This window comes from Roseovarius pelagicus, assembly GCF_025639885.1.
Lineage (GTDB): Bacteria > Pseudomonadota > Alphaproteobacteria > Rhodobacterales > Rhodobacteraceae > Roseovarius > Roseovarius pelagicus.
The window spans coordinates 1,596,774-1,711,512 of sequence record NZ_CP106738.1; the positions used below are offsets into that span (position 1 = coordinate 1,596,774).

Sequence of the window (114,739 nt, forward strand, 5' to 3'; positions counted from 1 at the left end):
GCGGCAACGGCCCTGTCGGCCTACACGACGGGCGCCTACGCCCGCATCCGCCAGCAGTTCGGCATTCCGATCGCAAAATTCGGCGGGGTGCAGGAGGGGCTGGGACGGTTGGCCTCGGGTGCCTACGCGCTGGACGCTGCGCGGCAACTGACCTGCGTAGGCCTAGATGAGGGGCGCGCGTTGGCGGTGATCTCGGGGATAATGAAATCGAATGCCACTTACCGGATGCGCGACGCACTCAACGACGCGATGGACATTCATTCCGGCAAAGCGGTGATCGACGGCCCGACGAATTATCTCTCGCCACTCTACAAGGCCGTTCCCATCGGCATCACCGTCGAGGGCGCCAATATCCTGACCCGCAGCCTGATTATTTTCGGCCAAGGGTCAATCCGGGCGCATCCCCATCTTCTTGATGAGATGCAGGCACTTGAGGAAGATGATGAGGACAAATCACTCAAGGCGTTCGACCGGCATTTCTGGGCCCATGTTGGCCATGCCACCAGAACCCTGTTTCGTGCCTTTGGTCGCGCTTGGACCCACGCCCTGTTTGCCCCGGCACCGAAAGATGCGGGCAAAGTCGCGCGTATCTATCGCAAGATGTCACGCTGGGCGGCAGCCTTTGCGCTGACCGCCGATTTTGCCTTTCTTACAATGGGGGGTGGGCTCAAGCGGCGCGAGATGATCTCGGCCCGGCTCGGAGATGTCCTGTCCGAGCTTTACATCCTCTCGGCGACGGTCAAGCGCTGGGAAAACGAGGGGCGCCATGACGAAGACCTGCCGCTGGTGCAATTCGCGGCCGACAGCGCATTCGACAAGATCGGGCGCAGTCTAGATGCGGTGCTGGCCAACATGCCTGCGCGATGGGCCGGGTGGTTTCTGCGCGCCGTGACACTACCCAAATGGGCCTCGCGGGGGCCCAGCGACGAACTGACCGCGACCTGCGCCAACCTGATTACGGAGCCGACAGGTACCCGTGACCGGATTCACGGAAACATGTTTGACGGTTGCACCCGCGACGGGATCGATACCCTGCGCAGTGCCTATCAGGCGGTCATCGACGCGGCCCCGATCGAAAAGCGTCTGCGCGACGCCAGTCTGAGTCAGGCAGACGGGTTGAAGATCGGCAAGATCACTCAGGCCGAGAGTGACCAGCTCGATGCGATGCGCACCCTCGTTCAGGCGGTCATTGCCGTTGACGATTTCACACCCGAGGAACTGTCGGCGCTCTTTCCCGAGGCGGGCGGCACACAGCATTCACCCGAGCTGAAATCCAGCACCCGCAAACCCGCAACCCGAAAACCTGCCGACAGCGACAGACGCCGACAAGAGGCCGCAGAATGACCGACGACCGATCCGTTTATATCGTCGATGGCGCCCGCACGCCGTTTCTCAAGGCGCGGTCCGGCCCCGGCCCCTTTACCCCCGTCGATCTGGCGGTTCAGTGCGGCCGTCCCCTATTGCTGCGCCAGCCGTTTGCGCGAGATGCGATCGACCTTGTCATTCTGGGATGCGTGAACGTGATCGCCGACGAGATGAACCCGGCCCGCGTGGCGGCGCTGCGCCTGAATCTGGGAGAGGAAACGGTTGCCTTTACGGTTCAGATCAACTGCGGATCGGGGATGCAGTCGATCGACACGGCCTATCGTTACATCCGCGACGGCTCGCACGATCTGATTCTGGCCGGTGGTGCCGAGGCGCTGTCGCATGCGCCGCTTGTGCTGCGGCAGGAAGCGGTCGAATGGTATGCTGGTCTGGCCCGCTCCAAGGGGCCTCTGGACACCGCATCGCACCTGACCGGCATCAGGCCCGATTTCTTTAAGCCCGTGATCGGGCTGGAGCGCGGTCTGACCGATCCGATCACCGATCTCAACATGGGGCAGACTGCCGAAGTGCTCGCCCATCGGTTCAGCATCTCCCGCGAAGAGGCCGACGCATATGCGATTGAAAGTCACAAGCGTCTGGCGCGCGCGCAGAAGGAAGGCTGGTTGACGGACGAGATTTCACCGGCCTTCGACCGTGACGGCAACCATTACGCCCACGACGACGGCGTGCGCCCGGACAGCGACATGGAAAAGCTGGCCAAGCTGACGCCGGTATTCGAAAAGCCCTATGGCAAAGTCACCGCGGGCAATGCCAGTCAGATTACCGATGGCGCAAGCTGGGTCATTCTGGCGTCGCAGCAGGCGGTCGAGGAACACGGACTGACACCAATTGCCCGTATCGTCGACAGCGAATGGTCGGCGCTTGATCCGTCGATCATGGGGCTGGGGCCGGTGCTGTGCTCGACTGCCATCGCGCGCCGCCACAACCTTGGTTGCGATGACATCGGCCTGTGGGAACTGAACGAGGCATTCGCCGCGCAGGTGCTGTCCTGTCTTGCCGCGTGGCAGGATGATGCCTTTTGCCGCGATGTGCTGGGTCTGGACGGCGCATTCGGGCAGATTGATCATATGCGGCTGAATGTCGATGGCGGCGCGATTTCCTTGGGCCACCCGGTCGGCACCAGCGGCAACCGGATTGTTCTGCACCTTGCCAATGCGATGAAGCGCAAGGCCGTCGGGCGCGGCATGGCGACGGAATGTATCGGTGGCGGTCTGGGTGGCGCGATGCTTTTGGAGGGCGTAACATGACCGGCCCCGTACTGAAACATCTGGGCGAGGTCCGGTTGGAGCTTGGGCCCGCGCAGAACGCCAATCGGCAGGGCGCGTGGCGATCCGCCACCGATGTGCATGGCATCCAGTGGCTCGCGCTGGACGCGGAAGGCAGCGGAACGAACACGATTTCGCGCGGTGTGCTCGAAGATCTGAATGTGCTGCTCGACCGGATCGAGGCAAAGCCGCCAAAAGGTCTGGTTCTTCGCTCGGTCAAGACAGGGGGGTTCGCGGCGGGTGCTGATATCTCGATGTTTCGTGACATGTCCGATCAGGACGAGGCGAAAGCCATGCTGGAACAGGGTCACGCGGTGCTGGACCGGCTCGAAAGCCTTGAATGCCCCACCGTCTGCATTGTGCACGGGCACGCACTGGGCGCGGGGTTTGAACTGGCCCTTGCCTGCGACCGGATCATCGCCGTCGAAGGTGCGAGCTTTGGCTTTCCCGAGGTGCGTCTGGGTCTGCATCCCGGCCTTGGCGGCACCTTCCGCCTGACCGAACGCATCGACCCGATCAAGGCGATGACCCTGATGCTGACCGGCAAAACTGCCTACACGGCAAAGGCCGAAGGGCTGGGCATCGTTGATCTGGTGACCGAGGAGCGCCATGTCGAGGCCGCCGTGCACGCCGCAATCGACGGCGAGTTGTCCCGCGCCGGACCGGGTCTGACCGGGCGGACCATGTCGCTGTCGACCGCGCGTAGCCTTGCCGCCCGAAAAATGCGCCAGAAAGCCCAAGAGGACGCGCCCGCAGAACATTATCCGGCGCCTCATGCGCTGATCGACCTCTGGGAGGAACATGGCGACAGCCGGACCGACATGCAGAGCGGCGAAATCGCCTCTTTTGTCCGGCTTCTATCCACTGAGACGTCGCAAAATCTGGTCCGTGTCTTCTTTCTGCAGCAACAGCTCAAGGATGCCGGGCGGGGCAGCGACGACATCAAGCATGTCCATGTGATCGGTGCCGGAACGATGGGCGCCGAAATCGCCGCGTGGTGCGCGGTAAAGGGCAAGTCGGTCACGCTGTCTGATCCCGATATCGAGGCGCTGTCACAGTCGGTCGTGACCGCCTGCCGCATCTGCGAAGAAGAGCATCTGAATTCGCTTGAAACGCGCGATGTCCTGGATCGGCTGATGCCGGACCCCGACCGGATTGGTGTCGCACGCGCCGATCTGGTAATCGAGGTCGGCCCAGAGGACGCGGAAATCAAGGCTCAGATCTATGCCGAGATCGAGCCGCAGATGAACCCGGTCGCGACGCTTGCCACAAACACGTCCTCGCTGTCCCTGACCGACCTGGCGAAGACGCTGAAGCGTCCCAGCCGGTTTGCGGGGCTCCATTTCTTCAATCCCGTCGCCAAGATGCAGCTTGTTGAGGTCGTCTCGCACCCCGATACATTTCAGACCGTCACCGACCAGCTTGCGGCGTTTTGCGGTGCAATCGGCCGCCTGCCCGCTAGGATCGGTGATTATCCGGGCTTTCTGGTTAACCGCGCGCTGACCCCCTACTTGCTTGAGGCGATCCGCATGATCGACGAAGGCCATGACAAGGAAACCATCGACCATGCCGCAGAGGTGTTCGGGATGCCGGTCGGTCCGGTCGAGCTTGCCGATCGGGTGGGTCTCGATATCTGCCTGCATGTCGCTGACAGCCTGCGCAGTGGTCTGGAGAAACCAATACCCGAGGTGCCCGGCTGGCTGCGTGACCAAGTGAACGACAAGGGTGACACTGGCAAGAAATCCGGCAAGGGCCTGTATGTCTGGCGCGACGGCGAGGCGCAAAAGACCACCACTCGCCCCCCAAAGCCCGACGATGACATGACCGACCGCCTGATCCTTCCGATGCTGGACGCCTGCGTGGAATGTTTGCGCAAAGGCGTTGTCAAAGACGAAGTCGTGATCGACGCCGCAATGACCTTCGCGACCGGCTTCGCGCCGTTCCGGGGTGGCCCGATGCACTATGCGCGGACGCGCGGGGCGCAGGATATCCACCAGCGGCTTCACGATCTGGCCGCCGCCCACGGCGATCGCTTCCAGCCTGACCCGGGCTGGGCGGATCTGCGCTGATATGGCGACGACCGATGGGCGATTGTCGGATGCGGGAACGCTTGCGCGCCAGATCATCGATCACACCGGCGGGGACATCCGCCTCGCCCTGCCGCTGGGTTTGGGCAAGGCAAATACGATCGTGAACGCGCTGACCGACGAGGCGCTACGCGATTCCGGTATTAGGCTGACGATCTTTACCGCCCTTACGCTGCAGCGCCCGATCAGCAATAGCGACATGCAGGCCCGGTTTCTCGGCCCGGCCGCAGACCGGCTCTTTGGCGCATACACGCCGCTCCATTATGCCACGTGTCTGCGCGACGGCACGCTGCCGGACAACATCACAGTTCTCGAATTTTTCTTTCAGGCCGGCGTCTGGCTGGGTCATGGCGATGCCCAACAGAATTATGTCACGGCGAACTATACCCACGCGCTGCACTACTTGATGGCGCGCCGGCCGAATGTCATCGCTCAACTGATCGCGCAGGATCACGACAGGTTCAGCCTTGGGGGCAATACCGACATCACCGTGGACCTGCTGAAAGCACGCCGCGACGGCACACAGGATTTCCTATTTGCCGGCGAGATTAATCCCGAGCTTCCCTTCATGGGGGAAACCGGTGAAATCCCAAGAGCCGAGATCGACCTGCTGCTGGATGACCCCGAAACCCATTTCGAGCTTTTCTCGGTGCCCAAACGCCCGGTCGCGCTGCACGATCATGCCATCGGTCTGCACGTTTCGCGCCTGATCCGCGACGGCGGAACGCTTCAGATCGGGATCGGGGCCATCGGTGATGCGGTGGCATCGGCGCTGATGCTGCGCCATCAGAAACCTGCGGTTCTGAGCAGCATCTGGGACAGGGCAACCTTTCCGGTGTCCGAACGGTTCAGGGAAACCGCATCATTCGAGACCGGCCTCTACGCCGTGACCGAGATGCTCGTGCAGGGCATTCTGGAGTTGATGAACGCGGGCGTTGTGAAACGAAATGTCGACGGCGTGATGATCCATGCGGGCTTTTTTCTGGATTGCCGCGACTTCTATCGATCGTTGCGCGACATGCCGGAGGCGCAGCGGGCGCGGATCCGCATGATGCCGGTATCCTTTACCAACCAGCTTTACGGCGACGAGCAGTCCAAACGCGCCGCTCGTGTCGACGCCCGTTTCGTCAACGCCGCGATGAAAGTGACAGCGCTCGGCGGTGTGGTGTCGGATATCACGGAAAACGGCCAGATCGTCAGCGGGGTGGGCGGCCAGTTTAATTTCGTGGACCAAGCCTTTGCTCTGAAGGACGCGCGCTCGGTCATCACGCTTCAGTCCACACGCACCACCGGCGGGCGGGCGACGTCTAACATCGTCTGGGACCATCCGCACGAAACCATCCCGCGCCATATGCGCGACATTGTCGTTACAGAATACGGCATCGCCGATCTGCGGGGACGGACCGACGCCGAGGCGATTCTCGCGATGATCGCGATCGCCGATAGCCGATTTCAGCCCGTGCTCCTGCAACAGGCCAAGGCAGCGGGAAAATTGCCTGACGACGCCGTTGTGCCCGCCGGGCACGACAACAACACGCCAGCCGCACTGCACGGCTGGTTGCACCGGTTTGCCGAAGATGGCGCGCTGCAAACCTTTCCGTTCGGCACTGATTTCACCGAGATCGAACAGCGGCTGCTCCCTGCCCTCGCGCTGCTGAAACAATCTCAGGGTTCGGTACGCCGGATGGCCGGGTTGATGTGGCACGGCATGTCGACGCATCACCACGATCCGGAAGAGGACGCGTGCCTAGATCGAATGCGGTTGTCCAAGGTGACGACACCAGCGCAATGGCTGGCATCGATTCTGCTACGCGGTGCGATCAGGGAAAGCGGACCCGGAAGCACAGGCCAGAAATGATTGTTCTGATCGCAACCGTCTGGTCTCAGCAACCCGGTATGTGACCGTCGGCGCGGTCCCACGGTGTCGATTCCTGCAGTGCTTCGCACAGATCGCGCAATGCCGGTTTCAGCCCTTCTTCCAGTGTTGGGTGATAGAATGGCGAGTCAAGCAGCTGTGATACAGTCATCCCACTCTCGATCGCCCAGCACAGCAGATGCGCCAGATGCTCGGCATCGGGCAGGCACATTTCCGCCCCGGAAAGCCGCGAACCTCCTTTCTCAGCATAAAGACGAATGCCGCCGTGGGCGCGACATTCAATCGTGGCACGACCTTGGTTTTCAAAATCCGTGCTGCCCACCAGCATGTCCGCCTCTGCGTCGAACGGAACCTTGCCGACGCTGGCTGCAGTCGGGCGCGTAAAAACGATCGACAGTGGCGTCTTGCGGCGGCTGCGGGCTACATCGGGCCACTTGGCAGCATTGTGGCCTGCAACCGCGCCCTCGTCGGCAGCCTCGTGCAGCAACGGCCTATCGTGATTGGCATCCCCCGCGATGAAGATCGGGGCGTCCCCGCACTGCATGGTTTTCCTGTCAAAAACCGGTGTGCCGTGATCGTCCAGTTTCAGGTTTGCTTTGGCGAGATTTAGATCTTCTAGATTGGCCGGTCGCCCGACCGCCAGAAAAACATGCGAAACCAGTGCCTCGCCGCTGGAGTCGCCTTGCCACGAAAGTTTCACCTTGTCTTCCGCAGGAACCGTCTTTGCGTCAACACCTAGGCAAATCGGGAATTCGTCGGACAGAATATCATGAAGTCTGTTGGCGACTGCCGGATCTGAAAGCGCCGCGATAGAGTTGCCATGATCTACCACGGTCACATCTACCCCCAGTCGCGACATCGCCTGTGCAATCTCGAGCCCAACCGGTCCCGCCCCGACTACGCCGAGAGAGGTTGGCAGTTCTTCCAGATCGAACACATTTTCATTGGTCAGCAGCCTGTCGCCCAAACCGCTGAAAGCGTCGGGAACAGTGGGCGCAGCGCCGGTAGCGATGATCACTGCCCGGGCATGCACACGCTGCCCGTTGTCAAGGTCCAGTGTGTTGGGGCCGGAAAATTTTGCCCGCGCTTTCACGCAAACACCGTCGGGCAGTTTTCTGATCTGCGCCTTGGTCGATTCTACGAGCCGATCGCGATGGCGTTGCACTCGTTTCATAACGGCCGGACCGTCTACCTGCGCCGTGGCGTCAATACCCAGTTGCGATGCCTGAGTAATCCCATGTGCCGCATCCGCCGCTGCGATCAAGAGCTTGGAAGGCATGCAACCTACTGCGGCACAAGTAGTACCGCGAAACTCCGGGTCGATTAGCAACGTCTTAGCGCCTGCCTTGCGGGCGTGCCGCTCTGCCACGAGCCCGGCAGTCCCCGCGCCAATAACCGCGACATCGCATTTCAGGAGAGTGTCGTCTGATGATCTACCCAAGGTACGGCCTCCTGTTTCTGTTGATCTAGGGCGAATTTCTATTGATCTAAGGTGAAACTCCAGCTTGTCAAAATGCAGCGTTCAACACTTGCGACAATTCCGTAGGAACCAGTCCCGGTCTTCAGCGAATACACCCTAAGTTAAGCAGTCGGATCACCCAAAGATCACTCGAATCCGCTCCCGTTTGGCTACAAAATGAAAATTGAGCGGAAAATCCCATCACATCGCGATCTATCGGGGTTGGCAACGGTATGGACGATTTCGTTTCTTACAGCAGTAATCACATTCTTCATACGATACGCTTTCTACCGATGTTGATCATTTTGCCGTCACGCTAAGGCACGTGTATTATTGCTTCACTAAGAAACTCCAACCCAAGCCATCTGCCCCAGAAATTCCGGTCGCAGGAATGCCCTGATGAAAAGGGCGATAGCAACCATAAGTACCCGCTAAAACAGGCCCGACCTTTCCCCCAAACGTGCGAATGAATGTCGGTCGACGTCGGCATCGAACTTGGCTTGTCGACATCCCTCGGCGTGAAGAGCGGCTGAAACACAAGTAATTCGGTGAGTTCAGCCCTTCGCCTCCTCTAGCAACCGCGGAGCATCACGGTATGCTTGATTTCAGAAATTGCTCTCGAAATCACGCACAACTTGACGACAGTAGGACCGGAAACGACGTCCATAGCGTCGCAGCCAGCGACGTCCAGGCCAGAATGGCGCTGACACGGTTGACGAAGCCCGACCCCGATGCGAACGCCCGATGCCGCAATGCGAAGAGCAGGCAAACTTGCACCGTCACGGCAACACCGCCCGCAAGGATCATCAGCAGTTGCCAGATCGCGGCACCGGCCGGCAGGTCAGGCTCAAACGTCGCACTGCAGCTCAGCCCGTGTAGGCCGTAGATCGCACCGAAACACGCCAGCCATACCAACGGCGCGATGAGGATGCGGATCACGTCGCTCATGTCAGCAACACCGGAACATGGGCAATCAGCAGACAGATCACCCCAGTTGCCGCGGCATAATCCACCCATAGCCGCACGATATGCAACTCTGCCTTGCGGGTGACCGATACGTATCCGGCGGCGATGCGGACGGACAGAAAACCAAGCATCAGGGCCGCAAGCGCGATGTGGAGCATCCCGTAACCGCCCACGACCAGCAGCGCCGCACCGTAGGCGTGCCCGGTCGGGGCCGGAACGCGCCCGGTCATAGTGGCAACCGCGACGCCCAGCATACCCATCGCGGCCAGCGTCAGCAGGCAGGTGATCCTTGCCGGCCGTCCATCGGCATTGCGCCGGATCGTCAGCCGCATCAGAACCGCTGCGGCCACCGCGCCACCAACGCCCGCGGCCAGTTCCGGTGCCAGCGGTTGCAGCCACTCCGGCGGAGGCCAGCCCGGCGCGATCGTCCAGAGGAACGCGTAGCCAAAGATCAGCGACCCGAAGAACGTCGCATCCGCGATCAGCAGGAACACGCTTCCCCACCAGCCCGGCGATTTCGCGGTCTCGGCGGCGGGAGGCAGCGAAACGCCTCTGCCGACCGGCACCGGTCCTTCGTCCACGCGCTGCCCCAGCCCCCACACCCACCGACACGCCAGCAGGACGACCCCGATCAGCGCGATGGGCACGATCCAGTAGACCTTGACCAGCAGCGACAAAAAGAACAGCCCGGTCACGGCGGCCAGCGTGATCGGCAAACGGGTATTGGCCGGGTAGCGAACGACATAGTCCGGCCGGCCGCTGGCAATGTCGACCGTCAGCGTTTCGCGCAAGGTGCCACGCGGTTGCCCAAGATATCCTTCACCGCCCGCGATGCGGTTCGGCAGGCCCGGATCGGCATGGGCGGGATCGCGGCTGCTGATTTCTGGCAGACTGGCAAAGTTGTAGGACGGTGGCGGCGCCATCGTGGCCCATTCCAGCGTTCCGGCGTTCCACGGGTTCCGCTTCCCGCGCACCGCGACGAACAGGTTCAGGATGACATCGACCAGCACCATCGCCAGCCCGATCGCGAGGATGAAGCTGCTGACCGACGAAAACAGGTTGATCGCCGTCCAGCCAGCATCGGCGTCGTAGGTGTGGATGCGCCGCCGCTGGCCCAGAAGGCCGACCCAATGCATCGCGAGGAACGTGCCGTGAAACCCCGCGAAGACCAGCGCAAATGCGATTTCGCCAAGCCTGAAGAACCGCTGCCGTCCGCTGAACAGCGGCAGCCAGTAGTAAATCCCTGCCAGCAACGGAAAGACGAACCCGCCGAACAGCACGTAGTGCAGATGCGCGGTGATAAAGGCGGTGTCGTGAACCTGCCAGTCGAACGGAACAATGGCGACCATCACGCCCGTCAGCCCGCCGATAACGAAGGTGAGGAAAAATCCGAGAATGTAGAGCATCGGCAGGCGCAGATCGGGCCGCCCCTTCCACAATGTGCCGATCCAGGCAAAGATCTGCACCGCGGTCGGCACGGCAACCAGCGTCGACGCCGCCGAAAAGAACGCAACACCCAGCGACGGGATGCCCGTCGTGAACATGTGATGCACCCACAGCCCGAAGCTGAGAAACGCAAGCGCGACGATGGCCGCAACGACCCAGCCGTAGCCAAGCAGCGTGGTGCGCGCCATAACCGGCAAGACCGTCGATACGATCCCGGCCGCCGGCAGGAAGATGATATAGACCTCCGGATGGCCGAACAGCCAGAACAAGTGTTGCCACAGCAGGCTGTCACCGCCCAGATCGGTCTGAAAAAAGGGCAGACCAAAGGCGCGTTCCAGTTCCAGCAGGACAGAACCGAGGATCAGCGGCGGGAACCCCGTCAGGATCATCAGCGCCGTGACGAGGATGTACCACGCGAAGATCGGCATCTTGTCCAGCGACATGCCCGGCGCGCGGTATTTCAGGATCGACACCGTAAGTTCGACCGCCGCGCAAATCGCGGAAATCTCTACGAAGGTGATACCAATCAGCCAGAAATCCGTGTTGATGCCGGGCGAATGCAGCGGCCCGGTCAGCGGCGGATACATGAACCACCCGCCATCCGGCGCGATCCCCGCAAAAAGCGAGAACAGCAGCATCGCGCCCCCGAACGCATAGCACCAGAAACCGTAGGCGGTCAGGCGTGGATAGGCCAGATCGCGGGTGCCCAGCAGCTTGGGGATCAGGTAGACCGCCAGCCCCTCGATCGCGGGGATCGCGAACAGGAACATCATGATCGTTCCGTGCATCGTGAAGATCTGGTTATAGACCTCGGGCCCAGCAAAGGCCGAATGCGGGGTAGCAAGCTGCGCCCGGATCAGCATCGACAGAATTCCGCCGACCGCGAAATAGAAGAACGCCAGCACAAGGAACATCCGGCCCAGATCAGAATGGTTGACCGTACTGAACCAGCCGGTCCACCCCTTTTCAGAAGCCCAGATAGCATCCAGTTCGCGATGGCGTTTAAGTGCGTTCATGGCGCTCCCTCCCGCAGGAAGGCGTGCCACGCGGCATCGTCATGCGCCCGTATCTCAAAACGGTGGCGACTGTAGCCGGGGCCGCTGAACTCCGCGCTGCGACCCGCGTAAAGGCCGGGTTCGTCGGCCTCTAGCTTCAGCGTGTTGACATGCCCCGGTATCGCGTCAAGCTTCCCGGCCAGACGCGGCACCCAGAAACTGTGGATGACATCGTCGGTCGTGATCGCCACATGCACAGCCCGACCCGCCGGTATGTGCAGGACGTTCCGGGTCGTTTCGCCCGGGCGGTCCCCATAGCCGAAACGCCAGCCGGTCCGGTCGGCAACCGCGCTGACCTCGACCGCACCGTCCTGCGCCCGCGCAGTCAGCCGCTGACCGGCGACGATACCGTAAGCCAGCAGCGCGACAAGAACACCCATCGTGAAGACAAGACCCAGCCCGACGATCCACGTCCGTTCCAGCCCGCGTTCATCCTGCACCGGCGGTCGCTTGCGAAAGGACAGTACCAGCAACACCGACACGAGGCACAGGATCGCCGCCGATCCGGCGAACATGACCCACCACAGGCGCGATATGCTCGCCGCCGCCGGTCCGGCAGGATCAAGGATCGACATTTGCCCCTCGCAGCCCGAAACTGTCATTGCAGAGAGGACCGCAAATAGGAATCGCCCATGTCCGAAGACCCCGGTCAACGCACCGAAGATTTGATCGACCCGCTGGAAGACCTGCCGGGGCGCGAGATGACCGCGTCCAAGATCGCGATCTTCGGCCACCCGATCCACGCGATGAGCGTCGCGTTTCCCGTTGCGCTGACCTTCTGCACATTCGGCGCGGACCTGATCTACTGGTGGACGGGCGATGCGTTCTGGGCGCGCGCAGCACTTTGGGCGGCCGGCACGGGATTCCTGTTCGGTATGCTGGCCGGCTTTTCGGGCACGGCCGAACTGTTGTTCGTGCGTGGCATCCGGGCGCGCGCGCCGGCATGGACGCACTTCATCATCGCGGTCACGCTGCTCGCGTTTCTTGGCGCGAACTGGGGTCACAGGCTTTACGGATTCGAAGACGCCGTGCTGCCCTACGGCATATTGCTGTCGGCGCTGTGTGTCGTGATGGTGATCCTGACTGGCTGGCATGGTGGAAAACTCGTTTTCGACTACAATCTTGGCACGTCGAAGGGCAGCGACCGGCCCATCGGCTCAAGCAGAACGGACGGGAACTGAATCCAGCTAAGGTCCGGTTTTCCAAGGACGAATACGAGGATACCTATCACCGGAACCAGAACCGCCAGCAGCGGCAGGTAGGGTGCGCGCGGTTGAAACCGACCCTTCGTTTCGCCCACCCTGACAAGCATGTGTCCCGTCCACGCATGGGCCCCGACAAGCAGCATCACGAAGAACAGCTTGGCGTAGAACCACGGCTGGAAGGTTTCGCGCATGAAGATAAGCCACGCCCCCGCGATCACGGCAACCACCGCCGCCGGCGTCACGCATAACGTGTAGGTGAAATGCGTCGCCTTGCGGATGCGGTGGAAGTCGTCCTGCGATACAACCGGATCGTGCCGGGCCAGCATGAACGGCAGAGCAACCAACCCCCCGCACCACAGGCAAAGCCCCACGATATGCACGGCTTTGACCAGCGGGACGAGCGGAAGCAGCCAGTCGATCACGACGCCCCGCCCCGGATCTGCGCCGATCCGCGCCGTGCGGCGGCAAACCCGGCGACGGCAAACGGCAGCGCCGCCGGAATCCACATCAGAAGCCCGCCAAGCTGTTGGTCTTCCAGAGGCGACAGACCCCATTGGTAGGGCGCGAGCATGTGTGCCGCGTAAAGCGGTTCGGGCGTGAAGGTCAGCAGCGCGCCGAGCAAACCCATCTGCGCGAATCCGAGGATCACGAACGTCAGCGCATCGACCGGTGACTGCGCCGGGCCAAGGACCGCGCGCCAGAACCATGCGGCGCTCGCCAGCAGCGACAGTTGCATCAGCCAGTAAACACCGACATGCGACAGCGCGGAATCATAGGCTGCCGGCGCGTGCCAAAACCAGAATACCACCGTCGACACGACGAAAGGCGCCATGATCGGGCCAGCGCGCGACGACGGCCAGCACATCGCCAGAAGCGGCGCGGCAACGGCGGTCAGCAGCACATGATGCACGACCCGCGCCGAAAACAGCGACGAGGACAAGGCGCAAAGCGGCGACACGAATGCCACGGCCAGAACAAGGAGCGCCGCAAGACCAAACCTGTCACGCCCCGTGAACACCGTCAGAACCAACAGCCCCCCCAGAACCGCAGGGTCGAAGTTCCAGCTTGACCAGAGATCAGGAGGGTCAGGCGGAGGGCCGCAATAGATCCGGTTCCAGAAATCGTTCGACACTCATCTTCTCCGCGGCGGGTGCGCCCAGTTACCCCAGACGCCGACAGTCTTGTACCTAGCTTGGACAAGATGGATTCCAACCGCAACCCACGGGACTGACCTCAGCTTGCGCATTTTATTTCGCACTATTGCCGGGCGACAGCCTCTTGCGGCGTCGGAAATCAGAAACTCTACGCAGTATCTTGCAGCATCGCTCCTTGTATCCGTGTCCGATGACATTCCGCAAAAGTCGATACGTCAGGCGCGCTTGGCCGCTTGATAGGTTATGGGATTAGGAGTATAATTTGTTGAATAATTCGATGTCCGACGAAGACAGAAGTTGCCCGCGCCGCCCGAATAATTGACCCGTATAATTGAAGTGCTTTTCGTAATTGACCCGAGCTTAAGGGGGATTGATCGCGTTGTCGCATTCAAAGAGCAAAGTGCTGGTGTCGACTGACATAGCATCCGAGACGGTCGAGAACGACTGGCCGATAACGCGTAGTGGGTCGCGGGTGGTACTGACATCGGAGCGACCAAGCGGCATCGCGCTGGGAGCCTGCTATGCCGCCTACATGCTGGCCGCGGTGTTCGGCCAGTGGATGAGCGTGATCCCGGGCATTCCGATCACCGTCTGGCCGCCGAATGGCGTAATTCTGGCAGTGCTTATCATCACTCCACGGCGGAGTTGGCACTGGTGGATCGCGATCGGGGCGGCCGGTGAGTTAACGGGGAACGTGTTGTGGTTCCACAATAACTTAATCCCTGCGCTGGGCTATGTCTTGGGGAACGCGGCGGCAGTGGTCACCGCGGCTCTGTTGCTTGCGCCCCATCTCGGACATCCGCTCATCCGCCTGACGTCATTGCGTCAGGTGTTCGCGTTTCTCTTCATCGGCGTGCTGACGACGCCGGTGATCAGCGCAACCATCGGAAGCGCCATTGACGCAGCGGTGGGAAAGAACCCCTTCGTGGTCACCTGGCCGCTCTGGTGGCTTGGCGATGCAACCGGCATTCTGATCGCCTCACCGCTGGTCATCTCGACCGTTAATGCTTGGCGCGAGGCGGTGCGGCCCAACTTCTCGCAACTTCTGGAAGCCGCCGGCATCGCAGCAACCATCGTCGCAATCAGCGTGTGGGAACTCTCCACCGGGGCCGCGCACGCCTTTCTCCTCCTGATTCCTGTGATATGGGCCGCGCTTCGCTTCGAATTCCGCGGCACTGCGTTGACCATTCTGACGCTCGCACTTGTGGTTGGCACCCATACACAAACTTTGGCCACGACGGCGCTCGCGGCTAACGACGCCGTCTTCGCGCAGTCCCGTTTGCAGATCCTCATCGCCGCCGCTGCCGCGACCGGGCTGATCGTCGCCGGGCTCATCCGGCAACAGCGGGAGGTGCTTATCGACCTCGCTCGCATCAATGCCGAGCTTGAGGATCGGGTCGCACGGCGGGCCCGCACGATCGAAGCGGCCGAGGCGCGGTTCAAAGCAACCTTCGAGAATGCCGCCGTCGCAATCGGCATCGTCGATGCCCAAGGAAAGCTGGTTAGGGTGAACGAGAGCTTTGCGCGTATGCTCGGTTACGATGTGAACGCACTGGAGGGATTTGAGCTCGACCGTTTCACCCATCCCGACGACCGGACCAAGGGTACAGCGGCATGGAGGCAACTGGCCAGCGGGGATTCGGATCAATACGAACTGGAAAAGCGGTATCTGCGCAAAGACGGCGAGACCGTCTGGGGCCACACGTCGGTCAGTTGCGTTCGCACTCTTAGCGGTGGAATCGACTACGGAATAAAGATCATCCAGGACATCACCGCCCGCAAACAGTCGGATGAGGCGCGACAGATTCTCGCACGCGAGGTCAATCACCGCAGCAAGAACCTGATAGCGATCATTCAGGCGATTGCCCGCCGGACCTCGGCGCGCTCGCCGGAGGATTTCGCCACAACATTCGCTCAGCGACTTCAGTCGCTCGCTGCAAACCAAGATCTTCTGATCAGGAGCGACTGGGAAAGCGTCGGTCTGAAAGAACTGGTTTGCAGCCAGATCGAACCCCTCGGGACTGTCGGAGAGCGTTTCGTCCTGTCGGGTCCGCCGATCACGGTTTCGTCTGCGGCCGCGCAGGCTATTGGTATGGCGCTGCATGAATTGGCTACGAACGCTGCGAAATACGGGAGTTTGAGCAGTGACCAAGGCAAGGTGGAAATTGACTGGACCGTCGACGGCGACGATTTTCGCATGTCTTGGACCGAAACTGGTGGGCCGGAGGCTAAAGAGCCGGACCAGCACGGTTTCGGCACCACGGTGATCGATACGATGATCAGCTCGACGCTTTCCGCGAAGGTCACAATCGACTACACGCCGAAAGGACTCGTCTGGCGGCTGTGCTGTCCACATTCAGCGCTAAGCGAGGCCGGTTAGGGTGACTACACCACGCGTGGGTAGCAGGCTTGTCACAAACCTTCGACAACCTAATCTTTTCGCAAAAAACAAGACACTGACCATCAGTTAAGAGCGCAGCTTACTCTGGCCTTCCTCATCGTATCGGAGCAAGCATCCCGGCGGGAACTGATGGTGCCTTCAGCGCGTTCTATCCTTGTCAAAAAGAGGTGTTATCTAATGCCAGCCAGATCCAAAGCCCAGCAGAAAGCAGCCGGTGCCGCACTTTCCGCAAAGCGCGGCGAAACCAAGAAATCCGACTTGGTCGGCGCGTCAAAAGAGATGTATGAGAGCATGACCGAGGAGGAGTTAGAAGAACTCGCTTCGACGGATCGCAAAAACCTTCCCGACAAGAAAAGCTGAGAGCCAGCGTTTCGGAGGAATGCCTAAACATTCCTCCCCGAGGATTTGAACCGACCGAAATCCGGATTATCCTCGTAAAAAACTCGGGAAGAGCCTTCGGCCTGTCTAGGGTTTGGTTCGTGAACAGATATGCCCCCTGCGGTACGGATGATCTCGAGCTTCTCGCAAGCGGCTTTTCTCATACATTACATGTCCCATACATCATCGCAGCGAGGTGGATGATCGATTTCGTTCGCGATTTTGAATTAACAGAGCGATCTGCTTTTTTGTAGCGACCGGATACAAAGTGACCTATCGGCCTGCCCAGCACAGCTTCTTTTAGCAGATCTTTTCACTCTCCAGTCAAAGCCTTTCTATAAGCGGACAGCGTCAGGCGATTCACGAACATTGTTGCCTCTTCCTGATTGGTAACGTAGCGCGCGCGCGGCATACGCCCGCTGCGCAGGCCCGCTTGCTGGATTTGGGTAGCGCCCTGATCTTCGGAAAAAGTTTGATCCCAAAGGTCGATCCAGCGCTTACCCATTTCAGTATCGCTACCCTTGCGCAGTAGGCAGTACATAAATTTCTTGGACGTTTCCGGCCCTGTCGGGATCGCCTGATGCAACAGCAAGAGGTCGTCCTGCCGCATGATCGTGGACCCTGGGTAGAACTGGAACGCCCGCTGTGACCGGGCTTTGAGTTTGCCATGCTCAGCAGGGCGTGCGTCCGGAGAAAACGAGAAGGTCATGCAGTTATCGAATTCTTCGTAGGTGAAAGCCCCGATGTTGGTCTCAAAGGCATCTCCGAAGCTGGTCGAGTGAATCGTGGGGCAGTGATAGCATTCGGTGTTGTTATCGTACCAAAGCTTCCAATTGGATTGGAAGTCGTAGTCGATTGTACGAACGAGATTGTAATTATCGAGATAGAATTGCGGATCAGTTTCATACCCGATGTTTCTGGTATAGTCCGCAATCTTTGGGTGATGAGCGAGGAAAGGCGTAGCTTCCGGGTCGGCGTTTACAAAAACCGCAGGGCCCCAGGTATCCACCGCAATCGGCAACAAGGACATTTCGGACTTGTCAAAACCTGGCTCCTGCTTCGTATTCGGTGCACCGCGCAGGCTGCCGTCAAGGTTATAGCTCCAGGCGTGGTAACGACACGTTAGCGTATTGCATTTGCCGGTTTCGGTCGCGACCGTGTAGCCACGGTGACGGCAGAGGTTCACGAAACCGCGCAGCACGTTATCCCGCCCGCGGACCACCACCACCGGCACATCTCCGGCACGGCCCACGACCGTATCGCCCGGTTCGCTCAGTTGATGAACTGGCGCAAACAGCAGCCAACTCTTATTGTAGATATGCTTCATATCAAAGTCATAGATATCCGGATCAGAATAGAAGTTTGCCGGAAATCCCCAACCCTGATCAAGATTGGTCTGCAGGTCGTCAAGGTCTATGCTTGGTGCGGGCTTGAAGGGCTTGTTCATGGTTTTCCTCCTAATTGACCGGATATGGCGGCCACAATTTGCTGTGCAGTTACGGTGCCGCAGAGTTCATGGGTTGCGTCGTCCAGCACAGACACCGGTCCCTTGGCACCGACGACCTTGCTCAACGCGAGCTCCAGCGTGTCGCTGCGGCGCAAATCGCTGGCATGCGGCACCGCACCATTGGGCGTTTTCATGATTGCCGCTACTCGCAGGGCGCGGCCGCGATTTACGTTAGCTACAAACCGCTGGATGTAGTCATTGGCAGGCTGCAGGATGATCTCTTGTGGCGAACCAACCTGCACCAATTCGCCATCCTGAAGGATCGCAATCCTGTCACCGATCGCCAGCGCTTCGTCGAGATCATGTGTGATGAAGATGATCGTCTTGTTCAACTCGCGTTGTAGGTCGAGCAAAACGGTTTGCATGTCACTGCGTATAAGAGGGTCCAGAGCTGAAAATGCCTCGTCCATCAACAGGATATCGGGATTGGTGGCGAGGCCACGGGCCAGGCCAACGCGTTGCTGCATGCCACCCGAAAGTTCATGGGGATAGCTGCCCTCATAGCCCTGCAGGCCAACCTTAGAGATCCATTTTCGAACAGAATCCTCCCGTGCGTTGCGGGCGTCACCGCGCACCTCTAACCCATAGGCGACATTATCCAGCACGGTGCGGTGCGGCATTAAGCCGAAGTTCTGAAAGACCATGCTGATCTTGGTTTGCCGCAGATGCTGCAATTCGCGGGGTGACAGCGACAGGATATCCTGCCCGTCAATGATGATCGCACCGGATGTCGGGTCGATCAGCCGGTTGAAATGACGGATCAGCGTCGATTTCCCAGACCCCGACAAACCCATAATCACATGAACCTTGCCCTCCGCCATGTCGAGTGACACATTGCGAAGCCCAACAACATGATTGTGCTGCGCTTGGATATCCGACTTGGACAGATCGCCATTAAGTAATGGCACAATGGATTTCGGATATGCACCGAAGACCTTTGAGACTTTCTTGACCTCGATCTTGCTCATCACGTTTCCGATCGCTGGCTGATATGGCGCATCTGGCGTTTTCCGTAGGCCTGCGTGATCCGATCAAAGATGATCGCCAGCGCAACAATCCCAATGCCGCCCACAACGCCTTTGCCAACATCCAGCCGCTGGATGCCCACAAGAACCTGTTCCCCCAAACCGCGCGCGCCGATCATCGAGGCAATCACGACCATGCCGAGCGCCATCATCGTACACTGGTTGATCCCTGCCATGACATTAGGCATCGCGAGCGGAAACTGCACTTGCATGAGCTGTCGCAGCTTGCCAGTGCCAAACGCGGCCGAGGCTTCCATCACTTCCCGATCGATCAGACGGATGCCCAGATTAGTCAACCGCGCCAGTGGCGGCACGGCATAAATCACCGTTGCGATGATCGCAGGCACCTTGCCCAGACCGAACAACATCACCGCCGGCACCAGATAAACAAAAGGCGGCACTGTCTGCATTGCGTCAAGAACAGGGGTCAACACGCCCTGCAGCCGATTGCTCTGTGACATGAGGACGCCGAGCGGCAGGCCGATCATCACCGATAGCAGAACGGCGACGATCATCAGGGCCATTGTTTGCATCGTCAAATTCCACAGACCGAGCGAACCAACGAGGATCAGGCAAGAGCCGACGATGACCGGCAGTTTCCAGCTGCGGCTGGCATGCCAGCTAAGAGCGCAGAGCAAGATTATGACACCCCACCAGGGTATCGTGAGCAGTGCCCATTCGATCCAGATCAGAACCGACAAAATGAAATCGGACACAACTTCGAACTGATCGCCATAACCAGTGATCAGCCAGTCGAGCGCTTCGTTGACCCACCTTTCCAGCGGCCATTCCAGTGATTTCGGGAACATGAGGCGATCTCCAGTGGGGTGGAAGCTCTACGGCACCGTTTAGGACGGCACCGTCGAGCAGTTGGTTCAGAGTGCAGCCTTGACCTTGGCCGCAACATCTGCGGGCACCCATTGGCTCCAGGTGGCCTCTTGCGTCTTGAGAAAGTTCAGCGCGGCATCGTCACGGTCCGCGCCTGAGTTTTCCTGCATATACGCAAGCATTTGACTGATCTCTTTGGAGTTAGTCTTGAGACTGCTAAAGAACGTCTCGAGAGCGTCGGCCTGAGCGACAAAGTCCGCGCTGCCACCGACATGCGCTTCTGCGAGAGCAAAGGCGCAGGCATTCGCATTCGAGCCTTCACAAGCCGGTTCCTCTAGCTTGATCATGTCATAGAGGCCCATGACCCAGGTGGGTTCCCAATAGTAGCCCACAATCGGCTTGCCCCGTTTATAGGCCGAGGCGAAAGCCGCATCGAGCGCCGCGCCCGAACCCGGCTTGAAATTCGTGAAAGAATCCAACAGGTTGTATGCCTCCAGCTTGTTGTTGTTCGTCTGCTCACAGCCCCAGCCGATCGGGCAGTTGAGAAACCGGCCCTTGCCAGGAGCTTCAGGGTCGGCGAACAGGTCCTTGTATTTTGACAAATCTTCCACGGATTTCAGATCTGTCGCCATCGCCTCGATTCCGCGCGAACTGTCCCCGTCGATAACATATCGCGGCACGTACCATCCTTCGGTTGCATCCGAGTAGATGACACCCAGATCGACCGCACCGGCCTCAAGGGTTTTGCCCCAAATCTCGACGTTGTTGGAGGGCCAGATATCCATGAAGATGTCCACGTCGTTCTTTTGTAACGCAGTGAACAGCGGCACCATCGCGCCTGTGACCATCTCGACTTGGCAGTCATAACCAGTTTCTATGATCTTCCCGGCGATCGAGTTGAGCACCTGCACCGCATCCCAGTTGCCGTCCGCCAGTTTGACTGGTCGATCCAGTTCGCAGGCCGATGCAGCCATCGGCATGGCCAATCCTGCCGCCAAGGCAACCATGGCCAGTTTGGTGTACGACGAATTTTCCATGATGTATCTCCCCATAGGTTGTTTGTTGCGTAGTTGTTTGCTGCGCTGGTTTGGCTAACCAGAGGTCTCGACAAGTAGAAGGGCCTCAGGATGCTGTGCCCCAAGCGTTGAAATTGGGCCTGATTTCCGAGTATCGGGGTCGTGCCAGATGGCGTTGGTGGGTTGGGTATGCGCCTTGCCGCAAAGCTCCGTGGCCACCCCAAGCATCAGTGTCGTCCCATCCTCCGCGTGCAAGCTGTGGGCAGATCCCGTTTTCCAATTGCCGCCCGCAAGACGCGGCGCCAAAGCCGTCAGCATGCGCCCGGCAAGACGTGGATTGAACCTCCGGTCGACAAGACCTGTCCGGACGAAATATCCCCGGTCGGCATCTGCGAAAGTGTCCAGCACTACATGCGTATGGGTTGCGCCGGTAGCGGCCATCACCGCCTCGCCGATGCGCAGGGCATTGGCGCGGTCGTCGCAGAAATCGGCCCAAGGGCTTCCTGTCGTAGATTTGACGTAAAGCACCGGCAGTTTGCCCGTTCTTTCCCCGAATTCGTCAAGGCGGGTAATCGCGGGGTGCGGGTCGACCTCGCGAGATATCGAAAAAACAAAGCCGTCGATGGCAGCGCCTTGCGCAACGGCAAAATCTGCCAGTTCGTCCATCTCATCAAGGCTGAATCCGTGGCTGATCAGGTGGTTGTAGCGCCCGCCCGACGTTTTGGCGGCATCCTTGCGGTTAACACGCGACAGCAGCAGCGGAACACCTGTCGCCTCTTTCAGCGCAAGGATTGCGGGCAGCAGGCTTTTGCGCTGGTCCCAGCTGATGACGACTTCCAGACGGTCGATCAGATCGGCGTGATCCGTGAGCGCCTGCGCGGTTGCGGAGTCCGGCAGGTCGTACATATACACGTGAAAACGATGGCCCAACGGGCGCAGTAGCGTCATCCGGCGGCGAACTTTGTCGTCCAGCAGATCCTGTACCGGCACGCGCATTCCTGACAGGCCCATTTCCCACAACGCCATCACCGGATAATCGTTACGAGCTGTCTTGCGGCGAAACTCGTCCACTGCGCCTGACGGCGCCACCGTCATCTCTTCGGCCCAGCTGTGCCGCATATCCACGCTGACACGCGGCAAGGTCGTGCGTTTGACATGCGTGCGCGGGTAACTGGCAGGCTCGTCCAGCGCATCTTCGGCGAGGCAGCGCCCGTAGGTGCGGTGATAATGCGTTACATGTCCCGTTTCGTAGATTTCCAGAGTCACGAAACCCAGTTTGGCGGCGTCATTTCGACCGAACTGATCTCCGCCATCGATACGATACATCTCGGAGTAGTCGTGACGCACGAAACAGGTGGACGGCATCACATACATCGCCGTTTCACCATACATATCGTACCAGAAGTTATGGACATGCGCGCTGAACAAGGCTTCGGGCTTGTGGCGCTCGATCAGGCCCAACAGCCAGCTGCGCCCGGGCTCGTCGATATTGTCGTAGCTGGTCGGCTCGGCGGGGTCGGACACATAAAGTGGATAATGAATGAAGAAGAAGGTGCGCTGTCCCTGCGAACTCTGCAGATCCTTTTCGAGCCAGGATTTTTGCGTCGCCTCGGCGGGATCACCTGAGTTGATCAGTGACGCATTGAGCACGACGAAATGCACGTCCGCATGATCGAAGCTGTAGAAATGCTTGCCGAAATGCTGCTCATAAATCGCGATGTTTTGGGCATTCACCATGCCTGCAGGCATCCAGTCCACAGGCTTGTCGCCGATGTCATGGTTGCCGGGAACCAAATGCAGCGGAATGGACAACGCCCCGGCGATTGAATGGAAATTTTCGGCCGCCTGCGCATAGCTTGGCAACTCCGGCACCGGGTTGATCATGTCCCCCATATGCACAGCGAAGGCCGCGTCACTTTGGGCGATCTGCGCAAAAACATGCCGCGCACGCGGATTCGCTTCGGCATTCGCTGGGTAGGGCGAGGCCGAGAAATCCTCACGCTCGTTCACATGAGTGTCGGACACAAGCGCCACTTCAAACAATTTTCGCCCCGCGGTCTGTCGGCTCATTTCTGGAATTCCTCATCTATAGTGATGTCGATCTCGAGATTCACGAAATCGCCCCGGTACTTGGTGTTGCCAACGTAGAGCACCGCGCCTTGGGCATCGGTGATCACCCGCTTCACGTCGCCGATAGCAGCGTTCACAGGCAGATCGAGATGCTCCGCCGTTTCCGGGTCGGCGGTCGTGAAGGAAATCGTTTGATGCATCCGCCCGCCAGCGATTTCAGGCGATTTTGCGAGAAGCGGGATGACCATCTCGCGGTCATAGCCTTCACGGTTTTGCAGATAGATATCTTTGCGCAGGTGAATATTGATCACCGCATAAGGTGTCGTATCCGTCATGTGGATACGCCGCATGAAGTGATAGGGCCCGCATAGCTTGCCGATTTTCGGATGGATCAGCGGCGTGAGCGGCTCATCTGACGCGACCAAGACCTTTGCCCGCCTGCCCTTCAGGTGATCCAACAGTGAGCGGAAGCTCGTGTCGAAATGCAATGAACGTGTGCTTGCCTCGTTTGATTTGACGTAGGTGCCGCTGCCCTGTCGCCGCTCTACCAAGCCCTCCGCCTCAAGGACGGCCACGGCATTGCGGACCGTCACGATGGATACGTCAAACTCCTTTGCCAGCTTGGAAATGGCGGGTAATTTTTCGTTGGGCGCGTAGATACCTTGCAGGATATTCCGCCGTAACCCACCCGCAATTTGCAGGTATAGTGCGCTGCGATCTCGCGCCTTACGCGTGAATATTCTGTTCTGCATTACGCCATCCTATCTTATAGTCATCCTAATAATAGAATCAATTTTTTGTCAATCACCGTTTCTGAATTTGGCACGTCTGAATGTTAGATGAGTCTCGAACCCCTCCGAAAAAGGAGAACCAATTCCGATCTAGCCACACATCAGCTTTCGGAAAGTTGACTGTCTGGAGAGGACGTCGCAGACCGCCCGTTAAACGCAGCCCTCGTGATCAGAAAAGCGGAATGCAAGTTTGGCTGGGTGTACCTTGGGGAAGGTGATGCGGGCCTAGACGTCGTGCTCTACGCCACCCATGATGTTGGCCACCTTCGGCACCTCTGATCTGATCGAGCCTCCGACAGCGCTCCCCCGGGGTGCTCGCCGCCTCTGCGGTGTGGACCGAAATCTACGTGGGTAGTCCACATCCAACCGGGAAAAGCCGCAGCAAAACACTTAAGTCGAGCGATACAATCGCACGGTCCGACATAAGTAACTGGATTTTACATCTTCAACTGCATCGGCGCGGCGCAGCAGATTTCCATCGAGAGGCTCTGATCCAACAACAACGCGCGCCTCGACATGGGCAACACGGATTGACGTCCGCCCCGAGACCTAAAATGGCCGCGTAAATCCTACAACCAAGTCCCAGTAACAATAGCGGATACCCTAACAGCCCAGTAGCTCATGCTGGATTCTTAAACTGATCTCACCAACTCATCTATGCAAGTTGATTAATCCCAAGCGTCAGTAGGTCGGCGGGCTGATCGCCCAGATCACGACCGTGTCCCTGTCGGTAAGGTTGGCGTAGCGGTGCGGACGTTCGCTGGAAAAGGCAAAGCTGTCGCCCTCTTTCAGTCGCAGGTGCTTCTCATCCACCCAAAGATCCAATTGCCCCGAGATGACGATGCCCGCCTCTTCGCCGCGATGGTTGTAGGGCTCCGTCCCGCTCTCTGATCCGGCGGGAAAGGTGCAGCGCAACAGCTCGATCGTCTTGTCCAGATTAGGCGACAACAACTCGTCGGTGATGCCGCTTTCGAAAGACAGAGTGCGGCGTGCGTGCGCACGCACCACGATGTCGCGCAATTCTTCGTGGTCGTCCGTTTCGGGTGGAAAGAACCAACTGATGGTCACGCCCAGCGCGCGGCTGATCGAATGCAACGCCTTGACCGAGGGGCTGGAAATGCCGCGTTCAATCTGGCTGAGGTAGCCCTTGGAGAGGCCGGTCGCCTTACCCAGTTCGGCAATGGTGGTGTCGCGCGCCTTGCGTAACCCGCGAATTTCCTGACCCACGCGCGGATCAAGATCCAGTACATCCCGAAGATTGACGCGCTCTTCGGCGTCGTCGAGGCACCCGGTTACATTTGACGGGCGGAGAACCTTGGGAAGGTCGTGGGACATGTGCACTCTTTGCAGTTTTTACGGGCCGACGCAGGCTATCGCTTGATGAAAGTATAGGTCGCGCTTTGCAACCCTCAATAGCAAGTGAATATAGGTCATTTCAAGTTCATAAAAGTGAACTTTTAACTTGCAAAGTTCACTAGCGTCTTTCATCCTGATCCCGAAATGCATGGTTGGGGAGGACCGCGTGGCGAAATCCGTGGATATCATCATCGTCGGCGGCGGCGTGGCCGGATGTTCGATTGCTTATCACTTGGCTCAGCTAGGGATCACCGATGTTGTTCTGCTGGAACGCAAGCAACTGACCTGCGGCACCACTTGGCACGCTGCGGGCCTCGTCACACAGTTGCGCGCCACGCGGAACATGACCGAACTGGCCAAATACACTGGCGAACTGTTCCACGGGCTGGAGGCCGAGACCGGGCAGGCCACCGGATTTCGCCAGAATGGCTCGCTGCGGCTGGCCACCCACGCTGCGCGGCTGGAGGAGCTGAAACGCGGCGCATCGATGGCGCGCAATTTCGGGCTGGAGGCGCAGGAAGTCACCCCCGGGGAGATTAAAGAACGCTATCCGCTGGTCGAAGTGGATGATCTGGCAGGCGGCATCTGGATGCCGAATGATGGTCAGGTAAATCCCTCGGACGTTACGCTCGCCATGGCCAAGGGCGCGCGACAGAAAGGCGTCACGATACGTGAGAACGCGCCGGTAGAGCGCATTCTGGTCGAAAACGGCCATGCTGTCGGCGTCGTGCTGCGCGGCGGCGAGGAACTCCGCGCCGCCAAGGTGGTGATCGCAGGCGGCATGTGGTCGCGCGATCTGGCGGGCGATATCGGCGTGTCGCTGACGCTGCATGCCGCCGAGCATTTCTACATCGTGACCGAGCCGATCCCGAATCTCCCGCGCGATCTGCCGGTAATGTTTCTTGGCGACGAATGTTCGTACTACAAGGAAGACGCGGGCAAGCTGCTGTTGGGCTGTTTCGAACCCGAAGCCAAGCCGTGGGGCCATAAGGGCATCTCGGATGATTTCTGCTTTGACTCCCTGCCCGAGGATTTCGACCATTTCGAGCCGATCCTCGACATGGCGGTCCGGCGCGTTCCGGCGCTGGCAGATGCGGGCATACAGCTTTTCTTCAACGGGCCCGAGAGTTTCACACCTGATGACCGCTACCTCTTGGGCGAAACGCCCGAAGTGCGCGATCTCTTTTGCGCCTGCGGGTTCAATTCAGTTGGGATCCTGTCATCTGGCGGCGTCGGCAAGGCGCTGGCTGCATGGATCCGCGACGGCCATCCACCGATGGAACTGGCGGATGTGGATGTGCGCAGGATGCAGCCCTTTCAATCCAATTCGCGATACCTGTTCGACCGCACCAAGGAGACGCTGGGCCTGCTCTTTGCGATGCACTGGCCCTATCGACAGTTCGAAACCGCGCGCAATGTACGCCAAAGCCCGGTGCATGACCGGCTTCTGAGTCAAGGCGCGGTGATGACCGAGGCCGCAGGTTTCGAGCGGCCCGGTTTTTTCGCGGCCGATGGGCGGTCAAAGGAATTTGGCTATTCTTACGGCCCGCAAGGCTGGTTCCCGGATGTACGCGCCGAATGCCTGAACACCGCAGAAAACGTCACGCTGTTCGACCAGAGCTGCTTTGCCAAGTATCTGCTGCAAGGCCGCGATGCCTGCCGCGTGCTGAACCACATCTCGGCCGCAGAGGTCGATGTACCTCCGGGCAAGGTCGTCTATACCCAATGGCTGAATGACCGTGGCGGGATCGAAGCGGATGTCACCATCACCCGAACCGCGCCCGACACCTACATGATCGTGACCCTCGGCGCGTCGCAGACCCGCGATTTTTCCTGGCTGACACGCAGCATCCCGGAAGACGCCCATGCCTTTGCGACCGACATCACCGCCGGGTTGCCAATGCTGGGGTTGATGGGGCCGAAATCGCGCGCGCTTCTGGAGGTCGTGTCGGGCGCTGATCTTTCCGACGCCGCCTTCCCCTTTGGCACCAGCCGCGAGATTGAACTGGGCTATGCTCGCGTCCGCGTCAGCCGCCTGACCTATGTCGGTGAACTGGGGTGGGAAATCTATGTCGGGGCCGATTTTGCCTGCCATGTCTTTGACGTGCTGACCAAGGCAGGCGCAGCGTTCGGGCTGGGACATGGTGGGTATTTCGCCATCAATTCACTGCGGATGGAAAAGGGCTATCGCCACTGGGGGCATGACATCGGCGAAGAGGACACACCGCTTCAGGCTGGGCTCGGCTTTGCCGTGGGCTGGGACAAGCCGGCATTCCGGGGCCGCGACGCGCTGCTGAGGGCGCGCGAATCCAAACCGCAGGCCCGCCGTTTGATCCAGCTGAGGCTCGACGTGCCCGAAGATCCGCCCCTGCTCTATCACGAGGAACCAATCTGGCGGGACGATACAATCGTCGGGTCGATCACCTCGGGCGGTTACGGGCACCGGATCGGGGCCTCTCTGGGCATGGGCTATGTCAGCCATCCCGATGGGGTCGACGCCGTTTTTCTAAAATCAGGCACATTCGAGGTCGAAGTGGCGTGCAAGCGCTATCCAGCCTCGGTTCAGTTCAAGGGGTTCTACGACCCCACCAATGACCGCATTCGCGGATAGTCGTGAAAGGAACACACTATGACCGACGTAACGCAACAGATGAAAAACATCAGCCATCACATCTACATCGACGGCCAACTGCGCAAGAGCAAGGCGAGTGATGCTACGGACGTGATCGAGCCCGCCACGGAGGCCGTGCTGGGCAGCATCGCGCAGACCACCGATGCCGAAATCGACGACGCTCTGGCAAGCTGCGCCGTGGCGCAGCGCAAATGGTGGCGCGACTTCTCGGCGCTGGACCGCGCCGCGGCGATGCATGAGATGGCCGACAAGTTGCGCGAGATGCGCGCCATGCTGGCCGAGGCCCTCACCCGCGAAATGGGCAAACCCTACAAGGAAGCTTGCGACGAGGTGGATTGGTCCATCCATTCGCTGCGCCATTCCGCCGAGATGGGCCGCAACGAGCAGGGCCGCGTCATGGGGCCGGCGGTCGCCGGACAGTTCCACTATACGCTGAAGCAGCCGCGCGGCACGGCAGCGCTGATCATGCCGTTCAACTATCCGCTGGTTCTGCTGGCGTGGGAGGCTGGCGCGGCACTGGCCACTGGCAACGCGGTGATCGTCAAGCCGTCTGAATATACTTCGCTGACCACCTTGTTGTTCGCCGAAGCGACCAAGAGCCTGCCCGACGGGTTGTTTCAGGTTGTCACCGGTGGCGGGCGCGTGGGCCAGCATCTGGTCGAACATGACAACACCCATGTCGTCGCCTTCACCGGCAGCGTCCCGGTTGGCCGCGCCGTGGCAGCGGCCTGCGGCGAGCGAATCAAGCCTAGCCTCATCGAGACCTCGGGCAACGACCCGTTCCTGATCATGCCCTCTGCCCCGCTGGATATCGCGGCGCGCGCTGCGGCATTCTCGGCCTTCATGAATTGCGGGCAGATCTGCGTTTCGGCCGAGCGGTTTTATGTCCATCAGGACATCCATGACGAATTCGTGGAAAAGCTCGTCGCCGAGACCGCGAAACTGCGGATCGGTAATGGCCTCGACAAGGTCGATATGGGGCCGATGGTCGCCGCAAAGGAACGCGACCGCTACGAGACGCTGCTGAAGGGCGCCATGGGCGAAGGCGCACGTGCCGCCATCGGCGGCAGCCGTCCGGCCGGGTTCAACCAGGGCTGGTTCGTGGAGCCGACCGTTCTGGTCGATTGCACACCCGACATGAGCGTCTTTCACAACGAGAGCTTTGGCCCGGTCGCGCCGATCTGCAAGGTCCGTGATTTCGACGAGGCGATGGAATTGGCGAACGCGTCCAAATACGGGCTGGGCGCCAATATCTACACGATGGACCTCGAAGAGACCATTCGCGCCACCGAAGATCTGGAAGCCGGGATGGTCTGGGTTAACGCGCCCTTGCTGGACAACGACGCCGGCCCCTTTGGTGGCTCGAAACTCAGCGGGATGGGGCGGCAGCTTGGCCCCGAAGGGCTGGAGACGTTCCGCGAAACCAAGATGATCATGATCGACCCGCGCTGTGACACCCAGGATTTCTGGTGGTTCCCATACGCGGACGACACGATGCACCCGAAGGCAAAATAATCGGGAAGTAAATAACGATGTGACTCACATATTCAGGGAGAAAGACAATGAGTAACTCAAGACTGGCGCCCGAACTGGAGCGCCGCCTAGAGCAGGTCGAGCGCGAAGCCGAGACCAGCCCGCGACTGGCCGCAAAGGACTGGTTGTTCCTGTTTCTGTCGGGCGTGGCCTTTCCCGCGCTTCTGCTCATCTGGGGGGGCATGTGATGACCGATCAGACTACCGCCACTCGCGCGGGCGAAAGCGCGGACGAGACCAACTGGCCATTGTTGAAGTCAGAGCGCACCTGGAGCCAGCTGGAAATCGGCGTTGTGCTGCTGGTCGCGGCAGCGGCGACATGGTGCTACATCATCGGCGAATATGTCGGCTACTATCTGAACCTCAAAATGGGGTTCGCGGCAATGACCGCGGGCTCGATGATCGGCATGCTGCTGGTAACGCTGGCTGTGGTGCCTGCGGCCGGTCGCTACGGCATCGATTCCATCGTCAGCACGCGACCCCAGTTCGGCAGCCGGGGCTGGATCATCCCGGTCTTTCTGCAATACACTTCGATCATTGGCTGGAACTGTCTGCTGCTGATCTTTTTCGGCAAGACAGCGGTGCAACTGTTGCTGACACTCGGGCTCATCACCGAGGCATCCAGCGGGACCGTCCAGATCATCTCGGCGTTGCTCGCCTGCACGCTGGTGTTCGGCGTGTTGCTGACCGGCAAGACGGGTGTCGAGCGTATCTCGAACGTACTGTTCTTCTTTATCGTCGGTGTGGGCGCGTGGATGACTTGGCTGTTGTTGAGCACCAAGTCCGCCGAGATCACCGCCGCGGCTCCGGCCTACGCGTCGGGCAGCCTTCGGTGGGATTACATCACCGGCCTGGAGATCGCCATCGTCAGCCTGCTGTCGTGGTGGCCCTATATCGGTGCCATGGTGCGGGTTGCCCCCGATGCACCGACATCGGTGAAACCGGCGATGCTCGGAATGGGCCTGCCGGTACCCCTGCTCAGCGTGATCGGGCTGGCAGCGATCCTCGCCCTCGGGATTTCCGACCCGTCGCAATGGATGGTGGAACTGGGCGGCAGCTTCTACGGGTCAATCGCACTGGTTTTCGTGCTGGCGGCGAATTTGGGCACTGCTATCGCAGGTGTCTATGCCACCTCGGTCGGCCTGCGTTCCGTGCCGGCATTCGATCGCCTGCCCTGGACTGCGACATTGCTGATCGGCCTGGTCCCGGTGGCGATCATCACGATCTTCCTGCCCGATCTCTTCTTCAATAACTTCGGCACATTTGTGGCCTTCATCGGGGTGTTCTTTGCGCCGCTGTGCGGGATCCAGATCGTGGACTATCTGCTCTTGCGGCGACAGCGGCTGAACTTGCGCGCACTCTATGATCCATCGGAGGGTGCGGAATACTACTATTGGTTCGGTATCAATCCGGCGGGGCTGCTCGGAATGGCGGCAGGGTTCGTGACATATGTCTACCTGCTCAACCCGATCAGCTACGTGTCGCGCGCGCCATATGAATATGTCACGGCCTCGTTGCCTGCGGCGTTCCTTGGTGGATTGGTGTTCTGGATTGCGACCGTGGTTCTGGTCCGGCCAACCGGGCGCGGTGGCTACAAGTAGACGTAGAATCGATCAGGACCGGCGCAGCGCGTCGGTCCTGACATTGACGGATGTACGCAGGTCATCAACCAAGGGCCACGCGCATGTTCTTCAGCCAGCATCACCATCCGTGGACTGCCGCTTTGCCAAATACGCGCGGAGCCCGCCCTCAGCCACTAGGCTGTCATGGGTCTCGGTCACGGCGATGTTGTCTTCGAACCCACACCTTGGGAGCTTCCTATCCCAGACGTGGCCATAAACTCTGCTGAATAGGCTGCATTTGTACAACAACCCAATTGGTTTACTGTCTGAACGCGAGAAATGTGCCAGATGCCAAGATGATCGCGATTCCGAAAATCGCGAGTGCGTCGGTCATCACGCCCCACAGCATGAAACCCCATATGCTGGCGAAGATCAGGAAGGAGTACTCGAAAACTGCGACGTTGGACGGAGTTCCGATACGGTAAGCTTCGGCGATACAGATGACTGCGATCACGGCGCCAAGGGCCTGAAAGGCTGTGAGAAAGAAAAATCTCGACGTGGGTGCCACCCAACCTCCGGTCAAAAAGGTCGGGTTCGCGGTGGGGACCAGGCTAAAATAGATGAGCATGATCAGACTCATCGCCCCCATGGCGACAAAGATGCCAATCGCCAAGGCAACTGGTGTTTCGTCGTGGCAAAGAAATGGCGTCAACAACATGCCCAATCCGTAGAACACACCAGCGGCCAGTGGCAAAAGTGAGAGCATGCTCAGAGCTGCGATATCTGGTTGAAGCAGCATCAATACCCCAGCGAACCCCGTCAGTATTGCAAGCAGCTTGACCAGTGTAATTCGCACATTGAAGAGAAGGGCAGAAAGCAGCAGCACCCATATGGGCGCACTGAATAATCCGGCGCCAGCCTGCGCTACTGACAAGGCCCCCAATGCTGCAAAGTAGATCAACAGGCCGACGGAGACGCACACGCTCCGCAAGGCGACATTTCGGAGATTGGCCGGGCGCAATGTCTGTCCGGCCAAACGTCCAATAACGAGCAAAAGTGGGATCGCGATCATGGCGCGAACGACTTGAAACTGCCAGACCGCAGCTTCTTCGGCGACTAGCCCCACAAAATTATCGATCAAGCTGAGAACCGCAGAGGCGAACAGAGCCAAGAAGGCGGCGCGTACTTGATGACTGGCCAAAGTTGGACCCTTTCGATGTAACTGGCTGGAAAATGTTTGCCGATGCGCTTTGGTGTAAGAAACAACCAGAGAGGCTTATCTTTCGATCAAACGTTGGACCAATCTCTTTGCGTCGGTCTGCCTCTTGCGCGGTACGAGCAACACGAGCTTTCCAATACAAGAAGCGTCGGTGATTTCAACTGGGCGAGGAAGCTGAACCAAATGCTGCACGACGTCCAATCGTACCGGTTGCTCTAAGGTGTCGAGGCGAACGATCCCCTTCAGCCGCAGCAGATCGGAACCCAGATTTGACGTCAACGCATCCAGCCATTGCCGAAGTTCTGCGTCGGACAAGGCGCGGCGAAGGTTGGCTTGGATAGCGATGTAGTCAGATTGCTGGTGTTCTATGTGAACGTGTTCTCGTTTTTGCGAACCTGTGTCAGCCGCGAACATCGATACGGCAAGAGTGTTGAGGTTGGAAATAGGGGAGCCATTTATAGCGGCGCAAAAATCCGTCGCTTTCATGCGTTGGTCATCGCTGGCAACGTCGGCCTTGGAAAGATATATCAAATCGGCCATAGCCAATTGGCGTGGCACTTCGGGCATGATTTCAGCGGCCTCGATTCCCAGAACACTGTCGAAGACAGTTACTAGGTTACGGAACTTGAACCGGCTGAGCCTTAGAGGGTCGATCATAAAGGATTGCAGGATCGGCCCGGGGTCTGCGAGCCCGCTGGTCTCGATGAGAACATTTTCAAATAGCGGAAGTTCAGCGCGTTCACGACGTTCTGCAAGCGATCGTATTGCGCGAGCAAGATCACCTTGGGCCGCACAACACAAACACCCACCTTCAAGCAGGATCGTATCTTCGGAGGCAGACTGGACCAAGTGGTGGTCCAGTCCAACATCGCCGAACTCGTTCACTATGATGGCAGTATTGCGGAAGTGCGGATTGCATAGAAGCTCGTTGAGCAACGTCGTTTTTCCACTACCCAAACTACCTGTAATTACAGAGACATGAATCGTCGTATCGAGAGTGAGATCGAGCGAGGATACATCTGGTAGTGCGCTTCTATTCGACCCAGGTTGCATCCCAGAAGGCCTCCGGGTTTTGTGTTAGTGTTTCCCATGCTCCGACACGCGGCGGATCAAGTGTCAGGCCCTTTGTCCGCTCGGTTAACTCCTCCTTGGCTTGCTCTATAACCTTGGGATTGAGCATTAGGTCGATGGCAGACAATGCCAGCGTCTCTGAAGCCATAAGTGGACCGGGATAACTGCCGGGATATCCTGCCAGAGCTGTCAGAGCCCAATTATGCAGTGGTACTTGTTGGGGGTATGCCCAGTTAACGCGTCCGAGCGGGATTTGCCAGCTCACCTCGCCATCGTCCTGACCATAGGGATCTACACCTTCGGTATAGAGTCCGACCTCTTCGTCAAGATCGAACGCGCCGTTCGGCGCGCATTCGAACGCAAGGCTTTGCATCCACTTTTTGGCCTCGTCACTCCAGGCCGGCGGGCCAACCTCTTGCAGGTTTGCCATCATCATTTCGGCAAGCCTGTCATTGGGCAAGTAGCCGTGGGTCGCAGAAACGAACAGGTGCTGGAATGATACGCCGACCAATTGCGCAGAGTGTTTACAAACATCGACAAGAAAATCGTAAACTTCACTCGTGCGGTCGTAATCCGCCTGACGCGCGTTAATCCAAACGCGCGCTTCGTCCGGTGTGACATTGGGAATACCGCCGCCCACCCGGAGGACGTGTTCGACCTGAGTATCGGCGAAATGATGTGCCCGTAGACGCTCGATCGATTGCACTGCAAGTTCGGCTGCATCCAGCGCATTGGTCTTGCGGATCGATCCACCGTGCCCCGACTCTCCTCGGAAGACGATTTCACCGCCGACTACAGATTGGCAGGGACGCGAAATCACCCCATTCTGATAATCCCCGTGGGAGGTGAGAATCGCATCGACCCCCTCGAACGCGCCTTTCTTGAGAAGTCCGACCTTGCCCCAAACAATCTCTTCGGCAGGGCATCCGATGACGATCAATTCACCGGGTATCTTGTGATCCTGCATGGTTTTGAGAGCAGCGATCGCTGCTCCGCAATTCGCAGCCCCGATCTGATTGTGGCCGCAGGAGTGCCCCGCGCGCTGCCCGCGGGACTGCCGGTACGGCACCGCATCATTTGCGGTGCCAGGTAACGCATCGTATTCTGCCAGTATCGCAATACATGGACCAGGACCCAACCGCTTGCGCGCGATGAATGCGGTCGGCATTCCACAACACGGAGCCTCAATGTCAAACCCGCTCCCTCTGAGCCATTCGGTCAACAGGCGCGCTGCTGCAACCTCCATAGCCGGGAGTTCTGGCTTCTCCCAAAGAGCGTGAATATGGCGCTCGACTTCGGGTTTGATGATCGACCAGCTACGCCGCGTGGCTTCTTTCCAAAATGCAGGTTTCATGAACTGGTGCTCCTAAAGCAAGATGTAGGAAAGCAGCACGGCAATTGGCAAAGCAATAAGCGTGCGCAGCAGGAAAATAACGAAGAGGTCAAAGACGTTGACCGGAATCGGCGATTTGAGGAGCAGTGCGCCGGGTTCGGTCATGTAGATGATCTGAACAAGCGCTACGACGCCCACCACGAACTTGGTTTGGATCGCCCCTATGTCTCCGCCCAGAATGAACGGCAGGAATACATCCGCAAAGCCGATCATCAGCGTTGGTGCGGCCGTTGCTCCATCTGCAAGTCCAAACCAGCCTAGGATGTAAACGAACGGTAGCGATATCCATTGAAAGAAGGGGGTGAACTCGGCAATTACGGTTACGAGAACGCCAAGAACCATGACAATCGGCTCCAGCGCGAACCAGATGTCTGCAACGACCTTGGCGCCGCTGGCGAGAAAGGAATCCTCGCGCGGATGCTTGCCGCGTGCCGCAGCAACACGAATAGCTGCTTTACCAGAACTCACGCCCGCAGGCATGGTTTCCGCAATGCCCTGATGTTCGGCATGCTCCCAATATGTGTCGGCCTTCAGGCTGATCGGCGGTATCCGCGGCATGATCACTGCCAGGATGATACCTGTCACAACCATAGACAGGAGGATTTCGGGCAACAACTCGGTTATTCCGAGGAAGGAAACGAACAGGGCGACAATCGGGATGGACACAACCGAAAACCCGGTCGCGATCGTGATCGCTTCTCGCGCGGTGTAAAAGCCGTTCCTATACTGCTGATCGGTTATCACAACGCCCACAGTCCCGCTGCCGATCCAAGATGCCGTGCAGTCAACTGCCGCGCGCCCGGGGACCTTGAACAGCGGTCGCATAACCTTTCGAAAGAGAGTGCCGATCAATTCCATGAAGCCGTAGTCGGTTAGCAGAGGTAGGGCGAGGCCCGCCCAGAAAAAGAAAGGCACGAGGGCGGTCATCAACTCCTTTAGCATCAGGCCGCCGGTATTCTTTGACCAGATCATCTCGGGGCCGATCTGCCAGTAGATCATGACCGACAGCACCAATGCGACAACCCTCACGGCAGTCATCCACCACGACACCACGAAGAGTTGCTTTAGAAAGCCGGAGTAGAACGATGGCGCCAATCGACCGACAACGCTTGCGACAGCCGAGATCGCGAGTAGACCGATGACTAGAGGCACCAAGGAGTCCGCCAGCACAGCCTTCGTGTGATTCACGATGAGAGAGAGTAGCAGCGTGAACTCACCATCGTAAGGCAGAGGAATGAGGAAGAACACCACGCCGATGATCGAAGGTATCAGAAAGCGGAGTAACCCGCTGTTGTCCACCGGAGTATTCGCGGCCTGGTTTGGATCAAATGGTTGCATGGCGTCCCCCTCCAAAATTGTTGCCCCCCGGTTCCGTCGGGGAGAACATTTCAATCTGGTTCATAGTTGGAGAAAGGCTTGCATCAAGATAGTCAGATACTATCAATTTTTATCATTAATTTATTTAATGGTTATTGTCCCGAACACTTCATAATTTCCTGAAGGAACATATCACGCGCGCGGTAAGGGGCGGCGTTCGCGTTTGTGATGGTATAAATGGGCAATGAGGGTCCATTGAGTCCCGGAGTCACGCACCAGAGTCGCTTGCTGCGCACGTCGCTCTCGGCAGCCCCCACCGGAAGCAATGCGAGACCGGTTCCAGCCCGCGTCAACCTCAGCATCTCGTCCACATGGTCACTCGTCCCGGCGACCTGGTAGCCAAGTCCGTGCTGCATGCGAAACCGCATCACTTCCTCTGGCTCGCCGGGGGTTTTCAGTATGAACGGATATTCGCGCAATTCAGAAAGGGTGCTGACCTTTGTTCCAAACAGAGAGTGCGATGCGCCGCAGTAGATGCGCTGAACCTCCTTGCACAACAGGCTGTACTTTAACTGCCCGTGCATGAAATGGGCGGGTCCAATGCCGATGTCCAACTCATTTCGCAGCAGTAGATTGGTCAAATCTTCCCAGCCGCTGACCGTGAGTTTCAACTCGATGCCCGGATGAGAGAGATTCAGAAGTCTGATTGCTTCGTCCAAAGGGCCAACGTTGACGCTGCTGATGAGGCGGACGCGAACGGGGCCGCGCACCTGCTTGCCTGCGTCCATCACGCGGGCGGGAATATCTTCGACTATGCCAAAAATGCGCCGACAGATATCCGCGACGACCTCTCCTTCGGTTGTCAACTGAAAGCCACCGGGCCCGCGTTCGCACAGCCGTGCCCCTATCTGTTCTTCGAGACGTTTCAGGGCAAGTGAGATGGCTGGCTGCCGCCTGCCAGTTGCTTGTGAAGCCCGCGAAATGCCCCCGGCCGTCACAATCTTGTGGAACGTCTTGAGAAGATTCCAATCCAAGCTGTCATTTATGCGTATCATGTACGGATACCTGTCTGTAGTCAGGGATTTGGCGGCAAGAGCCGCTTAGGCCAAGAGAGAGTAACCCATCTCGGTGGGTTGATAATGCGCCGCGTCGCTTGTGATGCAAGCGCCTTGCATTGAGTGTCTATTGGTACCTAGGAACTATGGACGGAAATTTTCAAATAATGGGCTGAACTGACTCCCCACCAAGCCGCAGCTACTGTTGCGGGCATACGTAGAAAGAGGTTCGTTGCATCAACTTGGTCGCCGCGCGCTGAGAGCGGGACCAAGTCTCATTTCAAGCGGCTTCAGGGTGGAGGTTGGCCACAAATTCGATCTCATTCGCAAGCCCGTTCTCGCAGTTCTCAAACTGTCCGTTGCGGATGGCGCGGAAAGTTCAGATGCCCGCGCGCGCTGCGTTTGCAGCAGTTAAGGGTTCTGGAACCCGCGCACCGGTCGTAACAGCCCCTTGAAAATCTGAGCGCTATGATGTTGCCTTGCAACAGGCGGCAGGCCGTTGCAGCGGACCGCGAACTAGCACGAGATTATGGTGGTATGGCACAATGAAACTTAAGGTTTTCTCTGAGTTTCATAATCTTGGAGGGGGATGGTGGCGGACCGAGGAGGATTCGAACCCCCGACCCCTTGATTCGTAGTCAAGTACTCTATCCAGCTGAGCTATCGGTCCACTGTGGGTGCATCTAGCCGCTGTCGCGACGCTTGGCAAGGGGGGGTGGCGAGAAACTGTCTCGGTTCAACGAATGTCACCCTTGGGCAGCGTAATCAGAAAAGATGTGCCATCAGGCCCGGTGTAATCCAGACCCAGTTCGCCGCCATGACCACGCACCAACTCGGCCGAAATCGTCAGACCCAAACCGGTGCCGCCTTTGCTGGCCCCCCCTGAAACGGGGTGAACAGATGCTCTTGCGCCTTTGGTGGCAGGCCGGGGCCAGTATCGCTGACCCGGATCACCCAGTTCTGCGCGGTTTCTTCGGCGGCAACACTGATTTCTCCGGGTTTGCCGCTCACCACTATGGCCTGCCGTGCGTTGCGCACCAGATTAGCCAGCACACGGTATAGCTGTTCGGGATCGGCCCGCACTGTCAAACTGGCCGGGACGTCCTCGGCAAAGCTGATATCGCTGCCATCCGCCGACAGGCGTTCGCTGTCGATTACATCGCTCAGGATATCCTGCAACATAAAGCGGCTGAGCCGTGGTGTCGGTTCTTCAGCCTTGCCATACGCCAGCGTCGATTCACACAGATGCACAGCGCGGGTGATCGAATTCACCAACTTCGGTGCCATGCGCTTTACCGCCGGGTCTTCGGACATTTCGATCCGGTCAGTGAACAGCTGCGCCGAGGTCAGAATGTTGCGCAGATCATGGCTGACCTTGGCGACCGCACCGCCCAGTTGGGCCAACCGTTCCTTTTGCTTCAGCGCCCCGGTGAGCTGGGTCTGAAGCAATTGCAACGTCTCTTCGGCTTCACGCAGTTCACGGATGCTGGCGGTGGGTTCAATGAACCCTCGGGCGTCCTCTGGTGCCAATGCGTAGGACTTCATATAGTCCACGACCCGTTTGATCGGTTTGACCAGCAGCCCCCGAACGGCCAGAAACAGCAGGCACGCGGTAATTACCGAGATCACGGCAGACAGCAACAGGATGCGCAGCCCGTAATCAATCATCGCTGCGCGCAATGTGTCCGTTTCCATTGTCACTTCGATCAGCAGCCCCGCCATGCGCGAGGGTGCACCGATGACGCGGATCACCCGCGGTTCGGTGTCCAAAAGCCGAAACATCGCGTCGCGGATCAGAGTCAGCGCTGATGGATCACGCAAATCATACGTGGCAGAGATCGGAGAAGGCATCGGCGACGTCAGCACCAGCTGACGTGCCTCATCCCGGCGCAGAACGATGTTGAAAACACCTGCGTTGGTCAGCAGTTCTTCTTCCAGATCTTCGCTGATTTCATCGCTGGCCAATAGGGATAGGGACGCGATTTGCGACCGATCCAACCGCGACAGCAGAAAATCTTCGCGGTAGCGGGCGACCGACGGCACAAAGATCATGATTTCGGCCAGCATCACGAAGACTGCCGTCAGGATCAGGAATCGGCCCGAAAGTGTGTTCATCCCCCGCCTCCCGCGCCTTCTGCTTAGGGTAACCAGCGCTGGATCAATCCCACCACCCGTTTGATCATAGGACTATCAAAGAGCCGGGGCGAGAAATAGGCCCCTGCCACCCGTTTATTGATCTCACCGAGTGTCGGATAGGGGGCAACCATGGCCGCGACCTGTTTCATCTTCATTTTGTTGGCCAGCACCAGCGCCCAGAGGTTGATCAACTCGCCCGCCTGCGCGCCCGCAATCGACGCACCAATCGGACGACCGCGCATGACCATTACCTTGATCAGCCCGGTCGTCTTACGCTCGGCAATGGCCCGATCATTATGTGCATATTCGAACCGCACGACTTCTAATCTGTCTCCATGCGCTTCGCGTGCTTGCGCCTCGGTCAGACCGACCTGCGCCAGTTCTGGTTCGGTATACGTGGCCCAAGGGATATGCTCGGTGCGTTGTTTCGACGGCAGCGCAAAGAGGGCCGAGCGGATAATGACCCCGGCGTGATACCCGGCGACATGGGTAAACTGCATGCCGCCAGCCACGTCACCGATGGCATAAACGCGATTATTGGTGGTCTTCAGACTGCCATCGACCTTGATCCCCGCCTTGGTCGTCTCGATCCCTGCCGCCTGAAGATTCAGCTTGTCGGTGTTGGTCTTGCGCCCCACCGCCATCAGCAAGTGCGATCCCTTGAACACACGGCCATCCTTGGCCTCGATCTCGATCGCGCCAGCCTTGCCGCGTATCTCTGACGCCATGGCTCCCTCAGCGATCTCGATCCCTTCCTCGCGCATCTGGTCCAGTACGATGGCGGCGGTTTCGGGGTCATCCTTGCCTAACGCCCTGTCACCCTCGATGACGGTCACCTTGCTGCCCAGCCGAATGTGGGCCTGCGCCATTTCCATACCGATGGGTCCGCCGCCGATGATCAGCAGGTGTTCGGGTTTCTCGCGCAATTCAAACAGTGTCTCATTCGTCTCGTATGGGACCTTGTCCAATCCGGGGATTGGCGGCACCAGCGGGGATGATCCGGTTGCGATCACGATACGCCGCGCCGTAATGACCGTATCCCCGGCCTGCACTTCTGTAGGGGATATGAACGCACCAAACTCTCGGATCACATGCACGCCCAGACCTTCGAACCGCTCTTGGCTGTCGACCGGCGCAATGGTGTCGATGACCCCTGCGACGTGGTCCTTGGCTGCGGCATAATCCACCTTGGGCCGGACATTCGCCACGCCGTATTTCTCGGCATGTCCCTGTGCATAAGCGGCCTTGCCCGACGCAATCAGCGCCTTGGACGGAACACAGCCATAGTTCAGGCAATCGCCGCCCATCTTGTGCCCTTCCAGCAGAACGACTTTTGCGCCCATCTGGACCGCTCCCGCCGCGACGGACAGCCCGCCGGACCCGGCCCCGATCACAAGAATATCTGTTTTCAGCTTAGTCATTACTCAGTCGCCCTTCTTGCCGCGCACGGCCTTGATCACGATGGGCAACGCGGCCAGTACGCTGAGGCCCAACAGGGGGCCAATGATCTGCGGCTCCCATAGCAGGCTCAGGTCGGGGCTATCGCCACGATCAAACACCTCGCCGAGGCCAACACCGATCCAAGTAAAGACCAGCGCACCGGGGATGATGCCCAGCACGGTGGTAATCGCAAAGTTGCGAAATTTTACGCCGACGAGCGCAGGCAGCAGGTTGGCGACGAAAAACGGCACGGCAGGCACGAGACGCAGCAGGAACAGAACGCTGATCTCATTCTCATGCAGCCCCTTGTTGATCTTTTGCAGCGTGCCTTCGGACGCGTCCATCCGCGCCGCCAGTGTTTTGCCTAAGCCAGCACAGGCCGCCCAGAAGATCGCAAACGCGCCCAACGACGCCGCCAGCACGTTGAACATGGTGCCCAACCCAAGACCAAACAGAAACCCGCCTGTCACCGATGCGACAGCCGCGCCGGGCAGTGAGAAGGCGACAATGACAAAATAGATCGCGACAAAGATGCCGACCAAGGCGGCGAAATGCGCATCGCGAAACGCCAACAGCGTCTCACGGTTGTCACGCAACGTCTCGAAACTAAGGTAATCTCGCAATGTAAAGGCGCCGATCACGGCCACGGCCAAGATCGCGGCCAGTGGCGTGTGCCGCAACAGCGGGTGTCGGGTGTCGGTCTTGGCCTGATCCATATCGGTGCGGTCTTTCTCGGTGATAACGTTGACCTTTAGATGACGAGCCGGAACCGAAATAGATAGGCGGATCACGCGCGCTTGATCGGGGGTGATGGTTTGACCGCACATTGACCTGTTTTGTAACATCGCGAACCTGTTGCCGCACGATTTTTGTTGCAAAACGCCCCGCACGGGTTTGACTTGGTCAGAACGGCCCTCTATAGACCGGGCTTCAGTTACACCTTGGGCCCTGCGCGATTCCATATTTCGCGCCTGCCGCCCGAAACAAAGCCGGAGATGGAGCGATGAAACGCACCTATCAACCCTCGAACCTGGTACGTAAGCGTCGCCACGGTTTTCGCGCACGTATGGCCACCAAAGCGGGCCGCAAGATTCTGAATGCGCGCCGCGCACGTGGTCGCAAGTCGCTGAGCGCGTAAGCGCCCGACAGGATTGCACGAATTGACACCGCCGGAGGCCCCCGTCAGCGATGCCGGGACGATGCCCCCGGCGGTTTCTGCGTGTCTGGACGTCAGTCAACCGTTGGTCATGCGCAAGCGCAGCGATTTTTTGGCTGCCGCCCGTGCCCACCGCTGCGGCACGTCCGGCATGATGGTACAGGCACGGCGTCGCGATGACGGCAGTGATCTGGTCCGCGTGGGTTTCACCTGTTCCAAGAAGGTCGGCAACGCAGTTGCCCGCAACCGGGCCAAGCGGCGCCTGCGCGAGGTCGCACGCGCGGTTCTGCCCACATCGGCCCTGCCCGGTTGGGATTATGTGCTGATTGGTCGGGCCGATGCCACTGCGGCGCGGCCTTTTGAACGGCTCAAGGGCGATCTTGACTATGCCCTGCGCAAACTGCACGGGCAGGTACAGAAATGACGCCGCTTGCCTTGGTGCTCTCGCTACCGGTGCGCGCCTATCGCCTCCTGCTCAGCCCGTGGGTGGGGAATGGTTGCCGTTTCCATCCCACATGCAGCGCCTACGCGCTGGAGGCATTGGAACGCCACGGCGGGATCAAGGGCGGCTGGCTTGCCGCGTATCGCATTCTGCGATGCAACCCGTGGGGCGGATCGGGCGTGGATAACGTACCCGATTGATTTTCGCGCTCACCGGCGGCCCTCTATGCGCGGGTGACCCCGATCACTCTTCGAACGGTTTTACCCGTTTCACTCGCCAAACCCGCGCGTCGCCCTCTATCTCTGGTATATCTGTGTGCGCCAGTGCCTGAAACGCCGAATCGACCTGCATTAGCGCGTCGATACTGCTGGGTTCCAGTTCGTAGCGGTCAGCGCGGAATGTGCCCTGGGCCGCAGCAAGGTTCAGCGCATCCAGAAAATCTTCGCGCAACACGAATGCACCATCAAATTCAACCGATTGTAGCCCTGCGCCGGCAAAGTCCACGTCCAGCAGCACCGCCTCCCTAAAGGTCGCACCACCCAGAACGGTGCCCGCCAGTGACACCCCATGCAGGGTTGCCCCATCGAAATCCGCCGTGATCGCACTGGCACCGGCAAAGTCCACATCCCGCAGGAATGCCCCCACAAACGATGCCCCCGCAAGGAACGTCGGACCATAGGCATCCGGCCCGGCATAGGGGCCCAGCGCCGTCTCGGAGGTAAAGCTGCGGAACTGACTGCGTTGAATCCGCGCCCCATCAAACCGCGTGTTTTCCAGCGATGCACCGCCAAAATCCGTCTCTAGTATCTGCGCGCGGGCGAACGTCGCATAGCTTAGCTGCGCGCCCTGAAGGCTGAGGCCAAACAGCGACATATCCTCTGCATAAGCAAAGGACAGGTCGAGCCCGAAGAAATTGAACCCCTCCAGCGCGCGCAGCCCTGACCGCGTCATAATCTCCAGCAATTGTGCGCGCTCGGGGCTGGCAGGGCGATCGATCAGGTCGGTGCCACTGGTCGCCGCCTGCCAGCGAAAGCCAATAGCAGCACCTTCGTAGAACAATGGCAAGTCATCCCGACGGCGCTCAGATGCGACGCGCATTTTGTCCGCCGTATCATAGGCGCGCAAGGCCGGTGCCAGAAAGCGGTAAGGCTTGGACGCGCGCGAAGCGGAAATGATGCGCATCCGCAGGCTTTGGCTGATGTCGCGGTCCGGGTCGAGCACCGCAACGTAACGTGCCACGCCTTCGCCTGCGTCCGCCTGCTCGGTGCGGTCCAGTGCGGCCCCCAGCAACGCTGCGATTTCGGTCATCTCGACTGCCAGTGCCGCGTTTCGATCCGCCTCTGCCAGTTCTACCTGCGTTTCCAGCAGTGCCGTTTGTTCCGCGATCCGCACGTTCTGCTCGGTCAACAGGCCGGACTGCACCTCGATCAGCTGGTTTTGCTTGAACAGCAATGCCGTGCCCGACAGCGCCGCCATTGCCGCAATCAGCCCGGTCAACGCGGCGATCAGCCAGCGCCGTGTCGATATCCACGCGTAGCGTGCGAATGTCAGTTGCAGCAGATCACGCGCCGCATCCGTCGCCGCCTTGGGGTCGCGCGCCGCAGCCCCGCTTGCCACGCGCGACAGGGGTTCTGCGAATAACTCCAGTTGCGCCTCGGCACGGCCAAAGAGGCCAGACCACAAGCGCCTGCGGTAAAACAGCAGGATCAGGGCCACAATCAGCAGAACCGCGATCAACGCCAAAAAGATGCTGACGATCAGTCCCGCACTGTCCTCCAGCCCATACCCCGAGAATGCCAGCAGGAATCCCGCCGCGACGCCAAAACCGAAGACGAGCATCCCGAACGTCACCGGCAAACGGCGGCCATTCCAACGGCTCAGGTCGACCGGTTCGGCGGGATCGGACGATGAATCTGGCTCATTCATATGCACGGTGCTCCTTTCACCGCCAGCATAGCTGCGGCAAACGCACGAGTGCGACATTTTTCTGATGCGCCTTTCCTGCAAGTACGACCCATGCGAAACTATCCGCGTGGCAGCGGCGTTGGTCGCCAAGGGAAAAGGGATCAGACGTGCTGCTAACAAAAATCCACCAGATTATGACTGGCACGCATGTCTCGGCGGACGCGGGCGAGCCGCAAAGATTCCTGCGTCATTTTGCGTCCCTTGCCGCGACCAAGCTGGCAGATGGGTTAATCGATCCTAAACTTGTGCTGGCTTGGTTGATGGGCGCGCTTGGTGCACCCGGTTATATGGTCGGCGCACTGGTCCCGATCCGCGAGGCAGGGGCGCTCTTGCCGCAAATCCTGCTCGCGCGCTGGATTCAACGTCGCCGCATACGCAAATATTTCTGGGCGGGCGGGTCACTACTTCAGGGGCTCGCAGCATTGGGAATCGCATTCGCGGCCCTCACTCTGGACGGCACCCCCGCCGCTTGGGTGATCCTGCTTTGTCTGGCGATTCTCGCGCTGGCGCGTGCGGCGTGTTCCGCCAGTTACAAAGACGTCGCGGCGCGCACATTGGCCAAGGGATCACGCGGCACGGTTTCGGGGGCCGCCGGCACTGTTGCTGCCGCAGCCGTCTTTGCCTTCGCCCTCGGCCTGAGTTTTGGCATCTTACCGCTCAGCATGACGAGCATCTCGATCGCCATCACGGTCGCAGGGGTGCTCTGGCTGGCGGCTGCCATACTCTTTGTGCAGCTGGACGAGCCGGAGGCAGAACCGCAGACAAACAGTTTCGAAGGTTTCCGCGCATTGCTCGGCCCTCTGCGCGACGATACCGAGTTTCGCACCTACATCCTTGTGCGGGGCTTGCTGATCTCGACCGCGTTGGCACCGCCGTTTCTGGTCATGCTCAGTCATGCCGGAGGCGAGCGTGAGCTGGGCAACCTCGGCTTGCTCATGGTCGCGTCGTCATTGGCCGCGATCACGTCCTCCTATGTCTGGGGCCGTCTGTCGGACCGTTCGAGCCGATGGACACTGGCTTTTTCGGGGACCGCGGCGGCGGTCGCATTGGGCGGTGCCGCGATGATCGGACTGCTGACCGGCGGGATCGGAGGACAATGGATGGCGGCGCTCTTCATCTTTGTGGCGCAGATCGCCTATGAAGGCGTGCGCGCTGGCCGCAAGACGCACCTGACCGACATGGACACCCACGGTCGCAAGGCGATTTACACCGCTCTTTCGAACACGGTAATCGGCACATTGCTGTTGGCAGGCGGCGGCTTTGGCCTATTGGCCGAAGTGGCCGGGCCATCCGTTGTACTGGCGGTTTTTGCTGTATCCAGCGCATTCGGCGCAATGGTGGCGCTCAAGCTTGGCGAGGTACAGCAGCGATAACCACGCGCACCGCCCCCTTGCCCGACACAGTGGAAAGCCCTAAAGCCTGCTCATGCTTGATGATGCTGACGATATTCACCCCCTTTTTCACGGCGCGCCCCGCACGACCGAGTTCAAGAAGCTGCGCAAACGTATCCTGCGCCAGACGCGCGAGGCGGTCGAACAATATGGCATGGTCTCGGCCACAGCCCGCGACGCCGATGGTGCCCGCGACAAATGGCTGGTGTGCCTGTCGGGTGGCAAGGACAGCTATACCTTGCTGGCTGTGCTCTACGAACTTAAATGGCGCGGCCTGCTGCCCGTGGACCTGTTGGCATGCAACCTTGATCAGGGCCAGCCGGGCTTTCCCGCGACGGTCCTGCCAGAGTTTCTCGAACGCATGCAGGTGCCACATCGGATCGAGTATCAGGATACCTATTCGATCGTGGTCGATAAGGTGCCGCAGGGGCGGACCTTCTGCGCACTTTGCTCGCGGTTGCGACGCGGCAATCTCTACCGCATCGCCCGCGAAGAGGGCTGCACCGCCGTGGTGCTGGGCCACCACCGCGACGACATTCTGGAAACATTCTTTATGAATCTGTTTCACGGTGGACGGCTGGCGACAATGCCGCCGAAGCTGGTGAATGAAGAGGGCGATCTCTTTGTTTTTCGCCCCCTCGCCCATGTCGCCGAGACCGATTGCGAGAAATTCAGCAAAGCCATGCAATATCCTATCATCCCCTGTGATCTGTGTGGCAGTCAGGACGGGCTGCAACGCCAGCAGGTCAAACAGATTCTGGATGGATGGGAGGCGCGCAGCCCGGGTCGCAGGCAGGTCATGTTCCGCGCCCTGACCAATGCCCGCCCGTCGCACCTACTTGACCCCGGCCTGTTCGATTTTGCCGGGCTGGCCCTGCAACCCGTAAAATTCGATGCAAATTCCGAGGACGTGCCGGACTTGCGTTAAGCGTGTGTTGAGACCCCGCAACTAGCCTCACAAGGCGATCTGAGGGGAATTGCTACATGAACACGCGCCTTGCCGCATTTCTGACCGGGCTACGACGGTATCTGCGATACGGGCTGGTTGGTCCGTCCGCGCTCGCATTTCTGCCTGCGCTGGTGCTGGGTGGTTTCTGGCTGGGCGGCGAAGAGATGTTGATCATGCTCGCGCTTGGCTACCCGGTCTGTCTGGCTTTTACAGGTATCTGGTCACATCCGCAGGGCGATGATTGGCACACCGACGATGACATGACAGATCGTGAGGCTCTCGAAACAGCATTGCAACGCAACGCCGAACGCGCAACCACAGCATCGCGGCGCACGGCCTGCATCCTGTTGCAAATCGACGACCACACCGATCTGCCCCAACGCTACGGCAAGGATGCGACAGAGGCGATGTTCGCGACACTACTTGCGCGGTTGAAGTCAGTCTTGAGAGGGCGTGACGATGTGTGCCGACTGGACGGAGCACGCTTTGCCGTCTGCGTCGCCCCGGTGCGCCAACTCGACCTCGGCAATGCGTTGCATCTGGCCAACCGCCTTCAGCAAGCGGTGGAAGAAGCCGTCATCATCAATGGCGCAACGGTCTACAACAGCGCCTCTGTCGGGCTCTCTCTCGACATCAACCTGCTGCGAAAGACGGGCGTCGCGCTATTGGAGGCGGCAGAAACCGCACTGGCAGAGGCGGTGCGCCACGGCCCCTCAGCGACACGCGCCTACAGTCAGGAAATGCACGCCCCCATGATCCTCGGCAACGAAAACCATATCACAGAGGCATCCGAGGCGCTGGACAACGGCCACATCGGCCCGTGGTACCAGCCACAGGTCTCGACCGATACCGGACGCGTCACAGGCTTTGAAGCGCTCGCACGCTGGACACATCCCGAACGCGGCATGATCTCTCCTGCCGAATTTCTGCCTGCGCTGGAACAGACCAGCAAGATGGAGCGATTGGGCGAAGTGATGCTATACGGTGCGCTCAACGCGCTAAAATCTTGGGATGCTGCCGGGCTGGATGTGCCGCGCATCGGGGTGAATTTCGCCTCCGAAGAGTTGCGTAACCCGCATCTGGTGAAAAAGATCGAGTGGGAGCTTGATCGTTTCGAGCTCGATCCGAAACGTCTGTGTATCGAAGTTCTCGAAACCGTCGTAGCTTCTTCGCCTGATGACACTGTTGTGCGTAACATTAGCGGGTTGTCCAAACTGGGCTGCCTGATCGATCTGGATGACTTTGGCACGGGACATGCCTCGATTTCTTCGATACGGCGGTTCGACGTGCAACGTCTAAAAATCGACCGGTCCTTTGTGACGAAGGTAGATCGCGACCCCGAACAACAACGCATGGTTTCTGCCATCTTGTTGATGGCAGAACGGCTCGGCCTCGACACACTGGCCGAAGGGGTCGAGACCGTCGGCGAACATGCCATGCTGGCACAACTGGGCTGCGGACATGTGCAGGGCTTTGGTATCGGACGCCCCATGCCGCTGGAACACACCCAAGAATGGACCCACGCACATCTGGCAAAGCTCGCGTCGCCCCCCAAGATCGGCAAACAGCTCGGCTGAGCGCCATTGCCTTATTTCCTTATGAATTTCGCGTATCTCCGGGCATTTCCGGGGAATCCGCTTGACCTTTGGCTGCGCACGTCGTTGAACCCTCCGGACCCAGAAACAGATAAAGTGGCCGCCCGGAATGGACGATCAGAACAAGAACCTCATCCTTGCAACCGCGCTCAGCTTCTTTGTGATCCTGATCTGGTTTGTCCTGTTCCCGCCGCCCGAGGCAGATCCGGTCGATCCCAGCACCCAGATCACCGAAGGCAGCGACCTGACGGCCCCTTCTGCCGACGCGCCTGACGTTGCTGCTGCGCCCGCTGTTGCCGGCGGCACCGCCACCACGGCAGCCCCCGAGGCCGAGTCCGCGGCCAAGGCCAGCGATGCACCGCGTATCGCAATCGAAAGCCCCAGCCTGAAAGGCAGTATTTCGCTTCTGGGCGGGCGGATTGACGACCTGTCGCTGAAAAACTACCGCGAGACAGTTGAACCCGGCTCGGACATCGTGAGCCTGCTGGCACCGATCGGTGATTTCAATCCTTATTACGCTCTGTTCGGCTGGGCGCCGGGCCAGAACCTTACGCAGGATACAGTGCCGGGGGCCAATACGATCTGGGCTCAGGATGGCACCGGAACACTGACACCGCAAACACCCGTCACATTATCATGGGACAATGGTGCGGGCCTTACATTCCGGCGCGAGATCGCAGTCGATGACAATTACATGTTCTCCGTCACCCAATCGGTCGAAAACACCGGAGACACCACCGCGACGCTGGCGCCCTACGGCATTCTCGCGCGGCATGGCATCCCGCCCGATATCAAGAATTTCTTCATCCTGCATGAAGGTGCCATCCAGATGGTGGATGGCGAGCTGACTGAAACCGACTATGACGATTTCGAGAATGCTGGCGCTCACAAGAACATCGCCGTCGAGGCGAACGGCTGGACCGGGTTCACCGATCACTTCTGGATGACCACGCTCATCCCGCAACCCGGCGCATCCTTTTCGCTCAGCACGTTTCAGGACGCGCGGCGCGGTATCTATCAAACGACCGTCAAGCAACCGACCGTCACCCTCGCGCCGGGTGCCACGGCCGTTGCCGATACACGCCTCTTTGCCGGGGCCAAGGAATGGGCCACGATTCTGTAACTATGAGAACGAAGAAAACGTCGAAGGTTTCCTCGACTCGATCGACTGGGGTTGGTTCTTTTTCCTGACCAAGCCGATATTCGCGGTGCTGCATTACCTCAACCAGCTGATCGGCAACATGGGCTGGTCAATCATCGCGCTAACGCTGCTGATCAAGGCGGTGCTGCTGCCGCTGGCCTATAAATCCTACGTCTCAATGGCGCGGATGAAAGAGCTGCAGCCGCAAATGGAAAAGATCAAGGAACGTGCCGGCGACGACAAGCAGGCGATGCAAAAGGCGGTGATGGAACTCTATAAGAAGGAAAAGGTGAATCCCGCCTCGGGCTGTCTGCCGATCCTGCTTCAGATCCCGATCTTCTTCTCGCTCTACAAGGTGATCTTTGTCACGCTTGAGTTGCGCCATGCACCTTGGATCGGTTGGATTCGCGACCTCAGCGCGCCTGATCCATCGTCACTCTTTAACCTCTGGGGCCTTTTCCCGTGGGCTGCGCCCGAACCCGGCTCGATCCTGGCGCTGGTGTTTATCGGTATTATGCCACTGGTTCTCGGTATTTCCATGTGGCTCCAGCAAAAGCTGAACCCGTCGCCCACCGATCCGACGCAAAAGATGATCTTTGCGTGGATGCCTTGGGTCTTCATGTTCATGCTCGGCAGCTTTGCCAGCGGATTGGTGCTCTACTGGATTGCCAACAACACGATTACCTTTATCCAACAGTACGCGATCATGCGCAGCCAAGGATACAAGCCGGATGTGTTTGGCAACATCAAGGAAAGCTTTCGCAAGAGCAGCGAACCCGAACCAAAGCCAGACGTGAAAAAGTCCGGCAGCAATAAGACGGGAGACAAGTAAGTGCCCAGTGTTGCTGCTCTTTGGCGCCACCCGATCAAAAGCCACGGGCGTGAACCGCTGCAAAGCGTGCAATTGACCGAAGGTTGCGCATTGCCGTGGGATCGCCGTTGGGCGATCAGCCACGAGGCGACCCGCGCCGATGGCACTGCGTGGGCCGAATGCGTCAACTGGACATTGGCATCAAAGGTGCTGGCCCTGATGGCCATCACTGCCAAATCCGACGAAGCTGCGGGCACTGTAACTCTCAGCCATCCCGAGCGGCCCGACATCACCATTGATCCGGACCAAGACAGCGTCGCGTTTCTGGATTGGATCCGGCCACTAATGCCCGACAATCGGGCGCAGTCGACCGGGATCGTGCGGGTGCCCGACGTGGCCATGACCGACACCGATTTTCAATCCGTCAGTGTGCTGAACCTAGGCACAAGCGCGGATCTGGGGATGCACATGGGTATGGCACTGTCGCCCGATCGCTGGCGCTGCAACATCCATATCGACGGGTTCGCCCCATGGGAAGAGAACGCTTGGATTGGCAGGACACTGCGCATAGGCGAGGCCGAATTAGAGGTACGCGAACCAATCGTCCGTTGCCGGGCGACCACCGCAGACCCCGAAACAGGCCTAGCTGATGGCGACACGCTGAAGGCGCTTAACGCCAACTTCAGCCATCAAAATTGCGGCGTTTACACTGCTGTGACCAAATCAGGCCTGATCGCAATCGGGGACGAAGTCGAAATCCTATGACCGCCCTGCCCTTCCCCTTGGCTCAGGCCCCGGACGAGTTCAGCAGCGAACGCGGCAGGCTCTTGTTCGCTGGCCAGACCGATTTCCTCAAAGGCGTGGTCGCCATGTCCGGCCTGCCTGCGGGTGATCGGATCGAGGTGTGCTTTGCTGGGCGCTCGAACGTCGGGAAATCGACACTTATCAATGCGCTGACCGGCCGCAAAGGATTGGCGCGGGCCTCAAACACCCCCGGACGTACGCAGGAAATCAACTTTTTCACGCTTGGCGGGGACAGTCATTACCTCGTGGACCTGCCAGGATACGGCTACGCCAACGCCCCCGTCGCAATCGTCGAAAAATGGCAGCGCCTGCTAAAGAGCTACCTCGCAGGACGCCAGAACCTGCGCCGCGCCTTTGTGCTGATTGACGCCCGCCACGGGGTCAAATCCGTGGACGAAGAGATCATGCGCCTTCTGGACAGCGCCGCCGTGACCTTTCAATGCGTTCTGACCAAGGCTGACAAAGTCAAAGAAAAGGATCGCGAGCGGATTTTGGATCAGGTGCGCGGCGCGCTGGCCAAACATCCTGCGGCATTCCCAGAGATTATCCTGACATCCAGTGAAAAAGGTGATGGGATTGCCATCCTTCGCAGCATTATCGCCACGCTTGAATAGCCCCTTGCATGCCGGTTGCGTGCCGGGGATACATTCAGGACGAGGGACACAAGATGAAGAAACGTGACATGAACCGCGATTGGATCGCCACCGCACGCACGCTGTCAGAGGCGTTGCCCTATCTACAACGCTATGACGATGCCATCGTCGTGATCAAATTCGGTGGTCACGCGATGGGTGACGACGACGCCATGGAGACGTTTGCACGCGATATCGTGCTGATGCGTCAGGTTGGCGTAAACCCGGTGATCGTCCACGGTGGCGGCCCGATGATAAACGAGATGCTGGACAAGCTGGCCATCAAGTCAGAATTCGTCAATGGCAAACGCGTGACCGATGCCGCAACGATGGAAGTCGTCGAAATGGTGCTCTCGGGTCGCGTCAATAAACGCATCGTACAGGCAATCAACGCCCAAGGTGGCCGTGCTGTAGGGCTGTCGGGCAAGGACGCGAATCTGGTAATGTGCGATCCGGCCGATCCGGCACTTGGCTTCGTCGGCGCGCCCAACCGGATTGATCCGGGTATTCTGCACACCTTGTTCCGCGACGATGCAATTCCGGTCATTGCCCCTTTGGGGGCGGGCGACAATGGCGAAACGTTCAACATCAACGGCGACACGATGGCTGGCGCGATTGCTGCCGCGCTCAAGGCCGATCGCCTGCTGCTGCTCACGGATGTGGACGGCGTGCGCGATGCCTCTGGTGAGGTGGTGACGGAACTGACCGCTGATCAGATCCGCGCTATGACGACAGATGGCACCATAGCGGGCGGTATGATCCCCAAAACGGAAACAGCGCTGGCGGCCATTGAAGGTGGGGTTCGTGCCGTGGTCATTCTGGACGGGCGCGCGCCCAATGCGCCCCTGTTGGAATTGTTCACCGATCACGGGGCCGGCTCGATCATTCGCAGGGGATAGGCTTGCGCGCCCGCCTGTTTCCCGTAGTTTCACCTGATGGAACACGAAGCGATCATCCGGCTCGGCATTTTCCTCGGGCTTTTCGCGCTATTTGCCACGCTGGAGGCACGCGCACCGCGTCGCTCACGCACCCAGCCGCGTAGCACGCGCTGGGTCACGAACTGGGGCATCACCGTCCTGAACACGCTTACCCTGCGCGCGCTTGCGTTCGGGTTGCCGCTTCTGGCGGTCGGGGCCTGCAGTTGATGCACAAATGCAGGGATGGGGTTTGATGAACACTATCCACCTGCCGGGATGGCTGGGCGTGATCCTGACGGTGCTCATCTTTGATTTCGCAATCTGGGCGCAACACCTGATCACCCATAAGGTGCCCATTCTGTGGCGTCTGCACCGGGTGCATCACGCAGATCGCGACATTGACGTGACAACCGCGATCCGGTTTCACCCGGTCGAGATCGCATTGTCGATGCTGTTGAAGATCGGGCTGGTCTATCTGCTGGGTCCGCCAGCCATCGGTGTCATCGCGTTCGAGATTATCCTGAATGGCACTGCCATGTTCAACCACGCCAATCTACGCTTGCCTCTCTGGCTCGACACGGTGCTGCGCTACGTGCTGGTGACACCAGACATGCACCGGGTCCACCATTCGGACATTCGCGCCGAACATGACAGCAATTATGGCTTTGCCCTTTCAATCTGGGACCGGATGTTCGGCACCTATATACCGCAGCCCGCAGCCGGGCATGACGGCATGACCATCGGGCTGCAATGGCAAGATGACCGACCATCAAAACTGGGGTGGAGCTTATGGCTGCCGTTTCGCAAGAATTAACCTATGACAGCATCGCCTCTGCCGCTGACGCAGAGTGCCTCAGCATCATGGGAGGGCTGTACGAGGATGGTGGCACCCTGATCTTGCTGGGTCCCGGTACAGGGTTTTGGCCGCATTTCCGCACCAGCCCGGAAATGCAGGATGGCGCGCCCCACCCTGTGGACCGGTGGTCTACCCGCGTATTGGGGGCATTGGCCGACACGCTAAATGCCGAGGCGATCTTTCCCTTTGGCGGCCCGCCCTATCAACCGTTCCTGCGATGGGCGATGGCGACTGGACGTGCATGGCAAAGCCCGGCAGGCATGTTGGTGCATGATGAGGCCGGATTGATGGTATCCTATCGCGGCGCGTTGCGCTGGGACGCAACGATCGCGCTGTCTGCTCCCCCCGATGCGCCGCCCTGCGTCACCTGCGACGGTCAGCCCTGCATGACGGCCTGCCCGGTCGATGCGCTCAGCGCCGAAACCGGCTATGACGTGGCAGCGTGCCATGCATATCTGGACACGGAGGCCGGGCAGGATTGCATGACACAGGGATGCCGCGCGCGGCGCGCCTGCCCTGTCAGTCAGCGATTTGACCGTGCGCCGGAGCAATCTGCTCTGCATATGCAAAGCTTCCACCCTGTAGGACGCCCGACCTGACCAGATACACAGTGTTTCGCAAAATCCCCGAAACATTCGTATGGTATGGCAGTTTTTTAGAATATGCCTGTCGCAAGTATTTGACTGACTTTGTCGGAAAATTGCGAAAGAAAATACATGACCCGTCGCCTGATCCTGATTCGCCATGCCAAATCCAGCTGGGATGTACCGGTCCGAAACGACCACGCTCGCACGCTGAATGACCGCGGTCGCCGGGCCGCCACAGCCTTGGGCACATGGCTGCGAAGGGAAGGTTATGTGCCGGGCGCCATCCTCAGCTCTTCGTCGGAACGCACACGCGAAACGGCCGCCAGGTTGGGGTTTGATGTGCCGTCGGAATACACGAATGCCCTCTATCATGCAGGCCCACGCAGGATGCGGGCAGCATTGAATGGTGCGACCGCATCCTGCGTGCTGATGCTGGGTCACAATCCGGGTATCGCCGAGTTCGCTGACTTGTTGGTAGACAAGCACCCCAACCACCCGCGTTTCCTCGACTATCCGACCGGCGCAACGCTGGTGGTGGATTTTCCGATCGAGAGTTGGGAGAAGGTCGAGCTTGGGACCGGGCACGTGGTCGACTTCGTCATACCGCGCGAACTGTCCGAATGAGGTAGGGTGGGTTTGAAACCCACCCTGCGCTGGTTTTTAATGTCCCAGAATTTGGCTCAGGAACAATTGCGTCCGATCTGATTGCGGATTGTTAAAGAACTCTTCCGGCTCGTTCTGTTCAACAATCTGCCCCTGATCCATAAAGATCACCCGGTTCGCCACCTGACGAGCAAAGCCCATCTCGTGCGTGACGCAGAGCATGGTCATGCCTTCTTCGGCCAACTCGATCATGGTATCGAGAACCTCTTTGATCATCTCAGGGTCCAACGCCGACGTCGGCTCGTCAAAGAGCATGATACGCGGACGCATGCACAGCGACCGGGCGATTGCCACACGCTGTTGCTGACCACCCGACAACTGGCCGGGGTATTTCAACGCCTGATCCGGAATCTTGACCTTTTCAAGGAAATGCATCGCGGTTTCTTCGGCTTCTTTCTTGGGTGTCTTGCGTACCCAGATCGGAGCCAGCGTGCAGTTCTCCAGGATGGTCAAATGCGGAAACAGGTTGAAGTGTTGAAAGCACATGCCAACTTCCGACCGGATCTTGTCGATATTTTTCAGGTCTGATGACAGAACCGTGCCATCGACTTCGATCCGACCTTTCTGGTGCTCTTCCAGCGCGTTGATGCACCGGATCAGTGTCGATTTCCCCGAACCTGAAGGCCCGCAAATAACGATCCGTTCGCCCCGTTGTACCGTCAGGTCAATATCGCGCAAAACGTGGAATGTGCCGTACCATTTGTTCATTTTCTGGATCGAGATCGCGACCTCGTCCGAGACTTTCATTTGTGCAGCTTCAGCCATATCCGTGGCCTCCTTTAACGGTGATCGGTGGCAAGACGACGCTCAAGCCACTGCGAGTATTGGGAAATGCCGTAGCATACGACAAAGAATAGAACGGCGGCGAAGCTGAACAGCTCCCAATAGACACCATTCCATTCGGTTGAGGCCAGGATCGGACCACGGATCATGCCGACGAGATCGAACATCGAAATCACCGAAACCAGTGTCGTGTCCTTGAACAGGCCGACGGCCACGTTCACGATACCAGGGATCGAGATTTTCAACGCTTGCGGCAGAATGATCAGCCGCATTGCCTGCGGATAATCCAGCCCAAGCGAATCCGCCGCCTCGTATTGACCTGTTGGCAGAGCGGCGAGGCCGCCCCGGATCACTTCGGCGATATAGGCCGAGGCGAACATCGTGATCATAATAATCACCCGCAGGATCAGGTCAAAGGTCGTGCCCGGTGGCAGGAAGTAAGCCAAGACCACGTTCGCCACGAACAGCAGTGTGATCAGCGGCACGCCGCGGATGAACTCGATGAACACCACGCAGATCCACTTGATCAGTGGCATCGACGATTGCCGCCCCAGCGCCAGCGCAATGCCGATCGGCAAGGACAACGATACGCAGACCACCCCAAGGATCATGTTCAGCATGAAGCCACCCATATCCCGTGACTGCACCGCTTCCAGATAGGGCTGCTCGGGCGCAATCATCGGTGTGATGTACCCGGCCAACATCCAGACCACAGCCGCCGCAGCGATCCCGCCAAAGAAACCGGTAGCAAAGCTCTGCTTGCCAAACCGTTCAAAGACGACATAGCCCGCTGCGATCCCCAGCGCGACAAAGACCGGTGACCAGATCGTGCCACCCCAGATCAGCCAGTAGGCCAGAAATGGATAGATCGCTGTAAAGATCAGCAGCTTGCGCGGCAGGTCAAAGAACAGGACCGGCGCCGCAGCAAGAAACAGCAGCAAGAAGGCGATCCCCGGCCGCCAGTAGAACTCGGGCGGGTATTTGAACCCGAACAGCAACTGATGCCACCGTTCCGTCAGAACCGAGAAACAGGCCGCCACTTGCCCCTGGAGGGTCTCGCGGCATTCCGCCAGACTGTCAGTGTTCCAGATGCCGTTCAGCACCCAAGGCAGCGTGCCTGACAAGAGTAGGTAAATCACGTAGAACGCCGCAACGGTCAGCAGGCTGTTGGCCCAGGTGGCAAACAGGTTTTGCCGCATCCAGCCGACCACGCCCGCCTCAGAGGCTGGCGGAGGGGCCGGTGGCAGAGCCGTTTCGCGAACGAACGCGACCGTTTGTGCATGTGTATCGGACATGGCTCTAGCGCTCCTTCAGCTTAACAGCGTTGTTGTAGGTGTTCATAATCGCCGAGATGCCCAACGAAATGACGAGGTAGAAGAGCATCAGCAAAAGAACACACTCGATTGCCCGGCCCGTCTGGTTCAGCGTGATGCCGCCCAGCGTTGCCGTGATGTCGGCATACCCCACCGCAATCGCCAGCGAAGAGTTCTTGGTGATGTTCAGGTATTGCGAAATCAGCGGCGGAATAATCACCCGCAGCGCCTGAGGCAGCACCACCAGATTCATGATCCGGCCCGGACGCAAGCCCAGCGCAGCTGCGGCTTCGGTCTGTCCTTTGCTCACAGCAAGAATACCCGCCCGAACATTCTCGGCGATAAAGGCACCGGTATAGACGGACAGGGCGACCCATAGCGCGATCAAAGGTGCGCCAATTTTCAGGCCCCCGCGAAAGTTGAAGCCCTTCAATTCAGGGTAATCCAGCGTGATTGGCTGCCCCATGATGAAAAACATCAGGATCGTCGGCACGAAAAGGATCGCCAGCGACGGCCACCCCATCGGCAGCAGCTTACCCGTGCTGAACAGCAGCTTCTTTGCATAGCGGCGATAGGCGAACACACCGATGATCGACGCGACAAAGGTCAGCACAACAACGATCGATCCCGCGCCCCAGATCGGGGAAGGGATGTAGATACCACGGTTGGTAAAGGCAAAGCTGTCCAGCAGCATCGTCGATTCGGGTGAATCCCCGCGGAACGCATTGGGCGCGGGTAACGATACGGTCATGATCGCATAGATGATCAGGATCCAGATCAGCACCGGGATGTTGCGAAAAATCTCGACATACCCGGACATGAGCTTGCGCACGAGCCAGTTGTTAGAAAGCCGCATGACACCGGCGAAAACGCCAAGGATCGTTGCAGTGATACAGGCCAGAAACGCCACCAGCAGCGTGTTCAGGATACCGACCCAAGCCGCCTGCAAATGCGCGGATTGGCTGGTATAGCCGATCAGTGTCTGGTTGATGTCATATCCGGCTGGATCACCAAGAAAGTCGTAGCTGATGTTCAGGCCTGCTGCGGCGAGGTTCGCCATCAGATTCGAAGCCAGATAGGCCACCGCAGATATCAATACGAGAAGTGCGATTGCCTGGAACGTCAGCGACCGGTACCGCGTGTCGTTGATCAGCATCGACAGACGGAACGACTCCTTGGGAGGGTCGGTGAGAGCGGTCATGTGAATGTATCCCCGTTTTCCGGCCCGTTGTTATTGTGGGTCAAACGCCCTGGGCCTGGATTATTCTAAGTCTTATGTGCGAAGGGCGCGGACTGTGCCGCGCCCCTCTTTGAAGTGCCGTTCTTAGCGGAACGGAGGTGTGTAGAGCAGACCGCCATCGGTCCACTGTGCGTTCAGACCACGCGCCAGACCAATAGGAGTGTTCTCACCGATGTTCTTCTCGAACAGCTCACCGTAGTTGCCGCCAGCCATGATGGCTTTCTTGGCCCAGTCAGCATCAAGACCCAGCATTTCGCCAAGGTTGCCTTCGGTGCCCAGCAGACGGTTCACTTCGGGGCTGCTGCCTGCTTCCATCGACATTTCGCCGACATTGGCGCTTGTGACGCCCAGCTCTTCGGCTGCGATCAGTGCGTTCAGTGTCCAGCGCACAGTGTCAGCCCATTCGTTGTCGCCGTGGCGAACAAGCGGACCGAGCGGCTCTTTCGAGACGATTTCGGGCAGGATGACGTGATCTGCGGGGTTTTCGAACGCGGCGCGTGTCGCGGCCAGACCCGAAGCATCGGTGGTGTACGTGTCGCACGCACCGGCCAGATACTGTTGCTGACCTTCAGCATTGGTTTCAACCGGGACCGGTTCGTAGCTGATGTTGTTCTTGCGGAAGAAGTCCGCGAGGTTCAGCTCGGTAGTGGTGCCGGTCTGGATGCAGACGGTCGCGCCGTCCAGTTCCTTGGCCGAGCTGACGCCCAGTGCTTTGGGAACCATGAAGCCCTGACCATCGTAGTAGTTGATGCCGACGAATTCGAACTTCAGGTCAACGTCACGGCTGAATGTCCAGGTCGTGTTACGTGCCAGCATGTCGATTTCACCCGACGCAAGCGCAGTAAAGCGTGTCTTGCCGGTGGTTGGAACGAATTCAACAGCGTTTGCATCACCCAGAACCGCAGCAGCAACCGCGCGGCAGACGCTTACGTCAAAGCCCTGCCAGACGCCGTTCGCATCGGGAGCCGCAAAGCCCACCAGACCCGTGGTAACGCCGCAGTTCAGCTTACCGCGTGCTTTGACATCGTCTTGCGTTCCCGCCGCGGCAACGCCAGCAGCAAGACCGGCGACGGTCAGCGCGCCAAGAAATACGGATTTTTTCATGTTTACCTCTTCCTGATTGTCCACCCGTTGAGAAGGGTGGTTTACACGGCCCCGCAAACGAGGCCGGAGTGAAATGTAAGAGGGATTGTCCCCCTCAGCGGGGCTGAGTGTGGATGGATTCATTCTCAAAGGTCAAGGGCTGCATCACGAAAAATGCTGATTCCGCACATTGGTTGACCCGGCGTCAGCTTACCAGATGCCCGTGGTCTGCAACCCGGCTGAGATCAAAAAACCTCTTGGCGTGCAAAAATGCCTCAGCCTTGCGTGCGGTTTGGGCGTTGGCATCGTCATCTTCGCCCCACAATTCGGTCTGCCAATCCTCGTCAATACGAGACAATTTCCACAATGTCTCAATTGGTTGCGATTCTCGCTGCGCCGCAAGCCCGATGATCAGCGACCCCGACAAACTGACCAAATCATGCAGCGCAGTCAGTGCGAAATTATCTTGCGCGTGCACTTCGGTACGCAATTTTTGCAGCATCTCCGGGTTTTGCGATTGATGCATCACCCCGGGATGTACCGCCAGACGCACATCAAGTTCCGAATCGGCCCACGCCAATAATGGGTCCCATCCAGCCGCCTGACGCGCCACCAGCTCTTGCGGCGAAGTCGCGCGATAGCATAGCAAATCGCTGTCACCATAGTCTGCGATCATGTCCGCCACTGCGCCATGTTGCACGCCCACCTTCTCCAGCGCCGAATTGGCAGATCGTGTGACCGGCATCGTATTGGGGTTGATATGCTCTTCCTGCGCATCCCATTCGGCGGCAATCGCCTCTGCCATCGCGCGGGTCGGTACGATCAGTCGCAGCTTGCCCGGCGTGTTGACGGGCCGTGCATCCAGCGCCACGCCGTAGCCGCCAACCTCGTCGGTTACCTGTGCCTTCTTCCAGAACCGTTTGGCCTTCCAATCGCTCATGTCGCGACCTCCCATAAGCTGTCCAGCGTGCGGGGCAGATCGGCAAAACGGTCGATCACCACATCCGCAGCCGCCAACGCGGAAACCGGGTGATAGCCCCAGCTGACGCCAATCGCCGCGACACCTGCCGCGCGCGCCATGTCCATGTCATAACTGGTATCGCCGATCATCACTGCGTCCCGTGCATCCACGCCGGTCTCGGCCAGTGCGGCTTCTATCATCGCCGGATGCGGTTTCGAGGGATGAAAATCCGCCACCTGCTGCGTCACAAACATGTGCATCAGCCCATGCCCCTCCAGCAGCTTGTCCAATCCACGCCGCGATTTCCCCGTTGCCACGCCCAGCAATGTCTCGGGTGTGGCATTCAACGTCTCCAGCGCGTCGCGGGCACCGGGGTACAGTGGAGAGGATTGCGCCGCACCTGCCTCTGCGCGCAGCGACATATAGGCGGCCTTGTATCCATCGACCATGCGCGCATGGATCGCCATGTCCAGATCGGGGGCCAGTCGCACCATCGCCACATCCAGCGACAGCCCGACAATCCCCAAGATCGCCTCGCGGGGCGGAACCGGCGCGCCGACACCCTCGAATGCGCGTGTCATCGCACGGGTGATATCGTCCTGACTGTCCACCAGCGTGCCGTCCACATCAAAGATGATCAGACGCAAAGGCCGCGTCATACTTCGTCCTCGTCGAATGGATCAATCGGCACATCCTTTGCCGACCATTGGAACATGTCCCAAGTATGCGCCATATGCGCGGGCATGGGCGCGGTCAGATGCAACATGTTCTTGGTAACCGGATGTTCGATGATCAGGCTGCGTGCGTGCAGATGCAGCTTTTTTGAAATATCGCCCCCCAGCTGCGCGCCCCAACCATCGCCCAGATTCTCCTGCCCCGAGCCACCATATTTGCCGTCGCCAACGATGGGGTGCCCCAGCTCGGCCATATGCGCCCGCAATTGGTGGGTGCGCCCGGTGATCGGCACCAGCGCCGTCCATGCGGTACGGCTGCCCGCCGCCTCCAATACGGCAAAATCGGTGGTGGCGTGTTTCGCGCCGGGCGTCGCCTCCACTTCACGTGGATGGATGCAGTGCATCTTTTCGCCCTCGCCCTTGGCACCATGCCCCGGCGCCTTGACCAGCCCGTACTTCACCGTGCCCATGCGCGGGGTCGGCACACCGGCAACGGCAGCCCAGTAAATCTTGCGCGTGTTACGATGACGAAAGGCAGCCGTCAGCCCCTTGGCCGCCTCACGGGTGCGCGCCAGAACCAGCACACCCGATGTATCCTTGTCCAGCCGATGCACCAGCCGCGGTTTTTCCTCCATGCCAAAGCGTAGCGCCTCGGACAGCCCATCAACATGGCGATGCTGCTTGGATCCGCCCTGCACCGGCAGGCCGGGCGGTTTGTTCAATGCGATCACGTGATCGTCGCGATAGATAACACAGGCGCGGATCATCTTGGCATCCGCATCCGTGACATGCGCGCGGGCAAAGGCCGCAGCCTCGGCAGCGTCCGGTAGTGGCGGAATACGCACCGCCTGTCCGATTTCCAGCCGCGTGGCCGGTTTCACCCGGCCGCCATCGACGCGTAACTCACCTTTGCGGCACATTTTCTCAATGCGCCCTTGGCTCAGATGCGGAAACTGACGGCGCAGCCAGCGGTCCAGCCTCTGGTCGCCATCGTCGCTCGACACATGCAAAGTCTGTACACCACTCATGCCCATAGGCTCCTTGCTATCCAGACACCGACCATCAACGCACCGATCGACCCGATTACGGACAGGCCCACATATGTTCCCGCCGCCCAGACCTGACCGCGCTCGAACAACGTGAACGCCTCCAGCGAGAATGCCGAAAACGTCGTGAAGCCCCCCAACAGGCCAGTCATTACGAACGGATTCAGCCCGCCCAACCCCTTGTGAAACGACAGCACAACAAACACTCCCATCAGAAACGATCCGATGATGTTCACCGTCAGAATCGCCACGGGAAAGCCCTGCCCGCTGAGGCGAACCAGGCCAAGCCCGACGCCAAACCGCGCCGCAGCCCCCATCGCACCGCCCAGCGCCACATATAGAAAGGTCATGATCATGGCCGCGTCTGTCGCGCGCCACCCCCACTTTGTCAAGCTGCGCAAATGCACGCGCGGATGCCGGGAATGGGCTGTCTTACGTGCGTTGGTGGCGCTAACGTGCCCCCTGAACCCCCCATGAAGAGGCCCCCATGACCCTTGATGCCCCCAGTTTGCTGCGCCAGCTCTTTGACCGCGCGGTAGAGGTTGCCGACCCAATGCAGAGTCTCGCCGCCGTACTGCCTCCCAAACCCGCCGGGCGTGTGGTGATCATCGGCGCGGGCAAGGCATCGGCGCGCATGGCCGAGGCGGTCGAGGCCGCGTGGGGTCCATGCGAGGGGCTGGTCATCACCCGCTATGGATATGCCCGCCCCTGCGCCGGGATCGAGATTGTCGAGGCCGCACATCCGGTGCCCGACGCCGCAGGCATGCAGGCCACGCGCCGAATGCTCGACCTCGTGTCAGGTTTGGGCGCGGACGATTTCGTCCTCGCGCTCATTTCCGGTGGCGGCTCTGCCTTGCTGACCGCACCTGCGGGCGATATCACGCTGGCCGAAAAACAGGCGTTGACCGACGCGCTGCTGGCCAGCGGTGCCCCCATTGGCGAGATCAACGGCATCCGTAAACAAATATCGGCCGTAAAAGGCGGCAAGCTAGCCGCCGCCGCATACCCTGCCCGCATGCTGGCATTGATGATCTCCGACGTACCCGGTGACGACCCCGGCGATATCGCCAGCGGCCCGACCGTGGGCAGTACCGGCGACGCCGCGCGCGCATTGGCGGCATTGAACCGCTGGAACGTCACGCCGCCTGCATCGATCACCACGTATCTGACCGCAGGCGGCGCGCCACTGGCCCCGGAAGACATACGCCTTAGTCATGTGCAGAACGTGATCTACGCCGCGCCCTCGCAGTCGCTGGCAGCCGCCGCCGAACTGGCGCAGACGGCAGGCATCAAGGTCGACATTCTCGGTGACGCGCTGGAAGGCGAAGCGCGCGATGTGGCTCGTGCCCATGCCGCCGCCGCGCTGGACAGACAAGCGGCCCTGCCGCCCGGCTCGCCCCCCGTTCTGCTACTGTCGGGCGGCGAACTGACCGTCACCCGGCGCGGCAACGGCGTCGGCGGACCAAACGCGGAATATGCGCTGGCACTGGCCATCGCACTGGACGCAGCGCCCGGCATTCACGCGATTGCCTGCGATACCGATGGCGTCGATGGTGCAGCCGAGGTAGCGGGCGCACTGATTGGTCCTGATACGCTGAAGCAGGCAGCGGCAAAGGACGTCATCGCTGCGCAAGCGTTGTCCGATAACGACGCGCATCACTTTTTCGAACACATCGGTGGGCAAGTTGTGACCGGGCCGACACTGACCAATGTGAACGATTTCCGCGCGATCCTGATCCAGCCGCGCTAAGGGTGCAAAGGCTCAGGCCGCGAGGCCCGTATGCTCCAGCAACGTGATCTGCGTATCGCCATAGCGCCGCGCGTCCAGCACCGTCAGGCCGGCAGGCGGGGCGACGACCGCGCTTTCCTCCCAGACGACCAACGCACCGGGGGCCAACCACCCCCCGGCCAGCGCCGCCGCCAGCGCCTGCTCGCCCAGACCGCGCGCATAAGGTGGATCAAGAAACACCAGATCAAATGCCGCACCATCAAGAGCGCCAATCCGCCGCGCATCCCGACGCAGCACGCGTGTCTCGTCCTCGGCCCGGCAGAGCGCGATATTCTCGGACAACAGCCCCTGCGCCTTGCGCCCATTCTCGACAAAACACACATGCGCCGCGCCGCGCGACAGCGCCTCCAGACCCAGCGCGCCGGTACCCGCGAACAGGTCCAGCACACGCGCATCCGGATGCGGCGCACCATGCGAATTGCTCAATACGTTGAACAGGCTCTCGCGCACCCGATCTGCCGTAGGGCGCAATTGCGCAACCACGTCCCCCTTGCCGACCGAAGCAAGCCGCCGCCCGCGAAAATCGCCACCAATGATTCTCACCCGCGCAACAGCGCCTTCAACTCGGTTCCAGTGTCGGCCACCGCTGCCGGATCGGGTGACTTGCCTGCATCAATCAACCGTTTGCCGACCATATAGGCGCGCGGCTCGTTCATCGCATCGACCGCCAACAGCGTGTCGCCCTTGTAATACCAGAACGAGGTCGATCCCTCAGCGTCACCCGGCCGCGTCACGATCCGGTCATAGCCAGTGTTCAGCCCGGCAATCTGCAGCTTGACGTCATATTGATCCGACCAAAACCACGGCTGCGGCACATAGGTCTTTTGCGCACCCATGATGTTCTCGGCCACGCATTCCGCCATATCAATCGCGTTTGGCACGCTCTCCAGCCGGCTGCGTCCGCCATTATGCGGAAAGGATGCGCAATCACCCGCCGCCCAGATCGCCGGGTCGCTTGTCTGGCCCAACGCGTTCACCTTGATACCGTTCTCGATCATCAGTCCCGACATTTCCGCCAGCCCGGTGCCGGGGGCAATACCCACCCCGACAATCACGAAATCAACCGTCAGTTCGCTGCCATCACTCAGACGCGCACCGGTCACGCTGCCCTCGCCCAGCAATGTCTCCAGTCCCAGCCCCTCGCGGATGTCGACATCATGCGACGTATGCAGCGCGCGAAAGTAATCTGACGTCTCGGGGGCCGCGACCCGTTGCAGGATCCGATCCGCCATCTCGACCAGCGTGACCTTCAGCCCCTTGCTGGCCGCCACGGCCGCCGCTTCCAGTCCGATATATCCCCCCCGACGATCAACACATGTTTACCGGATACGCACCGCGGCGCCATCGCATCCACATCATTCAGATCGCGCACAACAAACACGCCATCCAGTTCGCCGCCGATCGATGCAGGCAGCCGCCGGGGCGTCGAACCTGTCGTCAGAACCAGATGATCATACGGCAACCGATCCTCGCCGACATGCACCTCGCGCCCCTCGCGATCAATCGCCGTGACCCGCTCGCCCAGACGCAGCTCAATCCCGTTTTCGCTATAAAAGCTTTCTGGCCGAAGATAGAGCCGCTCCAACGCCATCTCACCCAATAGGTATTTTTTGGACAATGGCGGACGTTGATAGGGCGGCGCGGCCTCTTCACCAATAAGTGTGATCTGCCCCTCAAAGCCCGAATTCCGCAGCTTCGCCACCAGTGACGATCCCGCCTGTCCGGCCCCGATCACAACGACATTGGTCATCCCGCTCTCCTGCTGATTTAAAGAGTTAACATCTGCTGCATAGCGCCTATATCTATAACAACGCCAATTACAAATGACAGACAGGATACGACAATGACGATCACCAAAGGCGACACCGTTCCGGCATCTACCCTCGTAGCAATGGGCGCCGACGGCCCTGCCCCCGTCGATCTGGCCACCAAGCTGGCTGGCCGCAAGGTGGTGATTTTCGCCGTGCCAGGCGCCTTTACTCCCACCTGCCACTCGGCCCATGTTCCCAGCTTCGTGCGCACAAAATCCGATTTCGACGCCAAGGGTGTGGACGAAATCATCTGCGTCAGTGTCAATGACCCCTTCGTGATGAAGAGCTGGGGCGAAGCCACTGGCGCGACAGAGGCAGGCATTACCATGCTGGGCGACCCCGAGGCCACCTTCACCAAGGCCATCGGCATGGAATTCTCTGCCCCGCCGGCAGGCCTCATCGACCGCTCCAAACGCTACGCCATGGTGGTAGAGGACGGCACCGTGACCGTAATGCAGGCCGAAGAAAACCCCGGCACTTGCGAGGTCTCGGGCGGCGAAGCCCTGCTCGCGTCCCTCTGAATCTGTAGCACAGCAGAGCGCCCCACGCCCCAAAACGTTTCGGGGCGAACTCGTAGCTCGAGATAGTCCCGAACCGCTCTGGTTCTTCTTGCCGTCAATATCCTGGGGGTCTGGGGGTGAAACCCCCAAGCCTACCGCAGCTATCCTGCCAGCGTGTCCATCTTGCGTGCCAGCTTTGCATCCAACGCGCTCAGCCCATCCACATCATGCGTGGTCAGCGTCACCACCACCCGGTTATAGACATTCGACCACTCGGGATGGTGATCCCACTTCTCGGCCCAGATCGCAGCTCGGGTCATGAACCCGAACGCCTCGGCAAAATCCGTGAACTTATAGGTTTTGCGGATCGCATCGCGCCCCTCCACCATCGCCCAGCCGCCGTCCAGCAACGGGGCCAGCATTGTGTCGCGCGCGGTATCGCTCAGTTTGTCGGTCACAGGTTATCCTCCACCTTTGTCTTACGAAACGGGCCATATGCCGTCAGAATGTCGATCTCCTGATCCACCGCATCCTTTTCCGCCTCCAGATACCGCGCGACCGCCTCGGCGAATCCGGTATCCGCCAACCAGTGTAGCGAATGCGTGGTGACGGGCATGTATCCGCGCGCCAGTTTATGTTCTCCCTGCGCCCCGGCCTCGACGCGGTCCAGCCCATGAGCGATGGCGTGTTCAATGGCACGGTAATAGCACAGTTCGAAATGCAGCGCGGGGTGATCCTCGATACAGCCCCAATACCGGCCAAAGAGCGCCTGCGCGCCGATCATGTTCAGCGCCCCCGCGACCGCCCGCCCATCGCGCCGTGCCAACACCAGCAGGATATCATCCCGTAACGTATCCTGTGCGATGTCGAAAAACGCCCGTGTCAGGTACGGTGTGCCCCATTTGCGCGCGCCAGTGTCCTGATAGAACTGCCAGAACGCATCCCAGTGTGCGGGTTTGATGTCATCACCCGTCAGTGCCACGATCTCGCCGCCAAAATCCTGCGCGGTCCGGCGTTCCTTGCGGATATTCTTGCGCTTGCGCGCGTTCAGCTGCGCCAGAAAGCCTTCAAAGCTGTCATAGCCAGCATTCACCCAGTGAAATTGCTGACTGCTGCGCGGCATCAAACCCATCGCAGCCCCCGCCGCCGCCTCGTCCTCGGTGCAAAACGTGATATGCAGCGATGACAGCCCGTGTCGTTCGGCCATCTGTACCGCGCCCTGCACCAGCGCCGCGCGGCCCACGTGCTCGAACCCCGGCCGGGTCAGAAACCGTCGTCCGGTGGCAGGCGTAAAGGGCACCGCGATCTGCATTTTCGGATAGTAGCGCCCGCCGGCACTCTCATAGGCATGTGCCCAATTGTGATCGAATATATATTCGCCCTGACTGTGCGATTTGGCATAGAGCGGCGCGCAGGCGATCACCTCTCCGCCCTGTCGGACTGTCATGTATTGCGCCTGCCAGCCGGTGCCCGGTCCGACCGACCCGCTCTGCTCCAACGCCGACAGGAAACGATAGGTGGTAAATGGGTCGATGGGGCGGGCACCGCTCACAGCCTCGGGGCAGGCACACCCATCCCAATCGCGCGCGACGATGTCCGACAGGCTGTCGTGGGTCTCGATGATCACTTCGGTGTCTGTCATGGCTTCATTATGCCTCGCCATGCCCAATCTGTGGTGTCCGCGCGCGGGATCAAGCCGGAATCGCGGCCCGGTATCCCTCGAAGGTGATATTATGCGCAATGCGTCGCGCCTCGGCCTCTTGTGCGGCACTGCGCACGGTCCAGCACAGGATCGCGGCACCGCTTGCCTTGATCTCAGCCACGCGCGGACGATCAAGGTCGCTGACCTCGTGACTGATAAATGACGCCGCCGCCGTATCGAAATCCGGGATGTCACGCAGCCGTGCGCGCAGACGGTCGTCAGGCAGTTCGGGCCACGCATCGGCACTGTAGCCGCTGGTCACGATCCCCCGAGATACGTCAGGGCACAGGTCTGCCAGCGCAATCACCGAATGCGGGTTGAACGACATCAGCGCCAACGGCCCTGCATATCCCGCCACCTCCCGAGCGACGGCGGCCTCCAGCCGTCCATCTGTCACCCCCATCTCGCCGTGCTGGTCCTTCACCTCAACCAATAGCGGCACCCGGCCAGCCACCAACTCCAGCACTTCGGCGAAACTCGGCACGCATTCGCGGCTTCCGCGCAGCGGTGTCGCCGCCAACGCGGTCGCGCTGGTTTGCTGCACCTTGCCTGTCGTCCCTGTCAGGCGCTCCAGATCATAGTCGTGAAACACCACCGCCTGCCCGTCGCGTGTCAGTTGCAGGTCGATCTCTATACCGTACCCTGCATCCATCGCCGCGCGGATCGCTGCGCGGGAATTTTCCGGGCGGCCCGCACCCAGATCATGCAAAGCGCGATGCGCCACCGGCACATCGCGAAACGCCTGTGGTAGCAATGTCATTTGATCTGAAAGATGCCTTCGATCTCGACGGCGACGCCCAGCGGCAATGAGGCCGCAGAAACCGCTGCGCGCGCATGTTTACCCGCCTCGCCCAACGCCTCGCCAATGAAATCAGATGCGCCATTGATGACGGTGGGCTGCTCGGTGTAATCCGGCGTCGAATTTACAAAGCCACCCAGCTTGACCACCCGGACCAGACGGTCCAGATCGCCGTCGCATGCCGCCTTGACCTGCGCCAGCAGGTTGATCGCACAGACCTTCGCCGCCGCCGCACCGGCAGCCGTGTCCATGTTGTCACCCAGTTTACCGATCAGAAGGCCGCTCTCATCCTTGGAGATCTGACCCGACACATAGAGCATGTCCCTGACCTGCACATAGGGCACGTAGTTGGCTGCTGGCGCCGGGGCGTCGGGCAATGTGACACCCATCGCGGCCAGTTTTTCCTCGAATTTGCTCATTCCGATATCCTCCGAAAGGGATTGCATTTCGCGCGGACGCTAACGCCCATTGCGCCGAATGGAAATGGCAATCTGGCGTCATTCACGCAGCGCACGGTTGACGTAATCGCCCAGCGGTTTGATCAGATACTCCAGCGGCGTGTGATCACCGGTGCGCATATATGCCTCTGCGGACATGCCGGCAATCAGCACGATCCCCTCGGGCAGCTGTGTCGCAGCATCGCCCGCCAGCGCAATCTCGATCCGGTAATATGCCCTCTCGGTGGTCGCCTCGATCAGCACATCAGCAGACAGATGCGTGATCTGCCCCTCCAGTTCCGGCGACGTGCCCTTGTCGAAAGAGGGAAACCGCAATGTCACGCGCTGCCCCATGGATACCCGGTCTCTCTGGCCGGGGTCGACCCGAGCCTCAATGTGCGAAATGCGGTTGAATGGAACGATCTGCATCATCGTGACGGCAGGCTGCACCACAGTTCCACGGGTCAGCTTCCCCATGTCATGCACCCAGCCGTCAACCGGGGCAATCAGCCGTTGCGCCGCAATCCGGGTACGCAACGCGCGCGACCGTTCGCGCAAAACCCGCTCGCGGTGCAGAATATCGCGCAGTTTGCTGATCGCTTCCTCGCGCCGCCGGGTGCGCAAGGTCTGCCGTTCCGTTTGCAACGCGACGATGCGCGCATGAGCCTGTGCAACCTGTGCAGCCAGATCACCGGCAACACCTGCCAACCGCGCCGCTTCCCGACGCAACGCCAGAACCCGACCCGCCTGCGCCAGACCCTTATCCAGCAACGCCTGTTGATCCTCCAGTTCTTCTGCGATCACCATCTGCTGTGTCGTGACGGCATCCTTTTGCGATTCCAGTCCGGCGATTTGGGCCGCGATCAGCTGCATCCGCTGGTCCAATTGCGTCCCGATTTCCGCGTCTAGGGCGTCGCGCGCGCGCAGCAGGCTGCGCTGTCCCGCCATGACGTCCGCCAGTGCCGGATCGTCTGCTGCCATATCATCGGGGAACCGGATGCGCGCCGCGCCATCGCGCTCTGCCACCAGCCTTGCGTGACGTGCGCGCACTTCATTCAGCTCCGCCTGCACCAATGCCAGCTCCGACTGCAAATCGGCCGCATCCAACACGAGCAATATCTCTCCAGCCGCCACGCGTTGCCCCTCATGTACATTGACCTGTGCTACCACCCCTCCGCGCGGATGCTGGATGACATGCGACGGCTCGGACGACACCACGTGCGCCGGCACAACAAGGGCGCCTGCGATCTGCGCTTGCGATGCCCAGACCCCAAAGCCGCCGATCAGCAGCACCAGCGCCAGCGCCCCAAGGGTCAGGAAGCCGCGCACCGGAGCATCCGCCAGATCCGATCCCGTCCTCACGGCCCCGCACCGTCAGCTATGTGCCGCTGATGGCCGCCGTCCAGCAGTTGCGCGTGATTGCGCACCGCTGAGCGCAAAACCTCATCGCGGGTTCCAAATTGCTTGAGGATACCATCCTCAAGCCACAAAAGATGGTCACATTCCTGAATGGCGGCAGGACGATGCGCCATGACCAGAACGGCCTTTTGCGCCTGCTTGAATTGGCGGATTGCCGTGTTGATTGCCGCGACCCCTGCATTGTCGAGGTTAGAATTCGGCTCATCAAGGATCAGCAGAACCGGGTCGCCGTACACTGCGCGCGCCAAAGCGATCCGTTGCACCTGCCCCCCCGACAATTGCCCGCCTCTGGGGCAGAGAGGGGTGTCATAGCCTTCGGACAACGCCAGGATCATCTCGTGTGCGCCTGCCCGGCGTGCGGCGGCGGTCACAGCGTCCACGGTGGCGTCGGGGTCCGTCCGCGCAATGTTTTCTGCGACCGTCCCGGTGAACAGTTCCACCCGCTGCGGTAGATACCCCACATGGCTGCCCATCTGCCCCGCGCCAAACGCTTCTATCGGGGTATTGCCCAGCCGGACCTGCCCCGAGAACGGTCTCCAGCTACCGACGATTGCCCGCGCCAGTGCAGTCTTGCCTGCTCCTGACGCTCCGATGACACCGACCGCCTGCCCCGGCGCGACCTCGAATCCTACGCCGCGCAGCGCGGGCATTCGGGTCTCTGGCGGTGCCACGCTGAGGTGGCGCACATGCAGCCTCGCCTCTGGTTTTGGCAACGCAGCGCGCGGCGATATCGCCGGATAGGTTTCCAATAGCGTACTTAACGCCTGCCATGCGTTGGTGGCGCGTCGGACCAACGGCCATCCGCCAATGATCTGTTCGATCGGGGCCAGCGCGCGGACCGTCAGAACAGAAGTCGCTATCATCGCCCCCGGAGACAACGCGCCGCGCAGCACCAGATAGGCCCCTAGGCCCAGAATCGCCGACTGCAAAATCAAACGCAACGCGCGCGACGCAGCGGAAAACCCGCCGCTGATGTCACCGATCCCGGTCTCTAGCCGCAACCGCTCCGCCTGACGGCCTGACCAATGGTGATATGCAGTATGCCGCATCCCCAGCGCGCCCACAGTTTCTGACGCTGCGCCCAGATCGTCGGCCATTCCGGTCGCCATGGCGGCAGATCGCGCCGCCTTGGGCGCGGCGTCCCGGCTGCAGGTCTGGTTCAGCACCGCCAACGCGAGCAGCGCCGCGACACCACCGAACGCCAGCCACCCGAGCCATGAGTGAAACACGAAAATACACAACAAGAACAACGGCACCCACGGCAGGTCAACGAATGCGATCGTGACCGGCGCAGCCATCACCCGCTGCACTGTTCCCAGATTACATAGCGCCTGTGGCAACGCATCACGCGCGGATCCTGCCATCGCGTGGCGCAATCCCGCGTCGAACACACGCGCCTGCAAATGCGATTGCATCCTCAGGGCAACGCGCACCATCAGTCGTGCGCGCACGAAATCCAGCACCGCCAGAATAGAGAACAGGAACACCGCCAGAATAGAAAGCACGACCAGCGTTTCGACCGACCTGCTGGAAAGGACCCGGTCATAGACCTGCAGCATATAAATCGGGCCCGTCAAAAGCAGAAGGTTGGCGACAGCACTAAACAGCGCAACACACCAGATCAGGCCCCGCGATCTGCGCCGCGCCATACGCAGCTCCGCCCGACCCCACTCATTGCCCTGTGATACGTGCAATGCTTGCATGGCACCTCATAAGATTGTACTTCGCGACGCAATCTGTGGCAGCTGCGATGCCGACGCACGGCGTCTCTTTTCTGCCACGGATCGACAGGATGCGATCTGCGGTCTGTATTCTTGATCATGGATCGGATTAGTTAACTGATTGACTATTGTATTGCAGAAACTGACCGGGATTTGACCTAGTGACCGCCTCATCCGTGACCCGCATTCTGAGCCCGGCCCGATTGACTATTGTCGGGCTCGTTCTGACGCTGGTTTCTGCCTGCGCGCAGCCCGACCCGGCCGTGACGCGCGGCGCGCCATTTGATCCCTATGAGGCGGAAAACCGTCGCATGCATAACTTCAACCGTAGCGTCGACAGCGCCCTCGTGCGCCCCGCCGGCAGAGGGTACTCCAAGGCGATCCCCGACGACATCGAAACGGTGATCGGCAATTTCTCCAACAACCTGTCCTTGCCCGCCGCCATTGTGAACAACGTGCTTCAGGGCAATGGCAAAGGCGCGACCGAGGATTTCTACCGGTTCGTGGTCAACACCACCATCGGGCTTGGTGGTCTTTTTGACACCGCGACCGACCTGAACATGCCGGCCCAATCTGATGCCGATTTCGGTCAGACGCTTTATGCTTGGGGCGTGAACGAAGGCCCGTATCTGGAACTGCCTCTATTGGGGCCGTCCACCACGCGCGATGCCGTGGGCAAAACGGTGGATTTGTTTACAAACCCACTCAGCTACGCTGTTAAATCGCCAGAATCTTTCTACGGCACCGGCGCGTCGGTCTCGGCCAGCCTCAGCGCACGCGGACGCTATAGCGATGCCATCGATTCGATCCTCTATGAAAGCGCCGACAGCTACGCGGCTTCCCGCTCACTCTATCTGCAAAACCGCAGATTCAAGGTGGGAAAAGGCGGCAGCGATGACTATCTTGATCCCTATGACACGGGCTCTGCTGGCCCAAGTGATCCGTATGGAGACCCCTATGACGAATGACATGACCCGCCGCGCCGCCCTGAAAACCGGATGTGCCGCCGCCCTCATCGCCGCTCTGCCTGCAACAGGCGCGCTGGCCCTGACAGAGGCCCGCGCCAAGGCACTGGTCGATCAGGTCGTAACCGACATCAACCGCGTGATCGCGTCTGGCAAACCCCTGTCGTCGATGATCAATGATTTCGAAAAAATCTTTCGCAAATATGCCGACGTGAACATCATTGCCCGGTCAACGCTCGGGGCGGATTCCAATCGCGCCACTGGTGCGCAGATGCGCGCCTATACTGATGCATTCCGCGGCTACGTCGCGCGCAAATACGGCAAGCGGTTCAACGAATTCGCAGGCGGCAGGATCGAGGTCAAAGGCGTGCGTCAGGTCAAATCGTGGCAAGAGGTGACATCCACCGTCTATCTGCGCGGCGAGGCCCCGTTCGAAGTCCGCTTTCTCGTCTCGGATCGTTCGGGCAAGGATCTCTTCTTTGACATGGTCATCGAAGGCATCAGCCTACGCCTGAGCGAGCGGACCGAGATCGGCTCGATGCTGGATCGCCGCAAGGGCAATATCGACGCCCTGATCGCGGATTTGAAAGCCGCAGGCTAGCCGTTCATCGGATAGATTTTTCGTACGAAAAATCTCGGTACGCGCCTATATCATCCGGATGCTCAGATTATTCGCAGAGTAATCTCAGCCACCGCCCAGCAGCTTGCGCAGGATATTCTCGATCGGTTTCTTGCGCTCGCGTCCCGGTTGCTGTGTCGGCTGACGTTGTGGCTGGGATTGATTGTCCTGCTCAGTGCCCAGATTCTGTGTCGGGCGTGATGGCGCACGCATCATCGGCAGCGGCCGCACTGGCACGCCCTCGTCAACGCGAATCATGGTCTCGTGCCAGATTTCCGCAGGCAGCCCGCCACCTGTCACACCCGTCAGTGGCGTGTTGTCATCATACCCCATCCAGACACCCACTACATAATCAGCCGTGAATCCCAAAAACCACGCATCGCGCGCCGCTTGCGTCGTGCCGGTCTTGCCTGCTGCCTCGCGGTCAGGCAGCGCGGCACGGCGACCAGAGCCGGACTTGACCACCTGATGCATCATGTAGATCAGCTCTTGCGCGGCCTCTTCACGAATGACCCGTTCGCCGATACCGCCCCCGGTGCCCATCAGCGGCTCGTCCTGCCCCAACAGGCGCAACTCGACCAGACCGTAGGGCGTGACCGACGACCCCCCGTTCAGGATACCTGCATAAGCCCCCGACATTTCCAGCAGCGTACTCTCCGATGCGCCCAGCGCCAGTGCCGGCCCATCCGCCAGATCGCTCTGGATACCAAACTCACTGGCGACCCGGCGCACTAGGTCGCGTCCGACACTTTCGGACACCTTCACGGCAGGGATATTGTACGACTTCTTCAATGCCTCGGTTAGCGTGACCCGGCCATGGAACTTGTGGTCATAGTTGCTGGGGCACCAGCGGCCAGAGCCGGGAATATCCAGACAATAGGGCTCGTCCGTCACCGTGGCCTGACTGGAATAACCCAGTTCCAGCGCCGTGGCATAGACGAATGGCTTGAACGCCGATCCGGTCTGCCGACGCGCCTGCGTCGCGCGGTTGAACGCGCCTGTCACCTTGGTCTCGCGCCCGCCGACCATGCCGCGTACCGCGCCATCCGCGGACATCACCACAATCGCGGCCTGCGCCTTGGACCCTTCACGCACCTTTTCTTCAAAAATGTACTGCATCGCATCTTCGGCAGCGGTCTGAATGCGCTGATCCAGAGTGGTGCGGATAATCACATCCTCGGTCGTGTCACGGGTGAAAAATTCGGGCCCCGACGCCATGACCCAATCGGCAAAATACCCACCGGCCTGCGCCTCTGCCGCCTCTGACAGTTCTGCAGGGTTTGCGATGGCCGCATCCGCCTCGGCGGCCGTCAGATACCCCTGATCTTCCATCAAACGCACCACCACCGATGCCCGATTCTGCGACCGTTCAATGTTGCTGGTCGGCGCCAATGTCGAAGGTGCGGTCAGCAGCCCCGCCAGCATCGCGCCCTCTGCGGCATTGAGCCCCGCCGCAGGTTTGCCAAAATACCGCTGCGCGGCCGCCTCTGCCCCATATGCCCCACCGCCCAGATAGGCGCGGTTCAGATAAATCGACAGGACCTCGTCCTTGGAGTATTTCGCCTCCATCGCCAGTGCATAGATCGCTTCCTTGGCCTTTCGCCACAGCGACGACTGCCGGCAATCGCGGACATAGGCCGCTTCGCTTTCCCAGTCTTTCTCGTTGAACTCGACCCCAAGGCAGAGCAGCTTGGCCGTCTGCTGGCTGATGGTTGACCCACCATGCCCGCTCAGCGGGCCGCGCCCTTCGCTCAGGTTGATGCGCACCGCACTGGCAATGCCGATCGGGTCAATGCCCGGATGCAGATAGAACCGCTTGTCCTCGGTCGCCACGACCGCATTGCGCAGGTGTTTTGACACGTTTTGTGCCGTCACCACCCCGCCGAACTGATCCCCGCGCCATGCGAACACTTCGCCTTCGCGGTCCAACAGGGTAACCGACCCGCGCGCGCGCCCATCCAGCAGCTTTGCCACGTCGGGTAGCGTGGTATAGACATATCCGGTCGCCAGCCCGACGATCAGGCCCGCCACCAGACCAACCCGCCAGCCAATTCCCCAGACGATACGCCACACCCAACGCAGCAGCCCCGAGAACGCGCGCCGGATCGGCCCGCCACGGCGCGCCGTTTTGGACCGCGTCACCCGACGGCGCGGCTTGGCCTTGGGTTTGGCCTTTGGTTTGGTTTTCGGTTTGCGCCTGTCCGCCACCAGCGGCGGCTTTCTGCGTCCTGAATTTGCCATGTCAGCCCTGTTCAGCCCTGCTCGGAGCCTTGGTTTTTGGTCATGATACTCAACTTTGCACCGATTGTAGAGCCTTGGTGACACCCAATGCGCATTTTCCGCTTGCATAATTTTTCAGCAACAACGCGGCAATGCCCAATCTTTAATCATCCACCTGTGACAACCCTCGCTCTTTGCGCGCCGGAGTCTTCATAAATCCGCCCCGATTGATTTTTCTGCACCTGCACAATGCGGCACCCTCGGAGGAGGGCGGCACACACAGATACCGAAAGGGACACCGTGAAACTCATCATAGCGACAATCAAACCGTTCAAGCTGGAAGAGGTCCGCGAAGCACTGACCGAAATCGGCGTACGCGGCATGATGGTGAATGAAATCAAAGGCTTCGGCGCACAGTCCGGACATACCGAAATCTATCGCGGCGCAGAATATGCCGTCAATTTCGTGCCCAAGGTCAAACTCGAAATCGCCGTTTCCGCGGCGATGGCCGACGAAGTGGTCGAAACCATCGCCAAGACTGCCCGCACCGGCAAGATCGGCGACGGCAAGATTTTCGTTCTCGACATCTCTCAGGCCGTGCGCGTGCGCACCGGTGAAACCAACGAAGACGCGCTTTGAGCGCGCGCAGACAAAGGATAACGATATGACACGCTACACCCATCTGGCACGGGTCAGCGGCGCTGCCGCAGTGCTGATTGCCCTGCCCGCCCTCGGCCTGGCGCAAGAGGCAGACACAACCCCGACCAATGCCGAAATCGGCTTTATCTTCACCACCTTCATGTTTCTGGTCGCCGGATTTCTGGTGTTCTTCATGGCCGCAGGCTTCGCGATGCTCGAGGCGGGCCTCGTACGCGGCAAGAACGTTACGATGCAATTGACCAAGAACATGGCGCTGTTTTCGCTCGCCTCGATCTTTTATTATATCCTCGGCTACAACCTTATGTATCCCGGCGACGCATGGACGATGGATGGGATCCTCGGGGCCTTTGCCATCACCGGGTTGGAACCTGTCGGGCTTGAAGCGGCAGAACCTGACCTGACCTACGCCTCGGTCGGCTCTGACTTCTTCTTTCAGCTGATGTTCTGCGCGGCCACCGCCTCGATCGTGTCGGGCGCTCTGGCCGAACGGATCAAGCTGTGGCCGTTCCTTGCGTTTGTCATCGTGTTGACCGCCGTGATCTATCCTGTTCAGGCCAGCTGGAAATGGGGCGGCGGGTTCCTTGACGGGATGGGCTTTCAGGATTTCGCAGGCTCGACCGTAGTACACTCGGTTGGTGGCTGGGCGGCGCTGATGGGCGCGATCATCCTCGGGCCACGCATTGGCAAATACGGCAAGGACGGTCGCGTGACCCCGATGCCCGGCTCCAACCTTGCGCTTGCCACGCTGGGCACGTTCATCCTGTGGCTCGGCTGGTTCGGCTTTAACGGCGGCTCACAGCTTTACATGGATAGCGCCGCCAACGTCGCTGACATCAGCCGGATCTTCTCGAACACCAACACAGCCGCTGCTGCCGGGGCCGTGGTCGCGCTGATCCTGACGCAGTTGTTGTACAAAAAGCCCGACCTCACGATGATCCTGAACGGCGCGCTCGCGGGCCTCGTCTCGATCACTGCAGAGCCACTGACACCTTCGCTGATCTCATCCACGCTGATCGGTGGCGTCGGCGGGTTGATCGTGGTTCTGACCGTGCCGATGCTGGACCGGTTGAAGATCGACGATGTCGTAGGGGCGATTCCGGTTCACCTCTTTGCCGGTATCTGGGGCACCATCGCCGTAGTGTTTACCAATGACGCGGCGAATATTGTGACCCAGCTCACGTCGATCGTCATCGTCGGTGCCTTCGTCTGCGCCACCTCGGCGCTGGTCTGGCTGGTGCTCAAGGCCACGGTCGGCATCCGTGTCAGCGAAGAGGCCGAAATTACCGGCCTCGACACAACCGAACTGGGCATGGAAGCCTACCCTGAATTCTCCAGAGGCTGACGCTCCTTCCCTGTTCAACCTTGCGAGAAGTGAAGCCCCGGGTGTCACCACCCGGGGCTTTTCATTGACGATACTATCGGACGCGCTCAGACGTCTGCGGCGTCGATTTTCTTCGGGGCACCGCTGGCCATATCTATCGCAATATGCGGCTGGCCGGCCTTTTTCCATGCGCCGAAACCGCCCTGCATATGAGCAACCCGGTCCAACCCTGACGCCAGTGCTTGTCTGGCCATCTTGCCTGATCGCTTGTCCGATCCGCACATCAATACGATGCGCTTGTCCGCCTGTGACGGCAGTTTTGCGGGATCGAAGGAGGCCACTGGCATCAACATCGCACCGCCGATATGTTCCATCATGAATTCAGGCGGCGTGCGCACGTCAATCAACACGATGCGGTTCGCCTCCCATTCCTCGGCCACTTCGTCCACGCTCATCGTGTCCAGTGTGCCGCCATCGATTTTCTCGGTTTGCATCATTTGCTCCTCTGGCAACGTTACATTTTGTTCGCAGGAATCTTGAAATAGCTATGTCCGTCCGCCTCTGCTTCTGGCAGGCGTCCGCCACGCAGGTTGACTTGCAACGCGAACAGCATCCTGTCGGGCAATGCCAGCGTGGCATCGCGTTCGTCGCGGAGCTTGATGTACTCCTCGCGCGATTTCCCGCCGCCAACATGCGGGTTGTGCGCACGCTGGTCGGCAACACTTGATTCCCAACCCGGTTCTTCACGTCCATCCACCGGCGGATAGTCATGCCCGACAAACAAACGGGTCGCATCCGGCAATGTCAGAATGGACTGCAAGGTGTCGTATAGTTCAGACGATGACCCATCGGGGAAATCGGCACGCGACGTGCCCACATCCACATGCATGAAGGTATCATGTACAAAAGCGGCATCATCGCCCACGATATAGCTGATCGACGCTGGCGTATGCCCCGGTGACAGCATCACCCGCACATCCAGCGATCCCAGCTTGAACTCAGCACCATCATCGAACAGCCTGTCAAAGTCGCGGCCGGGATCAAACGCGCCCGGCAAATGGTAAATATCGGCCCAGATCTCTGCCAGATCACGCACCTTCGCGCCGATCCCATTGCATGCGCCTGTCTGGTCCCTGAGCCACGCAGAAGCCATCAGGTGGTCTGCGTGTGGATGAGTGTCCAGCACCCATTTCACATCCAGTCCGCCGCGCGCGGCATGTTCCAGAATTTCTTGCGCGGTTTCATGCGATGTGTGGGCGTTGGCCGGATCAAAATCCTGTACCACATCAATCAACGCGGCTGCCTTCGTACTTTCGTCAACGACCAGATACTGGAGACTGCCGCTCGCGTCGTCATAAAAGCTCGTCACTCGCGGTGATGCGGGTCCTCTGGACGGGCTGGTATGGGTTTGCATTACGCCTCCTTTGGTTGGCGGTGTCCTCTAATCCTCTTTCCAACGCGCGTGGAACGGGAACGTTCCCCTCAGGCCTGCTGCCCACGTCCCGCAGCACGTCGGTTGCGTCTGGCAGAATCGCGGCACCTCATGCTAAGTGTTGTGGCATGTTGGCAAACCCACCCCATATCGGCGAACTTCGCCCTCAGATCCGCCAATTGGACGAGGCGGCCATCAACCGCATTGCAGCGGGCGAGGTGGTCGAACGCCCCGCCTCGGCGGTCAAGGAACTGGTGGAGAACGCTATCGACGCGGGCGCGCGGCGCATTGAAATCACTTATGCCGACGGGGGCAAAACACTGATCCGCGTGACCGATGATGGCTGCGGCATCACACCGGGTGACCTGCCGCTGGCCCTATCGCGTCATGCCACGTCCAAGATCGACGGCAGTGACCTGCTGAATATTCACACCTTCGGCTTTCGCGGCGAAGCGTTGCCGTCGCTCGGTGCCGTCGGGCGGTTGACCATCGCCTCTCGCGCTCCGGATGCGGACGCGGCTGAAATGACCATCGCAGGCGGCACGCCAAGCGCGGTCAAACCCACCGCGCTGAATGGCGGCACCGTGGTCACGCTGCGTGATCTCTTTTACGCCACGCCCGCGCGGCTCAAATTCATGCGCACCGACCGGGCAGAGGCGCAGGCGATCACCGACACCGTCAAACGGCTGGCGATGGCCGAGCCGCATATCGGCTTTGTCCTGCGCGATGTCTCGGGCGGTGGCGCCGGACGCACAGTCTTTCGCGCCGATCCCGAAACCGGCGACCTGATGGGCGCGATGAGCCAGCGACTAACCCGCATTCTGGGGCGCGAATTCACTGATAACGCAATCGCCATCGACGCGGATCGCGACGGGTTGGCTATGACCGGATACGCGGCTCTGCCCACCTATTCTCGCGGCTCTGCTGTGGCGCAGTATCTCTTTGTCAACGGTCGCCCGGTGCGCGACAAGATGTTGACCGGCGCACTGCGCGCGGCCTACCGCGATCTGCTCAGCCGGGACCGCCACCCGGCCGCGGCTCTCTTTATCGAATGCGAGGGTCGGTTGGTTGACGTAAACGTACATCCCGCCAAATCCGAAGTACGTTTTCGCGATCCCGGTGCGGCCCGCGGGCTGATCGTGTCTGGTCTGCGTCACGCACTGGCCGAACAGGGGCATCGCGCTTCCAGCACTGTCGCGGGTGCCACACTGGGCGCGTTCCAGCCAGAACCAGCCGGTGCGCGCGTCTACCAGATGGATCGCGCAGGCAGCACGCCGCTGCACCGCCCGCCCGCCGATTCCGGCTTTGCCGACATGCAAACCGCCTACAGCGCGCGGGTCGAGAACACCGCCCCGACAGGCGGCGACGACACGCCGCCAGAGACCCCGCTTCAATCTCTGCCGCTCGGGGCCGCCCGCGCGCAACTGCACGAGAATTACATCATCGCCCAGACCGAAACGGGGATGGTCATCGTCGACCAACACGCCGCACATGAACGGCTGGTCTATGAACGCCTGAAACGCCAGCGCGCCGAAAATGGTGTCGCGGCGCAGGCTCTATTGATCCCCGAGATTGTCGACCTGTCAGACGCGGATTGCGCGACGCTGATGGCTGTCGCCGATGACCTCGCCAGTTTTGGCCTCGGGGTCGAGCCATTCGGCGGCGGTGCAATCGCCGTGCGTGAAACCCCCGCCATCCTCGGTGTCGTCGATGCCCGCGCGCTGATCCTCGACATCCTCGACGAACTGGCCGACCAAGGCGACAGCGACACGCTCGGCAGCCGTATAGACGCGATCCTCAGCCGTGTTGCCTGTCACGGCTCGATCCGTTCAGGTCGACGGATGCAGGCCGACGAAATGAACGCGCTGCTGCGAGAGATGGAGACGACCCCCCATTCCGGCCAGTGCAACCACGGCCGCCCCACCTATGTCAGCCTCGCGCTGAGCGACATCGAAAGGCTCTTTGGCCGCACATGATCCAGATCGGTGATACGCAGTATCTTCTAAACGACCCGCTGGTAATCGCGGCCCTTGTCGGTGCAGCGATCCTGTTGTTGATCATCATTCTGCTGATCTCTGCGGTGCGCGCCGCCGGGCGTTCGGCGCGTCTGGCCGAACCGCTGGCACGTCAGATCGGCCAGATGGAACATCGCTTTCAATCGCTCAGTGATGGCCAGCAACAATTGGCAGGTGGTCTCACCCATGTCTCTGACGCCGCCGCCGCCTCGCAGGCCAACATGCTGCAACTGATGGAACAACGCCTCGCCGCTGTTTCGGAAAAGATGAACGAGAACCTCAGCGGCTCGGCCCGCCGCACCGCCCAGTCCCTCGGCGATCTGCAACAACGTCTGCAAACCATCGACAAGGCACAGGCGAACATCACCAAGCTGTCGGGCGACGTCCTGACCCTTCAGGATATCCTGAGCAACAAGCAGACCCGCGGCGCGTTCGGCGAGATTCAGTTGCACGACATCGTGCTCAAAGCACTGCCAAAAGACAGCTACACTCTGCAACACACCCTGTCTAACGGCAAACGCGCCGATTGCCTGATTCACCTGCCCAACCCCCCCGGTCCGATCTGCATCGACAGCAAATTCCCGCTGGAGGCCTACGAGGCCCTACGTCGTGCAGGCACCGATTGGGAGGTGAACGAGGCTGCAAAATTTCTGCGCACTTCGGTCAAGAAACACATCAAGGATATTTCCGACAAATACATCCTCGACGGCGAAACCGCCGATGGTGCCCTGATGTTCCTGCCGTCCGAGGCGGTTTATGCCGAACTGCACGCCAATTTCCCCGAACTGGTGCGCGAAGGATTCGCTGCGCGCGTCTGGATCGTGTCGCCCACCACCTGCATGGCCACGCTCAACACGATGCGCGCGATTCTAAAGGACGCACGCATGCGCGAACAGGCGGGAGCGATCCGGCGCGAACTGGGTCTTCTCTTTGCCGATGTTGAACGTCTCGGGACCCGCGTGGAAAACCTCGACCGGCATTTCGGGCAAGCGTCCAAGGACATCGCGGAAATCAAGATTTCGTCGGACAAGGCGGGACGGCGGGCCCGGCGGCTGGATAACTTCGATTTCGAGGAACTCGCGCCAGAGACCGAACCCGCGATCATAAAGTTGACGAAAGACGGCTAACCGGCACCCCACCTATGCCACGGGATCGAAGCGCGGCATTCAAGCCGAGCGGCAAGAAACGCACCCTTGCCGCGACGCAGCATGTCCCCGGCATTAACAAGCCCTCTAGGCGAGGGTGCCTTGCGTATTGCATTCCACAAGTCAGCGCCGATGCGGAATAATTTTCCAATCAAAAGAAAAAATTTACCACATCCGCCTTGCTGCACTTGCAGCAATTGTAACCTGCATCAGGGTCGTTATCTGCCGTTTAACGCAATGGAGCAGATTATGAAAAACGCACTCGCAATTACCGCACTCGCCTTGACGACAACATTTGGTTCCGCACAGGCCGAAACGCTTGATGTCGGCATGTCGGGTGGCTACTTTCCGTTCACCTTTGTCAAACTGGACGTTTTGCAGGGCTTCGAGGTTGATCTTATCAACGCAATTGCCGCAGAAACCGGCGACGAAGTCAATTTCGTCACCATGTCCTTTTCGGGCCTGATTGGCGCGCTGGAATCCGGTCGGATCGACACGATTGCAAACCAGATTACAATCACACCAGAGCGTGAGGCCAAGTTCGCTTTTTCACAGCCCTACGTCTTTGACGGCGCGCAGATTGTCGTCAAAAAGGGGAATGAGGCCGCGATCTCAGGCGTCGAAGACCTGAGCGGCAAAACCGTCGCAGTGAACCTTGGTTCGAACTACGAACAACTATTGAACAATCTGCCAAACGCGGCTGAGATTGATATTCGTACCTATGACAGCAACATCGCGCAGGACACGGCCTTGGGGCGCGTGGATGCCTTTGTGATGGACCGCGTATCATCGACACAACTGATCGCAGAGAGCCCGCTTCCGCTATCGCTGGCCGGCAAGCCATTCAGCGAAATCCGCAACGCGCTGCCATTCCGCAATGACGCCGAAGGTCAGGCCCTGCGTGAACGGTTCGATGCCGCAATCACGACCCTGCGGGAGAACGGCACCTTGGCCGATATTTCCAACAAGTGGTTCGGCGCGGACATCACGGTCGCTGAGTAGACCGATGGGTGCCTTGGATCTCGCATATATGTGGGCACTCGTGCCCATACTCTTGGCGTACGTGCCGCTGACGCTGTTCATGGCGTTGGCGGGTATGGCTTTTGCATTGGTTCTGGCGTCGATCATGGCGGTAGAGCGCGTGTTTCGTGTGCCGGTTCTTGATCTTTTCGTGCGCGTATTCATCAGCTTTTTCCGCGGCACACCGCTTCTGGTGCAGCTGTTCTTGTTCTACTACGGCCTGCCACAGGTTCTGTCGTTCCTGACCACCATCAATGGCGTCACGGCCGCGATCATGGGCTTAACCTTGCATTTCTCGGCCTACATGGCCGAGAGCATCCGCGCCGCAATACTTGGCGTTGATCGCAGTCAGTGGGAGGCGGCAGAAGCCGTTGGTATGACCCAGAGCCAGATGATGCGTCAGATCATCCTGCCACAAGCCGCACGCGTTGCGGCACCTACATTGGTCAACTACTTTATCGACATGATCAAAAGCACGTCGCTGGCCTTTACCCTCGGTGTGACTGAACTGATGGGAGCCGCTCAAAAGGAAGCGGCGGGAAGTTTTCTGTACTTCGAGGCCTTCCTCGTTGTTGCCGCGATCTACTGGGCCATGGTTGAAGTCCTCGCCTTTGGTCAGCGCCATTTGGAAATCTATTTGAGCAAGGCACATGCCCGATGACACATAGCGCCAACATCTCTGTTTCCGGCCTCAACAAGACATTCGGCAACACGCAAGTCCTCAAGGATATATCGCTCGAGATTGCACCGGGTGAACGCGTCGTTGTGATCGGTCCCTCGGGTACCGGCAAATCAACATTGCTGCGCATGCTGAATTTTCTGGACCGCCCCGATAGCGGCAAGATCCGCATGGGCGATCTGACGGTAACCGCTGAAAAGGCCTCGCGGACGGACATCCTGGCCTTGCGCCAGCGCACCTCGTTCGTTTTTCAGAACTATGCGCTCTTTGCGAACAAGACCGCACGCGAAAACATCACCGAGGCCCTCGTCACCGTCAAAGGACAGTCGAAAGCGGACGCGCGTGCGCGCGCCGACGCGATCTTGGCTGAAACAGGGTTAACCGACAAAGCAGACGCCTACCCTGCTGCGCTGTCCGGAGGACAACAGCAACGTGTCGGCATTGGCCGTGCGCTGGCATTGGACGCCGATCTGATGCTGCTGGATGAGCCGACGTCAGCACTTGACCCCGAATGGGTCGGAGAGGTGTTGGACCTGATGCGCAGGGTCGCTGAAAAACAGCAAACCATGTTAATCGTGACCCACGAGATGCAGTTCGCCCGCGAGATCGCGGATCGGATCATCTTTATGGACGGGGGGCACATCGTCGAACAGGGGCCGCCCAGTTCAATATTGGAAAACCCACAAGACCCCCGCACCCAAGCGTTCTTGCGTCGTGTCATCTGACCTGTTTCCGTCCCGCGTCGTCATTCTGTTCATCTATCCTCGCGTGCGCCCTCGCGCAGGGGGGAGCCTTGCCGCACATAAAAAACGGCACCCGGACCGGCGGCAATATCCTATCTTAGGACGACGGTGAGCCAAAGGTGCCGACGGATCACAAAGCGTAACCGCTCCACCAGAGAACAGAGTCTCCTACATCGTCTCCAGACAATGCCGGCGGAACGCGCGTTTCAGCATGTCCAGTTCCTCACGCAGCAGCGTCACTTCGGCGCGTATATCATAGGCCAGCGCCTCTCCGGCGATTAGTGAAAAATCCCCCAAAACCGCGTCGGCGGATGTGTCGCGGATCAGGAATGTCTGCACCCCGTCGGCGATCATATGTGTCGGAATCGGAACCCGCAGAACCCAATGCGCGGCGGCTTCATTCTCGATCACTTCGACACCATCTACCGCCTCACCCAAATGCGTGACGTCGATTTTCGGCTGGGCGTTACCGTCACCCTCATAGGTCAGAACGCCCTCCCATACCCCCTCGAACAGCCGGGTCTTGGTCAATGTGAATTCACTCATGTCGGCATCCTCAGAAATCGGCCCGCTGGCGGCGGCTCAGCGTCACGTCACGCAGTGTGACCTGACTCATTTGCGGGTTCTCAAAGATCAGATCGAGCCAAGCGCGCTCGATCCGTTTTTCGTTGAGGTTGGAATACGCCAGATCGAACTCCACCACGATATCGTCCTCATGCAAGGGCAATTCGCGCACGATCTGTTCTGTGTTGGGGCCATGCTTGATGTTGAGCCGGGCAAAAATTTCCAGCGGCTTCTCCATCTCGACGATCGTATTGAGGCGGACAAGGTGGTTTTTCTTCAATCCGTCCACCGCACCATGCGGCAGGTCCAGAACCACCGACAGGAACGATCCGTCAAAGTTGAACACATCCATGCGCAGCCCATACGGGGCCAAATCGGCCTCTCGCTGATTGCGGATCTGTCGCAGGGTCAGCTCAGAATGTGCACAGTCGTGAAACAATATCAGCTCATCGCCCAGCTTGGACTTGCTCATCGCTGATGACATGCCCGGATTGGGCAGTGGCAAACACCACAGCGATGGTCGCCAGGCCCAGTCGGTGCCGTGCGGTTTGGGGAAGGCATGACTGCCGATCATCGGCAATGCCAACCTGTTCTCGGCCACAGCCAGCATTTCGTTCAGGGAGTACAGCAGCTTACGGGCGTTCGACCGCTCATGACGCAGCTCTCTCAGGGGCATGTCCGGCGCGCGGCGGGCGGCCTTGGTCCAGCGGCGCACGCCGCGCCGTTGCACGATCCAGTCCACCAATGCGCTTCGCACCTGCATGTTGTCCGGTCCCTTTTACGTCGGTTTGGTTTTATCCTGACTTACCATTCCATTCCAGAGGATTAACTCTGTTTTCGAAACAATCCCGACATTATCGACCGCAGTCCCGGCGGATCGGCTTTTTTGGGCGCGGCCGCATCATGTTTGACCTGAACCGTACCGGTAGCATCAGCCTGCCCAGGGACCGGCACGCCAGAGGATTGCGCAGGTTCGGGCGGCACTCGCTTTTGCAGGGACGGACTGGCCTCACGCATATGCTCGGCCATGTCGATCAGTAGGTGCATCCCGTCGCGCCCCGCCACCGAACTGCCGACCCGACCATAGGCCGCCAGCCCTACGAAATGGTCGTTGACGATCATGCTGGCCCGCCAGTAACGCGGATCGCCGCCGGGCACACCCGCATCGCCACCCTGCGCCAACTGCACCAACGAGATACCGTCGCCGTCGATTTCTGCCAACGCGCGCACCGGCGCCAGACCCGCGCTGATCTCTGCCGCGCTTGGCTGCTGTGCATCGGGGTTCGCAGGCAGGATCGACACGGTTATCACCGCTGGGGTCACGGAATGCGATGGATCATCCGCCAAGACCGCACAGGACGTTAACAGGGCAAAGCCGCTGCTGGCGGTACGGCGCACTGACTTGCTGTCGACGCAATAGCCCGCAGGTCCCTCGACCACCACATCGCCGCGAAAAAACGCGGCGCGCTTCAGCGGTTCGGCCTTGTTGCCTCCCGCCGCGCGAAACCCGATCTGACCTTGATCACCGGCCGCCAGACAGGCCGCCAGCGGCAGGACCGCCGCCAGCGCCAGCCCCGGTCTGCTAAATGTCCATATAGACATGGCGTTCATGTTCGGCCCCCGGATGGGTTACAGCCCCCTTGTAGGTTGCGCCCACCAGCTGCGCGTACTTCCACAATGCGCCCGACGCATACAGCGTCTCGCGCGGGCCCGGCCAGCTTTCCTTGCGCGTTGCCAGTTCTTCGTCGCTCAGATCAACACTCAGATCGCCGGTGATGGCGTTAATAGTGATCATGTCGCCGTTCTTCAGCAGGGCAATAGGACCGCAATGTGCGGCCTCGGGCCCTACATGACCGACGCAGAAGCCGCGCGTTGCGCCTGAAAAACGCCCATCAGTGATCAGCGCCACTTTCTTGCCCATGCCCTGACCACTCAGCGCCGCGGTGGTCGCCAGCATTTCGCGCATACCCGGCCCGCCTGCGGGGCCCTCGTTGCGGATGACGATCACTTCGCCTTCCTCATAGCCACGCTTCTGCACCGCCTCAAATGCCTCTTCTTCGCATTCAAATACCCGCGCGGGACCGGTAAAGACTTGGTTCTGAGAGGGGATACCCGCGACTTTCACGATTGCGCCTTCGGGGGCCAGATTGCCCTTGAGGCCAACAACACCGCCGGTTTTGGTCAGCGGCGCGTCGATGGGATAGATCACCTTGCCGTCGGCTTCGCGTTCGATTAGCTCCAGCTCCTCACCGATGCTGCGGCCGCTGGCCGTAATGCAATCCTCGTGGATCAGCCCCGCCTTGCGCAGTTCCTTCATCACCACCGGGATACCGCCCACATCATAGAGATCCTTGGCGACATAGGCACCACCGGGCTTGAGATCGACGAAGTAGGGTGTGTCGCGGAAAATCTCGCAAACGTCATCGAGGAAAAAGTCGATGCCCGCCTCATGCGCGATGGCAGGCAGGTGCAGCCCTGCATTGGTCGACCCACCAGTGCATGCCACGACCCGTGCCGCGTTTTGCAGGCTTTTCAGTGTGACCACATCGCGCGCACGGATGTTCTTTTCCAGCAGGGTCATAACCGCACGACCCGACGCCTCACCATAGGCGTCGCGGCTCTCGTAAGGGGCCGGCATGCCGGAACTGTTCATCAACGCCAAACCGATCGCCTCGGATACGCAGGCCATCGTGTTGGCGGTAAACTGACCACCACACGCACCGGAGCTGGGGCAAGCCACGCGCTCCAGCATATCCAGCGCCTTGTCGGACATGGTGCCGTTCTGATGGCGGCCCACTGCCTCGAACATATCCTGCACCGTCAGATCGCGACTGCGGAAATCCTCTGGGATTTCCTCGACCTGAGGCGCCTTGCCCGGCAGGATCGACCCACCGTAGATAAAGACCGACGGCGTGTTCAGCCGCACCATTGCCATCATCATTCCCGGCAGCGATTTGTCGCACCCTGCCAGACCAACAATGGCGTCATAGGCGTGCCCGCGCATCGTCAGCTCGACTGTGTCGGCGATCGCTTCGCGGCTGGCCAGACTCGACCGCATCCCTTCGTGACCCATCGCAATGCCGTCGGTAACGGTGATCGTGGTGAACTCGCGCGGCGTGCCATAGGCCTGCTTCACGCCCATCTTGACCGCCTGCGCCTGTCGGTTCAGCGCGATGTTGCACGGTGCCGCCTCGTTCCAGCAGGTTGCAACGCCGACCAGCGGCTGGTGAATCTCTTCCTCGCTGACGCCCATCGCATACATATAGGACCGGTGCGGTGCCTTGGATGGGCCTTCGGTCACGTAGCGGCTGGGCAATTTTGATTTGTCGAACTTGGTCATGGCTTGGCCTCGCGGTGCTGTGTTTGCATTGGCATAGGCGAGCGGCGCGCAGCGTGCAAGCGCGGGCACAAGGTTTGCGGCCCGGGCAATTGCACCGGCACGTCGTCCGCACTAGCGTGCCCCCATGAAATACGAGCCACATTTGCACCTGATCGCACCAGCGCGCGGCAGCCATGAGATATGGCGACTGCTCGTCGGCATTGTCCTGATCGCCGCGCTCTTTCTGGTCATGACGATGGTCTACGGTTCGCTATGCGACCTGTGGCTGCCAGACACCGCATGGGGTCACAACGGTCGCGGACTTCAGGATGCCAGCACGCCTTGGGGCACGTTGGCAAATCTCTACATCTTTGTGCTGCTCATCATCGCGACCTGGGCAACGTTGCTGCTGTTGCACACCCGGCAACTGCGCAGCCTCTTTGGCCCACCGGCACTGGCCCTCGGGCAATTCCGGCATGTCCTGATCGCATTGATATTGTTGACCGCCCTCATATTTGCCCTGCCTGCACCCGATGCCCTGACACCGGAACGGCATCTGGAATGGCCGGTCTGGCTGGCGTTTCTCCTCCCTGCCCTGATTGGCGTCACGCTACAGGTCAGCGCCGAAGAGATCCTTTTCCGCGGCTACCTGCAAAGCCAGCTTGCCGCGCGTTTTTCCCACCCCGCACTCTGGATGGGGCTGCCAACAGCACTTTTTGCGGCCCTGCATTACGCACCCAGCCAGACGGGGGACAATGCCTGGATCGTGGTCCTGTGGGCCGGTCTCTTTGGACTGGCTGCCGCCGATCTGACGGCGCGCAGCGGAACGCTTGGACCTGCAATTGCCCTGCATCTGATCAACAATGTCAGTGCATTGCTACTGGTGGCCCCTGCCGGCGTATTCGATGGGCTGGCGCTCTATAGTTACCCGTTCGGAATGGACGACACCGACATCATCCGAACGTGGTTTCCCGTCGACCTGATGCTGTTGCTATGCAGCTGGCTGGCCGCACGGCTGGCACTGCGCGTCTAGGGCGCAAAACTGCGCATCACACCGACACGCTTGAATTGCAATTTGCCGCGCAGCGTCCTATTTCAGTTCAAATCGCATTGCCAAGGGGCCGATTTCGCATGAACTGGATTACCAACTATATGCGTCCGCGCATCAACTCGATCTTCTCACGCCGCGAGATGCCCGAGAACCTTTGGACCAAATGCGAGGAATGCGGCACGATGCTGTTTCATCGCGAACTGACGCAGAATCAGAATGTCTGCACCGGCTGCGGCCACCACATGAACATCGCGCCACGCGACCGGTTCAAGTCGCTATTCGATGGCGGCATCTTTGCCGAGGTCGATGTCCCCGCCCCGACCACCGACCCGCTGCATTTCCGCGACCAAAAGAAATACCCCGAACGGATGAAGGCCGCACAAAAGGCCACCGGCGAAAAAGAGGCGATGCTGGTCGCCACCGGCGAAATCGGGCGCACACCCATTGTCGCTGCCGCGCAGGATTTTTCATTCATGGCCGGGTCTATGGGCATGTATGTCGGCAACGCGATCATCGCTGCTGCCGAAACCGCTGTTAAGCTCAAACGCCCGCTGATCCTGTTCTCTGCCGCAGGTGGCGCACGTATGCAGGAGGGCATCCTGTCGCTGATGCAGATGCCGCGCACGACCGTCGCTGTGCAGATGCTCAAGGAAGCGGGCCTGCCCTATATCGTCGTGCTGACCCACCCCACAACGGGCGGCGTCACTGCGTCCTATGCGATGCTGGGCGACGTGCAGATTGCCGAACCGGGCGCGCTGATCTGTTTTGCCGGACCGCGCGTGATTGAGCAGACCATTCGCGAAAAACTGCCCGAAGGGTTCCAGCGTGCCGAATACCTGCTGGATCACGGCATGTTGGACCGCGTGACGCCGCGCCCCAAAATGCGTGACGAATTGATCTCGATCACCCGTTTGCTGCTGAACCTGCCGCCTGCAATCGCTGGCGATCTACCCCCGCCCACAGCAGAAGCGCCCGATGCGGCAGAGGAACCGCCCACCCCCGAGAAGGCCCCGACCAAGGCATGAACACCCCCGGATCGGATGTCATCCTTGAACGGATGATGGCGCTGCACCCAAAGATTATCGATCTCACGCTCGACCGCGTCTGGCGGTTGTTACAGGCGTTGGGCAACCCACAGGATGCGCTGCCGCCGGTGATCCACCTCGCCGGCACCAACGGCAAGGGCAGCACGCAGGCGATGCTGCGCGCCGGGCTGGAGGGCGCAGGCAAAAGCGTCCATGCCTATACCTCGCCGCATCTGGCGCGGTTCCACGAACGCATTCGCATTGCCGGGCACCTCATCACCGAGGACGCGCTCACCGACGTGCTGGATGAATGCTACCGCGCGAACGGCAGCGACAGCATCACCTATTTCGAGATCACGACATGCGCCGCCTTGCTGGCCATGTCGCGGACTCCGGCGGATTACACCCTGCTGGAGGTGGGTCTGGGCGGGCGGCTTGATGCCACCAACGTCATCGCCCAACCCGCGCTGACAATCATCACGCCCATCTCGATGGATCACGAGCAATACCTAGGCAACACCCTCGCCGCGATCGCGGGCGAAAAGGCCGGGATCATCAAGCGCGGGGTGCCCTGCATCGTCGGACCGCAACCCGACGAAGTGATGGACGTGATCGAGACGGTCGCCACCCGGCTTGGCGCGCCGCTGATCGCACAGGGCCAGCACTGGCACGCTTATGCGGAAAATGACCGACTCATCTATCAGGATGAAACCGGCCTGCTTGACCTGCCGCTGCCCAACCTGCCCGGCGCGCACCAGATCGAGAACGCTGGCGCGGCACTGGCCGCACTGCGTCATCTCGAGATGGGCGAAGCCGCCAATGTCGCCGCCGTTTCGCAGGCGCATTGGCCTGCGCGAATGCAGCGGCTACGGCACGGCCCGCTGGCCGACGCCGCTCCAGAGGCCGAGCTGTGGCTGGATGGTGGCCACAACGCCGCGGCAGGCGTAGCCCTCGGGCGGCATCTGGCCAGTCTGCCGAAACGCCCGACACATCTGATCTGCGGAATGCTGAATACCAAGGATGTGACTGGCTACCTGCGCCCACTGGCCGCAGAGGCCGACAGTCTAACCGCAGTCGCCATCCCCGGCGAAGCGAACACCCTGCCCGCCGAAACCACGGCAGAGGCGGCACATCAGGTCGGCATGTCTGCCAGCACCGCCGGTTCGGTCAACGCGGCCCTGACTGCGATCATCGCCGCGAACCCACGCGCGCGGGTGCTGATCTGCGGGTCACTCTACCTTGCCGGGAACGTCCTGCGCGAAAACGGCTGACAGCCCGAAAAAAATGCGTTGGCCAAGTGCCGGAAACGACTCGTCTTTTTTTCATAACGCCCTCGAAATGAGGCCTCTAAACCTAGGGGTTGCCCACTTTATATTGACGCTTTTGCGTAATTTCTTCTATATTTACCCCAGAAATCAAGGCATGCGCACCTGAGAACAGAACGATGCATGCGTGATGCGAAGGGGACAGCAGGGTGACGGGACGGGGCAAACAGGCGATTGAGCGCACAACGTCTGACGTTTACGTAACCGCCTTGATTGCCCACAGACTGCGTGACACCCAATGATCCGCGCTTTCCTGATTTTCGCGGGATTTCTCAGTATCACCATTGCCCTCATCCTTATCCAGCCAACCGCCGGCTTGCGGGCCCCCGGCGGCGACATGGAGACCGGCAACGTAACGCGGTCAGGCAGCACGCTCGACAATCTGACGACCGCCACTCGCGGCGCGGCAGCCGACGCATCTGAAAATGACCCGCTCAGCTTTGGCCTGATGGACACCACGCCAACAGCCCCGGCCCGCACCGACAACAGCGTGCTTGCATCGTTTACATCCACAACCGCCCAGCAGGACCAGCCCCAGCAGCACGCCAGCGCAGGACTGGAAACCATGATCGTCAAGGCGCTGCAACAAGGCCAGAGCCAAGCCTACATTGACGCGCTGGTGAATGATGCCGCCCAGCGGGGCAAGGTCGAGGTGCCCGGTGAACTGGTAACAGAGGATGGCCGCGTCGATACCGGCACCCTGCTCAGCGTACTCAGCGGGCGCACCAAACCACAGGTCGAGGGGCCGCAAAGCGGGTTTTACGTGGTCCGCACCGGCGACAGCCTCGCCTCCATCGCCTATCGATTTTACGGCAGAACCAGCTATACGGACGAAATTATCAGCGCCAATCGCACGCAGCTCGGTCAGAACGGTCAGTTGACCGTTGGCCAGCGGCTGATCATGCCGGCGCTCTGACAGCGACAACGAGGGACAACAGGCAGCAGCACCGAAACATCGTGGCAGGCGTGACTGAGGGGCCGGTTCAACGGCCCCCTTTCATTTTTACCGACCGATTCTCCAGTCATAGCGAGCCATCTGCGGCGGAGTGAAATCGCTTGTTGTTCATCGTCTGCCCATTATCATCGGACTATGTCTGACGTTCACCCATCAAAGCGCAGTTTGCTTGTCCTCGATATCGACGAAACGCTTATCCACGGGTCAGAGATACCACTGGACCGGCCAGCCGATTTTCGCGTTGCACAGTTCCACATTTACAAACGACCACATCTTGCTGGCTTTCTGGCCGCGTGTGCCGATTGGTACGATTTGGGGATCTGGTCCTCTGCATCCGAATCCTACGTTCAGCAAATCGTGCATGAAGTGTTCCCCGCGCCAGAGGCCATCAGATTCATCTGGGGGCAATCCAGAACCACGATGCGCCGATCCATGCCCAGCGATTTCGAGCGGTTCGGACGCGATATTGGGAGCTATCACTATCAAAAACGGCTTCAGAAACTGAAACGGTTCGGCTGGCCCCTACAGCGCATACTCCTCGTCGATGACTCGCCCGAGAAATGTGCGGCGAATTATGGCAACGCAATCTATGTCGCGCCATTCCACGGTCAGGAAGCCGACGGTGAACTGCCCCACCTTGCCAGCTACCTACAATCGTTGAAGGATTGCGACGACTACAGACGCTTGGAAAAACGTGGCTGGCGCCAGTCGTCACAGCCAATGGAACTCTAGGTCAGTAGCACGGAAGGGTCGCCAGATGCCGGCCATCCATGATGTCGCTGACACCTGTCTGGCTTGCTCAATACGGGCAATGTGGTATCCTAGCTCACAGCCTGAGGCAGATGCTCTCAGGTAATGGAGATTTTATGCAAGAGCTGCGGGTCACCGCCAGTTCCTAGGTCCTTACGGACCACCGGGAACACCAGACACAAACAGGACACTCACGCGTTCGGCTGAGTGACCGATTTTTGTAGTCTAAAGAAATCGAGACAATCAGTTGAGAAGTCAAAAACACGACCAACGTGTTTTGCGCCCAGCGAACAGGTTTGCCCGTCGGCCATCGTGGCCACGGCTTGCTTTCGTTCAGGCGCATATCAACCCAAATGAACAAGGTACGAAAGCAATGAACGACGCAATACCCACGATCCGCGCATACCACGCAGACGACATTGAACCCGTGATGGCAGCTTGGCGAGGTGCAAACGCGCTTGCCCATCCGTTTCTGGCCACAGATTTTGTTGCCGAAGTAGAGCAGGCAATCCGCAACATCTATGTGCCGCAGGCAGAAACCTACGTGCTCGAAGTCGACGGCGCGGTTGTTGGTTTCATTGCTCTGTTGGGTGCTGAAATCGGCGGCCTGTTTCTTGATCCGGCACAACATGGCAACGGCTACGGCAGGGCGATGGTCGATCACGCCGTCGCGCTCAAAGGCCCGCTAAGGGTCGATGTGTTTCGTGACAACGCAATCGGGCGGGCCTTCTATGAACGCTACGGGTTCGAATTCGTGGCGGACGAACTGCATGAACCGTCGGGTCAGATGAATCGTACGATGGCCATGCCGGGTGCCTGACAACACGGATGTGATTGCACATAAAAAAAACCGCGCCCTAGCTGGCGCGGTTTATTCATTTTTTTCAGATGTAACCGCTTAGTGCAGCTTGGCATCCACTGTCTTGATCGCGTCGTCGATCAGCGCATTGCCGTCGGCGGCGGTCATCTGCTTGGCGATCACCTCGCGGGCGGCGGCCACGGCAATGGACACAGCACGGTCGCGCACTTCCTTGACCGCGCTCGCTTCGGCAGAGGCAATCTGATCATCGGCAGCACGCAAACGGCGGTCGATTGATTTCTTCAGATCTTCCTGCGCCTGTTCGGCTGCAGCGGAGGCTTCGGATTTTGCGTGCTCGACGATACGGCTCGCTTGCTCCTCGACCTCTTTTTGCTTGCGCTCGTAGCTGGCCAGCAGGCTCTGCGCTTCTTCACGCAGCGCGCGAGCTTCATCCAGCTCAGATTTGATACCCTCAGCGCGCTTGTCCAGCATCTTGCCCAACATCGTTGGTACCTTGAGGTAGAGCAGGACAGAGACAAAGAGGATAAACGAGATTGCGACCACGAAATTCGTGTTCGACAGCGAGAAGAAAGGCCCACCCGCCGCAAAGGCAGGGTTGGCAGTTGTCAGGGCAATGAGAATGGCAAGTTTGCGCATGATATTACCCTTTCACTCGCGACGATACGGCCGCATTGACGGTTTTGGCATCGGCCTTGCCGCCCATCGCCGCAACGATGGCCTTGGCAGTATCCTTTGCCACTTCCTCGACGCTTTCCATTGCACCGGCACGGATTTCAGCGATCTTCTTTTCGCCTTCCGCAGTCCGGGCTGAGATCTCGGCATCGGCCTTGGCCATCGCCGCATCGAGTTCGGCTTTGATCGCCGCCTTGTTCTCGGCAATGATCGCCTGCGCGTCGGTGCGCGCATCGGCCAGTGCCTTGTTATAGATTTCTTCAGCTTCCACGGCCTTGACCTTCAGGTCTTCGGCAGCAGCGATATCATTGGTAATCGTGCCTTGGCGTTCCGCAAGGATCGCCGCGATGCGCGGCAGCGCAATACGTGACAGCACGAAGAAGATCACGACAAGCGTGACCGCAAGCCAGAAAATCTGGTTGCCCATCCATTCCGGGCAAAGCTGCGGCATGCCAATGGCGCCGCCGTGGCTGTCCACGCACTTGCCAGCTTCTTCCAGCGCGATAGGGCTTACATGCCCTTCGACAGCAGCTGTGGTTTCGGTCGCCATGTCGTCGTCCTCTCTTAACGAAACTTTCCGTGTACACCGGGTGGCAGCATCGCCCCCACCCGGCCGTAAGGATCAGATTTCGTAAGCTTAGACAGCGAACATCAGCAGAAGTGCCACGAGGAACGAGAAGATCCCCAGCGCTTCCGAGAACGCGATACCGATGAACATGGTGGCCGTTTGGCCGCCAGCTGCTGACGGATTGCGCAGAGCGCCCGACAGGAAATTGCCCACAACGTGGCCCACACCAACAGCAGCACCGCCCATACCTGTACAGGCCAGACCCGCGCCAATGTATGCGCCCATTTGTACGACGTCACCTTCCATTTGATTTCTCCTTACGATGGAATTGAGTTGTTTTCGGTTGTTCGTATGCGGATCATTCCGCGGTTGTTGCGTAGGCCGGGCTTCAGCCCGGCACCCCTTAGTGGTGCGGATGCAGCGCGTCCTTCAGATACACACATGTCAGGATGGTAAAGACATAGGCCTGAATGAATGCCACCAGCACCTCCAGCGCGTAGATCGCCGTGATCGCGATGATGCTCAGCGGCGTCACCAGCACACCGATCCAGCCAATCAGGATCATCGGGGCAAAGGCCGCGAACACCTTGATCACGGCGTGACCGGCCATCATGTTGCCCGCCAGACGAATAGAGTGGCTGACAGGGCGCACGAAGTAGGAAATCACCTCGATCAGCGCCAGAATGGGCCGCAGCGGCAGCGGTGCCGAGCTAATCCAGAACACGCTGAGAAAGCCCAGACCGTGCTTGAAGAAGCCCATCAGGGTCACGGTCAGGAACACCAGCATCGCCAGCACGGCCGTCACGGCAATGTGGCTGGTGGTGGTGAACGCGCCGGGCAGCAACCCGAGGAAGTTCGAGAACACGATAAAGACGAACAGCGTCATGATGTAGGGGAAATATGGCAGTGCGTCCTTGCCCGCGACATCCTCGACCATCTTGCGAATGAAGCCATAGCACAGCTCTGCAACCGACTGCATCCGCGATGGGATTGTCGAGCGCCCCGAGGTACCCAGCACCAGCAGGCCGATCGTCGCCAGAACCGCCAGCGCCATCCACAATGTCACGTTGGTGACTGTGAAAACGCCTACTGCGCCATCACCAAAGAGCGGCTTGACGATGAATTGGTCCATCGGGTGAAAGACCAGTTCCATGCCCTTTGTCGCGCCTTCGTGGGTTTCAGTCGCCATCTCTTGCCCTCTCGTCTCCGCCGGTCTGTTCCGGCAGTTTGTCCCTGGCCGTTTCGGCCGTCTGCGTTTGCTGGATTTCCGTCGCGCTGCGCATCATCACCTTGATGCCGGCCGCGAGGCCCAACAATGTAAAAATCACGAGGAAGATCGGGAGCGTCCCGAACAGGCTGTCCAGCCCGTACCCCATGCCGAAACCGATCAACAGACCGACCACCATCTCGATCACCATGCGCCAGGCCAGATGTGCCTGAGAATAGTGCTCATCCGTATGCTTCTTGGTTTGTACCGGGCCTTTCAGCGCCTCGATCTTTGCCTCTAGCGCCTTCAGTCGCTCGGCCTGATCGGGGTCTGTCACGCGCGAAACCTCTCACGGATTGTTCGGGTCAGTGCTATGCGCGGTCGCGCCCTGAGTCAAGCGCGGCTCCGCCGCAGGTCTCTCCCATTCAGAGCATTGTTTTTTAATACATTTTCGCTTTACCCAACATCGACCAGGATGTCCCCCACCCCCGGAACACGCGGCACGGGGTCATCAGAGTATATTCAACCGTTTGGTTGAGTATCTCCAGCGGGTTGCTCACGCACCACCATCACCGAGACCGAGGCATGCGCCGCCAGATGCCCGCTATGCGACGCGGTGACGACCAGATCAGCCCGGAGGGGGTCGATCGCAAACCGTAGTCGTCCGTCCACATCGACAGCCGGGTTGGGCGTGGGGATGTTCAGCGTCACGACTGCCAGATCACGGCTCGCGGACCATCGTCAGGGGCGCGCCATAAAGCTTGGCCAGATCGCAAGACACCTCAATGGCGCGGGCCAGAGCATCCTTTTCGGCCAGATTGACCGGCACCATGATGTGTTGAAACATTGCGTGCCCTTCCATGCTCTGATGTCAGAACATGTGGGCACAGCGCGCCTTGCACTATGTCAAGCGGAGGCCGCGACAGTTGACGTATGGCCCTGCCTGACGATAGTGCGGGCCATGTCTGACCCGCTCGATCTTGTCTTTGCCGCTCTTGCGGATCCCACGCGCCGCGCGATCCTCGCGATGCTGCTAGAGGATGACATGGCCGTGACCGACGTGGCAGAGCCGTTCGAGATGAGCCTCGCCGCGATCTCCAAACACCTCAACATTCTCAGCCGCGCCGGCCTGATCTCTCAGGAACGGCGCGGCCGGGTAAAGTGGTGCAAGCTAGAGCCTGGCGCGCTCAAAGGCGCGTCGGTCTGGATGCAGGGCTTTGGTCAGTTCGAGCCGGTGAACCTCGATGCGTTCGAGAGGTTCCTCAACGCGGAACTGCCCGGAGAGACCTACGAGTAGGCGCTCACAATACGAATTGAACGATGGCCAGAACGATCACGACGAGGCCGACGAGATATATAATACTACGCATAGGTATCCCTTTCCTTGGTTGTCACAGTTTAACTGCACTGGATCGGATTTGGTTCCATCGACCAGAATTTATCTGCAGCACTGACCGCGCATCCCCGTGCCGGCGCGACAGGGCGCAGGATTATCTCCGGTCTTGCTCTCCGCGCTTGACGCCGTGAACGGTCAGGCGAGATAATGAATTTGTATCCCAGCCCGCCGGAGACGTTCATGCGATTGGCAAACTCAGCAATCATCTTGATTGCCCTTCTCACGCTATTCGCTGGCACCCTTCGGGCAACTGCCGACATCAATGACCCAAAATACGCAGGGCTCTTTGAACCGATCCAACAGCAGCGACTGACATCCGACGACAAACGGTTCCTGCAACTCGCCCTTGCCTTCGAGAACAAATATCTGGGCTTGCTGGACGGCCAATGGGGCGCGGGCAGCCGCAAGGCTCTGTCGCGTTACTCCTATCACCAGTTTGACGCCGCGCCAGTCAACATACACCTTGCGGCGCTCTTTCTATCCGCTGCCACGCGGATCGCAGACAGCGGCTGGGACATGATTTATCTCGACACTTACGGGCTGTCGTTGCTGTTTCCTCTCGACGCCTATCAGCGTGACGCCGACAGCGGCACGTTTCAGAACTGGAGCCACACCAATAGCTCGCTTGCCATCGCGGCGGGCCGGTCTGATTTCGCAGGGGCCAAGGCCTATCATGCCTATGGTCTCGATAAGGCAGCGGGTTACACGCCCTATACCGTGCGCCGGGAACGGACCTGGATTACATCAACCCGTGGCGGCGACGGACTGCTGTATGTCCGTTCAGATTATGTCAATCGGGGATGGACCACCATCATCCTTTCGGCAACCCCAGCCGATCAGGGTATTCTGAACGCGGTCGCGGCCAGCCTCGGCACGGGGCGGCGCGACCCGATCCGATTTTCCCGTGACGGCTATCTCGATCATATCGTTACCCTCTTTCTCGAAATCGCAGACGAAGACACCACACCGCCACAAACGGGTCGTGACACACCCAGCATCGGCACGGCAAAGCCAGAGACGTCCCATGCCAGCAGCGGCACCGGGTTCGTGGTGAATGATCGCGGCGATGTCCTGACGAACGCGCATGTGGCCGGTGACTGCAAACACATCATGGTCGATGGCACCCCCGCGCAGATGGTCGCGCAGTCCAAGGTTTTCGATCTGGCCGTCATCAATGCCCCGGACAAATCCGGCGGCGCGCACGCCCGGTTTGCGTCTGCCCCCGCGCAGCTCAATTCCGACGTGCTGGTTGCAGGCTTTCCGCTCAGCGACCTGCTCGAGGGGCTCAACGTGACGCGCGGCGTTGTCTCTTCGCTCAAAGGCGTTCGGGGTGACAGCTTCAACATGCAGATTTCCGCCGCCGTACAGGCCGGGAATTCGGGCGGCCCGTTACTGGACAGTGCCGGGCTGATTGTTGGCGTCGTGGTCGCAAAGCTGCGACAGGATTTCGTCCAAGAGGCCACCGGCTCGGTCCCCGAAAACGTGAATTTCGCGGTGCGCGGAGAAATCGCCAAGCTCTTTCTCGCGCAGAATTCGGTGCCGATCACCATCGGTACCCCGACAACCCGGCCCACGCCGGTAGAACTGGGCGCCCACGCTTCTGACATCACCGTTTTTATCGAGTGCAGATAACGTGCGCACCTGCGCGCCTACAGCGTTTCCTCATCCTTCAGCAGCATCAACAGCGCAAGGATGGTCAGCGCCACACCTGCCAGCACCAGCAGCGGTGGCAAATCATGACCCAGCGCGGCCTGCCATAGCAGTACCCAGCTGGGCGTCAGATAAGTATAGGCCATTACCTTGGCGCTCGGTAGCCGCAGCGACGCAAATTGCAGCAGAACGAAAGTGACGGCACTGGCAAAGACCGCCACATAGATCAGTGTGATCCAGACGATCCCCGGCAAGGCAGTCCAGTCAGTCGCCGCAATATCGCCCGCCCCCGCGACCAGCAGGATCAGCGCCGCCGCCAACAACGTCCCGAATGAGAACACAACCGGCGGCTCGCCCCGGTTCAGCTTGCGCACCAGCGGTGTGTAGATGGCGTGCGCGACACAGCCCCAGAAATAGATGAACTCGCCACGCCCGACCTCGAACGCCAACAGCGCCGCCATGTCCGCGCGAAAGATGACCCACAGCGCGCCCGCCGCCCCCACGCTCAGCGCCAGCGCCATGCGCCGCGTGGTAATTTGGCGCAGCAGCAGATATCCTGCGGCACCAGAGATCAGCGGCGTCAGGGTGAACACCGCCGCCGCCGATACCGGTGGCGCGGTCTTCAGCCCCTCGAACATCAGGACAAAATAGATGCCCATCAGACTGCCCAACACCAAGTATCGCCAAGGTGCGACAAACGCACTGCGCGGCAGCCCATGCGTGGCCAGCGCCGCCGCCCCGACAATCGCCGCCGCAATCACAAAGCGCACAGCATTCAGCGCCGTGGGCGCGATGTAATCTGCCGCCATTGAGCCCAGCGCGAACGATCCCGCGATCAACCCGGAAAAGCAGAACATGGCCAGATGGCCCGCCAACCCTCGCGTCACGCCGCTTCCCAGTTCTTGGCATGATCCTTCAGGAACCCTAGAAATGCCTGCACCTTGGTCGTGCGATGCAGGTCCATATGCGTCACCAGCCACAGGGGTGTCGACCATTCCTCCAACGGGGCGTGGACCTCGACCAGTCCGCCCATCTCGGCGGCTTGCAGTCGCGACATGAACCCGATGCCCGCTCCCTCGGCGATGGCTCGGCGCAGGGCATGCACATCACCGCTACGGAACACAATCGCCTGATCGGGCACGTTCTCTCGCAGCCAGCGGGCAAATGGCGCGCGCGACTTCGGATCATCCATACTGACAAACCGGTGCGCAGGATACTTGGCGACGCTTTCGGGCATACCATTCTCTGCGATGTATGCCGCGCTCGCAAACAGTGCGATGGGCTGGCGAAAGAACTGCTGCACCACGTTGTCAGGCTGGTCCGGCACGCTGCCTGCGCGGATCGCAACATGCGCCTCGCCGTATTCCAGCCGAAACAGGCGGTTCCCGGTCAGATAACGCACCATGATTTCGGGGTATTCCCGCTGGAACGCGGCCAGCACCGGCACGATCAGATGGCTCAATCCGCCCAGAGATGTCACCACCAACTCGCCCGAGACCGCATCGCCCTGCCCCTTGATCCGCCCGGCCAGTTGCGCAAACTGCTCGTCCGTGGCCTGCGCCACGCGCAGCAGGTCCTCGCCCGCCTCGGTCGGGGTATAGCCGCGCGCGTGGCGCTGAAACAGCCGCACGCCCAGCCGATCCTCCAGCGCGTCGATATGACGGATGACAGTGGCATGATGCACGCCCAGCACCTCTGCCGCCCCGCTGACCGTACCGACGCGCGCCACGTTAAAGGCGGTTCTGATTTCGTCCCAGTTGTTCATGGTCACTCTGTGCAAAAGCTAACATATGAGCGCCATTTTCCCCGGTTCGTTCGTAAATGCAAGCTTATTCCCCACGACGACTCACCGAACCAGTCCCGACGACACGCGTTTTTAAGTGCGTTCGGATATCTGACGGAGGCGCCCCAGAGTCGCGGCCTTTTATGGACACACTCCAGCAGAAAGATGCGCCGGGAGACAAGATCACTTGGCGCAGAATAACCTACTTTAGCTTCAACGTGCCATGCTGCACCGGAAACCCTCTTTGATTGCGTGGAATTCTGCATAGCTCTGTCCATCCGCCTCCGCGTTCATAGGCATTACAAACGAACTGGAATGAATACTTGCATGATGACAAATCGTCGGCGCACGAATCTATACTGGTCTCCACGCTCCAGCCGTACATGTATGTGTTTCCGAAAAAACTACCGTTATCCGCGGTCCTCATGGCGCATTTGCCATTCTCCCAACGGGGTATGAACCCAGAGGCGGTAAATGGTGTGTTGGGCGCGCATTGATCTTTCAGAAGGTTGCTGACCTGCGTGTGGATATGCTCCGCCGCACTGGTCAGAACCTGTTGCCGCTTTGCTGTCTCGTTGATCTGATCGATGACTTTTGCAATCTTGCTTTCCTGCCCCTCTACTTCGGGCAGCGCGGGTGCCTGTGACAACAAGCTGATATTCGAGGTTACCTTGAACCCTTTCGCTTCAAATTTTCCAGACGCATATTTGCGACCTGATCCAGTAATGTAGAAAGCGACCGTGGGGTTAAATACCTTATCCGCTAGCAACTTCGCAGTGACCCCGCTGGGCCTAAGATCGCCAACAAGACAGTCCTCCATCTTATTTGTATAGGCTGCGCTGATCGGGCCGACCCGAAATTGAAGTGACTCAATAATGTGCTTGCTCAATAGCGCGTCTGCAACAATCGAATATTGCAGCTTTGCCTGATTACACATTTTCTTTGGCGCATAAATTTTCAACGCGGGGCTGTCGAAAACCAACTCGCTGGAGTTTCTGGATATGCTGTTCTGCTCAGGTGTTTCGGTCTGATTGGCTGCGCTGCTCTGTTCTTGCTTCATCCCCGCAGCCAGCAACACCTGATCCAATAGCTCACACGTCATATTTTTGTAATACAACGCATACAGCGCCTTGCGTTCTTTCTCCTTTGATCCGGGCATCTCGAAGACCGCCAGCTTCTCCAGACCTCCTCTTAATCCGTCCGGTGATGCGTAAGGGTTTCGGCAGCGTTTTTGATCGGCTTGCAAGGTGCTCCGGATCACCGGTGCCCGGCTGGTCTTCAGCAGCGCCAGAACACAGGCCGTCGCCCCTTTCTGCGTGTATGAATTTTCGCATTCTTTCAGAGACGGATTTTCAAAGCCAAATGGCTGCAACACCCTGAACGTCCCGGCGCAGTGCGATGGTTTGGTACCGAACGCCATCTTATGCTCTCGTTCGATATAGGTCATGAGCTTCAGCAAATCATTGGTCAGTTCATAGCAACCCGGTACAGCCACAGTGCGGCGGGATTTATATGCTTTCGATTGTTTATCCAAAGCCCTCCAATAGACGTCAAACGTGTCATCCTGATTGTCTTTGGCGTGTTTTTTGACCGCCGCCAGACAATCAGAAACCTTTTTCAGAGATGAGGTTTCCCCACAGATCGGCTCTGCGGGTTCGTCTTCTTTCTGCGCAGTTTCTGCCTTCACAGTCTCCGCCTTCGCCGTCTCGGCTGGTTGTCCCTGCCCGCTCGCGATGATGTCGCCGCTCCCAGCGTTCTCAGCATCGGTCTTTTGCTCAGGCAAGGTATCGCTGTTTTTCTCAGGGGCTTCAGCCGTGACAGTCGGCGTCTGGCCCTCTGGCTGCTCTGCCGCAGGATTAACAACGCCCGTCTCATCCCGCACAATCGCCCCGATGGCGGCAACCGCGTCGATATCCGCCCCCGGCCAGCGACTGTTACAGCGTGCCCGCGCATCGGTCAGTTTAACGAGGCGGAACCGCGCCTCCCCCTTCGGCACATATCTGGCTATGTCGATCGCTGCGGTCGCACCACTGATCCGACCCAGCTCATGCCATGTCTCACCGTTCTCGGAGATTGAAACATCGGTGGCTTCAACATCATCGCCAACCTCGAACACGTAGAGATCAGGACCCTCGACATTCACGAGAAAATTGTCATCGAATGAAAGGACAACAACCCCACCACAGCCGAGCGTCAAGGCATTCGTATCTTTCCCGTCAGGATGGCCCAGCGCCGCTTTGGGATCGGCATATTGCGGCTCAGAGGACGGTCTTCCGATTTCAAAGCTGACAACGCTATCTGCAAATGACACCTCCCCCATCGGGAAAACGATATCCTCCCCACGATCTGTCACCGTCAGCGCGCCTTGCGCTGCCAGAGGCAATGTGTTGAACGACAGCAGGGCAATCTGCATAACAAAGACCAAAAAAGAAAACATTTTCAATAAAGACATCGTTAAAACCTCCTTGCGGTCCAAATCTCCACGGTCGGGACCAGAACAACTGTGCTAAGACGCGAGTGAAACATCAACAGCGTCTGGCCATCTGCATACTCTTGCGCAGGGGCACCCTGCCTCGCGGACCATACCGATACCTGCAAAAGGGGTGCAGACTTGACTCGCCCCCGCCCCCCGCCTAAAAGCCAGCGCAACTCCGGGAGTCTGTCATGCTTCCGGTCCCATGGCCTCTGGCCGGGATCGCCCTCCGTCAGCGCGTTGCGCCCACGGGGGACATTGGCATTTGGGCCGGCCCTTCTTATTCTTGAAGGGCCAGAATTTGGGTAAAGCGGCATAAGGAGCCCCTGAGATGTTTGAAAATCTGTCCGAACGCCTCTCTGGCGTCTTTGATCGCCTGACCAAACAGGGCGCGCTGTCCGAGGACGACGTGAAAACCGCCCTGCGCGAGGTCCGCGTTGCCCTGTTGGAGGCCGACGTATCACTGCCCGTCGCCCGCGATTTCGTGAAACACGTGCAGGAACAGGCCACCGGGCAGGCGGTGACCAAATCCATCACCCCCGGCCAACAGGTCGTCAAAATCGTGCACGACACGCTGGTTCAGACCCTCACCGGCGAGGGCGATCCCGGCGCTCTGAAAATCGACAACGCGCCCGCCCCGATCCTGATGGTCGGCCTGCAAGGCTCGGGTAAAACCACCACCACTGCCAAGCTGGCAAAACGCCTGAAGGAACGCGAGGGCAAGCGCGTGCTGATGGCCTCGCTCGACGTGAACCGCCCTGCCGCGATGGAACAGCTTGCCATTCTCGGCACCCAGATCGGCGTCGACACCCTGCCAATCGTCAAGGGCGAAGACCCCGTCCAGATCGCCAAACGCGCCAAGACTCAGGCCAGCCTCGGTGGCTATGACGTCTACATGCTCGACACCGCGGGCCGCCTGCATATCGACGCAGATCTGATCGCACAGGCCGCCGCCGTGCGCGACGTCGCCAACCCGCGCGAAACGCTGCTGGTGGTCGATGGCCTCACTGGTCAGGACGCTGTCAATGTCGCGACAGAATTTGACGACAAGATCGGCGTGACCGGCGTCGTGCTGACCCGCATGGACGGCGACGGGCGCGGTGGTGCGGCCCTCTCGATGCGCGCCGTTACCGGCAAGCCGATCCGCTTTGTCGGTCTCGGCGAAAAAATGGACGCGATCGAGACGTTCGAACCCGAACGCATTGCAGGTCGCATCCTTGGCATGGGCGACATTGTCAGCCTTGTCGAAAAAGCGCAGGAAACCATCGAGGCCGAACAGGCCGAACGCATGATGCGCCGCTTCCAGAAGGGTCAATTCAACATGAACGACCTGCGGATGCAGCTGGAGCAGATGCAAAAGATGGGCGGCATGGAAGGCGTGATGGGCATGATGCCCGGCATGGGCAAAATGGCCAAACAGGTGCAGGAGGCTGGGTTCGACGACAAGATCCTGATCCGTCAGATCGCCCTGATCCAGTCGATGACCAAAAAAGAGCGCGCCAATCCCAAACTGCTGCAAGCCAGCCGCAAGAAGCGCATCGCCCGCGGCTCCGGTCAGGATGTCTCTGAGCTGAACAAGCTGCTCAAGATGCACCGCCAGATGGGCGACATGATGAAGAAGATGGGGAAAATGGGCAAAGGCGGCATGCTCAAACAGGCGATGAAAGGCATGTTCGGCAAAGGTGGCCCCAGCCCCGAAGAAATGGCCGCCGGAATGGACCCCAAGGCACTGGAACAAGCCGCCAAACAGATGGGCAAAGGCATGCCCGGTGGCGGCTTGCCCGGTCTCGGCGGCGGCATGGGCCTGCCCCCCGGCCTGTCCGGCTTTGGCAAGAAAAAATGATCCGCACGGCGCTTCTCTCCGCGGCCACCGCGCTGGCAGCCTCCCTCGCCATGGCCGAGGCTGACCCGCGCGCAATCCAAAGCTGCGCGCAGGCAGACCCGTCTTTCGTCGCCATCGAAAAGTGCCTGCCCGATGCCGATGTGGCCGTACGCATGCTCGACTTGATCGCAACCGATGCTTTCTTTGGTGCAGGCGGCGCGGATCTGGCCCAACGGTGCATTGCACTCAATGACGAAAAACATGGCCTCACCGGCGCCTGGGCCTGCGCATCGAATGCGATTCAGGCCGCCATCCGTCTTGGCCGTCAGCTGCCAGAGGGCACCACACTCGACGATCCACTCTTTACTGCTCTGAACCGCCCAACGCTACAAGAGCCGCTCGAGACGGCCGAAGATGCAGCACGCGACCGCCACCCGGATAAATCCTTCTGGGGCGGTACAATGTACAGGCCATTGAAATGATCGTGCTTTCATCTTTCCGAAAATACCTCCGCCGGAGGCATCCGACATCGCAGCCGGCTCCAACAGCCGCCGTGATCCAGTGCGTCCGCACCACACTGAGCAGAGCCGCGCGGCAGCGCGCCCTTTGGACCACGCCATGACCCTGACACTGCCTTCTCCTCGGATCGAGACAGATCGCCTCGTCCTGCGCCTGCCCGAAGCGCGCGATATCGACGCCTATGTGGCTTTTCTGACCGATCCAGTGCGCGCCGACGGGTTCGGCGTCGAAAAAGATCGGCCAAAGGCATGGCGCTGGTTCGCACTCAACCTCGGGCACTGGGCGTTGCATGGCTACGGCTATTTCACCATGGAGTGGAAAGAGACCGGACAACCCTGCGGATTGACCGGCATCTGGAATCCCGAAGGCTGGCCAGAGCCAGAACTGGGCTGGGTGGTTTTCGACGGTTTCGAGGGGCGCGGTATTGCCCGCGAAGGTGCGGCGCGCGCTCGGCTCTGGGCTTATGACGCACTCGGCTTCACCACGCTGACCTCCAACATCGTCCCCGGCAACACCCGATCAGTTGCTCTGGCCGAACGGTTGGGCGCGCAGTTCGAGCGCAGTTACGTAAACGTTCAGATGGGCGAGGATCACCTCTATCGCCATCCCGGACCAGAGGCGCTGAAATCGTGATTGCACCCGCTTGCCAAATCCCCACGGTCGATACGCCGGATCTGATCCTGCGCGGCTACCGCGAAGCCGATTTCGACGCGATCGCCGCATTCGGCGCATCAGAGCGCGCCCGCTTCGTTGGTGGCCCGCACGACAGATGGGCCTGCTGGCGCTCGTTTCTCGCCGGTGTGGGTCATTGGGGATTGCGCGGTTTTGGCATGTGGGTGGTCGAGCACCGCTCCTCTGGGCAGGTGGCCGGTCGGGTCGGCATGATTCTGAATGACGGCTGGCACGAACCGGAATTGGGCTGGCATATCTACGACGGTTTCGAGGGGCTTGGCCTTGCCTTTCAGGCCGCACATGCCGCACGCGCCTACGCCGCACAGCATCAGGGCCTGGATCAGGTCATTTCCTACATCAACGCCGAGAATTCCCGCTCCGTGCGTCTCGCGCATCGCCTTGGTGCGACGCTCGAACGCGACACCGAGCTTTTGGGGCAGCCCTGTCAGATATTCCGCCATCCCGCAGTCGCGGACATCACCGCGCCAGGCGCCTCCGAAAGGCAGGCCTGATATGTCGATGATCCAAATTCCCGTGATCGAGACCCGCCGTCTGATCCTGCGCGGCCCCGAACCCGAAGATTATCCCGATTTCAAAGCAACGTTCAGCTCCTACCGCTCGCGCTTCATGGGCGGGCCGCTGAACAAATACGAGGCATGGATGCTCTATGCCGCCGAGATCGGTCACTGGAACATCCGCAACTACGGCATGTGGATGATTCACCACCGCGATGACGACCGCACGCTGGGCATGGCTGGTGGCTGGTCCCCCGCAGGCTGGCCCGAGCGCGAACTCGCTTGGATCATCTGGCCCGGCGAGGCGGGGCGTGGCTACGCGCTGGAGGCGACCCATGCCGCGCGGCGCTATCTCTATGGAACGCTCGATTGGGATGGGGCGGTCAGCTATATTGACCCCAAAAACCTCGACAGTATCCGGCTTGCCGAACGTCTTGGCGCGGTCAAGGACAAGGACGCCGCCACGATCGACGGCAATGATGCGGTCTACCGCCACCCTTCGCCGGAACGGCTGGCCTCCGGTCAGATCGCCGATGGGATTGAACTGGAAATCGGGCACTACTGCGACCCGCTGTTTACACACAAGGGGATGCCAGTTGACTGATTTCATCCCCCATCGCTGCGCCATTTCCTGCGGCCACGCACCGACGCAATACCGACGTGATACCGACGTCCTACCGACACACCATTTTCGCGCCAAGGAAACTGCCCATGTCCAATGATCCAGTCGCCCGCGCCGCCGACGTGCTCAAAGGCCACCGCGAGAGCATTGATCGGCTCGACGCGATCCTCGTCTACACTCTGGGCGAGCGGTTCAAGCACACGCAGGCCGTGGGCAAGCTCAAGGCCGAACATGACCTTCCCCCGTCCGATCCCGCGCGCGAAGCCGCGCAGATCGCACGTCTAGAAGACCTGGCAACGCGGGCCGATCTCGACCCGGAATTCGCCAAGAAGTTCCTGAACTTCATCATCGCTGAAGTCATTCAGCACCACAAAAGCCACCAAACGTAGGGTGGGGTTTCACCCCACCACCCCAACGCCATGAACAGGAGAACAAACCAATGGCCATGAAAATTCGTCTCGCCCGCGGCGGCAGCAAAAAACGCCCCTTCTACCGGATCGTCGCCTCTGACAGCCGCATGCCTCGCGATGGGCGTTTCATCGAGAAACTCGGCACATACAACCCGCTTCTGCCCAAAGACAGCGAAGAGCGCGTCAAGATGGACATGGAGCGCATCCAGTACTGGCTGGGTCAGGGCGCACAACCCACGGACCGCATCAGCCGTATGCTGGAAGCTGCCGGCGCCATCGAGAAAAAAGAGCGCAGCAACCCCAACAAAGGCACGCCGGGCAAAAAAGCGACCGACCGTGCAGAAGAGAAAGCCGCCAAGGCTGCAGCCGCTGAAGAAGCCAAGAACGCCCCTGCCGAGGAAGCCCCGGCAGAAGAAACTGCAGCCGAGGAATAAGATCGGTGACAACGGAAGCACCCAGATTTTCTGCGGACTTCCAACACCGTCTGACCGACCTGATGCGGTGGCGGCGCGATGTGCGTCGCTTTCGCACGGATCCCGTGGACGAGGCACTGCTGACGCGGTGCCTCGACACGTTCTGCCTGTCCCCCTCCGTGGGGTTGAGCGAACCCTGGCGCATCCTGCGCCTGCGCGGTGCCCGCGCGCGTGCGGCAGCGCTTGGCAATTTCAAAGCCGCCAATGCTGATGCGCTGGCGGGGTATGACGGAGAAAAGGCGCAGATTTATAGCCGCCTGAAACTCTCCGGCATGCGCGACGCACCAATACAGCTTGCGATTTTCTGCGACGAAGAAACGCCTAAGGGCGCGGGGCTCGGGGCAGCCACCATGCCCGAGACGCGACGCTATTCGGTTGTCGGGGCGATTACCCACTTCTGGCTCGCCGCACGGGCCCGCGGTCTGGGCGTCGGGTGGGTCTCCATCCTTGATCCCGACCGTTTGGCGCGCGATCTGGACGTGCCCGACACATGGCGACTGGTAGGGTATCTTTGCGTTGGCTGGCCCCAAGATACGGGCCTCACGCCGGAACTGGAAACCGCCGGGTGGGAAGACCGCGCCGGCACATTACAGGTAGAAGAACGATGAGCGAAGACAAGACCATTTGCATCGGAGCCATTGCCGGTGCGTTCGGCGTGCGCGGCGAGGTGCGGCTCAAGAGTTTTGCCGCCCAGCCAGAAGATATCGCCGCCTATGGCCCTCTTAGCACCGAGGATGGCACGCGCGAATTCACCGTTACCCTGACCGGGCAGGCCAAGAATGGGTTCACAGCCCGCCTTAGCGGTGTCACCAGCAAAGAGGCCGCCGACGCGTTGCGCGGTGTGCGCCTCTACACCGACCGTGACCGCCTGCCGACCCTACCCGACGATGAGTTCTATCATGCGGATCTGGAGGGATTAGAGGTATTCGATACGGGCGGCATGTCTTTGGGACGCGTCAAAACCGTGCTGAACCACGGTGCCTCCGATCTGCTGGAAATTGCGCTGCCAAACACCAGCGAAACTGTGCTGCTACCCTTTACCCGCGCTGCGGTGCCGACGGTCGATCTGGCAACGGGGCGCATCGTCGCTGACCCGCCCGATGGGCTGTTTGCCGAAGCGGAACCACGGCAGCCGCGGGAACCATAGGCCGCCACGCGTCGTTATCCTTTTAATCAAGGTGCCATGGTGGTGCCAAATTTGAAAGGAATAACAACATGCTGGGTTGGATTATCACGTTACTCGCCATCGCGGCTATTGCCGCACTTCTGGGTTTTGGCCGCTTGTCGGGCATAGCATTATCCCTCGCGCAACTGCTGATCGTTGTGGCGCTGGTGGTGTTGCTGTTGCTGGCAATCGGGGTTGTCGCCTTATAGCGATCACAGGTTTTCCAGAAGCCCTAGCTGCGGAGCAAAACCGCACATAAGATAACTCTTATGAAATACTTGGTTTTGCTCCGCCCTGAGCGCATGTCTGGATCACGCTGTTGAAGTTACCCGCTCCCTATTCCCGCGCCGGGTTGGCGATGGTGATGATCCCGCTATATGCAGGCCCGATTTTGGCCGGGTGGGGCAGCGCCCCGTTGAGTGTGGTCGTTGTATTCGCTGCGATTTTCACCCTCTACCTGACTGCCACCCGACGAATTGACGTCACGCGCTTGTCAGGCGTCGCCCATCTGGGCCTGTTGGCCTTGGTGCAAATTGCAATTTGTATCGCGCTCTTTTGGTTGGGACGCGTCGCGGCTTCGCTCACGTCTGCGCTGCCGATATCGCTCTGGATCTCGATCGGGCTGACACTAGGTGCTGCTGCGCTGGGTATGCGCCGCTATCGCCACCAGCCCGAGATGGATCAGCTACTGGATCAGGCATTGACTTCGATTAACCACTTCACCAGCTTCGATATGCCCATAGACGCCGACACTGATAGCCTCGTCAGCAAGGGCGCTGGGTTTCGTGCGCGGCTCTGGGACGCACCGATCACAGAAGCCAATGCAGAAAATATACTGGACGCCTTCGAAACGGAAAACCCTGCCTCGGTCCTGCAATGGATGCTCGCGGATTTCCGTGAGGGTAGCGATACCTACGATCTGGCAGTGCTGCATTTCCTCGCACGCGATGATGTCTGGCCCGCGCAGAGCCATGATAGCTTTGTCGCAATCACCATCGAGGGCGGGCTGAGTTCGCCTCATGTCGCAGTACGCACCAAAGCGGCACAAATCGCAGCAATGTTGATGGACCGGAATGCGCCACACGATGCGCTGCCAGATGCCGCGTGGTTTGATGATGCGCATCCCTTACACGCTGACGTCGTGCCCACCGCCGATCGCATCCACCGTTACATCGGTCTGGGCCGACTGCGCGGCTGAGCCTTGCACAGACTGCCGCCGCCGCGCTATGGGCAGTCTTATGTCCGACACGCCCAAATCCTACGGTCGCAAATCCATCAAGCTTTCTGCGACACCACAGGAGCTGATGACGCACAACCCGCGTCTAGCGAATGCGTGGCGTGCCCAGGTGATTACGCTGCTACCAGAAGCCTTTCCCGGCATTCTGGGCGAGAGCCTGACAGGTCGCGCACTCAAAGATGGCTTATGGAGCCTCGATACCATCGATCTGCGCCGTTATGGCATTGGCAAACACCGAAATGTCGACGACACACCCGCAGGTGGCGGTGCAGGGATGGTCCTGCGCGCCGATGTAATGGGGGCCGCGATCGAAACGGCACTGGCAGATGCACCTGCCTGCGCGCCTCTGATCTATCTTAGTCCACGCGGCCAGAACTTTGATCAGGGTATGGCACAGACTTGGGCCGATGCACCCGGCATAACGCTGATCTGTGGCCGGTTCGAGGGGTTGGATCAACGGGTGATCGACCACTATGGCGCGACCGAGGTCAGCTTGGGCGATTTCGTCATGACCGGCGGCGAGATCGCAGCGCAGGCAATGATTGACGCCGCCATTCGCCTGCGCCCCGGCGTTCTGGGCAACGCTGCCAGCACGCAGGACGAAAGCCACGCCAGCGGTCTGCTGGAACACCCCCAATACACGCGCCCCGCCGAATGGCAGGGTCGCGCCATCCCACCTGTGCTAATGTCCGGCAATCATGGCGAAATCGCCAAGTGGCGCCAACAACAGGCCGAGGCGTTGACTGCGGAACGTCGCCCCGATCTGTGGCACGCATGGCGCAGGTCCAAAGGACATACAGACGATTGAGAATTTTTCCGCTAAGTTAATATTATTTCTGCTAAGTTATCTGAATTCGAATAAAGGAACGACCGATGAGCGTGTCGCTGCAAGTTATTTACCCTGCCACAGAGCGCAGCCATTTTGATATGGAGTATTACACAGAAACCCACCTGCCGCTGATTGATCCGCAGCTTGGTGCGCATCTGGAAAACGTCGTTGTGACCAAGGGAATCTCTGGGCCCGATAGCACCCCGGCCGCCTATCACGCCATCGCCACGTTGATCTTCGCCGACGCTGATGCGTTCACAGCGGCAATGGGCAAGATCAGCCCATTGGTCGAGGACATACCGAATTTCACCGACGTGACGCCACAGATGATGATCGGCGAAACAATCTGATCCGCCGCAGATTGCGACGACCCGGCGAAAGTGCCTTGAATTTGGTGCGCAACTCTGGTTTATCGCGCCCATTCCGGGGTCTGCCCCGCGTTAGGTGATTCCCGTTTTCTTCGGACGGTGCAAACGCCGCGCATCTGGTACAGGTTCACGGAATGCCGAAAGGCACCAAAAGGCAAAGACGATCTGATCTCTGGCGGGCCTGCCCTATCTGCGGCAGGAACCCGAACGAAGCCCAAGAGCTCTCAAGTCGCGCAAACACTTTGCGGATCAAAACCGCAAGCATTGTAGGAGAGAAGCGATGGATATTATCGCTCAGATCGAGGCCGAACAGATTGCCTCGCTCGGGAAGGAAATTCCCGATTTCAAATCCGGCGACACCGTTCGCGTCGGCTTTAAGGTGACCGAGGGTACACGTACCCGCGTCCAGAACTTTGAAGGTGTGTGCATCGCACGCAACAACGGCAGCGGCATCGCCGGTTCGTTCACCGTTCGCAAGATTTCCTTTGGTGAAGGTGTGGAACGGGTTTTCCCACTCTATTCGACCAATATCGACAGCATCACCGTTGTACGCCGCGGTCGCGTCCGTCGTGCCAAGCTGTACTATCTGCGTGCACGTCGTGGCAAATCGGCCCGCATCGCGGAAGTGGCCAACTACAAGCCCAAAGCGGGCGCAGAAGCGTAAGGATTGGCGAGATGAAAAAAGACATTCACCCCGATTATCACATCATCGACGTCAAAATGACCGATGGCACGATCATTCAAATGCGCTCGACCTACGGCAAGGAAGGCGAGCAACTGTCGCTCGATATCGATCCTACCGTACACCCGGCCTGGACTGGTGGCACCGGCCGCCTGATGGATACCGGCGGACGCGTTTCGAAGTTCAAGAAAAAATACGAAGGTCTAGGATTCTAAAACCCGACCTATGGACAGTGAAGTTGTGCCGCCCCACTCTGGGGCGGCGTTTTTCGTTGGTATGAGCGGAATGAGCGCCCGTAATGCAACAATGACGACGATCAAGATGTCTTGGCCAGCAGATGCAGACGGGCCATGCTGGACATCATCCCCCGCCATGCCTAAGTCAGGCGCATGGCCAAGGAAAAAGACAATCCCAACTACAAAGTGATCGCCGAGAACCGGCGGGCACGCTTCGATTATGCCATCGAAGATGATATCGAGTGCGGTATCATCCTGGAGGGGTCAGAGGTCAAATCTCTGCGCGTCAACAGCGCCAATATCGCCGAGAGCTATGCCGCCGTCGAAGAGGGTGAACTGTGGCTTGTGAACAGCTATATCGCGCCGTATTTGCAAGCTAAAACCTTCGGACACGAGGAAAAGCGGCGGCGCAAGCTGTTGGTATCCCGGCGCGAAATGGCGCGGCTCTGGAACGATACACAGCGCAAGGGCATGACACTGGTGCCACTGGTGCTGTATTTCAATCACCGCGGTCTGGCGAAAATGAAGATCGGCATCGCCAAGGGCAAGAAGAACGTTGATAAGCGTGAAACCCAAGCAAAGCGCGACTGGAGTCGCCAAAAGCAACGCTTGCTCAAGGATCATCGCTGATCCGTCGGCGGTGATGCGGGACTGACAATTTTCCCCTCAGTTGCGGCCAGTAAAATGGGCTAAACCTGTCCCAGATCCCAAGGGCAGAGGAGATTTCCCATGGACCTACTTATCGGCTTGATCGCAGGCGCAGTCGGCGGCAACGCCGCTGGCGGCATTATGAAAAACCTCAACCTTGGCGTTCTTGGAAATTCCATCGTCGGCATATTGGGCGGCGGTCTGGGCGCTCAGTTATTGTCGATGATTGGTGCTGGCGGTATCGCTGACGGCGGCATGGATATCGGCGGGATCGTTGGGCAGATCGCTGCGGGTGGCGTCGGCGGTGGTGGCCTGCTGGCCATCATCGGGGCGGTTCGAAACGCCCTCG

At 59.7% G+C, this 114,739-nt stretch carries 111 protein-coding genes, 1 tRNA gene and 4 pseudogenes (2 of these 116 only partly in view); 60 read left to right on the forward strand and 56 right to left on the reverse strand.

Going from position 1 to position 114,739, the window contains the following annotated elements; genetic code table 11:
• The 4 genes in view from N7U68_RS09020 to N7U68_RS09035 are tightly spaced (at most 1 nt apart) and all read left to right on the forward strand, a layout consistent with a single transcriptional unit that may run on beyond the window.
• Positions 1–1,344 carry the 3' portion of an acyl-CoA dehydrogenase gene (locus tag N7U68_RS09020; RefSeq protein ID WP_263048895.1) on the forward strand. The gene continues 978 nt to the left of window position 1, outside the view, so the window shows 1,344 of its 2,322 coding nt (coding positions 979–2,322); its start codon lies beyond the left edge, outside the window; the stop codon is at positions 1,342–1,344.
• Positions 1,341–2,633 (forward strand): acetyl-CoA C-acetyltransferase, encoded by a 1,293-nt coding sequence (locus N7U68_RS09025; RefSeq protein ID WP_263048896.1) that lies wholly within the window; start codon positions 1,341–1,343, stop codon positions 2,631–2,633. Before N7U68_RS09020 ends, N7U68_RS09025 begins: the two co-directional genes overlap by 4 nt.
• Complete coding sequence (locus N7U68_RS09030) at positions 2,630–4,720, forward strand: 3-hydroxyacyl-CoA dehydrogenase NAD-binding domain-containing protein (RefSeq protein ID WP_263048897.1); 2,091 nt, start codon at positions 2,630–2,632, stop codon at positions 4,718–4,720. The genes N7U68_RS09025 and N7U68_RS09030 overlap by 4 nt, the downstream gene beginning before the upstream one ends.
• A 1-nt stretch (position 4,721) precedes the next feature.
• Entirely contained in the window at positions 4,722–6,596 is a 1,875-nt protein-coding gene (locus N7U68_RS09035) for an acetyl-CoA hydrolase/transferase C-terminal domain-containing protein (protein ID WP_263048898.1), read from the forward strand.
• 25 nt (positions 6,597–6,621) lie between these two features.
• On the opposite strand, the gene N7U68_RS09040 is transcribed toward N7U68_RS09035, so the two are convergent.
• The 4 genes from N7U68_RS09040 to N7U68_RS09055 form a co-directional block, all read right to left on the reverse strand.
• Positions 6,622–8,055, reverse strand: a complete 1,434-nt coding sequence (locus N7U68_RS09040; protein ID WP_263048899.1) for a dihydrolipoyl dehydrogenase — start codon at positions 8,053–8,055, stop codon at positions 6,622–6,624.
• 642 nt (positions 8,056–8,697) lie between these two features.
• Positions 8,698–9,021, reverse strand: a complete 324-nt coding sequence (locus N7U68_RS09045; RefSeq protein ID WP_263048900.1) for a hypothetical protein — start codon at positions 9,019–9,021, stop codon at positions 8,698–8,700.
• Entirely contained in the window at positions 9,018–11,501 is a 2,484-nt protein-coding gene (ctaD, locus tag N7U68_RS09050; RefSeq protein ID WP_263048901.1) for a cytochrome c oxidase subunit I, read from the reverse strand. The genes N7U68_RS09045 and ctaD overlap by 4 nt, the downstream gene beginning before the upstream one ends.
• Positions 11,498–12,115 (reverse strand): cytochrome c oxidase subunit II, encoded by a 618-nt coding sequence (locus N7U68_RS09055; protein ID WP_263048902.1) that lies wholly within the window; start codon positions 12,113–12,115, stop codon positions 11,498–11,500. The genes ctaD and N7U68_RS09055 overlap by 4 nt, the downstream gene beginning before the upstream one ends.
• Positions 12,116–12,172: 57 nt before the next feature.
• Here N7U68_RS09055 and N7U68_RS09060 point away from each other — a divergent pair, with 57 nt between their 5' ends.
• Positions 12,173–12,721, forward strand: a complete 549-nt coding sequence (locus tag N7U68_RS09060; RefSeq protein ID WP_165196230.1) for a DUF2231 domain-containing protein — start codon at positions 12,173–12,175, stop codon at positions 12,719–12,721.
• Here N7U68_RS09060 and N7U68_RS09065 read toward each other — a convergent pair.
• Together N7U68_RS09065 and N7U68_RS09070 are read right to left on the reverse strand one after the other, a co-directional pair.
• The gene (locus N7U68_RS09065) at positions 12,655–13,167 is read right to left on the reverse strand and encodes a CopD family protein (RefSeq protein ID WP_165196228.1); all 513 of its coding nucleotides are present in this window, start codon (positions 13,165–13,167) and stop codon (positions 12,655–12,657) included. The two genes, N7U68_RS09060 and N7U68_RS09065, sit on opposite strands and share 67 nt — an antisense overlap.
• On the reverse strand, positions 13,164–13,877 hold the full coding sequence (locus N7U68_RS09070; RefSeq protein ID WP_263048903.1) for a cytochrome c oxidase assembly protein: 714 nt from the start codon (positions 13,875–13,877) through the stop codon (positions 13,164–13,166). Before N7U68_RS09070 ends, N7U68_RS09065 begins: the two co-directional genes overlap by 4 nt.
• A gap of 392 nt (positions 13,878–14,269) precedes the next feature.
• On the opposite strand from N7U68_RS09070, the gene N7U68_RS09075 reads away from it, so the two are divergent.
• The gene (locus tag N7U68_RS09075; RefSeq protein WP_263048904.1) at positions 14,270–16,279 is read left to right on the forward strand and encodes an MASE1 domain-containing protein; all 2,010 of its coding nucleotides are present in this window, start codon (positions 14,270–14,272) and stop codon (positions 16,277–16,279) included.
• Positions 16,280–16,477: 198 nt separating this feature from the next.
• Positions 16,478–16,660, forward strand: a complete 183-nt coding sequence (locus N7U68_RS09080; protein WP_165196222.1) for a DUF3008 family protein — start codon at positions 16,478–16,480, stop codon at positions 16,658–16,660.
• A 331-nt stretch (positions 16,661–16,991) separates the two neighbouring features.
• On the opposite strand, the gene N7U68_RS09085 is transcribed toward N7U68_RS09080, so the two are convergent.
• The 7 genes from N7U68_RS09085 to N7U68_RS09115 all read right to left on the reverse strand — a co-directional run bounded on the left by N7U68_RS09085 (position 16,992) and on the right by N7U68_RS09115 (position 25,250).
• Complete coding sequence (locus N7U68_RS09085; RefSeq protein ID WP_263048905.1) at positions 16,992–18,125, reverse strand: aromatic ring-hydroxylating oxygenase subunit alpha; 1,134 nt, start codon at positions 18,123–18,125, stop codon at positions 16,992–16,994.
• Entirely contained in the window at positions 18,122–19,153 is a 1,032-nt protein-coding gene (locus N7U68_RS09090; RefSeq protein WP_165196218.1) for a quaternary amine ABC transporter ATP-binding protein, read from the reverse strand. Before N7U68_RS09090 ends, N7U68_RS09085 begins: the two co-directional genes overlap by 4 nt.
• Complete coding sequence (locus tag N7U68_RS09095; protein ID WP_263048906.1) at positions 19,153–20,019, reverse strand: ABC transporter permease; 867 nt, start codon at positions 20,017–20,019, stop codon at positions 19,153–19,155. The genes N7U68_RS09090 and N7U68_RS09095 overlap by 1 nt, the downstream gene beginning before the upstream one ends.
• A gap of 66 nt (positions 20,020–20,085) precedes the next feature.
• A complete protein-coding gene (locus tag N7U68_RS09100) occupies positions 20,086–21,075 on the reverse strand; it encodes an ABC transporter substrate-binding protein (RefSeq protein WP_165196214.1) in 990 nt (329 codons plus the stop codon).
• Between the two features lie 54 nt (positions 21,076–21,129).
• A complete protein-coding gene (locus N7U68_RS09105; RefSeq protein ID WP_263048907.1) occupies positions 21,130–23,124 on the reverse strand; it encodes a metallophosphoesterase family protein in 1,995 nt (664 codons plus the stop codon).
• Entirely contained in the window at positions 23,121–23,876 is a 756-nt protein-coding gene (locus N7U68_RS09110) for a GntR family transcriptional regulator (protein ID WP_165196211.1), read from the reverse strand. The genes N7U68_RS09105 and N7U68_RS09110 overlap by 4 nt, the downstream gene beginning before the upstream one ends.
• Positions 23,877–24,596: 720 nt before the next feature.
• Positions 24,597–25,250: a helix-turn-helix domain-containing protein gene (locus tag N7U68_RS09115; RefSeq protein WP_165196209.1), complete on the reverse strand. Its 654-nt coding sequence runs from the start codon at positions 25,248–25,250 to the stop codon at positions 24,597–24,599.
• Between the two features lie 187 nt (positions 25,251–25,437).
• Between N7U68_RS09115 and N7U68_RS09120 the strand changes: the two genes are divergently transcribed.
• The 4 genes from N7U68_RS09120 to N7U68_RS09135 are packed head-to-tail and all read left to right on the forward strand — an operon-like array spanning position 25,438 to position 31,036.
• Positions 25,438–27,882, forward strand: coding sequence for a GcvT family protein (locus tag N7U68_RS09120; RefSeq protein WP_263048908.1), 2,445 nt, complete (start codon positions 25,438–25,440; stop codon positions 27,880–27,882).
• An 18-nt stretch (positions 27,883–27,900) separates the two neighbouring features.
• The gene (locus N7U68_RS09125) at positions 27,901–29,418 is read left to right on the forward strand and encodes an aldehyde dehydrogenase family protein (RefSeq protein WP_206295701.1); all 1,518 of its coding nucleotides are present in this window, start codon (positions 27,901–27,903) and stop codon (positions 29,416–29,418) included.
• 47 nt (positions 29,419–29,465) lie between these two features.
• Entirely contained in the window at positions 29,466–29,624 is a 159-nt protein-coding gene (locus tag N7U68_RS09130) for a hypothetical protein (protein ID WP_263048909.1), read from the forward strand.
• A complete protein-coding gene (locus N7U68_RS09135) occupies positions 29,624–31,036 on the forward strand; it encodes a cytosine permease (protein ID WP_263048910.1) in 1,413 nt (470 codons plus the stop codon). Before N7U68_RS09130 ends, N7U68_RS09135 begins: the two co-directional genes overlap by 1 nt.
• 280 nt (positions 31,037–31,316) lie before the next feature.
• On the opposite strand, the gene N7U68_RS09140 is transcribed toward N7U68_RS09135, so the two are convergent.
• The 9 genes and pseudogenes from N7U68_RS09140 to N7U68_RS09180 all read right to left on the reverse strand — a co-directional run bounded on the left by N7U68_RS09140 (position 31,317) and on the right by N7U68_RS09180 (position 41,344).
• Positions 31,317–32,198, reverse strand: coding sequence for a DMT family transporter (locus N7U68_RS09140; protein ID WP_263048911.1), 882 nt, complete (start codon positions 32,196–32,198; stop codon positions 31,317–31,319).
• A 75-nt stretch (positions 32,199–32,273) separates the two neighbouring features.
• Positions 32,274–33,269: a CobW family GTP-binding protein gene (locus N7U68_RS09145; RefSeq protein ID WP_263048912.1), complete on the reverse strand. Its 996-nt coding sequence runs from the start codon at positions 33,267–33,269 to the stop codon at positions 32,274–32,276.
• Positions 33,250–34,641 carry an amidohydrolase gene (locus N7U68_RS09150; RefSeq protein ID WP_263048913.1) on the reverse strand — a complete coding sequence of 464 codons (1,392 nt, stop codon included), beginning with the start codon at positions 34,639–34,641 and terminating at the stop codon, positions 33,250–33,252. Before N7U68_RS09150 ends, N7U68_RS09145 begins: the two co-directional genes overlap by 20 nt.
• Before the next feature lie 12 nt (positions 34,642–34,653).
• Positions 34,654–36,018 (reverse strand): YjiH family protein, encoded by a 1,365-nt coding sequence (locus N7U68_RS09155; protein WP_263048914.1) that lies wholly within the window; start codon positions 36,016–36,018, stop codon positions 34,654–34,656.
• Between the two features lie 131 nt (positions 36,019–36,149).
• Entirely contained in the window at positions 36,150–37,031 is an 882-nt protein-coding gene (locus N7U68_RS09160) for a LysR family transcriptional regulator (RefSeq protein WP_263048915.1), read from the reverse strand.
• A gap of 614 nt (positions 37,032–37,645) precedes the next feature.
• Positions 37,646–37,722: transfer RNA gene (locus N7U68_RS09165), tRNA-Arg, on the reverse strand.
• Positions 37,723–37,788: 66 nt separating this feature from the next.
• A pseudogene (locus N7U68_RS09170) lies at positions 37,789–39,167 on the reverse strand (sensor histidine kinase).
• 23 nt (positions 39,168–39,190) lie between these two features.
• Positions 39,191–40,609 carry a dihydrolipoyl dehydrogenase family protein gene (locus N7U68_RS09175; protein WP_263048916.1) on the reverse strand — a complete coding sequence of 473 codons (1,419 nt, stop codon included), beginning with the start codon at positions 40,607–40,609 and terminating at the stop codon, positions 39,191–39,193.
• A 3-nt stretch (positions 40,610–40,612) separates the two neighbouring features.
• Positions 40,613–41,344: a TVP38/TMEM64 family protein gene (locus N7U68_RS09180; RefSeq protein ID WP_263049137.1), complete on the reverse strand. Its 732-nt coding sequence runs from the start codon at positions 41,342–41,344 to the stop codon at positions 40,613–40,615.
• Between the two features lie 287 nt (positions 41,345–41,631).
• Between N7U68_RS09180 and rpmH the strand changes: the two genes are divergently transcribed.
• Genes rpmH through yidD form a run of 3 tightly spaced genes read left to right on the forward strand, consistent with a single transcriptional unit; the run spans position 41,632 to position 42,426 of the window.
• A complete protein-coding gene (gene rpmH, locus N7U68_RS09185; protein WP_005980833.1) occupies positions 41,632–41,766 on the forward strand; it encodes a 50S ribosomal protein L34 in 135 nt (44 codons plus the stop codon).
• 22 nt (positions 41,767–41,788) lie between these two features.
• Positions 41,789–42,208 (forward strand): ribonuclease P protein component, encoded by a 420-nt coding sequence (rnpA, locus tag N7U68_RS09190; RefSeq protein WP_165196189.1) that lies wholly within the window; start codon positions 41,789–41,791, stop codon positions 42,206–42,208.
• The gene (gene yidD, locus N7U68_RS09195) at positions 42,205–42,426 is read left to right on the forward strand and encodes a membrane protein insertion efficiency factor YidD (RefSeq protein WP_165196187.1); all 222 of its coding nucleotides are present in this window, start codon (positions 42,205–42,207) and stop codon (positions 42,424–42,426) included. Before rnpA ends, yidD begins: the two co-directional genes overlap by 4 nt.
• 43 nt (positions 42,427–42,469) lie before the next feature.
• Here yidD and N7U68_RS09200 read toward each other — a convergent pair whose 3' ends face one another.
• Entirely contained in the window at positions 42,470–44,152 is a 1,683-nt protein-coding gene (locus tag N7U68_RS09200; RefSeq protein ID WP_263048917.1) for a pentapeptide repeat-containing protein, read from the reverse strand.
• A gap of 146 nt (positions 44,153–44,298) precedes the next feature.
• On the opposite strand from N7U68_RS09200, the gene N7U68_RS09205 reads away from it, so the two are divergent.
• From N7U68_RS09205 to N7U68_RS09250, 10 genes and pseudogenes are all read left to right on the forward strand, one after another.
• Positions 44,299–45,564: an MFS transporter gene (locus tag N7U68_RS09205; RefSeq protein WP_263048918.1), complete on the forward strand. Its 1,266-nt coding sequence runs from the start codon at positions 44,299–44,301 to the stop codon at positions 45,562–45,564.
• A 52-nt stretch (positions 45,565–45,616) separates the two neighbouring features.
• A complete protein-coding gene (gene ttcA / locus N7U68_RS09210; RefSeq protein WP_165196183.1) occupies positions 45,617–46,510 on the forward strand; it encodes a tRNA 2-thiocytidine(32) synthetase TtcA in 894 nt (297 codons plus the stop codon).
• Between the two features lie 56 nt (positions 46,511–46,566).
• On the forward strand, positions 46,567–48,108 hold the full coding sequence (locus N7U68_RS09215) for a putative bifunctional diguanylate cyclase/phosphodiesterase (protein ID WP_263048919.1): 1,542 nt from the start codon (positions 46,567–46,569) through the stop codon (positions 48,106–48,108).
• Positions 48,109–48,235: 127 nt separating this feature from the next.
• Positions 48,236–50,099: pseudogene (gene yidC / locus N7U68_RS09220) on the forward strand (membrane protein insertase YidC).
• On the forward strand, positions 50,100–50,843 hold the full coding sequence (locus N7U68_RS09225; protein WP_263048920.1) for an MOSC domain-containing protein: 744 nt from the start codon (positions 50,100–50,102) through the stop codon (positions 50,841–50,843). It abuts the pseudogene before it with no gap.
• Positions 50,840–51,496: a ribosome biogenesis GTP-binding protein YihA/YsxC gene (yihA, locus tag N7U68_RS09230; protein ID WP_165196175.1), complete on the forward strand. Its 657-nt coding sequence runs from the start codon at positions 50,840–50,842 to the stop codon at positions 51,494–51,496. Before N7U68_RS09225 ends, yihA begins: the two co-directional genes overlap by 4 nt.
• Before the next feature lie 53 nt (positions 51,497–51,549).
• Positions 51,550–52,413, forward strand: coding sequence for an acetylglutamate kinase (gene argB / locus N7U68_RS09235; protein WP_263048921.1), 864 nt, complete (start codon positions 51,550–51,552; stop codon positions 52,411–52,413).
• A 36-nt stretch (positions 52,414–52,449) separates the two neighbouring features.
• Positions 52,450–53,245: pseudogene (locus N7U68_RS09240) on the forward strand (sterol desaturase family protein).
• Positions 53,221–53,886: a ferredoxin gene (locus N7U68_RS09245; RefSeq protein ID WP_263048922.1), complete on the forward strand. Its 666-nt coding sequence runs from the start codon at positions 53,221–53,223 to the stop codon at positions 53,884–53,886. The pseudogene N7U68_RS09240 and the gene N7U68_RS09245 overlap by 25 nt, the downstream one beginning before the upstream one ends.
• Positions 53,887–54,003: 117 nt before the next feature.
• Complete coding sequence (locus tag N7U68_RS09250; protein ID WP_263048923.1) at positions 54,004–54,498, forward strand: SixA phosphatase family protein; 495 nt, start codon at positions 54,004–54,006, stop codon at positions 54,496–54,498.
• 36 nt (positions 54,499–54,534) lie between these two features.
• On the opposite strand, the gene N7U68_RS09255 is transcribed toward N7U68_RS09250, so the two are convergent.
• The 8 genes from N7U68_RS09255 to crcB all read right to left on the reverse strand — a co-directional run bounded on the left by N7U68_RS09255 (position 54,535) and on the right by crcB (position 61,993).
• Positions 54,535–55,302: an amino acid ABC transporter ATP-binding protein gene (locus tag N7U68_RS09255; protein WP_165196165.1), complete on the reverse strand. Its 768-nt coding sequence runs from the start codon at positions 55,300–55,302 to the stop codon at positions 54,535–54,537.
• A 14-nt stretch (positions 55,303–55,316) separates the two neighbouring features.
• Positions 55,317–56,615 carry an amino acid ABC transporter permease gene (locus tag N7U68_RS09260; RefSeq protein ID WP_165196163.1) on the reverse strand — a complete coding sequence of 433 codons (1,299 nt, stop codon included), beginning with the start codon at positions 56,613–56,615 and terminating at the stop codon, positions 55,317–55,319.
• Positions 56,616–56,619: 4 nt separating this feature from the next.
• Entirely contained in the window at positions 56,620–57,834 is a 1,215-nt protein-coding gene (locus tag N7U68_RS09265) for an amino acid ABC transporter permease (RefSeq protein ID WP_165196161.1), read from the reverse strand.
• A 123-nt stretch (positions 57,835–57,957) separates the two neighbouring features.
• Complete coding sequence (locus N7U68_RS09270) at positions 57,958–58,977, reverse strand: amino acid ABC transporter substrate-binding protein (protein WP_165196159.1); 1,020 nt, start codon at positions 58,975–58,977, stop codon at positions 57,958–57,960.
• A 184-nt stretch (positions 58,978–59,161) separates the two neighbouring features.
• Positions 59,162–59,896 (reverse strand): ATP12 family chaperone protein, encoded by a 735-nt coding sequence (locus tag N7U68_RS09275; RefSeq protein ID WP_165196157.1) that lies wholly within the window; start codon positions 59,894–59,896, stop codon positions 59,162–59,164.
• Positions 59,893–60,576, reverse strand: coding sequence for an HAD-IA family hydrolase (locus N7U68_RS09280; RefSeq protein WP_165196155.1), 684 nt, complete (start codon positions 60,574–60,576; stop codon positions 59,893–59,895). Before N7U68_RS09280 ends, N7U68_RS09275 begins: the two co-directional genes overlap by 4 nt.
• Positions 60,573–61,619 (reverse strand): RluA family pseudouridine synthase, encoded by a 1,047-nt coding sequence (locus N7U68_RS09285; protein ID WP_263048924.1) that lies wholly within the window; start codon positions 61,617–61,619, stop codon positions 60,573–60,575. Before N7U68_RS09285 ends, N7U68_RS09280 begins: the two co-directional genes overlap by 4 nt.
• Positions 61,616–61,993 carry a fluoride efflux transporter CrcB gene (gene crcB / locus N7U68_RS09290; protein WP_263048925.1) on the reverse strand — a complete coding sequence of 126 codons (378 nt, stop codon included), beginning with the start codon at positions 61,991–61,993 and terminating at the stop codon, positions 61,616–61,618. The genes N7U68_RS09285 and crcB overlap by 4 nt, the downstream gene beginning before the upstream one ends.
• Positions 61,994–62,124: 131 nt before the next feature.
• Here crcB and N7U68_RS09295 point away from each other — a divergent pair, with 131 nt between their 5' ends.
• Positions 62,125–63,387, forward strand: a complete 1,263-nt coding sequence (locus N7U68_RS09295) for a glycerate kinase type-2 family protein (RefSeq protein ID WP_263048926.1) — start codon at positions 62,125–62,127, stop codon at positions 63,385–63,387.
• Positions 63,388–63,399: 12 nt separating this feature from the next.
• Here the strand turns inward: N7U68_RS09295 and rsmD are convergent, their stop codons facing one another.
• Together rsmD and N7U68_RS09305 are read right to left on the reverse strand one after the other, a co-directional pair.
• Positions 63,400–63,969 carry a 16S rRNA (guanine(966)-N(2))-methyltransferase RsmD gene (rsmD, locus tag N7U68_RS09300; RefSeq protein ID WP_263048927.1) on the reverse strand — a complete coding sequence of 190 codons (570 nt, stop codon included), beginning with the start codon at positions 63,967–63,969 and terminating at the stop codon, positions 63,400–63,402.
• Positions 63,966–65,176, reverse strand: a pseudogene (locus tag N7U68_RS09305) (NAD(P)/FAD-dependent oxidoreductase). The gene rsmD and the pseudogene N7U68_RS09305 overlap by 4 nt, the downstream one beginning before the upstream one ends.
• Before the next feature lie 93 nt (positions 65,177–65,269).
• Between N7U68_RS09305 and N7U68_RS09310 the strand changes: the two are divergent.
• Positions 65,270–65,758 (forward strand): peroxiredoxin, encoded by a 489-nt coding sequence (locus tag N7U68_RS09310; protein ID WP_165196143.1) that lies wholly within the window; start codon positions 65,270–65,272, stop codon positions 65,756–65,758.
• A gap of 140 nt (positions 65,759–65,898) precedes the next feature.
• Here N7U68_RS09310 and N7U68_RS09315 read toward each other — a convergent pair whose 3' ends face one another.
• The 6 genes from N7U68_RS09315 to N7U68_RS09340 all read right to left on the reverse strand — a co-directional run bounded on the left by N7U68_RS09315 (position 65,899) and on the right by N7U68_RS09340 (position 71,743).
• Positions 65,899–66,195 (reverse strand): 4a-hydroxytetrahydrobiopterin dehydratase, encoded by a 297-nt coding sequence (locus N7U68_RS09315; protein ID WP_165196141.1) that lies wholly within the window; start codon positions 66,193–66,195, stop codon positions 65,899–65,901.
• Entirely contained in the window at positions 66,192–67,379 is a 1,188-nt protein-coding gene (locus tag N7U68_RS09320) for a GNAT family N-acetyltransferase (protein ID WP_263048928.1), read from the reverse strand. The genes N7U68_RS09315 and N7U68_RS09320 overlap by 4 nt, the downstream gene beginning before the upstream one ends.
• A gap of 49 nt (positions 67,380–67,428) precedes the next feature.
• Positions 67,429–68,199: a glycerophosphodiester phosphodiesterase family protein gene (locus N7U68_RS09325; protein WP_263048929.1), complete on the reverse strand. Its 771-nt coding sequence runs from the start codon at positions 68,197–68,199 to the stop codon at positions 67,429–67,431.
• Positions 68,196–68,657, reverse strand: coding sequence for a RidA family protein (locus N7U68_RS09330; RefSeq protein WP_263048930.1), 462 nt, complete (start codon positions 68,655–68,657; stop codon positions 68,196–68,198). Before N7U68_RS09330 ends, N7U68_RS09325 begins: the two co-directional genes overlap by 4 nt.
• Positions 68,658–68,735: 78 nt before the next feature.
• Positions 68,736–70,037, reverse strand: a complete 1,302-nt coding sequence (locus tag N7U68_RS09335; RefSeq protein WP_263048931.1) for an HlyD family type I secretion periplasmic adaptor subunit — start codon at positions 70,035–70,037, stop codon at positions 68,736–68,738.
• Positions 70,034–71,743 (reverse strand): type I secretion system permease/ATPase, encoded by a 1,710-nt coding sequence (locus tag N7U68_RS09340; protein WP_263048932.1) that lies wholly within the window; start codon positions 71,741–71,743, stop codon positions 70,034–70,036. The genes N7U68_RS09335 and N7U68_RS09340 overlap by 4 nt, the downstream gene beginning before the upstream one ends.
• A 233-nt stretch (positions 71,744–71,976) precedes the next feature.
• Between N7U68_RS09340 and N7U68_RS09345 the strand changes: the two genes are divergently transcribed.
• A complete protein-coding gene (locus tag N7U68_RS09345; RefSeq protein WP_241188110.1) occupies positions 71,977–72,783 on the forward strand; it encodes an MlaA family lipoprotein in 807 nt (268 codons plus the stop codon).
• Positions 72,773–73,381, forward strand: coding sequence for an MlaC/ttg2D family ABC transporter substrate-binding protein (locus N7U68_RS09350; RefSeq protein WP_206295700.1), 609 nt, complete (start codon positions 72,773–72,775; stop codon positions 73,379–73,381). The genes N7U68_RS09345 and N7U68_RS09350 overlap by 11 nt, the downstream gene beginning before the upstream one ends.
• 84 nt (positions 73,382–73,465) lie before the next feature.
• Here the strand turns inward: N7U68_RS09350 and N7U68_RS09355 are convergent, their stop codons facing one another.
• Positions 73,466–75,640 (reverse strand): transglycosylase domain-containing protein, encoded by a 2,175-nt coding sequence (locus N7U68_RS09355; protein WP_263048933.1) that lies wholly within the window; start codon positions 75,638–75,640, stop codon positions 73,466–73,468.
• Positions 75,641–75,919: 279 nt separating this feature from the next.
• Here N7U68_RS09355 and N7U68_RS09360 point away from each other — a divergent pair, with 279 nt between their 5' ends.
• Entirely contained in the window at positions 75,920–76,258 is a 339-nt protein-coding gene (locus N7U68_RS09360) for a P-II family nitrogen regulator (RefSeq protein WP_165196129.1), read from the forward strand.
• A gap of 25 nt (positions 76,259–76,283) precedes the next feature.
• A complete protein-coding gene (gene amtB / locus N7U68_RS09365) occupies positions 76,284–77,621 on the forward strand; it encodes an ammonium transporter AmtB (protein WP_263048934.1) in 1,338 nt (445 codons plus the stop codon).
• Between the two features lie 86 nt (positions 77,622–77,707).
• Here amtB and N7U68_RS09370 read toward each other — a convergent pair whose 3' ends face one another.
• Together N7U68_RS09370 and N7U68_RS09375 are read right to left on the reverse strand one after the other, a co-directional pair.
• Complete coding sequence (locus N7U68_RS09370) at positions 77,708–78,094, reverse strand: rhodanese-like domain-containing protein (RefSeq protein ID WP_263048935.1); 387 nt, start codon at positions 78,092–78,094, stop codon at positions 77,708–77,710.
• Positions 78,095–78,114: 20 nt separating this feature from the next.
• Positions 78,115–79,014 carry an MBL fold metallo-hydrolase gene (locus N7U68_RS09375; RefSeq protein WP_263048936.1) on the reverse strand — a complete coding sequence of 300 codons (900 nt, stop codon included), beginning with the start codon at positions 79,012–79,014 and terminating at the stop codon, positions 78,115–78,117.
• Between the two features lie 146 nt (positions 79,015–79,160).
• On the opposite strand from N7U68_RS09375, the gene mutL reads away from it, so the two are divergent.
• The 5 genes from mutL to N7U68_RS09400 all read left to right on the forward strand — a co-directional run bounded on the left by mutL (position 79,161) and on the right by N7U68_RS09400 (position 84,616).
• Positions 79,161–81,008, forward strand: coding sequence for a DNA mismatch repair endonuclease MutL (mutL, locus tag N7U68_RS09380; RefSeq protein WP_263048937.1), 1,848 nt, complete (start codon positions 79,161–79,163; stop codon positions 81,006–81,008).
• Positions 81,005–82,174 carry a DNA recombination protein RmuC gene (locus N7U68_RS09385; protein ID WP_263048938.1) on the forward strand — a complete coding sequence of 390 codons (1,170 nt, stop codon included), beginning with the start codon at positions 81,005–81,007 and terminating at the stop codon, positions 82,172–82,174. Before mutL ends, N7U68_RS09385 begins: the two co-directional genes overlap by 4 nt.
• A gap of 267 nt (positions 82,175–82,441) precedes the next feature.
• Positions 82,442–83,194 (forward strand): amino acid ABC transporter substrate-binding protein, encoded by a 753-nt coding sequence (locus tag N7U68_RS09390; protein ID WP_263048939.1) that lies wholly within the window; start codon positions 82,442–82,444, stop codon positions 83,192–83,194.
• A gap of 4 nt (positions 83,195–83,198) precedes the next feature.
• Complete coding sequence (locus N7U68_RS09395) at positions 83,199–83,873, forward strand: amino acid ABC transporter permease (RefSeq protein ID WP_263048940.1); 675 nt, start codon at positions 83,199–83,201, stop codon at positions 83,871–83,873.
• Positions 83,870–84,616 (forward strand): amino acid ABC transporter ATP-binding protein, encoded by a 747-nt coding sequence (locus tag N7U68_RS09400; RefSeq protein WP_263048941.1) that lies wholly within the window; start codon positions 83,870–83,872, stop codon positions 84,614–84,616. Before N7U68_RS09395 ends, N7U68_RS09400 begins: the two co-directional genes overlap by 4 nt.
• Positions 84,617–84,802: 186 nt before the next feature.
• On the opposite strand, the gene N7U68_RS09405 is transcribed toward N7U68_RS09400, so the two are convergent.
• The 4 genes from N7U68_RS09405 to ilvD form a co-directional block, all read right to left on the reverse strand.
• Positions 84,803–85,180 (reverse strand): hypothetical protein, encoded by a 378-nt coding sequence (locus N7U68_RS09405; protein WP_165196111.1) that lies wholly within the window; start codon positions 85,178–85,180, stop codon positions 84,803–84,805.
• A gap of 10 nt (positions 85,181–85,190) precedes the next feature.
• Positions 85,191–85,961: a DUF6478 family protein gene (locus tag N7U68_RS09410; RefSeq protein WP_165196109.1), complete on the reverse strand. Its 771-nt coding sequence runs from the start codon at positions 85,959–85,961 to the stop codon at positions 85,191–85,193.
• A 62-nt stretch (positions 85,962–86,023) separates the two neighbouring features.
• Positions 86,024–86,809, reverse strand: coding sequence for a hypothetical protein (locus N7U68_RS09415; RefSeq protein WP_263048942.1), 786 nt, complete (start codon positions 86,807–86,809; stop codon positions 86,024–86,026).
• Positions 86,781–88,538, reverse strand: coding sequence for a dihydroxy-acid dehydratase (gene ilvD / locus N7U68_RS09420; RefSeq protein WP_165196105.1), 1,758 nt, complete (start codon positions 88,536–88,538; stop codon positions 86,781–86,783). Before ilvD ends, N7U68_RS09415 begins: the two co-directional genes overlap by 29 nt.
• Before the next feature lie 124 nt (positions 88,539–88,662).
• Between ilvD and N7U68_RS09425 the strand changes: the two genes are divergently transcribed.
• From N7U68_RS09425 to N7U68_RS09450, 6 genes are all read left to right on the forward strand, one after another.
• Positions 88,663–89,550 carry a CPBP family intramembrane glutamic endopeptidase gene (locus N7U68_RS09425; RefSeq protein WP_263048943.1) on the forward strand — a complete coding sequence of 296 codons (888 nt, stop codon included), beginning with the start codon at positions 88,663–88,665 and terminating at the stop codon, positions 89,548–89,550.
• A gap of 98 nt (positions 89,551–89,648) precedes the next feature.
• Complete coding sequence (gene accD, locus N7U68_RS09430) at positions 89,649–90,593, forward strand: acetyl-CoA carboxylase, carboxyltransferase subunit beta (protein ID WP_263048944.1); 945 nt, start codon at positions 89,649–89,651, stop codon at positions 90,591–90,593.
• Complete coding sequence (locus N7U68_RS09435; RefSeq protein ID WP_263048945.1) at positions 90,590–91,864, forward strand: bifunctional folylpolyglutamate synthase/dihydrofolate synthase; 1,275 nt, start codon at positions 90,590–90,592, stop codon at positions 91,862–91,864. Before accD ends, N7U68_RS09435 begins: the two co-directional genes overlap by 4 nt.
• A 292-nt stretch (positions 91,865–92,156) precedes the next feature.
• Positions 92,157–92,834 carry a LysM peptidoglycan-binding domain-containing protein gene (locus tag N7U68_RS09440; RefSeq protein ID WP_263048946.1) on the forward strand — a complete coding sequence of 226 codons (678 nt, stop codon included), beginning with the start codon at positions 92,157–92,159 and terminating at the stop codon, positions 92,832–92,834.
• A gap of 174 nt (positions 92,835–93,008) precedes the next feature.
• On the forward strand, positions 93,009–93,605 hold the full coding sequence (locus N7U68_RS09445) for an NIF family HAD-type phosphatase (protein ID WP_263048947.1): 597 nt from the start codon (positions 93,009–93,011) through the stop codon (positions 93,603–93,605).
• A 391-nt stretch (positions 93,606–93,996) separates the two neighbouring features.
• On the forward strand, positions 93,997–94,443 hold the full coding sequence (locus N7U68_RS09450; protein WP_263048948.1) for a GNAT family N-acetyltransferase: 447 nt from the start codon (positions 93,997–93,999) through the stop codon (positions 94,441–94,443).
• Between the two features lie 78 nt (positions 94,444–94,521).
• On the opposite strand, the gene N7U68_RS09455 is transcribed toward N7U68_RS09450, so the two are convergent.
• The 7 genes from N7U68_RS09455 to N7U68_RS09485 all read right to left on the reverse strand — a co-directional run bounded on the left by N7U68_RS09455 (position 94,522) and on the right by N7U68_RS09485 (position 97,737).
• Positions 94,522–95,079, reverse strand: a complete 558-nt coding sequence (locus N7U68_RS09455; RefSeq protein WP_263048949.1) for a F0F1 ATP synthase subunit B — start codon at positions 95,077–95,079, stop codon at positions 94,522–94,524.
• A gap of 4 nt (positions 95,080–95,083) precedes the next feature.
• The gene (locus tag N7U68_RS09460) at positions 95,084–95,665 is read right to left on the reverse strand and encodes a F0F1 ATP synthase subunit B' (protein WP_165196089.1); all 582 of its coding nucleotides are present in this window, start codon (positions 95,663–95,665) and stop codon (positions 95,084–95,086) included.
• 87 nt (positions 95,666–95,752) lie between these two features.
• Positions 95,753–95,989, reverse strand: a complete 237-nt coding sequence (locus tag N7U68_RS09465) for a F0F1 ATP synthase subunit C (RefSeq protein WP_085799500.1) — start codon at positions 95,987–95,989, stop codon at positions 95,753–95,755.
• 97 nt (positions 95,990–96,086) lie between these two features.
• A complete protein-coding gene (locus N7U68_RS09470; protein ID WP_165196087.1) occupies positions 96,087–96,872 on the reverse strand; it encodes a F0F1 ATP synthase subunit A in 786 nt (261 codons plus the stop codon).
• Complete coding sequence (locus tag N7U68_RS09475) at positions 96,862–97,227, reverse strand: AtpZ/AtpI family protein (RefSeq protein ID WP_165196085.1); 366 nt, start codon at positions 97,225–97,227, stop codon at positions 96,862–96,864. The genes N7U68_RS09470 and N7U68_RS09475 overlap by 11 nt, the downstream gene beginning before the upstream one ends.
• A gap of 185 nt (positions 97,228–97,412) precedes the next feature.
• The gene (locus N7U68_RS09480) at positions 97,413–97,601 is read right to left on the reverse strand and encodes an adenine nucleotide alpha hydrolase family protein (protein ID WP_263048950.1); all 189 of its coding nucleotides are present in this window, start codon (positions 97,599–97,601) and stop codon (positions 97,413–97,415) included.
• Between the two features lie 10 nt (positions 97,602–97,611).
• Positions 97,612–97,737: a putative universal stress family protein gene (locus tag N7U68_RS09485; RefSeq protein ID WP_263048951.1), complete on the reverse strand. Its 126-nt coding sequence runs from the start codon at positions 97,735–97,737 to the stop codon at positions 97,612–97,614.
• Between the two features lie 114 nt (positions 97,738–97,851).
• Between N7U68_RS09485 and N7U68_RS09490 the strand changes: the two genes are divergently transcribed.
• Both N7U68_RS09490 and N7U68_RS09495 read left to right on the forward strand, forming a co-directional pair.
• Positions 97,852–98,187: an ArsR/SmtB family transcription factor gene (locus N7U68_RS09490; RefSeq protein ID WP_263048952.1), complete on the forward strand. Its 336-nt coding sequence runs from the start codon at positions 97,852–97,854 to the stop codon at positions 98,185–98,187.
• Between the two features lie 279 nt (positions 98,188–98,466).
• Positions 98,467–99,918 carry a S1C family serine protease gene (locus tag N7U68_RS09495; RefSeq protein ID WP_263048953.1) on the forward strand — a complete coding sequence of 484 codons (1,452 nt, stop codon included), beginning with the start codon at positions 98,467–98,469 and terminating at the stop codon, positions 99,916–99,918.
• 17 nt (positions 99,919–99,935) lie between these two features.
• Here N7U68_RS09495 and N7U68_RS09500 read toward each other — a convergent pair whose 3' ends face one another.
• The 3 genes from N7U68_RS09500 to N7U68_RS09510 all read right to left on the reverse strand — a co-directional run bounded on the left by N7U68_RS09500 (position 99,936) and on the right by N7U68_RS09510 (position 104,171).
• Positions 99,936–100,793: a DMT family transporter gene (locus N7U68_RS09500; protein ID WP_373322998.1), complete on the reverse strand. Its 858-nt coding sequence runs from the start codon at positions 100,791–100,793 to the stop codon at positions 99,936–99,938.
• 26 nt (positions 100,794–100,819) lie between these two features.
• The gene (locus tag N7U68_RS09505; RefSeq protein WP_165196077.1) at positions 100,820–101,701 is read right to left on the reverse strand and encodes a LysR family transcriptional regulator; all 882 of its coding nucleotides are present in this window, start codon (positions 101,699–101,701) and stop codon (positions 100,820–100,822) included.
• A gap of 220 nt (positions 101,702–101,921) precedes the next feature.
• Positions 101,922–104,171, reverse strand: coding sequence for a hypothetical protein (locus N7U68_RS09510; RefSeq protein WP_263048954.1), 2,250 nt, complete (start codon positions 104,169–104,171; stop codon positions 101,922–101,924).
• 352 nt (positions 104,172–104,523) lie between these two features.
• Here N7U68_RS09510 and ffh point away from each other — a divergent pair, with 352 nt between their 5' ends.
• The 17 genes from ffh to N7U68_RS09595 form a co-directional block, all read left to right on the forward strand.
• The gene (ffh, locus tag N7U68_RS09515) at positions 104,524–106,035 is read left to right on the forward strand and encodes a signal recognition particle protein (protein WP_165196073.1); all 1,512 of its coding nucleotides are present in this window, start codon (positions 104,524–104,526) and stop codon (positions 106,033–106,035) included.
• Positions 106,032–106,496, forward strand: a complete 465-nt coding sequence (locus N7U68_RS09520) for a hypothetical protein (protein ID WP_263048955.1) — start codon at positions 106,032–106,034, stop codon at positions 106,494–106,496. The genes ffh and N7U68_RS09520 overlap by 4 nt, the downstream gene beginning before the upstream one ends.
• Positions 106,497–106,632: 136 nt before the next feature.
• Positions 106,633–107,166, forward strand: coding sequence for a GNAT family N-acetyltransferase (locus N7U68_RS09525; protein WP_165196069.1), 534 nt, complete (start codon positions 106,633–106,635; stop codon positions 107,164–107,166).
• Complete coding sequence (locus tag N7U68_RS09530; protein WP_373322982.1) at positions 107,163–107,717, forward strand: GNAT family N-acetyltransferase; 555 nt, start codon at positions 107,163–107,165, stop codon at positions 107,715–107,717. The genes N7U68_RS09525 and N7U68_RS09530 overlap by 4 nt, the downstream gene beginning before the upstream one ends.
• A gap of 1 nt (position 107,718) precedes the next feature.
• A complete protein-coding gene (locus N7U68_RS09535) occupies positions 107,719–108,324 on the forward strand; it encodes a GNAT family N-acetyltransferase (protein WP_165196067.1) in 606 nt (201 codons plus the stop codon).
• Positions 108,325–108,431: 107 nt separating this feature from the next.
• Entirely contained in the window at positions 108,432–108,731 is a 300-nt protein-coding gene (locus N7U68_RS09540) for a chorismate mutase (protein ID WP_263048956.1), read from the forward strand.
• A 50-nt stretch (positions 108,732–108,781) separates the two neighbouring features.
• The gene (gene rpsP / locus N7U68_RS09545) at positions 108,782–109,186 is read left to right on the forward strand and encodes a 30S ribosomal protein S16 (protein ID WP_263048957.1); all 405 of its coding nucleotides are present in this window, start codon (positions 108,782–108,784) and stop codon (positions 109,184–109,186) included.
• 5 nt (positions 109,187–109,191) lie between these two features.
• Positions 109,192–109,833 carry a 5,6-dimethylbenzimidazole synthase gene (gene bluB, locus N7U68_RS09550; protein ID WP_263048958.1) on the forward strand — a complete coding sequence of 214 codons (642 nt, stop codon included), beginning with the start codon at positions 109,192–109,194 and terminating at the stop codon, positions 109,831–109,833.
• Positions 109,830–110,372 (forward strand): ribosome maturation factor RimM, encoded by a 543-nt coding sequence (gene rimM / locus N7U68_RS09555; RefSeq protein ID WP_165196061.1) that lies wholly within the window; start codon positions 109,830–109,832, stop codon positions 110,370–110,372. Before bluB ends, rimM begins: the two co-directional genes overlap by 4 nt.
• A gap of 68 nt (positions 110,373–110,440) precedes the next feature.
• Positions 110,441–110,599, forward strand: coding sequence for a DUF1328 family protein (locus tag N7U68_RS09560; protein ID WP_165196059.1), 159 nt, complete (start codon positions 110,441–110,443; stop codon positions 110,597–110,599).
• Positions 110,600–110,709: 110 nt separating this feature from the next.
• Positions 110,710–111,588, forward strand: a complete 879-nt coding sequence (locus N7U68_RS09565) for a hypothetical protein (protein WP_263048959.1) — start codon at positions 110,710–110,712, stop codon at positions 111,586–111,588.
• A gap of 40 nt (positions 111,589–111,628) precedes the next feature.
• Positions 111,629–112,435, forward strand: coding sequence for a tRNA (guanosine(37)-N1)-methyltransferase TrmD (trmD, locus tag N7U68_RS09570; protein ID WP_263048960.1), 807 nt, complete (start codon positions 111,629–111,631; stop codon positions 112,433–112,435).
• A gap of 65 nt (positions 112,436–112,500) precedes the next feature.
• Positions 112,501–112,806, forward strand: coding sequence for an EthD family reductase (locus N7U68_RS09575; RefSeq protein ID WP_263048961.1), 306 nt, complete (start codon positions 112,501–112,503; stop codon positions 112,804–112,806).
• Between the two features lie 298 nt (positions 112,807–113,104).
• Positions 113,105–113,488, forward strand: coding sequence for a 50S ribosomal protein L19 (rplS, locus tag N7U68_RS09580; protein ID WP_165196051.1), 384 nt, complete (start codon positions 113,105–113,107; stop codon positions 113,486–113,488).
• 11 nt (positions 113,489–113,499) lie between these two features.
• Positions 113,500–113,721 carry a 50S ribosomal protein L31 gene (gene rpmE / locus N7U68_RS09585; protein WP_165196049.1) on the forward strand — a complete coding sequence of 74 codons (222 nt, stop codon included), beginning with the start codon at positions 113,500–113,502 and terminating at the stop codon, positions 113,719–113,721.
• Positions 113,722–113,895: 174 nt separating this feature from the next.
• Positions 113,896–114,372, forward strand: coding sequence for an SsrA-binding protein SmpB (gene smpB / locus N7U68_RS09590; protein WP_165196047.1), 477 nt, complete (start codon positions 113,896–113,898; stop codon positions 114,370–114,372).
• Between the two features lie 99 nt (positions 114,373–114,471).
• Positions 114,472–114,739, forward strand: partial view of a hypothetical protein gene (locus tag N7U68_RS09595; protein ID WP_165196045.1) — the 5' portion only. It continues 8 nt past the right edge of the window; only the first 268 of its 276 coding nucleotides appear in the window; its start codon is at positions 114,472–114,474; its stop codon lies beyond the right edge, outside the window.

What these genes read in the sequence shown, in the direction of transcription:
- N7U68_RS09025 (WP_263048896.1), top strand. Translation starts at nt 1,341, where the DNA reads ATGACCGACGACCGATCCGTTTATATCGTCGATGGCGCCCGCACGCCG.
- N7U68_RS09030 (WP_263048897.1), top strand. Translation starts at nt 2,630, where the DNA reads ATGACCGGCCCCGTACTGAAACATCTGGGCGAGGTCCGGTTGGAGCTT.
- N7U68_RS09035 (WP_263048898.1), top strand. Translation starts at nt 4,722, where the DNA reads ATGGCGACGACCGATGGGCGATTGTCGGATGCGGGAACGCTTGCGCGC.
- N7U68_RS09045 (WP_263048900.1), bottom strand. Translation starts at nt 9,021, where the DNA reads ATGAGCGACGTGATCCGCATCCTCATCGCGCCGTTGGTATGGCTGGCG.
- ctaD (WP_263048901.1), bottom strand. Translation starts at nt 11,501, where the DNA reads ATGAACGCACTTAAACGCCATCGCGAACTGGATGCTATCTGGGCTTCT.
- N7U68_RS09055 (WP_263048902.1), bottom strand. Translation starts at nt 12,115, where the DNA reads ATGTCGATCCTTGATCCTGCCGGACCGGCGGCGGCGAGCATATCGCGC.
- N7U68_RS09060 (WP_165196230.1), top strand. Translation starts at nt 12,173, where the DNA reads ATGTCCGAAGACCCCGGTCAACGCACCGAAGATTTGATCGACCCGCTG.
- N7U68_RS09080 (WP_165196222.1), top strand. Translation starts at nt 16,478, where the DNA reads ATGCCAGCCAGATCCAAAGCCCAGCAGAAAGCAGCCGGTGCCGCACTT.
- N7U68_RS09085 (WP_263048905.1), bottom strand. Translation starts at nt 18,125, where the DNA reads ATGAACAAGCCCTTCAAGCCCGCACCAAGCATAGACCTTGACGACCTG.
- N7U68_RS09090 (WP_165196218.1), bottom strand. Translation starts at nt 19,153, where the DNA reads ATGAGCAAGATCGAGGTCAAGAAAGTCTCAAAGGTCTTCGGTGCATAT.
- N7U68_RS09095 (WP_263048906.1), bottom strand. Translation starts at nt 20,019, where the DNA reads ATGTTCCCGAAATCACTGGAATGGCCGCTGGAAAGGTGGGTCAACGAA.
- N7U68_RS09100 (WP_165196214.1), bottom strand. Translation starts at nt 21,075, where the DNA reads ATGGAAAATTCGTCGTACACCAAACTGGCCATGGTTGCCTTGGCGGCA.
- N7U68_RS09105 (WP_263048907.1), bottom strand. Translation starts at nt 23,124, where the DNA reads ATGAGCCGACAGACCGCGGGGCGAAAATTGTTTGAAGTGGCGCTTGTG.
- N7U68_RS09110 (WP_165196211.1), bottom strand. Translation starts at nt 23,876, where the DNA reads ATGCAGAACAGAATATTCACGCGTAAGGCGCGAGATCGCAGCGCACTA.
- N7U68_RS09115 (WP_165196209.1), bottom strand. Translation starts at nt 25,250, where the DNA reads ATGTCCCACGACCTTCCCAAGGTTCTCCGCCCGTCAAATGTAACCGGG.
- N7U68_RS09125 (WP_206295701.1), top strand. Translation starts at nt 27,901, where the DNA reads ATGACCGACGTAACGCAACAGATGAAAAACATCAGCCATCACATCTAC.
- N7U68_RS09130 (WP_263048909.1), top strand. Translation starts at nt 29,466, where the DNA reads ATGAGTAACTCAAGACTGGCGCCCGAACTGGAGCGCCGCCTAGAGCAG.
- N7U68_RS09135 (WP_263048910.1), top strand. Translation starts at nt 29,624, where the DNA reads ATGACCGATCAGACTACCGCCACTCGCGCGGGCGAAAGCGCGGACGAG.
- N7U68_RS09145 (WP_263048912.1), bottom strand. Translation starts at nt 33,269, where the DNA reads ATGCAACCTGGGTCGAATAGAAGCGCACTACCAGATGTATCCTCGCTC.
- N7U68_RS09150 (WP_263048913.1), bottom strand. Translation starts at nt 34,641, where the DNA reads ATGAAACCTGCATTTTGGAAAGAAGCCACGCGGCGTAGCTGGTCGATC.
- N7U68_RS09155 (WP_263048914.1), bottom strand. Translation starts at nt 36,018, where the DNA reads ATGCAACCATTTGATCCAAACCAGGCCGCGAATACTCCGGTGGACAAC.
- N7U68_RS09175 (WP_263048916.1), bottom strand. Translation starts at nt 40,609, where the DNA reads ATGACTAAGCTGAAAACAGATATTCTTGTGATCGGGGCCGGGTCCGGC.
- N7U68_RS09180 (WP_263049137.1), bottom strand. Translation starts at nt 41,344, where the DNA reads ATGGATCAGGCCAAGACCGACACCCGACACCCGCTGTTGCGGCACACG.
- rpmH (WP_005980833.1), top strand. Translation starts at nt 41,632, where the DNA reads ATGAAACGCACCTATCAACCCTCGAACCTGGTACGTAAGCGTCGCCAC.
- yidD (WP_165196187.1), top strand. Translation starts at nt 42,205, where the DNA reads ATGACGCCGCTTGCCTTGGTGCTCTCGCTACCGGTGCGCGCCTATCGC.
- N7U68_RS09200 (WP_263048917.1), bottom strand. Translation starts at nt 44,152, where the DNA reads ATGAATGAGCCAGATTCATCGTCCGATCCCGCCGAACCGGTCGACCTG.
- ttcA (WP_165196183.1), top strand. Translation starts at nt 45,617, where the DNA reads ATGCTTGATGATGCTGACGATATTCACCCCCTTTTTCACGGCGCGCCC.
- N7U68_RS09215 (WP_263048919.1), top strand. Translation starts at nt 46,567, where the DNA reads ATGAACACGCGCCTTGCCGCATTTCTGACCGGGCTACGACGGTATCTG.
- yihA (WP_165196175.1), top strand. Translation starts at nt 50,840, where the DNA reads ATGACCGCCCTGCCCTTCCCCTTGGCTCAGGCCCCGGACGAGTTCAGC.
- argB (WP_263048921.1), top strand. Translation starts at nt 51,550, where the DNA reads ATGAAGAAACGTGACATGAACCGCGATTGGATCGCCACCGCACGCACG.
- N7U68_RS09245 (WP_263048922.1), top strand. Translation starts at nt 53,221, where the DNA reads ATGGCTGCCGTTTCGCAAGAATTAACCTATGACAGCATCGCCTCTGCC.
- N7U68_RS09250 (WP_263048923.1), top strand. Translation starts at nt 54,004, where the DNA reads ATGACCCGTCGCCTGATCCTGATTCGCCATGCCAAATCCAGCTGGGAT.
- N7U68_RS09255 (WP_165196165.1), bottom strand. Translation starts at nt 55,302, where the DNA reads ATGGCTGAAGCTGCACAAATGAAAGTCTCGGACGAGGTCGCGATCTCG.
- N7U68_RS09260 (WP_165196163.1), bottom strand. Translation starts at nt 56,615, where the DNA reads ATGTCCGATACACATGCACAAACGGTCGCGTTCGTTCGCGAAACGGCT.
- N7U68_RS09265 (WP_165196161.1), bottom strand. Translation starts at nt 57,834, where the DNA reads ATGACCGCTCTCACCGACCCTCCCAAGGAGTCGTTCCGTCTGTCGATG.
- N7U68_RS09270 (WP_165196159.1), bottom strand. Translation starts at nt 58,977, where the DNA reads ATGAAAAAATCCGTATTTCTTGGCGCGCTGACCGTCGCCGGTCTTGCT.
- N7U68_RS09275 (WP_165196157.1), bottom strand. Translation starts at nt 59,896, where the DNA reads ATGAGCGATTGGAAGGCCAAACGGTTCTGGAAGAAGGCACAGGTAACC.
- N7U68_RS09280 (WP_165196155.1), bottom strand. Translation starts at nt 60,576, where the DNA reads ATGACGCGGCCTTTGCGTCTGATCATCTTTGATGTGGACGGCACGCTG.
- N7U68_RS09285 (WP_263048924.1), bottom strand. Translation starts at nt 61,619, where the DNA reads ATGAGTGGTGTACAGACTTTGCATGTGTCGAGCGACGATGGCGACCAG.
- crcB (WP_263048925.1), bottom strand. Translation starts at nt 61,993, where the DNA reads ATGATCATGACCTTTCTATATGTGGCGCTGGGCGGTGCGATGGGGGCT.
- N7U68_RS09295 (WP_263048926.1), top strand. Translation starts at nt 62,125, where the DNA reads ATGACCCTTGATGCCCCCAGTTTGCTGCGCCAGCTCTTTGACCGCGCG.
- N7U68_RS09310 (WP_165196143.1), top strand. Translation starts at nt 65,270, where the DNA reads ATGACGATCACCAAAGGCGACACCGTTCCGGCATCTACCCTCGTAGCA.
- N7U68_RS09320 (WP_263048928.1), bottom strand. Translation starts at nt 67,379, where the DNA reads ATGACAGACACCGAAGTGATCATCGAGACCCACGACAGCCTGTCGGAC.
- N7U68_RS09325 (WP_263048929.1), bottom strand. Translation starts at nt 68,199, where the DNA reads ATGACATTGCTACCACAGGCGTTTCGCGATGTGCCGGTGGCGCATCGC.
- N7U68_RS09330 (WP_263048930.1), bottom strand. Translation starts at nt 68,657, where the DNA reads ATGAGCAAATTCGAGGAAAAACTGGCCGCGATGGGTGTCACATTGCCC.
- N7U68_RS09340 (WP_263048932.1), bottom strand. Translation starts at nt 71,743, where the DNA reads ATGGCGCGGCGCAGATCGCGGGGCCTGATCTGGTGTGTTGCGCTGTTT.
- N7U68_RS09350 (WP_206295700.1), top strand. Translation starts at nt 72,773, where the DNA reads ATGACGAATGACATGACCCGCCGCGCCGCCCTGAAAACCGGATGTGCC.
- N7U68_RS09355 (WP_263048933.1), bottom strand. Translation starts at nt 75,640, where the DNA reads ATGGCAAATTCAGGACGCAGAAAGCCGCCGCTGGTGGCGGACAGGCGC.
- amtB (WP_263048934.1), top strand. Translation starts at nt 76,284, where the DNA reads ATGACACGCTACACCCATCTGGCACGGGTCAGCGGCGCTGCCGCAGTG.
- N7U68_RS09370 (WP_263048935.1), bottom strand. Translation starts at nt 78,094, where the DNA reads ATGCAAACCGAGAAAATCGATGGCGGCACACTGGACACGATGAGCGTG.
- N7U68_RS09375 (WP_263048936.1), bottom strand. Translation starts at nt 79,014, where the DNA reads ATGCAAACCCATACCAGCCCGTCCAGAGGACCCGCATCACCGCGAGTG.
- mutL (WP_263048937.1), top strand. Translation starts at nt 79,161, where the DNA reads ATGTTGGCAAACCCACCCCATATCGGCGAACTTCGCCCTCAGATCCGC.
- N7U68_RS09385 (WP_263048938.1), top strand. Translation starts at nt 81,005, where the DNA reads ATGATCCAGATCGGTGATACGCAGTATCTTCTAAACGACCCGCTGGTA.
- N7U68_RS09390 (WP_263048939.1), top strand. Translation starts at nt 82,442, where the DNA reads ATGAAAAACGCACTCGCAATTACCGCACTCGCCTTGACGACAACATTT.
- N7U68_RS09395 (WP_263048940.1), top strand. Translation starts at nt 83,199, where the DNA reads ATGGGTGCCTTGGATCTCGCATATATGTGGGCACTCGTGCCCATACTC.
- N7U68_RS09400 (WP_263048941.1), top strand. Translation starts at nt 83,870, where the DNA reads ATGACACATAGCGCCAACATCTCTGTTTCCGGCCTCAACAAGACATTC.
- N7U68_RS09405 (WP_165196111.1), bottom strand. Translation starts at nt 85,180, where the DNA reads ATGAGTGAATTCACATTGACCAAGACCCGGCTGTTCGAGGGGGTATGG.
- N7U68_RS09410 (WP_165196109.1), bottom strand. Translation starts at nt 85,961, where the DNA reads ATGCAGGTGCGAAGCGCATTGGTGGACTGGATCGTGCAACGGCGCGGC.
- N7U68_RS09415 (WP_263048942.1), bottom strand. Translation starts at nt 86,809, where the DNA reads ATGAACGCCATGTCTATATGGACATTTAGCAGACCGGGGCTGGCGCTG.
- ilvD (WP_165196105.1), bottom strand. Translation starts at nt 88,538, where the DNA reads ATGACCAAGTTCGACAAATCAAAATTGCCCAGCCGCTACGTGACCGAA.
- N7U68_RS09425 (WP_263048943.1), top strand. Translation starts at nt 88,663, where the DNA reads ATGAAATACGAGCCACATTTGCACCTGATCGCACCAGCGCGCGGCAGC.
- accD (WP_263048944.1), top strand. Translation starts at nt 89,649, where the DNA reads ATGAACTGGATTACCAACTATATGCGTCCGCGCATCAACTCGATCTTC.
- N7U68_RS09435 (WP_263048945.1), top strand. Translation starts at nt 90,590, where the DNA reads ATGAACACCCCCGGATCGGATGTCATCCTTGAACGGATGATGGCGCTG.
- N7U68_RS09440 (WP_263048946.1), top strand. Translation starts at nt 92,157, where the DNA reads ATGATCCGCGCTTTCCTGATTTTCGCGGGATTTCTCAGTATCACCATT.
- N7U68_RS09445 (WP_263048947.1), top strand. Translation starts at nt 93,009, where the DNA reads ATGTCTGACGTTCACCCATCAAAGCGCAGTTTGCTTGTCCTCGATATC.
- N7U68_RS09450 (WP_263048948.1), top strand. Translation starts at nt 93,997, where the DNA reads ATGAACGACGCAATACCCACGATCCGCGCATACCACGCAGACGACATT.
- N7U68_RS09455 (WP_263048949.1), bottom strand. Translation starts at nt 95,079, where the DNA reads ATGCGCAAACTTGCCATTCTCATTGCCCTGACAACTGCCAACCCTGCC.
- N7U68_RS09460 (WP_165196089.1), bottom strand. Translation starts at nt 95,665, where the DNA reads ATGGCGACCGAAACCACAGCTGCTGTCGAAGGGCATGTAAGCCCTATC.
- N7U68_RS09465 (WP_085799500.1), bottom strand. Translation starts at nt 95,989, where the DNA reads ATGGAAGGTGACGTCGTACAAATGGGCGCATACATTGGCGCGGGTCTG.
- N7U68_RS09470 (WP_165196087.1), bottom strand. Translation starts at nt 96,872, where the DNA reads ATGGCGACTGAAACCCACGAAGGCGCGACAAAGGGCATGGAACTGGTC.
- N7U68_RS09485 (WP_263048951.1), bottom strand. Translation starts at nt 97,737, where the DNA reads ATGTTTCAACACATCATGGTGCCGGTCAATCTGGCCGAAAAGGATGCT.
- N7U68_RS09490 (WP_263048952.1), top strand. Translation starts at nt 97,852, where the DNA reads ATGTCTGACCCGCTCGATCTTGTCTTTGCCGCTCTTGCGGATCCCACG.
- N7U68_RS09495 (WP_263048953.1), top strand. Translation starts at nt 98,467, where the DNA reads ATGCGATTGGCAAACTCAGCAATCATCTTGATTGCCCTTCTCACGCTA.
- N7U68_RS09500 (WP_373322998.1), bottom strand. Translation starts at nt 100,793, where the DNA reads ATGTTCTGCTTTTCCGGGTTGATCGCGGGATCGTTCGCGCTGGGCTCA.
- N7U68_RS09505 (WP_165196077.1), bottom strand. Translation starts at nt 101,701, where the DNA reads ATGAACAACTGGGACGAAATCAGAACCGCCTTTAACGTGGCGCGCGTC.
- N7U68_RS09510 (WP_263048954.1), bottom strand. Translation starts at nt 104,171, where the DNA reads ATGTCTTTATTGAAAATGTTTTCTTTTTTGGTCTTTGTTATGCAGATT.
- ffh (WP_165196073.1), top strand. Translation starts at nt 104,524, where the DNA reads ATGTTTGAAAATCTGTCCGAACGCCTCTCTGGCGTCTTTGATCGCCTG.
- N7U68_RS09520 (WP_263048955.1), top strand. Translation starts at nt 106,032, where the DNA reads ATGATCCGCACGGCGCTTCTCTCCGCGGCCACCGCGCTGGCAGCCTCC.
- N7U68_RS09525 (WP_165196069.1), top strand. Translation starts at nt 106,633, where the DNA reads ATGACCCTGACACTGCCTTCTCCTCGGATCGAGACAGATCGCCTCGTC.
- N7U68_RS09535 (WP_165196067.1), top strand. Translation starts at nt 107,719, where the DNA reads ATGTCGATGATCCAAATTCCCGTGATCGAGACCCGCCGTCTGATCCTG.
- N7U68_RS09540 (WP_263048956.1), top strand. Translation starts at nt 108,432, where the DNA reads ATGTCCAATGATCCAGTCGCCCGCGCCGCCGACGTGCTCAAAGGCCAC.
- rpsP (WP_263048957.1), top strand. Translation starts at nt 108,782, where the DNA reads ATGGCCATGAAAATTCGTCTCGCCCGCGGCGGCAGCAAAAAACGCCCC.
- rimM (WP_165196061.1), top strand. Translation starts at nt 109,830, where the DNA reads ATGAGCGAAGACAAGACCATTTGCATCGGAGCCATTGCCGGTGCGTTC.
- N7U68_RS09560 (WP_165196059.1), top strand. Translation starts at nt 110,441, where the DNA reads ATGCTGGGTTGGATTATCACGTTACTCGCCATCGCGGCTATTGCCGCA.
- trmD (WP_263048960.1), top strand. Translation starts at nt 111,629, where the DNA reads ATGTCCGACACGCCCAAATCCTACGGTCGCAAATCCATCAAGCTTTCT.
- N7U68_RS09575 (WP_263048961.1), top strand. Translation starts at nt 112,501, where the DNA reads ATGAGCGTGTCGCTGCAAGTTATTTACCCTGCCACAGAGCGCAGCCAT.
- rplS (WP_165196051.1), top strand. Translation starts at nt 113,105, where the DNA reads ATGGATATTATCGCTCAGATCGAGGCCGAACAGATTGCCTCGCTCGGG.
- rpmE (WP_165196049.1), top strand. Translation starts at nt 113,500, where the DNA reads ATGAAAAAAGACATTCACCCCGATTATCACATCATCGACGTCAAAATG.
- smpB (WP_165196047.1), top strand. Translation starts at nt 113,896, where the DNA reads ATGGCCAAGGAAAAAGACAATCCCAACTACAAAGTGATCGCCGAGAAC.